The sequence below is a fragment of the Mycobacterium sherrisii genome (assembly GCF_002102355.1).
GTDB classification, from domain to species: Bacteria; Actinomycetota; Actinomycetes; order Mycobacteriales; family Mycobacteriaceae; genus Mycobacterium; species Mycobacterium sherrisii.
This window is the reverse complement of the sequence record NZ_LQPT01000019.1, coordinates 172,274-282,328: the sequence shown is the minus strand read 5'-3', so window position 1 is coordinate 282,328 and position 110,055 is coordinate 172,274. Positions and strand designations below refer to the sequence as shown.

116 protein-coding genes, 1 pseudogene and 1 riboswitch (2 of these 118 only partly in view) are annotated in these 110,055 nt (G+C 66.5%); of the genes and pseudogenes, 63 read left to right on the top strand and 54 right to left on the bottom strand.

Going from position 1 to position 110,055, the window contains the following annotated elements; translation table 11 throughout:
• Positions 1-336: the 5' portion of a carboxymuconolactone decarboxylase family protein gene (locus tag AWC25_RS02880; protein WP_085166313.1), read on the bottom strand. The gene continues 54 nt to the left of window position 1, outside the view; 336 of the gene's 390 nt are visible here — the first part of the coding sequence; its start codon is at positions 334-336; its stop codon lies beyond the left edge, outside the window.
• A 221-nt stretch (positions 337-557) separates the two neighbouring features.
• Positions 558-926, bottom strand: coding sequence for a hypothetical protein (locus AWC25_RS26360; RefSeq protein ID WP_142278663.1), 369 nt, complete (start codon positions 924-926; stop codon positions 558-560).
• A gap of 186 nt (positions 927-1,112) precedes the next feature.
• On the opposite strand from AWC25_RS26360, the gene AWC25_RS02875 reads away from it, so the two are divergent.
• Both AWC25_RS02875 and AWC25_RS02870 read left to right on the top strand, forming a co-directional pair.
• A complete protein-coding gene (locus AWC25_RS02875; RefSeq protein WP_069398505.1) occupies positions 1,113-2,111 on the top strand; it encodes an acyl-CoA dehydrogenase family protein in 999 nt (332 codons plus the stop codon).
• On the top strand, positions 2,095-3,282 hold the full coding sequence (locus AWC25_RS02870) for an acyl-CoA dehydrogenase family protein (RefSeq protein ID WP_069398349.1): 1,188 nt from the start codon (positions 2,095-2,097) through the stop codon (positions 3,280-3,282). Before AWC25_RS02875 ends, AWC25_RS02870 begins: the two co-directional genes overlap by 17 nt.
• A 16-nt stretch (positions 3,283-3,298) precedes the next feature.
• Here AWC25_RS02870 and AWC25_RS02865 read toward each other — a convergent pair whose 3' ends face one another.
• The 6 genes from AWC25_RS02865 to AWC25_RS02840 all read right to left on the bottom strand — a co-directional run bounded on the left by AWC25_RS02865 (position 3,299) and on the right by AWC25_RS02840 (position 7,769).
• Positions 3,299-3,883 (bottom strand): hypothetical protein, encoded by a 585-nt coding sequence (locus AWC25_RS02865; RefSeq protein WP_069398350.1) that lies wholly within the window; start codon positions 3,881-3,883, stop codon positions 3,299-3,301.
• Positions 3,880-4,842 carry an ICP22 family protein gene (locus tag AWC25_RS02860; protein WP_085166312.1) on the bottom strand — a complete coding sequence of 321 codons (963 nt, stop codon included), beginning with the start codon at positions 4,840-4,842 and terminating at the stop codon, positions 3,880-3,882. The genes AWC25_RS02865 and AWC25_RS02860 overlap by 4 nt, the downstream gene beginning before the upstream one ends.
• Positions 4,843-4,877: 35 nt before the next feature.
• The gene (locus AWC25_RS02855) at positions 4,878-5,234 is read right to left on the bottom strand and encodes a hypothetical protein (protein WP_069398506.1); all 357 of its coding nucleotides are present in this window, start codon (positions 5,232-5,234) and stop codon (positions 4,878-4,880) included.
• 185 nt (positions 5,235-5,419) lie between these two features.
• Entirely contained in the window at positions 5,420-6,784 is a 1,365-nt protein-coding gene (locus tag AWC25_RS02850) for a cytochrome P450 (protein WP_085166311.1), read from the bottom strand.
• Positions 6,785-6,798: 14 nt separating this feature from the next.
• Complete coding sequence (locus tag AWC25_RS02845; RefSeq protein ID WP_085166310.1) at positions 6,799-6,999, bottom strand: ferredoxin; 201 nt, start codon at positions 6,997-6,999, stop codon at positions 6,799-6,801.
• A gap of 68 nt (positions 7,000-7,067) precedes the next feature.
• On the bottom strand, positions 7,068-7,769 hold the full coding sequence (locus AWC25_RS02840) for an SDR family NAD(P)-dependent oxidoreductase (RefSeq protein WP_069398354.1): 702 nt from the start codon (positions 7,767-7,769) through the stop codon (positions 7,068-7,070).
• A gap of 424 nt (positions 7,770-8,193) precedes the next feature.
• Between AWC25_RS02840 and AWC25_RS02835 the strand changes: the two genes are divergently transcribed.
• The 9 genes from AWC25_RS02835 (at position 8,194) to AWC25_RS02790 (ending at position 19,297) form a co-directional block, all read left to right on the top strand.
• On the top strand, positions 8,194-9,399 hold the full coding sequence (locus AWC25_RS02835; protein ID WP_085166309.1) for a CaiB/BaiF CoA transferase family protein: 1,206 nt from the start codon (positions 8,194-8,196) through the stop codon (positions 9,397-9,399).
• Positions 9,400-9,785: 386 nt separating this feature from the next.
• Complete coding sequence (locus AWC25_RS02825; RefSeq protein WP_044508365.1) at positions 9,786-10,604, top strand: MlaE family ABC transporter permease; 819 nt, start codon at positions 9,786-9,788, stop codon at positions 10,602-10,604.
• 9 nt (positions 10,605-10,613) lie between these two features.
• A complete protein-coding gene (locus AWC25_RS02820) occupies positions 10,614-11,459 on the top strand; it encodes an ABC transporter permease (protein ID WP_085166307.1) in 846 nt (281 codons plus the stop codon).
• 18 nt (positions 11,460-11,477) lie between these two features.
• Entirely contained in the window at positions 11,478-12,740 is a 1,263-nt protein-coding gene (locus AWC25_RS02815; protein ID WP_069398358.1) for an MCE family protein, read from the top strand.
• Positions 12,737-13,759, top strand: coding sequence for an MCE family protein (locus AWC25_RS02810; protein ID WP_069398359.1), 1,023 nt, complete (start codon positions 12,737-12,739; stop codon positions 13,757-13,759). Before AWC25_RS02815 ends, AWC25_RS02810 begins: the two co-directional genes overlap by 4 nt.
• Entirely contained in the window at positions 13,759-14,877 is a 1,119-nt protein-coding gene (locus tag AWC25_RS02805; protein WP_069398360.1) for an MCE family protein, read from the top strand. The genes AWC25_RS02810 and AWC25_RS02805 overlap by 1 nt, the downstream gene beginning before the upstream one ends.
• The gene (locus tag AWC25_RS02800; protein ID WP_085166306.1) at positions 14,874-16,289 is read left to right on the top strand and encodes an MCE family protein; all 1,416 of its coding nucleotides are present in this window, start codon (positions 14,874-14,876) and stop codon (positions 16,287-16,289) included. The genes AWC25_RS02805 and AWC25_RS02800 overlap by 4 nt, the downstream gene beginning before the upstream one ends.
• Positions 16,286-17,560, top strand: coding sequence for an MCE family protein (locus tag AWC25_RS02795; RefSeq protein WP_069398362.1), 1,275 nt, complete (start codon positions 16,286-16,288; stop codon positions 17,558-17,560). The genes AWC25_RS02800 and AWC25_RS02795 overlap by 4 nt, the downstream gene beginning before the upstream one ends.
• Positions 17,561-19,297 (top strand): MCE family protein, encoded by a 1,737-nt coding sequence (locus AWC25_RS02790; RefSeq protein ID WP_069398363.1) that lies wholly within the window; start codon positions 17,561-17,563, stop codon positions 19,295-19,297. It begins immediately after the preceding gene.
• Positions 19,298-19,360: 63 nt separating this feature from the next.
• On the opposite strand, the gene AWC25_RS02785 is transcribed toward AWC25_RS02790, so the two are convergent.
• The 3 genes from AWC25_RS02785 to AWC25_RS02775 all read right to left on the bottom strand — a co-directional run bounded on the left by AWC25_RS02785 (position 19,361) and on the right by AWC25_RS02775 (position 21,374).
• Complete coding sequence (locus AWC25_RS02785) at positions 19,361-19,882, bottom strand: Rv2253/PknI dimerization domain-containing protein (RefSeq protein WP_069398507.1); 522 nt, start codon at positions 19,880-19,882, stop codon at positions 19,361-19,363.
• Between the two features lie 77 nt (positions 19,883-19,959).
• Positions 19,960-20,571, bottom strand: coding sequence for a hypothetical protein (locus AWC25_RS02780; RefSeq protein ID WP_069398364.1), 612 nt, complete (start codon positions 20,569-20,571; stop codon positions 19,960-19,962).
• Positions 20,568-21,374, bottom strand: a complete 807-nt coding sequence (locus AWC25_RS02775) for a hypothetical protein (RefSeq protein WP_085166349.1) — start codon at positions 21,372-21,374, stop codon at positions 20,568-20,570. The genes AWC25_RS02780 and AWC25_RS02775 overlap by 4 nt, the downstream gene beginning before the upstream one ends.
• Before the next feature lie 181 nt (positions 21,375-21,555).
• On the opposite strand from AWC25_RS02775, the gene AWC25_RS02770 reads away from it, so the two are divergent.
• Both AWC25_RS02770 and AWC25_RS02765 read left to right on the top strand, forming a co-directional pair.
• The gene (locus tag AWC25_RS02770) at positions 21,556-21,975 is read left to right on the top strand and encodes a hypothetical protein (RefSeq protein WP_198166576.1); all 420 of its coding nucleotides are present in this window, start codon (positions 21,556-21,558) and stop codon (positions 21,973-21,975) included.
• A gap of 165 nt (positions 21,976-22,140) precedes the next feature.
• Positions 22,141-22,410 carry a hypothetical protein gene (locus AWC25_RS02765; RefSeq protein WP_142278674.1) on the top strand — a complete coding sequence of 90 codons (270 nt, stop codon included), beginning with the start codon at positions 22,141-22,143 and terminating at the stop codon, positions 22,408-22,410.
• Positions 22,411-22,427: 17 nt separating this feature from the next.
• Here the strand turns inward: AWC25_RS02765 and AWC25_RS02760 are convergent, their stop codons facing one another.
• The gene (locus AWC25_RS02760) at positions 22,428-23,039 is read right to left on the bottom strand and encodes a TetR/AcrR family transcriptional regulator (RefSeq protein WP_069398365.1); all 612 of its coding nucleotides are present in this window, start codon (positions 23,037-23,039) and stop codon (positions 22,428-22,430) included.
• A 103-nt stretch (positions 23,040-23,142) separates the two neighbouring features.
• On the opposite strand from AWC25_RS02760, the gene AWC25_RS02755 reads away from it, so the two are divergent.
• Genes AWC25_RS02755 through AWC25_RS02740 form a run of 4 tightly spaced genes read left to right on the top strand, consistent with a single transcriptional unit; the run spans position 23,143 to position 25,630 of the window.
• The gene (locus tag AWC25_RS02755; RefSeq protein ID WP_069398366.1) at positions 23,143-23,928 is read left to right on the top strand and encodes a hypothetical protein; all 786 of its coding nucleotides are present in this window, start codon (positions 23,143-23,145) and stop codon (positions 23,926-23,928) included.
• Positions 23,925-24,758, top strand: a complete 834-nt coding sequence (locus AWC25_RS02750; protein WP_069398367.1) for a hypothetical protein — start codon at positions 23,925-23,927, stop codon at positions 24,756-24,758. The genes AWC25_RS02755 and AWC25_RS02750 overlap by 4 nt, the downstream gene beginning before the upstream one ends.
• Positions 24,758-25,345, top strand: coding sequence for a cytochrome c oxidase subunit 3 family protein (locus AWC25_RS02745; protein ID WP_069398368.1), 588 nt, complete (start codon positions 24,758-24,760; stop codon positions 25,343-25,345). The genes AWC25_RS02750 and AWC25_RS02745 overlap by 1 nt, the downstream gene beginning before the upstream one ends.
• Positions 25,346-25,348: 3 nt before the next feature.
• On the top strand, positions 25,349-25,630 hold the full coding sequence (locus AWC25_RS02740) for a cytochrome C oxidase subunit IV family protein (RefSeq protein ID WP_069398369.1): 282 nt from the start codon (positions 25,349-25,351) through the stop codon (positions 25,628-25,630).
• Between the two features lie 18 nt (positions 25,631-25,648).
• On the opposite strand, the gene AWC25_RS02735 is transcribed toward AWC25_RS02740, so the two are convergent.
• Complete coding sequence (locus AWC25_RS02735) at positions 25,649-26,944, bottom strand: cytochrome P450 (RefSeq protein WP_069398370.1); 1,296 nt, start codon at positions 26,942-26,944, stop codon at positions 25,649-25,651.
• A 183-nt stretch (positions 26,945-27,127) separates the two neighbouring features.
• Between AWC25_RS02735 and AWC25_RS02730 the strand changes: the two genes are divergently transcribed.
• Positions 27,128-27,829 (top strand): TetR/AcrR family transcriptional regulator, encoded by a 702-nt coding sequence (locus AWC25_RS02730; protein WP_069398371.1) that lies wholly within the window; start codon positions 27,128-27,130, stop codon positions 27,827-27,829.
• On the opposite strand, the gene AWC25_RS02725 is transcribed toward AWC25_RS02730, so the two are convergent.
• Both AWC25_RS02725 and AWC25_RS02720 read right to left on the bottom strand, forming a co-directional pair.
• Positions 27,745-28,182, bottom strand: coding sequence for a hypothetical protein (locus AWC25_RS02725; protein ID WP_276049036.1), 438 nt, complete (start codon positions 28,180-28,182; stop codon positions 27,745-27,747). The two genes, AWC25_RS02730 and AWC25_RS02725, sit on opposite strands and share 85 nt — an antisense overlap.
• Positions 28,179-28,925, bottom strand: coding sequence for an enoyl-CoA hydratase/isomerase family protein (locus tag AWC25_RS02720; RefSeq protein WP_069398372.1), 747 nt, complete (start codon positions 28,923-28,925; stop codon positions 28,179-28,181). The genes AWC25_RS02725 and AWC25_RS02720 overlap by 4 nt, the downstream gene beginning before the upstream one ends.
• Before the next feature lie 110 nt (positions 28,926-29,035).
• Here AWC25_RS02720 and AWC25_RS02715 point away from each other — a divergent pair, with 110 nt between their 5' ends.
• The 5 genes from AWC25_RS02715 (at position 29,036) to AWC25_RS02695 (ending at position 32,992) form a co-directional block, all read left to right on the top strand.
• Positions 29,036-29,458: a lipoprotein LpqH gene (locus AWC25_RS02715; protein WP_085166305.1), complete on the top strand. Its 423-nt coding sequence runs from the start codon at positions 29,036-29,038 to the stop codon at positions 29,456-29,458.
• A 91-nt stretch (positions 29,459-29,549) separates the two neighbouring features.
• On the top strand, positions 29,550-30,740 hold the full coding sequence (locus AWC25_RS02710; protein ID WP_044508343.1) for an amidohydrolase family protein: 1,191 nt from the start codon (positions 29,550-29,552) through the stop codon (positions 30,738-30,740).
• A gap of 32 nt (positions 30,741-30,772) precedes the next feature.
• Positions 30,773-32,176, top strand: coding sequence for a FadD3 family acyl-CoA ligase (locus tag AWC25_RS02705; RefSeq protein ID WP_069398512.1), 1,404 nt, complete (start codon positions 30,773-30,775; stop codon positions 32,174-32,176).
• Positions 32,173-32,796 (top strand): fatty-acid--CoA ligase, encoded by a 624-nt coding sequence (locus AWC25_RS02700; protein ID WP_069398374.1) that lies wholly within the window; start codon positions 32,173-32,175, stop codon positions 32,794-32,796. Before AWC25_RS02705 ends, AWC25_RS02700 begins: the two co-directional genes overlap by 4 nt.
• A 16-nt stretch (positions 32,797-32,812) precedes the next feature.
• The gene (locus AWC25_RS02695) at positions 32,813-32,992 is read left to right on the top strand and encodes a (2Fe-2S)-binding protein (RefSeq protein ID WP_069398375.1); all 180 of its coding nucleotides are present in this window, start codon (positions 32,813-32,815) and stop codon (positions 32,990-32,992) included.
• 1 nt (position 32,993) lies between these two features.
• Here AWC25_RS02695 and AWC25_RS02690 read toward each other — a convergent pair whose 3' ends face one another.
• The gene (locus tag AWC25_RS02690) at positions 32,994-34,709 is read right to left on the bottom strand and encodes an alpha-keto acid decarboxylase family protein (RefSeq protein WP_069398376.1); all 1,716 of its coding nucleotides are present in this window, start codon (positions 34,707-34,709) and stop codon (positions 32,994-32,996) included.
• Between the two features lie 65 nt (positions 34,710-34,774).
• On the opposite strand from AWC25_RS02690, the gene AWC25_RS02685 reads away from it, so the two are divergent.
• Genes AWC25_RS02685 through AWC25_RS02670 form a run of 4 tightly spaced genes read left to right on the top strand, consistent with a single transcriptional unit; the run spans position 34,775 to position 37,410 of the window.
• The gene (locus tag AWC25_RS02685; RefSeq protein ID WP_069398377.1) at positions 34,775-35,218 is read left to right on the top strand and encodes an SRPBCC family protein; all 444 of its coding nucleotides are present in this window, start codon (positions 34,775-34,777) and stop codon (positions 35,216-35,218) included.
• A 5-nt stretch (positions 35,219-35,223) separates the two neighbouring features.
• Positions 35,224-36,411 carry a CaiB/BaiF CoA transferase family protein gene (locus AWC25_RS02680; protein WP_084229101.1) on the top strand — a complete coding sequence of 396 codons (1,188 nt, stop codon included), beginning with the start codon at positions 35,224-35,226 and terminating at the stop codon, positions 36,409-36,411.
• Positions 36,412-36,469: 58 nt separating this feature from the next.
• Positions 36,470-36,925, top strand: a complete 456-nt coding sequence (locus tag AWC25_RS02675; RefSeq protein ID WP_069398378.1) for an SRPBCC family protein — start codon at positions 36,470-36,472, stop codon at positions 36,923-36,925.
• Between the two features lie 41 nt (positions 36,926-36,966).
• Entirely contained in the window at positions 36,967-37,410 is a 444-nt protein-coding gene (locus tag AWC25_RS02670) for an SRPBCC family protein (RefSeq protein WP_069398379.1), read from the top strand.
• On the opposite strand, the gene AWC25_RS02665 is transcribed toward AWC25_RS02670, so the two are convergent.
• A complete protein-coding gene (locus tag AWC25_RS02665) occupies positions 37,388-38,578 on the bottom strand; it encodes a pyridoxal phosphate-dependent aminotransferase (RefSeq protein WP_069398380.1) in 1,191 nt (396 codons plus the stop codon). The genes AWC25_RS02670 and AWC25_RS02665 overlap by 23 nt on opposite strands.
• A 277-nt stretch (positions 38,579-38,855) precedes the next feature.
• Here AWC25_RS02665 and AWC25_RS02660 point away from each other — a divergent pair, with 277 nt between their 5' ends.
• From AWC25_RS02660 to AWC25_RS02650, 3 genes are all read left to right on the top strand, one after another.
• Positions 38,856-40,067, top strand: coding sequence for an acetyl-CoA C-acetyltransferase (locus tag AWC25_RS02660; protein WP_069398381.1), 1,212 nt, complete (start codon positions 38,856-38,858; stop codon positions 40,065-40,067).
• Positions 40,068-40,076: 9 nt separating this feature from the next.
• On the top strand, positions 40,077-42,221 hold the full coding sequence (locus AWC25_RS02655; protein ID WP_085166304.1) for a 3-hydroxyacyl-CoA dehydrogenase NAD-binding domain-containing protein: 2,145 nt from the start codon (positions 40,077-40,079) through the stop codon (positions 42,219-42,221).
• Between the two features lie 226 nt (positions 42,222-42,447).
• A complete protein-coding gene (locus AWC25_RS02650) occupies positions 42,448-43,431 on the top strand; it encodes an LLM class F420-dependent oxidoreductase (RefSeq protein WP_085166303.1) in 984 nt (327 codons plus the stop codon).
• Between the two features lie 6 nt (positions 43,432-43,437).
• Here AWC25_RS02650 and AWC25_RS02645 read toward each other — a convergent pair whose 3' ends face one another.
• The 4 genes and pseudogenes from AWC25_RS02645 to AWC25_RS02630 all read right to left on the bottom strand — a co-directional run bounded on the left by AWC25_RS02645 (position 43,438) and on the right by AWC25_RS02630 (position 46,305).
• Positions 43,438-43,731 carry a putative quinol monooxygenase gene (locus AWC25_RS02645; protein WP_069398384.1) on the bottom strand — a complete coding sequence of 98 codons (294 nt, stop codon included), beginning with the start codon at positions 43,729-43,731 and terminating at the stop codon, positions 43,438-43,440.
• 21 nt (positions 43,732-43,752) lie between these two features.
• Positions 43,753-44,766: an ABC transporter substrate-binding protein gene (locus AWC25_RS02640; protein WP_372513578.1), complete on the bottom strand. Its 1,014-nt coding sequence runs from the start codon at positions 44,764-44,766 to the stop codon at positions 43,753-43,755.
• Entirely contained in the window at positions 44,763-45,500 is a 738-nt protein-coding gene (locus AWC25_RS02635) for an ABC transporter ATP-binding protein (protein WP_069398386.1), read from the bottom strand. Before AWC25_RS02635 ends, AWC25_RS02640 begins: the two co-directional genes overlap by 4 nt.
• Positions 45,497-46,305: pseudogene (locus AWC25_RS02630) on the bottom strand (ABC transporter permease). The gene AWC25_RS02635 and the pseudogene AWC25_RS02630 overlap by 4 nt, the downstream one beginning before the upstream one ends.
• 220 nt (positions 46,306-46,525) lie before the next feature.
• On the opposite strand from AWC25_RS02630, the gene AWC25_RS02625 reads away from it, so the two are divergent.
• A complete protein-coding gene (locus tag AWC25_RS02625; RefSeq protein ID WP_069398387.1) occupies positions 46,526-46,951 on the top strand; it encodes a Zn-ribbon domain-containing OB-fold protein in 426 nt (141 codons plus the stop codon).
• 14 nt (positions 46,952-46,965) lie between these two features.
• A complete protein-coding gene (locus AWC25_RS02620; protein ID WP_085166302.1) occupies positions 46,966-48,111 on the top strand; it encodes a thiolase family protein in 1,146 nt (381 codons plus the stop codon).
• A gap of 17 nt (positions 48,112-48,128) precedes the next feature.
• On the opposite strand, the gene AWC25_RS02615 is transcribed toward AWC25_RS02620, so the two are convergent.
• Positions 48,129-49,328 carry an FAD-binding domain gene (locus tag AWC25_RS02615; RefSeq protein WP_085166301.1) on the bottom strand — a complete coding sequence of 400 codons (1,200 nt, stop codon included), beginning with the start codon at positions 49,326-49,328 and terminating at the stop codon, positions 48,129-48,131.
• Between the two features lie 85 nt (positions 49,329-49,413).
• Between AWC25_RS02615 and AWC25_RS02610 the strand changes: the two genes are divergently transcribed.
• On the top strand, positions 49,414-49,908 hold the full coding sequence (locus AWC25_RS02610; protein WP_069398390.1) for a SpoIIAA family protein: 495 nt from the start codon (positions 49,414-49,416) through the stop codon (positions 49,906-49,908).
• Here AWC25_RS02610 and AWC25_RS02605 read toward each other — a convergent pair.
• The gene (locus AWC25_RS02605) at positions 49,868-51,517 is read right to left on the bottom strand and encodes a DNA repair helicase XPB (protein ID WP_069398391.1); all 1,650 of its coding nucleotides are present in this window, start codon (positions 51,515-51,517) and stop codon (positions 49,868-49,870) included. The genes AWC25_RS02610 and AWC25_RS02605 overlap by 41 nt on opposite strands.
• A gap of 9 nt (positions 51,518-51,526) precedes the next feature.
• Positions 51,527-53,779 (bottom strand): helicase-associated domain-containing protein, encoded by a 2,253-nt coding sequence (locus AWC25_RS02600; protein WP_085166300.1) that lies wholly within the window; start codon positions 53,777-53,779, stop codon positions 51,527-51,529.
• A gap of 124 nt (positions 53,780-53,903) precedes the next feature.
• Here AWC25_RS02600 and AWC25_RS02595 point away from each other — a divergent pair, with 124 nt between their 5' ends.
• From AWC25_RS02595 to AWC25_RS02580, 4 genes are read left to right on the top strand one after another with little or no spacing between them, the layout of a single operon-like run.
• Positions 53,904-54,095 carry a hypothetical protein gene (locus AWC25_RS02595; protein ID WP_372513577.1) on the top strand — a complete coding sequence of 64 codons (192 nt, stop codon included), beginning with the start codon at positions 53,904-53,906 and terminating at the stop codon, positions 54,093-54,095.
• 11 nt (positions 54,096-54,106) lie between these two features.
• A complete protein-coding gene (moaC, locus tag AWC25_RS02590; protein WP_085166299.1) occupies positions 54,107-54,637 on the top strand; it encodes a cyclic pyranopterin monophosphate synthase MoaC in 531 nt (176 codons plus the stop codon).
• Positions 54,634-55,116, top strand: a complete 483-nt coding sequence (locus AWC25_RS02585; RefSeq protein WP_069398395.1) for a MogA/MoaB family molybdenum cofactor biosynthesis protein — start codon at positions 54,634-54,636, stop codon at positions 55,114-55,116. Before moaC ends, AWC25_RS02585 begins: the two co-directional genes overlap by 4 nt.
• Positions 55,113-55,538 carry a molybdenum cofactor biosynthesis protein MoaE gene (locus AWC25_RS02580; RefSeq protein ID WP_069398396.1) on the top strand — a complete coding sequence of 142 codons (426 nt, stop codon included), beginning with the start codon at positions 55,113-55,115 and terminating at the stop codon, positions 55,536-55,538. The genes AWC25_RS02585 and AWC25_RS02580 overlap by 4 nt, the downstream gene beginning before the upstream one ends.
• 27 nt (positions 55,539-55,565) lie before the next feature.
• Here the strand turns inward: AWC25_RS02580 and AWC25_RS02575 are convergent, their stop codons facing one another.
• The 4 genes from AWC25_RS02575 to AWC25_RS02560 all read right to left on the bottom strand — a co-directional run bounded on the left by AWC25_RS02575 (position 55,566) and on the right by AWC25_RS02560 (position 58,674).
• Positions 55,566-56,441: a transglycosylase family protein gene (locus AWC25_RS02575; RefSeq protein WP_085166298.1), complete on the bottom strand. Its 876-nt coding sequence runs from the start codon at positions 56,439-56,441 to the stop codon at positions 55,566-55,568.
• Between the two features lie 9 nt (positions 56,442-56,450).
• Positions 56,451-56,665: riboswitch (cyclic di-AMP (ydaO/yuaA leader) on the bottom strand.
• 209 nt (positions 56,666-56,874) lie between these two features.
• Complete coding sequence (locus tag AWC25_RS02570; protein ID WP_069398514.1) at positions 56,875-57,168, bottom strand: MoaD/ThiS family protein; 294 nt, start codon at positions 57,166-57,168, stop codon at positions 56,875-56,877.
• A gap of 13 nt (positions 57,169-57,181) precedes the next feature.
• On the bottom strand, positions 57,182-58,273 hold the full coding sequence (moaA, locus tag AWC25_RS02565; protein WP_069398398.1) for a GTP 3',8-cyclase MoaA: 1,092 nt from the start codon (positions 58,271-58,273) through the stop codon (positions 57,182-57,184).
• Complete coding sequence (locus AWC25_RS02560; RefSeq protein WP_069398399.1) at positions 58,270-58,674, bottom strand: YccF domain-containing protein; 405 nt, start codon at positions 58,672-58,674, stop codon at positions 58,270-58,272. The genes moaA and AWC25_RS02560 overlap by 4 nt, the downstream gene beginning before the upstream one ends.
• Before the next feature lie 163 nt (positions 58,675-58,837).
• Between AWC25_RS02560 and AWC25_RS02555 the strand changes: the two genes are divergently transcribed.
• The 3 genes from AWC25_RS02555 (at position 58,838) to AWC25_RS02545 (ending at position 62,327) form a co-directional block, all read left to right on the top strand.
• Positions 58,838-59,245, top strand: a complete 408-nt coding sequence (locus AWC25_RS02555; protein WP_069398400.1) for a cold-shock protein — start codon at positions 58,838-58,840, stop codon at positions 59,243-59,245.
• Between the two features lie 84 nt (positions 59,246-59,329).
• The gene (locus AWC25_RS02550; protein ID WP_085166297.1) at positions 59,330-61,309 is read left to right on the top strand and encodes an acyl-CoA dehydrogenase family protein; all 1,980 of its coding nucleotides are present in this window, start codon (positions 59,330-59,332) and stop codon (positions 61,307-61,309) included.
• Positions 61,310-61,322: 13 nt separating this feature from the next.
• Entirely contained in the window at positions 61,323-62,327 is a 1,005-nt protein-coding gene (locus AWC25_RS02545; protein WP_069398402.1) for a glutathione S-transferase family protein, read from the top strand.
• A 41-nt stretch (positions 62,328-62,368) separates the two neighbouring features.
• On the opposite strand, the gene AWC25_RS02540 is transcribed toward AWC25_RS02545, so the two are convergent.
• Positions 62,369-62,857, bottom strand: coding sequence for a DUF2771 domain-containing protein (locus AWC25_RS02540; RefSeq protein ID WP_069398403.1), 489 nt, complete (start codon positions 62,855-62,857; stop codon positions 62,369-62,371).
• Positions 62,858-62,875: 18 nt separating this feature from the next.
• On the bottom strand, positions 62,876-64,540 hold the full coding sequence (locus AWC25_RS02535; RefSeq protein WP_142278673.1) for an MFS transporter: 1,665 nt from the start codon (positions 64,538-64,540) through the stop codon (positions 62,876-62,878).
• Positions 64,541-64,656: 116 nt separating this feature from the next.
• On the opposite strand from AWC25_RS02535, the gene AWC25_RS02530 reads away from it, so the two are divergent.
• Positions 64,657-65,568 carry a DUF3027 domain-containing protein gene (locus AWC25_RS02530; RefSeq protein WP_142278662.1) on the top strand — a complete coding sequence of 304 codons (912 nt, stop codon included), beginning with the start codon at positions 64,657-64,659 and terminating at the stop codon, positions 65,566-65,568.
• Positions 65,569-65,616: 48 nt separating this feature from the next.
• On the opposite strand, the gene AWC25_RS02525 is transcribed toward AWC25_RS02530, so the two are convergent.
• The gene (locus tag AWC25_RS02525) at positions 65,617-65,892 is read right to left on the bottom strand and encodes a DUF2530 domain-containing protein (protein ID WP_069398405.1); all 276 of its coding nucleotides are present in this window, start codon (positions 65,890-65,892) and stop codon (positions 65,617-65,619) included.
• Positions 65,893-66,013: 121 nt separating this feature from the next.
• Between AWC25_RS02525 and AWC25_RS02520 the strand changes: the two genes are divergently transcribed.
• Genes AWC25_RS02520 through AWC25_RS02510 form a run of 3 tightly spaced genes read left to right on the top strand, consistent with a single transcriptional unit; the run spans position 66,014 to position 67,610 of the window.
• A complete protein-coding gene (locus tag AWC25_RS02520; RefSeq protein ID WP_069398406.1) occupies positions 66,014-66,445 on the top strand; it encodes an Rv0880 family HTH-type transcriptional regulator in 432 nt (143 codons plus the stop codon).
• The gene (locus tag AWC25_RS02515; protein WP_069398407.1) at positions 66,442-67,269 is read left to right on the top strand and encodes a TrmH family RNA methyltransferase; all 828 of its coding nucleotides are present in this window, start codon (positions 66,442-66,444) and stop codon (positions 67,267-67,269) included. Before AWC25_RS02520 ends, AWC25_RS02515 begins: the two co-directional genes overlap by 4 nt.
• 53 nt (positions 67,270-67,322) lie before the next feature.
• Positions 67,323-67,610 (top strand): DUF2537 domain-containing protein, encoded by a 288-nt coding sequence (locus AWC25_RS02510; protein WP_069398408.1) that lies wholly within the window; start codon positions 67,323-67,325, stop codon positions 67,608-67,610.
• Between the two features lie 11 nt (positions 67,611-67,621).
• Here the strand turns inward: AWC25_RS02510 and sepH are convergent, their stop codons facing one another.
• Together sepH and serC are read right to left on the bottom strand one after the other, a co-directional pair.
• On the bottom strand, positions 67,622-68,422 hold the full coding sequence (gene sepH / locus AWC25_RS02505) for a septation protein SepH (RefSeq protein WP_085166295.1): 801 nt from the start codon (positions 68,420-68,422) through the stop codon (positions 67,622-67,624).
• Positions 68,423-68,556: 134 nt separating this feature from the next.
• Complete coding sequence (gene serC, locus AWC25_RS02500) at positions 68,557-69,693, bottom strand: phosphoserine transaminase (protein ID WP_372513576.1); 1,137 nt, start codon at positions 69,691-69,693, stop codon at positions 68,557-68,559.
• Positions 69,694-69,931: 238 nt separating this feature from the next.
• On the opposite strand from serC, the gene AWC25_RS02495 reads away from it, so the two are divergent.
• Both AWC25_RS02495 and AWC25_RS02490 read left to right on the top strand, forming a co-directional pair.
• A complete protein-coding gene (locus AWC25_RS02495; RefSeq protein ID WP_069398410.1) occupies positions 69,932-70,957 on the top strand; it encodes an AurF N-oxygenase family protein in 1,026 nt (341 codons plus the stop codon).
• Between the two features lie 17 nt (positions 70,958-70,974).
• Complete coding sequence (locus AWC25_RS02490) at positions 70,975-72,657, top strand: FAD-dependent oxidoreductase (RefSeq protein ID WP_069398411.1); 1,683 nt, start codon at positions 70,975-70,977, stop codon at positions 72,655-72,657.
• On the opposite strand, the gene AWC25_RS02485 is transcribed toward AWC25_RS02490, so the two are convergent.
• Together AWC25_RS02485 and AWC25_RS02480 are read right to left on the bottom strand one after the other, a co-directional pair.
• The gene (locus tag AWC25_RS02485; RefSeq protein WP_069398517.1) at positions 72,654-73,103 is read right to left on the bottom strand and encodes a VOC family protein; all 450 of its coding nucleotides are present in this window, start codon (positions 73,101-73,103) and stop codon (positions 72,654-72,656) included. The genes AWC25_RS02490 and AWC25_RS02485 overlap by 4 nt on opposite strands.
• Before the next feature lie 126 nt (positions 73,104-73,229).
• Positions 73,230-74,351, bottom strand: a complete 1,122-nt coding sequence (locus AWC25_RS02480; RefSeq protein ID WP_069398412.1) for a citrate synthase 2 — start codon at positions 74,349-74,351, stop codon at positions 73,230-73,232.
• Positions 74,352-74,422: 71 nt separating this feature from the next.
• Here AWC25_RS02480 and pdxH point away from each other — a divergent pair, with 71 nt between their 5' ends.
• Both pdxH and AWC25_RS02470 read left to right on the top strand, forming a co-directional pair.
• Positions 74,423-75,094, top strand: a complete 672-nt coding sequence (pdxH, locus tag AWC25_RS02475) for a pyridoxamine 5'-phosphate oxidase (RefSeq protein WP_069398413.1) — start codon at positions 74,423-74,425, stop codon at positions 75,092-75,094.
• 241 nt (positions 75,095-75,335) lie between these two features.
• Positions 75,336-76,628 carry a citrate synthase gene (locus tag AWC25_RS02470; RefSeq protein WP_069398414.1) on the top strand — a complete coding sequence of 431 codons (1,293 nt, stop codon included), beginning with the start codon at positions 75,336-75,338 and terminating at the stop codon, positions 76,626-76,628.
• Between the two features lie 63 nt (positions 76,629-76,691).
• On the opposite strand, the gene AWC25_RS02465 is transcribed toward AWC25_RS02470, so the two are convergent.
• From AWC25_RS02465 to AWC25_RS02445, 5 genes are read right to left on the bottom strand one after another with little or no spacing between them, the layout of a single operon-like run.
• Entirely contained in the window at positions 76,692-78,251 is a 1,560-nt protein-coding gene (locus AWC25_RS02465) for a phytoene desaturase family protein (protein WP_085166294.1), read from the bottom strand.
• 3 nt (positions 78,252-78,254) lie between these two features.
• Positions 78,255-78,518 (bottom strand): DUF2630 family protein, encoded by a 264-nt coding sequence (locus AWC25_RS02460; RefSeq protein WP_069398416.1) that lies wholly within the window; start codon positions 78,516-78,518, stop codon positions 78,255-78,257.
• A 50-nt stretch (positions 78,519-78,568) separates the two neighbouring features.
• Positions 78,569-79,909 (bottom strand): sensor histidine kinase, encoded by a 1,341-nt coding sequence (locus AWC25_RS02455; RefSeq protein ID WP_069398417.1) that lies wholly within the window; start codon positions 79,907-79,909, stop codon positions 78,569-78,571.
• 14 nt (positions 79,910-79,923) lie between these two features.
• Positions 79,924-80,634, bottom strand: coding sequence for a two-component system response regulator PrrA (prrA, locus tag AWC25_RS02450; RefSeq protein ID WP_142278661.1), 711 nt, complete (start codon positions 80,632-80,634; stop codon positions 79,924-79,926).
• 50 nt (positions 80,635-80,684) lie between these two features.
• Complete coding sequence (locus AWC25_RS02445; RefSeq protein ID WP_085166348.1) at positions 80,685-81,932, bottom strand: MFS transporter; 1,248 nt, start codon at positions 81,930-81,932, stop codon at positions 80,685-80,687.
• Positions 81,933-82,065: 133 nt separating this feature from the next.
• Between AWC25_RS02445 and AWC25_RS02440 the strand changes: the two genes are divergently transcribed.
• Positions 82,066-83,256, top strand: a complete 1,191-nt coding sequence (locus tag AWC25_RS02440) for a glycosyltransferase family 4 protein (protein WP_085166293.1) — start codon at positions 82,066-82,068, stop codon at positions 83,254-83,256.
• The gene (locus AWC25_RS02435; RefSeq protein ID WP_085166292.1) at positions 83,253-85,382 is read left to right on the top strand and encodes an amylo-alpha-1,6-glucosidase; all 2,130 of its coding nucleotides are present in this window, start codon (positions 83,253-83,255) and stop codon (positions 85,380-85,382) included. Before AWC25_RS02440 ends, AWC25_RS02435 begins: the two co-directional genes overlap by 4 nt.
• Here the strand turns inward: AWC25_RS02435 and AWC25_RS02430 are convergent.
• Positions 85,379-86,530, bottom strand: a complete 1,152-nt coding sequence (locus AWC25_RS02430) for an FAD-dependent oxidoreductase (protein WP_069398421.1) — start codon at positions 86,528-86,530, stop codon at positions 85,379-85,381. The genes AWC25_RS02435 and AWC25_RS02430 overlap by 4 nt on opposite strands.
• A 108-nt stretch (positions 86,531-86,638) precedes the next feature.
• Between AWC25_RS02430 and AWC25_RS02425 the strand changes: the two genes are divergently transcribed.
• Positions 86,639-87,217 carry a TetR/AcrR family transcriptional regulator gene (locus AWC25_RS02425; RefSeq protein ID WP_069398422.1) on the top strand — a complete coding sequence of 193 codons (579 nt, stop codon included), beginning with the start codon at positions 86,639-86,641 and terminating at the stop codon, positions 87,215-87,217.
• Here AWC25_RS02425 and AWC25_RS02420 read toward each other — a convergent pair.
• Positions 87,163-88,665, bottom strand: a complete 1,503-nt coding sequence (locus AWC25_RS02420; RefSeq protein ID WP_069398423.1) for an acetyl-coenzyme A carboxylase carboxyl transferase subunits beta/alpha — start codon at positions 88,663-88,665, stop codon at positions 87,163-87,165. The two genes, AWC25_RS02425 and AWC25_RS02420, sit on opposite strands and share 55 nt — an antisense overlap.
• Positions 88,666-88,691: 26 nt before the next feature.
• Between AWC25_RS02420 and AWC25_RS02415 the strand changes: the two genes are divergently transcribed.
• The gene (locus AWC25_RS02415; RefSeq protein ID WP_069398424.1) at positions 88,692-89,423 is read left to right on the top strand and encodes an enoyl-CoA hydratase; all 732 of its coding nucleotides are present in this window, start codon (positions 88,692-88,694) and stop codon (positions 89,421-89,423) included.
• A gap of 5 nt (positions 89,424-89,428) precedes the next feature.
• The gene (locus AWC25_RS02410; RefSeq protein WP_069398425.1) at positions 89,429-90,547 is read left to right on the top strand and encodes an MBL fold metallo-hydrolase; all 1,119 of its coding nucleotides are present in this window, start codon (positions 89,429-89,431) and stop codon (positions 90,545-90,547) included.
• On the opposite strand, the gene mug is transcribed toward AWC25_RS02410, so the two are convergent.
• The gene (gene mug / locus AWC25_RS02405; protein ID WP_069398426.1) at positions 90,515-91,069 is read right to left on the bottom strand and encodes a G/U mismatch-specific DNA glycosylase; all 555 of its coding nucleotides are present in this window, start codon (positions 91,067-91,069) and stop codon (positions 90,515-90,517) included. The genes AWC25_RS02410 and mug overlap by 33 nt on opposite strands.
• Before the next feature lie 80 nt (positions 91,070-91,149).
• Here mug and AWC25_RS02400 point away from each other — a divergent pair, with 80 nt between their 5' ends.
• The 5 genes from AWC25_RS02400 (at position 91,150) to AWC25_RS02380 (ending at position 96,404) form a co-directional block, all read left to right on the top strand.
• Positions 91,150-92,736, top strand: a complete 1,587-nt coding sequence (locus AWC25_RS02400) for a serine hydrolase (protein ID WP_085166291.1) — start codon at positions 91,150-91,152, stop codon at positions 92,734-92,736.
• Positions 92,733-95,138, top strand: coding sequence for an HAD-IC family P-type ATPase (locus AWC25_RS02395; protein ID WP_085166290.1), 2,406 nt, complete (start codon positions 92,733-92,735; stop codon positions 95,136-95,138). Before AWC25_RS02400 ends, AWC25_RS02395 begins: the two co-directional genes overlap by 4 nt.
• Positions 95,139-95,224: 86 nt before the next feature.
• Complete coding sequence (locus AWC25_RS02390) at positions 95,225-95,410, top strand: antitoxin (RefSeq protein ID WP_069398429.1); 186 nt, start codon at positions 95,225-95,227, stop codon at positions 95,408-95,410.
• A 4-nt stretch (positions 95,411-95,414) separates the two neighbouring features.
• Complete coding sequence (locus AWC25_RS02385) at positions 95,415-95,888, top strand: type II toxin-antitoxin system Rv0910 family toxin (protein ID WP_069398430.1); 474 nt, start codon at positions 95,415-95,417, stop codon at positions 95,886-95,888.
• 84 nt (positions 95,889-95,972) lie between these two features.
• Positions 95,973-96,404, top strand: coding sequence for a hypothetical protein (locus tag AWC25_RS02380; protein ID WP_069398431.1), 432 nt, complete (start codon positions 95,973-95,975; stop codon positions 96,402-96,404).
• Between the two features lie 3 nt (positions 96,405-96,407).
• On the opposite strand, the gene AWC25_RS02375 is transcribed toward AWC25_RS02380, so the two are convergent.
• The 4 genes from AWC25_RS02375 to AWC25_RS02360 form a co-directional block, all read right to left on the bottom strand.
• Positions 96,408-96,893: a VOC family protein gene (locus AWC25_RS02375; protein ID WP_142278660.1), complete on the bottom strand. Its 486-nt coding sequence runs from the start codon at positions 96,891-96,893 to the stop codon at positions 96,408-96,410.
• 37 nt (positions 96,894-96,930) lie between these two features.
• A complete protein-coding gene (locus AWC25_RS02370) occupies positions 96,931-98,457 on the bottom strand; it encodes a carotenoid oxygenase family protein (RefSeq protein WP_085166289.1) in 1,527 nt (508 codons plus the stop codon).
• Positions 98,458-98,460: 3 nt separating this feature from the next.
• Positions 98,461-99,696 (bottom strand): acetyl-CoA acetyltransferase, encoded by a 1,236-nt coding sequence (locus AWC25_RS02365; protein WP_085166288.1) that lies wholly within the window; start codon positions 99,694-99,696, stop codon positions 98,461-98,463.
• Positions 99,697-99,924: 228 nt separating this feature from the next.
• Positions 99,925-101,298, bottom strand: coding sequence for an MFS transporter (locus AWC25_RS02360; protein ID WP_244899447.1), 1,374 nt, complete (start codon positions 101,296-101,298; stop codon positions 99,925-99,927).
• A 370-nt stretch (positions 101,299-101,668) separates the two neighbouring features.
• Between AWC25_RS02360 and AWC25_RS02355 the strand changes: the two genes are divergently transcribed.
• The gene (locus AWC25_RS02355) at positions 101,669-103,153 is read left to right on the top strand and encodes a glycoside hydrolase family 183 protein (protein WP_372513575.1); all 1,485 of its coding nucleotides are present in this window, start codon (positions 101,669-101,671) and stop codon (positions 103,151-103,153) included.
• Positions 103,154-103,177: 24 nt separating this feature from the next.
• Here the strand turns inward: AWC25_RS02355 and AWC25_RS02350 are convergent, their stop codons facing one another.
• Positions 103,178-103,876 (bottom strand): potassium channel family protein, encoded by a 699-nt coding sequence (locus AWC25_RS02350; RefSeq protein WP_069398437.1) that lies wholly within the window; start codon positions 103,874-103,876, stop codon positions 103,178-103,180.
• A 197-nt stretch (positions 103,877-104,073) separates the two neighbouring features.
• Here AWC25_RS02350 and AWC25_RS02345 point away from each other — a divergent pair, with 197 nt between their 5' ends.
• Together AWC25_RS02345 and AWC25_RS02340 are read left to right on the top strand one after the other, a co-directional pair.
• On the top strand, positions 104,074-105,570 hold the full coding sequence (locus tag AWC25_RS02345) for a potassium/proton antiporter (RefSeq protein ID WP_069398438.1): 1,497 nt from the start codon (positions 104,074-104,076) through the stop codon (positions 105,568-105,570).
• Positions 105,571-105,980: 410 nt separating this feature from the next.
• Positions 105,981-106,370, top strand: coding sequence for a group I truncated hemoglobin (locus tag AWC25_RS02340; RefSeq protein WP_069398439.1), 390 nt, complete (start codon positions 105,981-105,983; stop codon positions 106,368-106,370).
• Here the strand turns inward: AWC25_RS02340 and AWC25_RS02335 are convergent.
• Positions 106,367-106,747 carry a DUF732 domain-containing protein gene (locus AWC25_RS02335; protein ID WP_232326873.1) on the bottom strand — a complete coding sequence of 127 codons (381 nt, stop codon included), beginning with the start codon at positions 106,745-106,747 and terminating at the stop codon, positions 106,367-106,369. The two genes, AWC25_RS02340 and AWC25_RS02335, sit on opposite strands and share 4 nt — an antisense overlap.
• Here AWC25_RS02335 and AWC25_RS26765 point away from each other — a divergent pair.
• Positions 106,746-106,883, top strand: coding sequence for a hypothetical protein (locus AWC25_RS26765; protein ID WP_157118234.1), 138 nt, complete (start codon positions 106,746-106,748; stop codon positions 106,881-106,883). The two genes, AWC25_RS02335 and AWC25_RS26765, sit on opposite strands and share 2 nt — an antisense overlap.
• Positions 106,884-106,913: 30 nt before the next feature.
• Here the strand turns inward: AWC25_RS26765 and AWC25_RS02330 are convergent, their stop codons facing one another.
• The 5 genes from AWC25_RS02330 to AWC25_RS02315 form a co-directional block, all read right to left on the bottom strand.
• The gene (locus AWC25_RS02330; RefSeq protein WP_085166287.1) at positions 106,914-107,597 is read right to left on the bottom strand and encodes a TetR/AcrR family transcriptional regulator; all 684 of its coding nucleotides are present in this window, start codon (positions 107,595-107,597) and stop codon (positions 106,914-106,916) included.
• Between the two features lie 53 nt (positions 107,598-107,650).
• The gene (locus tag AWC25_RS27240; RefSeq protein ID WP_244899446.1) at positions 107,651-107,815 is read right to left on the bottom strand and encodes a hypothetical protein; all 165 of its coding nucleotides are present in this window, start codon (positions 107,813-107,815) and stop codon (positions 107,651-107,653) included.
• 20 nt (positions 107,816-107,835) lie between these two features.
• Entirely contained in the window at positions 107,836-108,249 is a 414-nt protein-coding gene (locus tag AWC25_RS02325) for a GNAT family N-acetyltransferase (protein ID WP_244899445.1), read from the bottom strand.
• A gap of 60 nt (positions 108,250-108,309) precedes the next feature.
• On the bottom strand, positions 108,310-108,744 hold the full coding sequence (locus AWC25_RS02320; protein ID WP_069398442.1) for a hypothetical protein: 435 nt from the start codon (positions 108,742-108,744) through the stop codon (positions 108,310-108,312).
• A 147-nt stretch (positions 108,745-108,891) separates the two neighbouring features.
• The gene (locus AWC25_RS02315) at positions 108,892-109,560 is read right to left on the bottom strand and encodes a TetR/AcrR family transcriptional regulator (protein WP_085166286.1); all 669 of its coding nucleotides are present in this window, start codon (positions 109,558-109,560) and stop codon (positions 108,892-108,894) included.
• A 297-nt stretch (positions 109,561-109,857) separates the two neighbouring features.
• On the opposite strand from AWC25_RS02315, the gene AWC25_RS02310 reads away from it, so the two are divergent.
• Positions 109,858-110,055 carry the beginning of an SDR family NAD(P)-dependent oxidoreductase gene (locus AWC25_RS02310; protein WP_085166285.1) on the top strand. Its footprint extends 573 nt past the window's final position, so only the first 198 of its 771 coding nucleotides appear in the window; it begins with the start codon at positions 109,858-109,860; its stop codon lies off the right edge, out of view.

The following is a 110,055-nucleotide window of genomic DNA, read 5'->3' as shown; positions in this document are numbered from 1 at the left end:
GCTGTCGACCGCCGCCGGGACGCCCGCGTAGATGGCGACCTGCAGGAACACCTCGCAGATTTCTTCGCGGCTGACGCCGTTGGCCAGGGCGCCCCGGATGTGCGTGCGTAATTCGTTCGGCCGGTTGAGGATCGGGATCATCGCCAGGTTGAGCATGCTGCGCGTCTTCGGCGCCAACCCGTCTCGACCCCATACCGCGCCCCAGCAATACTCGGTGACGAGATCTTGCAGCGGTTGGCTGAACTGGTCTGCGTCGGCTAATGCCCGCTTGACGTATTCCTCACCGAGCACCGCCGAACGGACCTCAAGGCCCCGCTGATAAGTGTCGCGGTCCAATCGTCTTCTCCTTCTATACCGATACGACCACGGTCTTGGTCGCGGCGAACATATCCATTGCTTCGTAACCCTTTTCGCGCCGTCCCGGTCCAGTTCGTGGTGCCGACGGCTAGCTACACGTTAATAAATTTCCGTGGTCACGACAGCGCGGCGCGGGGGCCCACTGACGCGGAAGCCGAAAGGCGGTAACACGTTGCGCAACGCGGCTGTCGCGACGTTCATCAGGTACGGCTAGTACGGCCGGCATCAGGCGGCGCACGCTCTACGCCCGTCACCCCGATAAGCGTGCGGTTTTCCTCGACGTCATGCCCTGGGCGCTCGCGCGGAGGACGGAACGCGAAGCTGCCGGGGACATCGATGGCGGCAATTTGCGCGCGGTGTTGGTCGCCGCCGGGCGGGCCGGGCTCGCGCGCGATCGATCCTGACATCGTGCGTTTGAAGCGGATCGCGATCCAACGAATCGGCGTGGTTTCCCGAGTTCGCCCGACCTCGGCGTTGGCGATGCCCTGATGGTGGGGTGTTCGACGGGCCGGTACGATCGGCGCGCCGCCTTCGCCGCCTCCGCTGTTCCCAAAGCCGAAAAGCGGCAAGATGTTTCGGGTTCTGCCGCGCCCAGCGCAGGTGGACGCCGTCGCGCCTGTGCCCGACGTCGCAGGGAGGCATTCTCGCGTCCGGGTGGCCCACGGGCAAGCACGCCGTACGTCGAAATCGAGATTATTACTTTCGCAACCGAGAATGATATTCTCACCTAACAGTCATGACGAGAGGCGGCGCGGATGCTGTTGGAGTTCGATGCTGATCAGCGACTGTGGCAGGACACGGTGCGCGACGCCGTCGCCAAGCAGTGCCCGCCCTCGCTGGTACGCAGCGTGGCCGAGGACGGCGTGGACCCGAGCCCGCTGTGGAAGTCGTATGTCGACCAGGGCTGGACCGAGCTCAACGAGTCGGACAGCGCCGTCGAGCTTGCCATCGTGCTCGAAGAGCTGGGTCGCGCGACCGATCCCACGCCGTTTCTGGCCACCATGAGTCAGTTCGCGCCGCTGGCCGGAAGCCGCTTCGACCCACACCAGTCCGGCACCGCGGTCTACAGCGGGGTGGCGGCGCACCGCGACGCCGACGGGTGGGTGCTGGACGGGACCGCGCGCCACGTGCTCGACGGTGATCGCGCGGACCGACTCGCGGTGGTGACCAACGCCGGGGTTTTCCTGGTGGACTCCAGTCAGGTGTCCGCCCGGCGCGCCGCGGTATTCGACCCGGTGCTACACGTCGCCGATCTGTCGTTCGCCGATGTGCGGGTACCCGACAGCGACCGGCTGGACGTCGACGCCGAACGCGCACATCACCTCGCGCTGACCGGGATGGCCATCACCACCGTCGGCGCCTGCCAACGCATCCTCGACCTCGTGCTCGAACACGTCAAAAGCCGCCAGCAGTTCGGGGTTGCGATCGGAACTTTCCAGGCGGTGCAGCACAAGGCTGCCGACATGCACGTTGCGGTGGAGCGTGCCCGCGCGCTGGCCTACTTCGCCGCGTTGACGATCGCTGCCGACGATCCCCGCCGCCGGCTGGCCGCAGCGATGGCCAAGGCCTCGGCGGGGGAGTGCCAATCGCTGGTGTTCCGCCACGGCCTCCAGCTGCATGGCGCAATGGGATTCACCTGGGAGAACGATTTGCAGTTCGCGTTGAAACGGGCCAAGGCCGGGGAGCTGATGCTCGGCGGCGCTGCCGAGCACCGCGCGCGGATCGCGGAGGAATACCGTGCAGCTGACTTTTGATTCCGACGTCGAGGAGTTCCGGGCGGAGTTTTCGGCGTTCCTCGACGAGAATTTGCCTGCCGCAAGCGAAACGCTCGAACGGCCCCGGTCGGTGTCGCACATGCCGCAGTGGGCACGGGACTGGCAGCGACTGCTGTTCGACAATGGGTGGCTGCTACCCAGTCAGCCGCCGGAATTCGGCGGGCGCAACGCGACGGTGATTCAGCAGTTCGTCTATCTCGAGGAACTCAGTCGGCGGCGGATCTACCACAGCTTCAATCCGCAGGGCGTGAATATCGTTGGCGCCTCGCTGTTGTCGTTCGGAACCGAGGAGCAGAAGCGCCGCTGGGCGGTGCCGATCCTGCGCGCCGAGATCACCGCGTCGCTGGGCATGAGCGAGCCCAGTGCGGGCTCGGACCTCGCGTCGCTGCGCACCCGCGCGGTTCGCACCACTGATTCACAGGGCGATCAATTCGTGATCAACGGGCAGAAGGTGTGGACCTCGGGTGCCCACGACGCCGATGTCCTGCTGACGTTCGTGCGCACCAACCCAGATGTGCCGAAGCACAAGGGAATCAGTGTGCTGATCGTCCCCACCGATACGCCGGGCGTCGTGCGCCGGCCGTTCCCGTCCATCTGTGGCGTCGACGACCTGGACTTCAACGAGGTGTTCTTCACCGACGTGCGGGTGCCGGCGGAGAATTTGGTTGGCGAGATCGACCAGGGCTGGAAGGTGGCCAATGGATCACTCGGTCACGAACGCACGATGATGTGGCTCGGCTTCGCCGATCGGCTGGAGAACATGATCGCCGACTTCCACCCGCACACCGAGGTCGAGCGCGACCAGTACGCCAGCACGATCATGGACAAGCAGGCACTACGCCTGTTGGGTTCGGCGGCGCTGGCCCGCGCGGCACGCGGCGAAGACGACGTGGCCGCGATCTCGGTGCTCAAGCTGCTTGGTTCCGAGGCCGAGCTGCGGGGCATGGAATTGGCATTGACGGCCGCGGGTGCCGACGGCCTCATTCATCCGCAGCAGACCGGGCCGTACAACCACATGAACCTCGACCACTACTTCGCCAGCTGGTTCGAGCGTTTTGCGCGAAGCTTTTCCGGCACCATTGCCGGCGGCACCTCCGAGATTCAGCGCAACATCATCGCCCAGCGGGTACTGGGCCTGCCGCGTGGCTAGCGAGTCGCGCTGATCGTTATACCGGCTCGAACTTCGTGATCAACCAGGCGCCGTTGAGCTTGGTCAAACTCACCAGCACGCTGCTCGAGGACATCGCGGGGTCGGGGTTGTCCTTGCTCGTGGTGCTCTGATCGACCAACACCAGCACGACGGCCGAGTCCGGATGCAGTTCCTGGACCGCGGCCCCCAGGACTCGCGCGTTGGTCTTCAGCGACTTCTGTTTGGCCGCCGGAGCCACAATTTGTTCGGTGAACTGGTTGTAGTACGACAAAAAGTCGCCGGACAGGTGGGACTTGGCGGCGGCAAAATCTTTGTCCAGAGAGTCGGGCGAGTAGGACAGCAGTGCGACGGTTCCGTCCGAGGCCGAACTGACAACCGCGTCGGCGACGGCAGCGTTCGTTTGCTGGTCGGGACGGTACTGCTGGAAGTACAGCCACGCCGCCGCGCCGCCGGACAGCAGCAGGAGCGAAATCAGGGTGATGGGAACGGCTTTCGCCTTCAGCCAGGCGAGCAACGCGGCACGCCCGCTCCGTTCCGGTTGCTCTGCAGCATCGGCGTCGGTGGCCTCGACAGCGTCGGCGTCGCGGTCGTCCTCGCTCATGGAATGAACTCCAGTTTGGACATCTTGTATTGGCCACCGTCCTCGGTAACGGTCACCTTGAGTCGCCACCGGCGTGGTTCGTCCTTGGCGCCCGCGGCGTTGGTGATCCGTGAGGTCGCCGCGACCAGCACCACCGCAGAATTTCCGTCCATGGACTGCACTGCCGCGGCCGTGACGCTTCCCTCGGTCACCACTTTGGACTGTTCGACAACGGTGATGAAATCTTTTGCGCGCTGCTGGAAATCGTCCCGGAACTGCCCGGTCGAGCTATCGATCACCCGCTGCACGTCATCCTTGGCCCGCTTGAAGTCCAAGGAAGTCATGTTGACGACGCCTTGTTTGGCTCCGGCGAGGAAGTTCGCGGCGCGCTGGTTGCGCTCGGTGACCTCATGACGCTGCCAAATCATGTATCCGCTGGCCGCGATGAAAGCGCAGATGAGGATGATCGCGGCCGCTTTCCACGTCACGGACCACGATGGCAACCGCAGGCGTCGCCCAGAGCGAACCGTCTCGGATTCCGGTTCGGTGTCTTCGGCGGTTTCGTCGGGCGCCGCCGCTACGGTTTCAGTGTCTTTTTCACTGTCTTTTTCAGTGTCTTTTTCAGCGTCTTTTGTAGCGTCCCCGGGTTCTTCCGGCCGTTCGGCGGCTTCGTCCCGCGTCGCCGCTTCGTCGGTGGCGGCTACTTCGGCGGTCGGCGCGTCGGTTTCGCTCTCGTCGGGATGCGCTGCTGGACTTACGCCCGAGCCCATATCTGAGCCCTCGTCCGAGCCTTCTTCGGGGTCCCCTTGCGCTCCGTCGGCCAGCGCCTCGCGCCGGAGCCGGGCGGCACGGGCCCGGGCTCGCGCGGCAGCGGCCAGTGCTTCGGCTTCGGCGGCTTCGGCTTCGGCTTCGGCAATCAACGCCATGGTGTCGGCTTTGGACGTCGCCGAATTCTGCGGCGGCTTTTTCGCCTCAGCCACCGTGCGTACTCCCCGTTGCTGAACGTCTCACGCGGCTACCATCGCACGAGCGAGAACGGGTATGTGGCGGTGCCCCCCGGCGCGCCACCACATCCCGTGTCGAACGTCGAGACGACCTGACCGGCCAGGGTCGTTTCATCCCATGAATAAACGTCGTGCGACGGGAAGAACTGGACCACGCAGCGTACGCCGTCGGGCACGTCGACGTCCATGGTGTAGCGGCCGTTGGCGAGGTGAGCATCCGTCTTCCAGGGCGCCGCCTGCCCGTTGGGTTGCGGAATCGCTTGCACAGTCAGGCATCCCGCGGCTTTCGGGGTGCATGTACCCAGCGACCAAATCCAGATGTGGCCAGGATCGCGGTTCGTGTCCACCCGGTAGTTGGCGATGATCATGTCCGCGTGGGCGGTCGGTGCGACCGTCAGCGCGGCTGTGGCCAGCGCGAAGCTCGCAGCGAGAGTCTTCACCGATGTGTCTCCCCTCTCCGGGCGCGCTGGACGTGAATGTATAGAGCGCGGCCGTGCTGAACAGAGCTATTCGGACACATTGGAGCACTCAACAGTCGGTTCGTCCAGCCCCTCTAGTCGATGACGGCCGCTTCCTTGCGCTCGGTGACCGGCCGGGCGAGTTCCTGCTCGTCGCAGATGCGCTGCAGCTTGTCGAGCGTTTCGTCCAGGCCGGCGCCGATCGTGGGGCCGGGAGTGAACGTGGCCGGTAGCTTACGCATGCCCTGGATCACGCCGATGCTTTCGTAGTGCACCGCACCCGCGGGGTCGCAGCGGTAGTCCGGCATCCGGGCCAGCACCGCGGTCAGCATCGACTTGAACACCGTGCGTGCCACGTTGGAGCCGACACACCGGTGCACGCCGATACCAAAACTGAAGTGCCGGTTGCCTTTTCGGTCGAGTACGACGTTGTCCGGATCGGCGAACACCGACGGGTCGCGATTGGCCATCGCCCATGAAATCCACAACCGTTCACCTTCTTTGAACTGGATGCCGTCGAGTTCGACATTGTCGGAGAAGGTCCGCCCGTCGCCGGGGGCCGGCGTGAAGTACCGGAGGAATTCCTCGGTCGCCGAGTCCAGCAGGGTGTCGAGGTTGGCGCGTAGCCGCTCCCGGTCGTCGGCATGCTCGGACAACCATTCCAGGGAGTGCGCGGTCAATGCGGTCGTGGTGTCAAAGCCTCCGCCGATAACGAGGCCGAGGTTGCCGAGGATCTCCAGGTCGGGGGCGGGTTCGCCGTCAATCCGCATCTGCAGCAGGCCGTTGACGATGCCGGGGCGCGGATTTTCGCGGATCTCCAGCATGTTGTTGACCATGTCGAGGCCCATCTCCCGGTGCATCGCGGTCACCCGCTCGATATCGGGGGAGTGCTCCGGGGTGTACACCGCCGCGTGCACCGGTTCGCTGTAGAGGTTCCACTTCTTCAGCGGGATGCCCAGCATCGCCAACGTGAGCACGGCGGGCACGATGTTGGCGAGGTCGTCGACGAAGTCGATGCTGCCCTGTTCGATCTTCTCGTTCAGGCAGGCGCGCGTCACGTCGTGGACGAACGGCTCCCAGCGCTTGACGGCGGCCGGCGACAGGTACGGGTTGAGCACGGTGCGGTAGATGCGATGTTCGGGCTCATCCATTTCCAGGATGCCGCCGCGCACCACACTGACCCGGCTGGCGGTCGGGATCGAAATCCCTTTGTAGCCACGACGTTCGTTGTTGATGTCGTGGTCGTTGGAGACTGCGGGGCAGCGGGCGAGCTCGAACACCTCGCGGCTGCCGGCCGCGACCCAATGCCCGCCATAGGTGTCCGTCCACGCCATCGGACATTTGGCGTGCATTTCCTCGGTGATCTGCTTGAACCGCGAGCGGTACTCCGGGGCGTGGCGGTCGAAGTGGTACCGATGCTTCTTGCGTTCGTCGTCGCTCACGACATCGTCGACGCTCAAGGTGCTGTCTCCCTTTAGGTTTCGTCCGTGATCAGGATCGCTTGTTCCGGACACGAATGGGCGGCCTCGCGAACCCGGTCTTCCTGGTCGGCGGGCACCACTTCGCTGACCGCCGACGAACTGCCGTCAATATCGCTGAGCTCGAACGAATCCGGAGCAATCATCGCGCACAGGGTGTGGCCCTGGCAGCGTTCCGGATCAACCCGGACCTTCACGGTGTCCTCCTCCTGGGGCTGCGGTGTGGCTCGTGTGTGGAATCGACGAGGGCTTCCCCGGCGCCGGCTCAGGTGTTACGGCCGCCGTTGACGCCCAACAGCTGCCCGGTGATGTAGCCGGCCTCCTCGGACACCAAAAATGCGCACGCCGCAGCGATGTCTTCCGGCTTGCCAATGCGGCGGACCGGCGTACGGGCGATGGTTTCTTCGATGTCGCCGAGGAACCCGTTCTTTTCCGCGGCACGCAACATCGGTGTGTCGATGAAGCCGGGCGGTACCGCGTTCACGGTGATGCCGCTGGGTCCGTACTCGAGCGCCAGAGATTTCGTCAACCCGTTGACCGCCGATTTCGCCGCCACATAGTGACTCATATAGGGGGCGCCCGAATGTGTGCTGGATGACGAGATGTTGACGATGCGGCCCCATCCCGCCTCGACCATGTCGGGCAGCACCGCCTGGATGGTGTGGAACACCCCGTGCAGGTTGACGTTGATTACGCGCTGCCAGTCTTCGAAGGTGAGGTTGCTGAACCGCTTGAACCCATCCAGCCCGGCGGCGTTCACCAGAATCGCCACCGGTCCCAACCGCGCGCGGATCCCGGACAGCGCGGCATCGACCTGAGCGCGATCGGTGACGTCGGCGGTGAACGACAGATCATCGTCGCCGGGTTTGAGATCGATGGTCGCGACGTCGAGGCCGTCGTCGCGCAGCCGTCGCGCGACCGCCAGACCGATCCCGGATCCGCCGCCCGCGACCACCGCCGTCTTCACGACAAGACCCCTGGGGTAAACGCGGCCGTCTCAGTCACAAAGAATCTCCTTCGCAATTATGAGAACCCTACTCTCACGTAGAAGCGCCGTGCAACATTCGGCCAAAACACCGGATGGCCTGGGCAGAGGGGCATCGTCCGGTGTCCTGTCGGCGTTTGCGGCGCTGGTCAGAGCCCTTGTCCCATTCCTATGACTTTCTTGAATTCGCGAGAGTCGACTGTAAGATTCGCCCGGGAAGAGAATGAAATTTTCGTGACTGCCACCACATGAGGAGTCGAATGCCAGCTCAGGTCACAGCTGCGACAGTCGCTCAGACGTCGGAAGTCGCGGAGACGACAGGCGCAGGAGTCGACTGCCGACTGCTGATCGATGGCCGGCGCACCGGGTCATTCCGCTACGCCGTCGCTGCGCTGGGAGGCCACGAATGAGGCCGCTCGAGGGCATTCGGGTTCTCGAGGTCGCCATGTATGGGTTCGTCCCATCGGCAGGAGCGGTGCTGGCCGAATGGGGCGCCGACGTCGTCAAGGTCGAGCACGCGGTGACGGGTGATCCGCAGCGGGGACTGCGGCAGACCGGCATGTTGCGGGTCGAGGGCGATCCGAATCCCAACATCGAGCACGCCAATCGCGGCAAGCGCAGCGTCGGGCTGGACATGTCGGTGCCCGAGGGCAAGGAAGTGCTCTACGAGCTGGCCCGGCGCTCGGACGTCTTCTTGACCAGCTTCCTGCCGGGTGCTCGGCAGAAGTTCGGCATCGACGTCGACGACATCCGAGCGGTGAACCCGTCGATCATTTACGCGCGCGGCAGCGCGTTGGGTCCGCGCGGCGACGAGGCCACCAAGGGCGGCTACGACATGACGGCTTTCTGGTGCCGGGCCGGGACCGCGGCCACCATCACGCCGATGGGACTGCCCGGCATGATCGCGCCGCCCGGACCTGCCTACGGCGACACCATTTCCGGGACCAACCTCGCCGGCGGCATCGCCGCCGCGTTGCTCAAGCGCGAGCGGACCGGCGAACCTTCGGTCGTCGACGTGTCGCTGCTGGGCTCTGGACTGTGGTCGATGGGTCACACGGTCGCCTTGACCAAGCACCTGAACCAGCGACTGGAAGCGCCGCCGCCCGGCGTGCACGGCGCACCCAACAACCCATTGGTGGGGTTGTACACGACCTCGGACGGTCGCTACATCTCCTTCGTGATGATGCAGCCGACGAAGTTCTGGGCCGACGTTTGCCGCCACGTCGACCTGCCCGAGCTGGCCGATGATCCCCGGTTCGCCACCATCGAGCAGATCACCGCGAACACCGCAGCGGCCGTCGAGATCTTGACCAAGGCAATCGCAACCCGCACGCTTGCCGAGTGGAGCGAACGCTTTGCCACGCTGGCCGGGCCGTGGGCTCCGGTGCAGGACACGTTGCAGGCGGCCGATGACGCGCAAATTCGGGCCAACGAATACCTGGTCCGGGCAGGCGAACTCGAACTGGTCGCCAATCCGGTCCAGTTCGATGTCAGCGCACCGCAGACGGGACCGGCACCCGGATTCGCCGAGCAAACCGACGAGATCCTGCAGGAATTGGGCTTCGACTGGGATCGCATCATCGAACTCAAAACGGCCGGCGCCGTCACCTAAAACCAGCAGTTAGAACCGGAGCAGCCCTGGATGTTTCAACCCGCCAACAAAAGTGACGCGTCCTGTCCGCGTGCGCCGGTTAGAGGTCGTCCAATAACGATTCTGCGTTTTTCGCTCCACCTGGAATCGGCATGAGTCATAATCGCCGAACGCTTCGAGGCGGCACGCTCTTCGTCTTGATGCGTCAACTCACGCGACTGAATGGAGGCCCGGCGTGAGGAAAGGCAGCATTGCCGCGCCGGCGATAGCCGTCGAATTTCCGCTGGCCGCTGCACATTTCGTTGTCGGTGCCAACCGCCCGGGTTTGTCGGCTGAACCGAACTTACCGCAGTCGTTGCGCAACAACAAGACTGTCAGTCTCGGATCGTTCGGAGGGGCGGGCATCAGTGGCCACTAAAGGCGCGGACCACTGGTCGGCGGGATTGCCGCAGCTGAAACTGAAGTGGGATTTGTCGGGCCCAATGCAGGCGGTCGGGGCGTTATTCGCGATGTCGGCCGACGCGGTCAAGTTCGCGTTCCGCCGGCCGTTCCAATGGCGGGAGTTCTTGGAACAGTCCTGGTTTGTCGCGCGAGTGTCACTGGCTCCCACCCTGTTGGTAGCGATCCCGTTCACGGTGCTGGTCAGCTTCACGCTCAACATTTTGTTGCGCGAACTCGGTGCGGCCGACCTGTCCGGTGCGGGTGCCGCGTTCGGTGCGGTCACCCAGCTCGGCCCGCTGGTGACGGTGTTGATCGTGGCCGGCGCGGGCGCCACGGCAATGTGTGCCGACCTCGGCTCGCGCACGATTCGCGAAGAGATCGACGCGATGGAAGTGCTGGGCATCAACCCGATCCAACGGTTGGTCACACCGCGCATGCTGGCCTCCGGGTTGGTGGCCTTTCTGCTCAACAGCCTGGTGGTCATCATCGGCGTGCTCGGCGGCTACGTTTTCTCGGTATTCGTCCAAGACGTCAATCCGGGCGCATTCGCCGCCGGGATCACCTTGCTGACCGGCGTACCCGAAGTGGTCATTTCCTGCATCAAGGCGGCCCTGTTCGGCCTCATCGCGGGTCTGGTCGCCTGCTATCGAGGCTTGTCGATCACCGGCGGCGGCGCGAAGGCCGTTGGCAACGCGGTGAACGAAACCGTGGTCTATGCCTTCATGTCGCTGTTCGTCGTCAACGTGGTGGTCACCGCGATCGGCATCAAAATGACGGTGAAGTAGGGGCTGCGAATGGCAGTGAGGGCCGTGTATCCGCGACTGAGCCGTCAACTCGAAAAGCCGGTCGCCTCGCTGGGGCGGATCGGCGACCATACCCTGTTCTACGGTAAAGCGCTCGCCGGTGTGCCCTTCGCGGCTACCCGCTACCGGCACGAAGTTATTCGCCTGATTGCCGAGATCAGCATGGGTGCAGGCACTTTGGCGATGATCGGCGGGACCGTCGTGATCGTCGGCTTCCTGACGCTGGCGGCGGGCGGCACCCTGGCCATCCAGGGTTACACGTCGCTGGGCAACATCGGCATCGAGGCGTTGACGGGCTTTTTGGCCGCATTCATCAACGTGCGCATCGCGGCACCGGTGGTGGCCGGGATCGGACTGGCGGCCACGTTCGGCGCTGGCGTCACGGCTCAGCTCGGCGCCATGCGGATCAACGAAGAAGTCGATGCGCTGGAAGCCATGGCCATTCGGCCGGTCTCGTACCTGGTGAGTACGCGGATCCTGGCGGGAATGCTGGCCATCACGCCGCTGTACAGCATCGCCGTGATCCTGTCTTTTTTGGCCAGCCAGTTCACCACGACGTTTTTGCTCGGCCAGTCGCAGGGCTTGTACCAGCACTACTTCAACACGTTCCTGAACCCGATCGACCTGTTGTGGTCGTTTCTGCAGGCGATCCTGATGGCGTTGACCATCCTGCTGATCCACACCTATTACGGCTATTTCGCGTCCGGCGGGCCGGCCGGCGTGGGCAATGCGACGGGCAATGCGGTGCGCACCTCGCTCATCGTCGTGGTGTCGGTAACGCTGCTGGTCTCGCTGTCTATTTACGGTACGAACGGCAACTTCAACCTGTCCGGCTAGCGAAGGAGGTGCAAGGTAATGACGCGAAATGAGCCAGCGGGTCGCGGCGCGATTGCCGGCCGACCGTCGCCGGCCGGCCAGGCCCGACCGCCGCGCGCACGCAATTACCTGCCACCCCTGCTCGGCCTGATCACCGTCGTCAGCATTTGCGCCATATTTGCGTTTGCGGTCGGACTGTTCCGCGGCTCGTTCACCGAATCCGTGCCGGTGACCGTGATCTCGCAACGCGCCGGCCTGGTGATGAACCCGGACGCCAAAGTGAAAATGCGTGGCGTGCAAGTGGGCAAGGTGGATTCGATCGAGCCGCTGCCCAACGGCCAAGCCGCGATTCACCTGGCAATGGACCCATCGCAGCTGCGCTACATTCCCAGCAACGTACTGGTGGATATCGCGTCGTCCACGGTGTTCGGTGCGAAATCCGTGCTGCTGGTGGAACCGGATCAACCCTCCCTGCGGCGGCTGCACGGCGGGCAGACGCTGCAAGGCAAGCACGTCATGGTCGAAATCAACACCGTGTTCCAGCAATTGGTGTCGGTGCTGTCCCATATCGATCCGCCCAAACTCAACGAATCCCTTGGCGCGCTGGCGCAAGCCTTCAGCGGGCGCGGCGCGAAACTGGGCCAATCCCTCAACGACTTGGATTCATTTCTGGCCAAACTGGAGCCGAGTCTTCCCGCATTCCGCCATGACCTCGAGGCCCTCCCGGTGGTGTCGAACGCCTACGCCGACGCCGCATCGGATCTGGTGAAGACCGCCTCCAACGCCACCCGAATCAGCAAGACGATCGTCGACGAGCAGAACAACCTCGACGCGTTGTTGATCAGCGCGATCGGGTTGGCCGACGTCGGCAACGACGTGTTGGCCGTCAACCGCCAACCTCTGACGGATGTGATGCACCTGCTGGTGCCGACCACCGACCTGACCAACGAGTACGGCCCGGCACTGACCTGTAGCTTCGGCGGCCTCATACAGATCGGGCATGGCGCGCCGCTGTCGGAGCCGAGCATCAACATCTCGGCGAGCCTCACGTTGGGCGCCGAACGCTACCGGTATCCGACGAACCTGCCCAAGGTTGCGGCGACGGGTGGTCCGCAGTGCGTGGGTCTGCCGAAGCTGCCGTTCAACACCAACCCGCCGCAGCTGATCACCGATATCGGCGCCAACCCCGTGGGGTATGGAAACCAGCAGACGTTGCTCAACTCCGACCTCCTCAAGCAGCTGTTATACGGGCCCATCGCCGGCCCGCCACGCAACTCGGCTCAGATCGGACAACCCGGATGAGAACGCGCGCAACGCTGATCAAGTTCGCCGTCTTCGCGGTTGTGATGGCGATCCTGACCTCCTTTCTGTTTTTCATCTTCGGCCAGTACCGGACGGGTGCGACGAACGGATATTCGGCGGTGTTCAGCGACGTATCGCGGCTCAAGCCGGGGCAGTCGGTGCGGGTCGCCGGAATCCGGGTGGGCACCGTCAACAGCGTTTCGTTGCGGCCGGACAAAAAAGTCGTGGTGAAATTCGACGCCGACCGCAGCATCGTCCTCACCGAGGGCACCAGGGCGGCGGTCCGCTACCTGAACCTGGTGGGCGATCGCTACCTCGAACTCATCGATGGTCCGGGGTCGACCAGGCGTCTGGCAGCCGGCGGTGAGATTCCGGTCAACCGCACCGCACCGGCGCTGGACCTCGATCTGCTGCTCGGCGGACTGAAACCCGTTACCCAAGGCCTCAACGCGCACGATGTCAACGCGCTGACCTCGGGGCTGTTGCAGGTGTTCCAGGGCCAGGGCGGGACGCTGGAGTCGTTGTTCTCCAAGACGACGTCGTTTTCGAATGCGTTGGCGGACAACGACCAAACCGTGCAGCAGTTGATCGACAACCTCAACACGGTGATCGGCACGGTGTCGCAGGACGGCAAGCAGTTCTCCGCCGCGATCGATCGCCTCGAGCAGCTCGTCACGGGGCTGTCCAACGACCGGGACACCATCGGCTCCGCGATCGACGCCTTGGACCGAGGAACCGCATCACTGGCGGACCTGTTGTCCAGCGCGCGCCCGCCGCTGTCGGGCACCGTCGCGCAGCTCAATCGGCTGGCGCCGATACTCGACAACGACAAGGACCGCCTCGAGGCCGCAATCCAGAAGGCGCCCAAGAACTATCGCAAGCTCGTCCGTCTCGGCGTGGCGGGCGCGACCATCCCGTATTACCTCTGCCAGTTGGAACTCCGCGGCACCGATCTTCAGGGCCGGACCGTGCACGCCAATGTGTTCAGGTCAGAAGCGGGAAGGTGCACCGAACCCTAATGCTCAAGTATCGCGGCGGCGGGCGAGTAAAGGCCGGGTTCATCGGCATCGTCTTGGCGGTCATGGTCATCCTGGTGGGCCTGTCGCCAGACCGGTTCATTGCGTGGGCCACGATGGTCCGTTACCAGGCGCTGTTTTCCGAAGCCGGCGGCATCGCGGTGGGCAACCCCGTGATCGTGTCGGGGTTGAAGGTCGGCACGGTGTCGGATGTTTCGCTGTCCCATGGCGATGCGCTGGTGACGTTCACGACGAAGGGCAACGTTTTGCTCGGATCGGAGACGACCGCGCACATCCGCACCGGCTCGCTGCTGGGTGAACGGATGCTGACGCTGGAGTCCGCCGGCGGCGGCACGATGCACCCGATGAGTCTCATCCCGGTCTCCCGCACCTCCTCGCCGTATTCGTTGACCGAAGCCGTCAGCGATCTGACGTCGGACACTGCGGGGACCAACACCACCGCGCTGAATCAGTCGTTGGACACACTCTCGGCGACGCTCGACCAACTCGCACCCCAAATGGGGCCGGCCTTCGACGCACTCACCCGGTTGTCACGAACCCTCAACAGCCGCAACAAGAATCTCGCCGACCTCTTCAAGAGCGCCGGCAACGTCACCGGCGTGCTGTCCGAACGCAGCCAGCAGGTCAACAAGCTCATCCTCAACTCCGACTCGCTGCTCCAAGTTCTGGTGGCCCGCCGCCAGGAGATCGTGGACTTGCTGGCCAACACGTCAGCGGTGGCCAAGCAGCTGACAGCGTTGGTGCACGACAACGAAAGCACTTTGGCGCCAACGCTGGAGAGGCTCAACTCGGTGACCGCAATGCTGGAAAAGCAACGCGACAACATCGGCAAATCACTGGAAGGTCTCAAGAAATTTGAGATCACGGTCGGTGAGGGTATTTCCAGCATGTACGCCTACTCGGCGTTCGTCCCGAACTTCCTTGCACCACAGATCTTCCAACCGTTCTTCGACTACCTGTGGGGATTCCGGACGTTCGATACTTCGCGCGGTCCCGGCTTCCCGTCACCGGTGCCTCGGTCGCTGGTTCCATTCCCCTACAACGCTATTCCGCCGTGCCCGGGTTGCACGCTGGGCGGCCGGATTGGTGGATCACAATGACCTCGCGCAGAAGGCTGGTGACCATCACGGCGGTTGTCCTGGTCGGGCTGCTGCTTGCCGGCGCGGCCGTACTCGTCCGCAATACGTTTTTCGCTGCCCGGACGATCACGGCGTACTTCACCACCGCCACCGCGATCTACCCCAGCGACGAGGTGCGGGTATCGGGTGTCAAGGTCGGCCACATCGAATCCATTCAGCCGCTGGGCACCCAGACGAAGATGACCCTCAAGGTCGATCGCGACGTGCCCATTCCGGCGGATGCGAAGGCGGTGATCGTCGCCCCGAATCTGGTGGCCTCCCGCTATGTCCAGCTCTCGCCGGCCTATCGGGACAAGGGGCCGGTCATGCACGACGGGGCGGTCATACCCGTCGAACGGACCGCGGTCCCGGTTGAATGGGATGAGGTCAAAACCCAATTGATGCGGCTCGCAACGGATTTGGGGCCCAAGAGCGGGGTATCGGGCACATCCGTGGGTCGGTTCATCGACAGTGCCGCCAACGCTCTGGACGGTAACGGCGACAAGCTGCGCCAAACTCTTGCGCAGCTGTCCGGGGTGGGCCGGATCCTTGCCAACGGCAGCGGCAACATCGTCGACATCATCAAAAACCTGCAGGTCTTCGTCGCCGCGTTGCGCGACAGCGACGTACAGATCGTGCAGTTCAACAACCGACTGGCCACGCTCACCAGTGTGGTCAACGACAGCAAATCGGAACTGGACGCGGCGCTGACAGACCTGTCGACGGCGGTCGGCGAGGTGCAACGGTTCATCGCCGGCAGCCGCGACCAGACCAGCGAGCAGATCGCCAGGTTGGCCAATGTCACACAGAACCTGGTCGATCACCACATGGCCTTGGAGAACATTCTGCACGGCGCGCCGAACGCGCTGGGCAACTTCTTCAACGACTACAACGCCGACACCGGAACCATCGTGGGCGGGTTCGGACTGATGAACTTCGCGAATCCCACCTGGGGCGGCCAAGTTCTGCTGTCCCTGCCCGGCTGCACCCAAATCGGCGCCATCGAAAACGTCACCGCGGTCGAATCGGGCAAGCTGTGCTCGCTGTTCATCGGTCCGGGGCTGCGGCTGCTCAACTTCAACAACTCGCCGATACCCATCAACTTCATCCTGCAGAAGTCCGTCGACCCGTCGAAGATTCTCTACACCGAACCGCGCCTGGCGCCGGGCGGCGAGGGCCCGAAACCCGGCCCGCCCGAGATCCCACCCGCGGTGTCGGCCTACACCGGCCTCCCGGGCGATCCCGTGGGACCGCCGGGGGCGGTGCCGCCGGCGCGCATCCCGGGCGCGGCGATGCCGCTGCCGCCCCCGCCGTCGACACCCATGCCGCCGCCACCACCACCGGCTTCGAATTTGTCGGACATGCTGCTGCCGGCGGAAGGACCACAACAATGATGGCCCGGGTCGCGGCTCGGCGGGTGTTCGCCGTCGGCTGTTGCGTGGTGTTCACGGCGACGGGATGCGCATTCCACGGCCTGAACTCGTTGCCACTGCCCGGCGCGGTCGGACGTGGTCCGGGTGCCAACATCTACCACGTCGAGTTGCCGAATGTCGGGACGATGGAATCGAATTCGCCGGTGATGATCGACGACGTCGTCGTCGGCAGCGTCGGCGAGATGAGGGTGAAAGGCTGGCACGCCGACGTCGAGATCTCGGTCAAGCGAGACGTCGTCGTCCCGGCCAACGTGGTCGCCAGCGTTGGTCAGACCAGCCTGCTGGGTTCGATGCATGTCGAGCTCAATACGCCGCTCGGCGAAGGGGGAAGCGGACGGCTCCAGCCGGGCGCCACCATTCCGCTGAGCCGGTCGACGGCCTACCCGTCGACCGAGCAGACCCTGTCCTCGCTGGGGGCGGTCGTCAACGGCGGCGGACTGGGCCAGATCGGGGAGGTCGTCCACAACTTTTCGACGGCATTGTCCGGCAACGGCGCCGCCTTCCGGGATCTGCTCACTCGCCTCGACACATTCGTGTCAACGCTGGACGACCAACGAGACAACATCGTCGAGTCCATCCAGGCGCTGAACCGGCTTTCGACCACCTTCGCCGAACAGCGCGATGTCGTCAGCAATGCGTTGCAGAAAATACCGCCCGCCCTCGACGTGCTGATCAAGGAGCGGCCGCGGCTGACGTCCGCGCTGGATCACCTTCGCACATTCAGCAACACCGCCACCCGGCTGGTCAACGACACGCAGGACGACTTGGTCAAGAACCTCAAGAACCTGGAGCCAACGGTCAAGGCGCTGGCCGACGTCGGACCGGAGTTCGGCATGGCGATCGCCGCGGGGTTCGTGTTCCCGTTCACCCAGAACTTCGTCGACCGGGCGGTCCGGGGCGACTACTTCAATCTGCACGTCGACCTCGACCTGTCGATCCCACGGTTGAAGAAGGGGTTGCTGTTGGGCACCCACTGGGGACAGCTGGACATGCCGGTGGTGCCCGAACCCGGCGACCCATATCGGATGAACTACACGCTGGACCCGTTGCACAACCCGCTGCGGCCGCCGTGGGTCGACCCCAATGCGCTGCCGCTGCCGCCCCCGCCGCCGGACGCGGTACCCGGACCACAATCGGCCTACGGGCCGCGGCCCGGACCGGCACCGATTCCCGATGCGGGCCTTGGTCAATCGCCGCCGGCGGCACCGGCACCGACGGGAGATGGCGGATAAATGCTGACGCGCTTCGTTCGGATCCAGCTGGCGATCTTCACGCTCGTCGGGATCATCGGCGTGATCTCGATGGTGCTCTTCTACATCCAGGCGCCGACCCTGCTGGGCATCGGTCGAATGACGGTGACACTGGAGCTGCCGGCCACCGGCGGGCTGTATCAATTCTCCAATGTGACCTACCGCGGGGTTCAGCTCGGCAAGGTCACGTCGGTGGGCTTGACGCCGACCGGCGCGAAAGCGACGCTCTCCCTTAATACTTCACCCAAGGTTCCGGCGAACCTGACAGCGCACGTGCTCAGTGTCTCCGCGGTGGGCGAGCAGTATGTGGACCTGCGGCCCAACACCGATTCGCCGCCGTATCTGCATGATGGTTCGGTGATCACGATGCGCAACGCGACAATTCCGCAGCCGGTCGCACCGATGCTCGATCAGCTCAACGCGTTGGTCGGCAGCATCCCGAAGGCCAAGCTCGGTCAACTGCTCGACGAGACCTTCCAAGCCTTCAACGGTTCCGGTTACGATTTGGGGTCCCTGCTGGACTCCTCGGAGACACTGTCCCGAGACGCCAATGGCGTCGTGGACCGCACCACCGCGCTGACCGAAGACACCGGGCCACTACTGGATACCCAAGCACGCACCACCGACTCGATCAGAACGTGGGCGCGTAGTTTCGCCGGAATCTCGGATGTATTGGTGGACAACGATTCCCACTTCCGTACCGTGCTGGAAAAAGGGCCCGGTACCGCCGACGAGGCGTCGGCGCTGCTCGAACAGATCAAACCGACATTGCCGGTGTTGCTGGCCAACCTGACCACCATCGGGCAGATCGGCATCACCTATCATCCCTCGATCGAGCAGTTGCTGGTGTTGCTGCCGTCGGCCGTGGCGATCGAGCAGGCCGCCCAGGGTGAAAACCATCCCGACGGCAAGGCGATGGGCGACTTCGCGCTCACGATCGACGATCCGCCCATTTGCACGGTCGGCTTCATGCCACCCAACACCTGGCGATCACCGGACGACCTGAGCGACATCGACACGCCGGACGGGTTGTACTGCAAGCTCCCGCAGGATTCACCGCTGGCGGTTCGTGGTGCCCGCAACTACCCGTGCATGGGCCACCCGGGCAAACGCGCCCCGACGGTTGAAATCTGCAATAGCGACAAGCCTTTCATGCCGCTGGCAATGCGCCAGCACACTCTCGGCCCCTACCCATTGGATCCGAACCTGCTCGCTCAGGGTGTCCCGCCCGATGACCGGGTTACCTCCGACAACCGAATCTTCGCGCCGCTCGAGGGCACGCCGCTGCCGCCGGGAGCGGTGCCGCGCGGTACACCGGCGGGCCCGCGGGGCGAGAATCCCCCGCAGAGCGCGGTGGGAGCGGCCGTGCCGCCGGCGCAGTCGCCGGGGCCCGCGCTGGCGCCGATATCGCCTATGTCGGCAGACATTCCGGCTTTTGCGCCGCTGGACGTCGCTGGGCCCGGGGACCTTCCCGCGGCAGCGCCCCCCGCCCCGGCGCCGCCCGCGCCGGCACCGCCGGAGCAAGCCGACGGCGGGCCGCCCCAGGCCGCGCCGAGTTCGTTCGGGGCCAACGGATCCAAGCCGGCGCCGTCGGTCGTGGTGGCGAAATACGATCCGCGCACCGGTCGGTATGTCGGGCCGGACGGAAAGTTGTATCAGCAGTCGGATCTGGTGACGGCGAAGGCGCCCAAGACGTGGCAGGACATGCTTCCGACGTGACGCCGGTTGGTGGCGCTGCCGGGGTGCGAAGTTACCGGCCTGCTAAAAACGGCTAGAAAAAACTTAGGAAAGCTGGTCCAAGCGCAATGGCATTGTGATATCAAGCCATTGGTTTTGCCCACAGGCACCGCTCGGGCCCAACGTCTTGTCTTTACCGGAGAAGACCCGTGACCCGATTTGAAACCCGCCATTGTCGTTGACCGGGAAGAAAAAGAAGGTCTGTTGGCCGGGGAACGAGGTACCGTCTTCGCACCGCTCCCAATTCGGCACCTCTCGTCTGACCTTCCACATCTGGCCGTCATTCATGTAAAGAGGCGCCGTCCAGCCCTGGTCGCTCTTCACCGTGCCGTGGCATTCCTGGAATGTGACGCACGTCGAAGATATGGTCCAAACCTGATAGACCGTCGGCTCGCCGAAGTATTGATCATTGCGCTGCGCGTAATCGCCGATGGACGTAGCGCGGAACGTCCCGTTAATGGCGACTTCTTCCTTGGTGGTTGCCCCGGCCGTGGGTGCGGTGCCCAAGCCGCCGAATACGGTGGCCGCCAGCATTGTTGCGGTGGTGACTGTTCTCGCTGAACGCATCAGGTGCTCCTCGAAGCGCATTCTCGAGCGATGACGTTACACCGTTTCGGCCAGGCAGGTAACGGTTAGAACAGCGCTCACGCGACCGGATCGAATTTCGCGATCAGCCAGGATCCGTCGACCTTTGTCAACGTGACCACCACCGCGCTTTTGTTCGTTGCGGGGTCTTTCTTTTGTGTGCTTGTGGTGGTCTGGTCGACGAAAACCAGCACGACGGCCGAATCGGGATGCAGATTCGAGACCGCGGCGCGAACCACCTTGGCGGTCGTGGTCAATTGCCCCTGTTGGGCCGTCGGGCCGAGAACATCGTCGGTGAATTTGGTGTAGTAGGCCAGAAAATCGCCGGTGAGGTGCGACTTCGCGGTGGCGAAGTCGCGGTGCAAATGCTCATAGGAATAGGACAACACCGCCACGGCGCCATCCGATGCGTCCTGGATGGCCCGGTGCGCGGTCGCATCGCCTACCCGCTGATCCGGCCGGTAGACCACGGCGTAGATACCGATGGCGGCGGCCACGGCGGCAACGACGAACGCCGTCGCGACGATCGAACGCCACCGCGCCATACCGCGGCGCGCCCAGCGCCGCAGCACGGCGATTCGGCCCGGACGCACCGAACCATCGGCGTGCCGGTCCAGCGGGTCCGTCGCCGTTTCGCTGCCGTCTGGCGAGGAGTCGCCCTCGAAACTCATGACAGATAATCAACTCTCGACATCTTCAGCTGACCGCCATCTCGGTCCAGGGTGACGCTGAGCCGGAACAAGGCCGGTGGCGGTTTGGCGTTATCGGGCCCAGTGGTATCGGTTTTCGCCGCTACCAGCACGATCCCCGAATTGTCGCTCATCGACTGCACGGCAACGGCTTCCACGCTGACCTTGTTCCCGATCTTCGAGTCCCGGGCCTTGGTGACCATCAGGTAGGACATCGCCGACAGCTGGCTGTTGAGGTCGCCCGTCGAAGCATCGATCATGCGCTGGACGTCCTCCTTGGCATGCTCGGGGTCGATGGTCATCAGCGCCGTGATCCCTTGTCGGGCGGCTGCACTGAACTCCGCGGCGAGCTGCCGATTGTGCGCCTGGGTGCGGTGCTGCCACAGCATGTAACCGCTGGCGCCGGCCGAAGCCGACACGAGAACGACGCCGGCGGCAACGACGAGCGTGTTGCGGCGGGGGCGGCGCAGCCAGCGTGGTCGTCCGGGACGGCTGGGCAGGCGCAACCGTTTCCGGGTCTTGGCGGACGGCCGGGCCGCCTCGTTCGAATCCTCTGCGGCTGCGACTCCCGCCGCTCGGCGCAGCCGCTCCAGGCGCGCCCTGGCCGCCTCGGCGCGCGATTCGGCCTGGGCGACTTCTCGGGCAACTTCGTCTTCGGCGTCTGTTTGCGGTGCGGGCGCAGCGGCATCGGAACCAACCCCGGCCCTCGTTTGCGGTTCGTCCGGATCGCTCACGTTTGCCGGGTCACTGTGACGGTCGACGTCAGGCACCTCCGGATCGTGCACGGAGAAGCAGCTTATCATCCGCACTCGGGCGCAAACCGTCATCGGGCGGCCGCCATATCGACGCTCAAGTGCGGAAATCCACGCCCGGCAGGCTAAGGGGCGCAGCAGCGTTCGAGTCCGTCCGATACGCATAGTCGTGGATACGAAAGATCTTCTCCAAGCAGGAGAATTTTCTTTTCGCATGTGGCAAAGTAATCGGGTGCGATTAATCGTGGCCCTATTTGCCGCGTTGCTCGGCGCCGGTGTACTGGCGGCGCCGCCATCTTTCGCCGGGCCGACGGTGTGTGACTATCCCGATTGCACTCCGGGCATCATGCCGCATCAGGTCCTCGGGGCACCGTGCGACAACACCACCTACTACGCCTTCGGTGTCACCGACGGATATGTCTCGTTCGGCTCGCAGCCCGGCCGTCTGATGTTCTGCGGCTCGCCGAGGAGATATCAGCCCCGATGGTTCCGCTCACCGCCGATGGCGGGAATCAAGGACGAGGGCGCGGCCTGCCCTATGTACCTGAACTACGTCGCGCAGTCGCCCGACGGCCTGTTCCTGGTCTGCATAGCCCATGACGGCGTAACGACTTGGGTACGCGGCGATACGTAGCCGCGCCGTTTTCGCATCTTCACCGGCGACATGAGGGAGCCATTCGCTATGCAAATCCCCGATTTCAGCAGCGACCAGCGGGTCGGCGGTGCGGGAGGCGCGGCGCCTTCGAGGCATATTGCAGCGAAGGTCGGCACGGCCGTGGCCGCCCTGCTGATCGCCCCGATGCTGTTGACCGGGGTGCCGTCTGCGCGAGCCGAAACCGGCCTCGATGGTTACGCTCGCTGCGTCGGCGGCGACACGAAGCCCCCGCCACCGGGGGTAAGTGCAGATGTCTGGTTTCCGAGTGTGCATGTGATCCAGACCGATCTCGATTCCGGTGTTCCCTCCGCGCAGATAGTCCAGATCTTGATAGGAATGGGAGTGAAGCCGGAGGATGCCGCCACCCGGGTGCACTGTTTTCTCGCCAACCAGCCTCGCGGACAAGGGTATTGACGCCCAGAACGTTTGCTTCAGCTGGATGGCTCGGGTGCCTCCTGACGCAAACCGATCAGGCGCCGGATCATGTCGGTGAGCCGCGCGAGTAGGGTCTCGTCGTCGATGTCGGCGACCAGCGGGTGCATGACCGCGGCGCTGATGGCTCCGGAAAACATCGCCGCCTCGATCCGCCCGTCCAGTCCCGCATCGCTCAGCAGCACCCGATACAGCCGGTCCATGAAGCGCTGAAAGGGCTTGTGTTCGGCCAATAGTCGCACGACGACCGGATCGAACTGCAGCGTCCGCACCAGTCGGCGGTCGCGCACCGCCATGGCGACGACGTTTTGCAGCAGCGCGTCCCGGGCTTGCGGACCGCTACCGTGCGTTTCGGCGTCTTCCAAGGCCGGCAGCAACCGGCCCAGCTCGCGCTCGGTGACGGCGATGGCGATCTGGTCCTTGGTTCGGAATTGATGGTAGACAGCGGCTTTCGTGATGCCGACGGCGTCGGCGATCATTTGCAGCGAGGTGCCGCTGACGCCATGCTGTGCGAATAGGTCCAGCGCCGCGTCGAGTACTCGGGTGCGGGCAGGGCTGTAGCCGACAACTCTGAGCTCTCCGTCGTCGACCGGTTGCTGTGCTGTGACCACGCACCGAGCCTAGACGAAGGCTATTGACCCAGGCTAGCCGAACGGCTAGCTTCGATGGCGGGCCGAATGTAGTCAGCCGAGTTCGTGCTGGAGGGAGTCACCGATGTCCGACATCGGCGGGGGCGCGGCGACGGCTCGCAAATCCGTGGGAGCAGTGCCGCGGCGCCCCGACGGTGAGCTCGTCCTGCTGTGGACGCTGCCCGCCGCGATGATTCTGTGGCTCGCCGGGTTCCTGCTCTTTCCCGGTTTCCATCCACCGATGTCACCCGGCATGCCGGCGGAACGGGTCGCCGCGTTCTACCGCGACTTCGCCCACCTGCCCGAGATCCGTTACAGCATGATCCTGTTCAACTGGTTCGGGGTCTGTCTGGTTCCGATCCTGGCGTTGATCATGGTGCAGATTCGTCGCATGGCACACCGGACGCCGATCTTCTCCTACGCCATGCTGGGGTGCGCGGCGGGCGGCCCGACGCTGTTCCTCGTCGCGAATGTCTGCTGGCTGTTGGCCGCCTTCCGCCCGGAACGCAGCGCCGAGCTGACGCAACTGCTCAACGACCTGGCCTGGGTCACCTTCACCATCCTCGTCCCGTTCCTGATTGGTCAAAGCGTGATCCTCTCTCTGGCAATCTTTTTCGACGAACAGCCGCGGCCGGTCTTCGGGCGTTGGGTCGCTTACTTCAACCTTGTGGTCGCCGCCGCCCTGGTTCCCGCGGCCTTCGTCGGGGTGTCGCTGACCGGTCCGCTTGCCTGGGACGGCTTCCTGTCGTTCTGGGTGAAAAATGTCGCCATCTTCGGGTGGATCATTGTGATGGGCGTCGTGCTGGGCCGGGCCGTATATCGGAAACGATCCGAGAACCAAGACCGCGCAACGGAATTGACCAACGTATGAGCGCAGTCGTCACGCCGCCGGGCGCCGCTGCCCTGGAGCCTCCCGTCGGGCCGCTGTCGCGGCAGCTCGCCTGGCACCTGCTGCATGGGCCCAAGCGTGAGCTGTGGCTGGCATGGGCCATGCTCGTCGTCTTCTACACCATCTTCTTCCCGATGTTCTTCATCGTGGCCCAGGTCCAGCCGCCGCCGAGGCCGGCCTGGGATTTGCCCATGCAGCTGCACTGGTTCCGCGAACGTCACCTCGGAATACCGGTGGGATTCGGAGTCATTTTTGCCATCAGTGGCATGATCGCTGTCAACAACGCCCTCATCGCCTATTCGATGCGGCGCATGTCGGTCAGCCGCGCTTTCGGCTATTCGTATCTGATCATCTACTCGCTCAGTGCAGTTCCGGGCATGCTGCTGCTCAATGTGGCGCTGATGGTGGGGACGTTGCGCCCCGCGCGGGACCCCGAGGCGATCGGCTGGCTGTACGACTTCGCGTTCTTGTCGTTCGACGGAACCATGGGGGTGTTCCTGATCGGCTCACTGATCTGGATGGTCGCGATTCTGCTTGACAAGAATCGGGTCTTCCCGAAATGGTTCGGCTATCTCAACCTGTGCAATGCCCTTACGGAGGTCGTCGTGGCCCCGTGCTGGATCTTCCGGCGTGGCGTGTTGGCGTGGAACGGCCAGATCGCGTGGTGGCTGGACATGGTCGTATTCGGCATCTACCAAGTCACGTTCATCGTGATGCTGTTCCAGATGATCCGCCGCGAAGACTTCGGAACCGGACCGTTGCCCGCCCGGACGCGCAGCGCCCGGCCCGACCCGACGGGCGTGGCGGCCTGATGCCCGATCTCGTGAACACCGGGCGACGCGGCAGGATGGTGCCGGGCCAGCCGGACATGTGGGCCTTTGTGTTGTTCGAAACATTGGTCTTCACCGCATATTTCGGCTTCTACCTGTCCGCGCGTGCGCAGCACCCGCAGCTTTTCCTGCAAGCCCAGGCTGAGCTGGACCTGCCCATCGGCGTTTTCAACACCCTCGTGTTGCTGCTGAGCTCCTGGTCGGTTGCGCGGTGTGTCCAGTCCGCGCGCGCCGGTGCCTACCGGGCGGCCCTGCGGGACGTGGTGATCACGGCAGCGCTGGCCGGGGTCTTCCTGTCCTGCAAGGTGTTTGAGTGGGCTCGGCTGGTTGGCGGCGGAAACGGCCTGGAAAGCAACGACTTTTTCACGTACTACTTCTTCCTCACCGGGATCCACTTCGTGCATCTGCTGATCGGCTTGGTCGCCCTCGGTGTCATCGTCTACCAAATCCCCGGCGGCAGGCCCCGATCAAGAGACTCCCAGATTCTCGTCGAAACCTGCGCAACCTATTGGCACACCGTGGATTTCCTGTGGGTGCTCATCTTCGCGCTGCTGTATGTGGTGAGGTGAGTCGTGCGGTTCAACAAGCGATTGTTCGCGGTGTGGGTGATCCTGGCGGCACTCACCACGGGCTATCTGTGGATAGACCACGCGGCCGGCAGCACACCGCGGTCGCGGGCGGTCGTCACCTCGAGCGTCGTCGTGATCGCACTCATCAAGGTACGCATCATCTTTCGGGAGTTCATGGAGGTACGCAACGCCCCCGTCCTGTTGTGCCGGCTCACCGACGCCTGGGTGGTGATCGTGGCGGTCGCGCTGCTCGGCTGCTACTTCGTCGGGATGAAATTCCGCTAGTGATCGCGAACGGCGGTGTCAGCCAACCGCCGCAACGGTATCGGCCGTGGTGAACGACAGGTGCAGTTCGCTCAGCCCGCGCAGGATGTACGTGGGCTCGTAGGTGTAGCGCCGCTCGGCAGCCGGCCCGTGATGGGTCTCGTTAATCTCGATGTGCGGCATCCGGTCCAGGATGCGCTCGATGGAGACCCGGCCCTCCACCCGGGCCAGCGGCCCACCCGGGCAGGAGTGCACACCGCGGGCAAAGGCCATGTGCTCGCGAACGTTCTTGCGGCGCAAGTCGAATTCGTGCGGGTTCTCAAACCGGCGGGGGTCGCGGTTGGCCGCGCCCGGCAGCACCATCACCACGGTTCCGGCGGGCAGATCCACGCCACCGATGTTGGTGTCCTTGACGACGAGTCGCGAGTCGCTCTTGACCGGGCTCTCCATCCGCAACGATTCCTCGATGAATCCCGGAATGAGGCTGCGGTCCTCGCGCAACTGCTGTTGGATGTCCGGCCGGTCACCGAGCACCTGCAGCGCCGCGCTGAGCAGCTTGGCCGTGGTTTCCTGGCCGGCGGCGAAAAGGAAAGTGGCCGAACGGACCACATCGATCACCTCGGGTATCGACCCGTCCGGGTATTTCGCTTCGGCCAGGTGGGTCAACACGTCGCCGCGCGGCTCGCGCCGGCGATCTTCGATGTAGTTGCAGAACTTTTCGTCGAGCCACTCCAGCGGGTTGATCCCGACCGACTCGTGATCAAGGGCCCCGACCCGCGCGCCCGGACGGTCGGCGCCGAGCACCGACCGGAACTCCTTGTGGTCCTCCTCCGGCACCCCGAGCAGGTCGGCGATCACCAAGGTGGCAAACGGCTTGGAGTACTCGGCGATGAATTCGCACTCGCCGTTGTGCAGAAACTCGTCGAGCTGGCGATCGGCGAGGCGCCACATGAATTCCTCGTTCTGCTTCAACCGGCTCGGGGTCAGTAGCTTGGCCAGCACCGACCGCGCCTTGGTGTGATCCGGCGGGTCCATCGTCACCATGTGCTCGTTCATCGGGAAGTAGCTTCGATGCTCGTCGATCTGCGGGCGGATATCGCCGCCCGCGGGGGTGAACGGCAACGGCGGGAACGGCCCACCAAGCGCAACGATGTTCGAGAACGTCTCGGGATCCCTATAGATCTCGGTGGCTTCGGCATAACCGGTGACCGCGACGACGCCGTAGTGCGGCAACCGCAACACCGGGTTCTGGCTACGCAAATAGTCGAAGTAGGGGTGTGGATCTGGGACCAGCGTCGGATCGGTGAAGAAGTCGATCGAGTCAAAGTCGGTCATCGGATTGCGTCTCCTGGGCTGAGTTACCGGTGAACGTCGGCGGCACGCGCGAGCCGCCCCGATTTCGAAATTCTGCTGAGCACTTGCTTAGCACGGCGGTAATGTCGTGGTCAAGGTCACAACCCCGAGCCGCGATACGATTCCCGAGGTCAACAGGTGAGTGCGGAAACAGGGAGCAGCGGTATGACATCGGCCCGCAGGATCGGTGCGCCGGACGCAAAGAATCGCGTCCTGCTGCTCGACGCGGCCGAACAATTGATGATCGAGGAGGGCTACGCCGCGGTCACGTCGCGCCGCCTGGCGAACAAGGCCGGGCTCAAGCCTCAATTGGTGCACTATTACTTCCGCACGATGGAGGAACTGTTTCTCGAGGTCTTCCGCCGGCGCGCCGAAGAGGCGCTGGAGGTGCACGCCCAGCTGATGAAATCGCCGCAGCCGCTGTGGGCGGTGTGGCGATTCGGGACCGACCCCGCATTCACCCGCATTTCCTTGGAATTCATGGCGCTGGCCAATCACCGCAAAGATATGCGCGCCGAAATCGCTTACTACGCCGAACGATTCCGCGAAGAGCAACGCCAAGCCGTGACGGCCGCGCTGCAACGGTACGGCGTGGACGGCAAGGACATGCCACCGGTGGTGTTCACCGTGCTGATGTCGAGCTTGTCGAGGTTCCTGGTGCTCGAGCAGGCAGTCGGCATCTCCGCGGGGCACGCCGAAACCCGGGCATTAGTCGAAAGTTACCTGCACCGACTGGAAGGCGAACCGCAGCCCATTCCCGGAATACCGGAGGCGTGGATGGTTCACCAATTCCGCAGCGAGCAGAGCACGCCTTTGAGTCCGTCCTTGGACACGACGATGACGCCGTCCACCGCCAACACGCAGTGAAGTCCCGGTGTGCCGGGCTCGGTCCCGGTGCTCGCCACGACCATCGCGTACGCGTCCGGGTTGGTCATGTCCAGGTCGTAGGTCCACGGCTTGCCCGGGACGAGATCGACGTTGATGTGCGGAGTGAACGAGTAGGGGTTGTGGCTGTAATCGGCGAACTTCTCCGGCTGGTGGTCAAGGTAATAAATGTCGGTGTAGATCGGCTTTTCGGCGGTGACCGCATATTTGACGTGATGGATGACGGGGTCGGCATGGGCTTGTCCGGTACCGATGGGCACACTGGCACCGACCAACAGCCCCGCCACGCTGAGTGCCGATCCGAATGTCCGCAGCCTCTTCACGCTGGTCCTCATATCGCTCCTCCGGCCGCCGGGCGCGGTTTGGCGTTTCGGTTCGTGACCCGCTCTGCGGCCTGCCAGTGCGCGTCGGCAACCCACAGTCGTGCAAAGGATGCTATCGCCTCGTCCGGCGAAACACCTTTGATTACTCGTTTTATCTCGGCGGCCGGCTGACCGGCCATCGACGTGGCGATCGACCGCCAGCCTTCCTCGAATGAGGCGCGCGGCAACACCACGTCAAACAACCCGATGCGCTCGGCCTCCGCGGCGTCGATCGTCTTGCCAGTGCCCGCCAACAGCAGTGCCCGACTGCTTCCGACCAGCGCGGCCAGCCGCTCGGCGCCGCCCCACGCGGGCATGATTTCCAGGGTCACCTGATTGAACGCGATCTTGACATCGCTTGCGGCAACACGGATGTCGGCCGCCACGGCCACTTCGGCGCCACCGCCAAACGCGTGGCCGTTCAGCGCGGCGATCACCGGAGCGGGGAAGTCCGCCAATTGGTCACAGATGGACCGCATCCGCTTCGCCATCGCCGCGGCGTCCTCTTCGGTGCGCAGTGCGCTGAGTTCCTTGAGGTCACCGCCCGACACGAAAGCCTTGTCGCCAGCGCCCCTGATCACCAGGGTGCGGGCGCCGGAGGCTGCGTCGAGTGCCTTTTCCAGCTGGTCCATGGTGTCGAGCGCGATGGCATTGCGCGCGTGGGGACGGTCGATGGTGAGTACCGCCAACCCATTGTCGAGCTCCAAATCCAGCATGTGCGTGTGCTCCTCGAAGAGCGGTCGACATTGGCATTCTCGTGCGGCGAGAATAGCATCATCGCTGCAGGCTGAGCGGGTTCCGTTGAACAAGGTTAGGGGTGCCCCACGTGCAGACCCGATTCGTCGCGGCAACCGCCGCCGTGCTCGCCGCGGCCGGACTCGGCGCGTGCAGCTCGCGACCGTCGACCCCGGTGTCCGGCACCGCATCGGTCACCGTCAACGGCACCGATGCCAACTTCCACATCGTGAAATGCACGCAACGGGAATGGACGAGGACGATCGACATAGGCGGCAATTTTTCCGGGGCCAGCCTGATCGTCGATATGGGAGCGCAACCGGCCTCGACGGAGTCGGTGCACATCCGAAATCTCGGCGGGTTCAATGGGATGTACGCCCGGGGCGACGGCGAGCACGCGGACACGAGCATGACCGGCGACAAATTCACTGTCACGGGCACCGCCAACGGATTCAAGACCGACAAGCCAAACGAAGCGGCGTCGGCGCCCTTCAAGATCATCGTCACCTGCTGACCCAGCGTCGTGCGGCACCGCCCCCCGGGGGCGTGTTGCGATGACGACCTGCAAGAGAATAGTATTCTCACAAATTGCAAAGGAGGATCTCATGGGCCAGTTGTCGCATCGGGAAGACGTCCCGTTTCCAATCTTTGACGCGGATAATCACCTCTACGAACCGCCGGAGGCGCTGACCAAGTTCCTGCCCAAGGAGTACAAAGACTTCGTCCAGTATGTGCAGATCAACGGGCGCACCAAGATCGCCCTGCGCGGCGTGATCAGCAACTACATCCCCAACCCCACGTTCGAGGTGGTCGCCCGACCGGGGGCCTGGGAGGAGTACTTCAAGTACGGCAACCCCGAGGGCAAAAGCAAGCGCGAGCTGTTCGGCGAGCCGATGCGCGCCATCCCGGCGTTCTTCGAGCCCGGCCCGCGGCTGGAGAAGATGAACGAACTGGGCCTGGACCGCACCCTGATGTTCCCGACGCTGGCCAGCCTGATCGAGGAGCGGTTGCGCGACGACCCGGTCGCCATCCACATCCTGATCCACGCGCTCAACCAGTGGCTCGACGAGGTGTGGGGCTTCAACTACCAGAACCGCATCTTCACCACCCCGGTCATCACCCTGCCGATCGTCGAGAAGGCGATCGAGGAACTGGAGTGGGCGGTCCAGCGTGGCGCCCGCGCCATCCTGGTCCGGCCGGCGCCCGTCCCCGGTTTCCGCGGCCCGCGGTCGTTCGCGCTGCCCGAGTTCGACCCGTTCTGGGAGCGGGTTGTCGAACACGACGTGCTGGTGGGCATGCACTCCAGCGACAGCGGCTACTCCCGCTACACCTCCGAGTGGGACGGGGCCGATCAGGAGATGCTGCCCTTCCAGACCAACGCGATGGGCATCCTCAACGAGTGGCGGCCGATCCAGGACTCAGTGGCTTCCTGGGTGATTCACGGCGCACTGTACCGCCACCCCAAGCTGAAGGTCGCCATCGTCGAGGCCGGGTCGAAGTGGATGACGCCGTTGCTCGACGGCCTGGCCGAGGTCTTCCGCAAGGCGCCCGAAGCTTTCCCGAGCGACCCGGTCGAGATGGTCAAGAACCGCATCTATGTGAGCCCGTTCTTCGAGGACGGCATCGACGACCTGGTCAACCTGGTCGGTGTGGATCAGGTGCTGTACGGCTCGGACTGGCCGCACCCGGAGGGCCTGGCGGAGCCGACCTTCTATGTCAACGCGCTGTCGCACCTGTCCGTTGACGACCAGGCGAAGATCATGGGCGGTAACCTCGGTCGACTCGTCACGGTGTGACAAACACCCCTCCGTGGGAGACCATCCCCGAGATGGTCTTGAGCGCGGCGGACCGATTCGGCGATGCCGAAGCAGTCGTCGACGGTCCGCTGCGCCTCACCTTCGCCGAAGTCGTCCAGCGAATCCGTTGCGCCGCAGGCGCATTCGCGGACCTTGGTATCCACAAGGGTGACCGGGTCGCCGTCTGGGCGCCCAACTCCGCGGAGTGGATCATCGCCGCGTTCGGGTTGCTTACCGCCGGTGGCGTGCTGGTGCCGGTCAACACGCGGTTCAAGACCGAGGAAGCGGGTGACATCATTGCCCGCAGCGGCGTCAAGGCGGTCCTGGCGCAGAAGGGCTTTCTGGGGCAGGATTACACAGCACCCGCGGGCATACCGGTCATCGACCTGAAGTCCGGCTTCCTTTCCAGCGGTTCACCCTTCGAGCGGGCGGTGAGCGGCGACGACATCGCGGACATCATCTTCACCTCGGGCACGACGGGGCGCCCGAAAGGGGCGATGATGAATCATGGCCAGACCCTGCGCATGTACGAGGAATGGGCGACGCTCGCGGATCTGCGCCAGGGTGACCGCTACCTGCAGATCAACCCGTACTTCCACACCTTCGGCCTGAAGGCGGGACTCGTCACGTCCTTTTTGCGCGGCGCGACGATGCTGCCGGTCGCGGTGTTCGATGTCGACACGGTGGTGGATCTTATTGAACGCGAACGCGTTACGATGCTCCCCGGGCCGCCGACTTTGTATCATTCGTTGCTGACGGTGCGGGACAAGTCCAAGCTGTCGACATTGCGCGCCGGCGTGACCGGAGCGGCCGACATCCCCGTCGAGCTGGTCCGTCGAATCCATGACGAACTGCCGTTTCAGACCTTGATGACCGGATACGGGCTCACCGAGGCGGGCAACGTCACGCTGTCGCTGCCCGGCGATTCGTTCGAGGACGTGGCCACGACCGCAGGCGTGCCCTGCGAGGGGGTAAAGGTGCGGATCGCCGACGACGGCGAGGTGCTCGTCCGCGGGTATGGCGTGATGCAAGGCTATCTGGATGATCCCGCCGCGACGGCGGAAGCGATCGACGTCGACGGCTGGCTGCACACCGGAGACCTGGGCACCCTGGACGACTCGGGTCGCCTCCGCATCGTCGGACGCAAAAAGGACATGTTCATCGTCGGCGGATTCAACGCCTATCCGGCAGAGATCGAAGGACTCTTGCTCAGCCACCCGGCCGTTACGCAGGCGGCGGTCATCGGTATCCCCGATGACCGGATGGGCCAAGTGGGTAAGGCGTTCGTGGTCCGCAAGGGCGAGGTCACCGCCGACGAGCTGATCGGCTGGTGCCGCGACCGGATGGCCGGGTTCAAGGTGCCCCGCGCGGTACAGTTCCTTGATTCACTTCCACTCAACGCGACGGGGAAGGTGATGAAGGACCGGCTCCGATGAACAACGGCGACATTCACTCGATGGTGATTGCGTCGGACTATCGCGTCCCCGATCCGACCAAGGTATGGCCGCTCCTGGAACGCAACAGGGCAGCTCTTTCCGACATCGGTGCGCACCACGTTCTGGTCTACACCTCGACGCACGAATACGGCCGGGTGCTGGTGATGATCGGTGTGCACAGTCGCGAGCCGATCGTGGAACTGCTGCGATCGCGGGTGTTCTTCAATTGGTTCGACGAGGCCGGTGTCGAGGACATCCCGGCGGTTTTCGCCGGTGAAATCGTCGACAGGTTCCTTCCGGCGCCGCCGCAGACGGCCGCGGTGCCGGGAGTGGTGGTGGCCGCCATCGCGTCGGTCGACGACGTTGCGACGCTGACCGCCGGCGTGCGCCGCGCGATGGACAGATTCACCGCCGCGGGCATCCGAAAGACTTGGGTATTCCGGGCTTTCGACAACAGTCACGAGGTGTTGATCCTGCAGGAGTTCCCCGACGAGGCGAGCGCCCGGGAGTGGATCGATCATCCCGATGCGGCGGCGCAATGGATGTCGGGTGCCGGAGTAGGTCCCTACCCACCGCTGTTCGTCGGCCGGTTCTCGAACATCATGCGCATCGAGAGCTGAGCGAGCCGGCCGTTCGATGTTCGTCTGCCTGTGCAACGGAGTCACCAGCCATAGCGTGTGCGACGCCGTCGAGGCGGGGGCGGCGACGACCAATGAGGTCGCCCGGGCGTGCGGGGCGGGCACCGACTGCGGCCGCTGCCGCCGCACCGTTCAGGCGATTCTCAACTCATCGAAACCGGATCGCAGCTCGGCGTGAGCTACCGGCGCCGGCTGCCATCCGGCGACATCGGTTGAACGAGTTCGACGAGCAGGGGCGGGATCTCGAGGCGCGGCAGGACGACCTCGACGAGTACCATGCGGTCCCGATGTTGTGCCGCCGCGGTCAGGGCATCGTCGAGCTCGCCGTAGGTTTGCGCTCGGAACGCCAGATGATCGGTCACCCCTAGCGCGTTGGGGATGTCGGTCCAACTCCAGGCGGCAATGTCGTTGTACGGGGCGGTTTCCCCGTGGATCGCACGCTCCACCGTGTAGCCGTCGTTGTTGACGACCACGATCACCGGGGCCAGTCCCTCGCGGAAGAACGTGCCCAATTCCTGGACGGTCAGCTGTGCGGCACCATCGCCGATCAACAGCACCGTCCTGCGGTCCGGATGTGCCACCCCCGCCCCGAGCGCCGCCGGCAGCGTGTAACCAATTGAGCCCCAGAGGGGTTGGCCGATGAACATGACGCCGCGCGGGAGCCGGTGATCGGCCATGCCGTAGAAAGAGGTGCCCTGGTCGGCGAGCACCACGTTGCCTGGGGTGAGCGCCCGGCACAGCCGATTCCAGACCATCTCCTGGGTCAGTCCCCGGTCACGCGCGGGCGGTTCGGCGCCGGGATCGGGCTCGGGATCGTCGGCCGCCGCCACCGGTGGCGAGCTGATCCCACGGCGGGTCAAGATCTCGGCCAGCGCGCCGAGCGCCGCACCCATCTCCAGCGGCGCGAAGACCTGGCCGGCCACACTGCTCTGGTATTGCCCGACATCGATGGTGCGGGCCGGGTCGATGTGCTGGCTGAAAAAGCCGCTGACCATGTCGGTGAACACCACGCCGGCGGTGACCAGGACGGGTGCGTCCTCGATCGCGGCGCGGACCCGCGGCGCGCTGGCGGCGCCGGCGTAGATGCCCAAGAAATTGGGGGAGCTCTCGTCGAGCAGGCTCTTGCCCCACATCAGCGTGGCGTAGGGCACCACGTCGGCGGTCAACAGCGCCTCGAGTTCCTTGACCACTTGCAGGCGATGTACCAGCAGGTCGGCCAGCACGGTCAGCCGGTGGTCGCCGATCAGCTCGGTGGCGGCCTCGACGAACATCGACAATGCTCGCGGGCTGGTACCGCCGGTGTAGCGGGGCAGTGGGGCGTCGGGACGTTCGGTCGGGAAGCGGGCCACATCGGTGGACATCAGGATGTAGCCGGGCCGTTTCTGCTCGCGCACCTCTGAAAGCACCCGGTCGATTTCCCGGCAGGCCGTGGCCGGCATGAGATTGGCTTGAGCGCAGGTGATTTCGCGACTGATGCGGACGAAGTGCTCGAAGTCGCCGTCACCGAGCGAATGATGCAGTGCGCGTCTGGTGCCCTGGGCGTCTTTGGAGGGGCCGCCGACGATGTGGACGACGGGCACGTGTTCGGCGTAGCTGCCGGCGATCGCATTGGTTGCCGAAAGCTCGCCCACTCCGAAAGTGGTTACCACAGCTGACATTCCGCGCAACCGTCCATACCCATCGGCGGCGTAGCCGGCGTTGAGCTCGTTGGCGTTACCCACCCAGCGAATGGTGGGGTGCGCGACGATGTGGTCGAGGAACTCCAGGTTGTAGTCACCCGGGACTCCGAAGATCTCGGAGACGCCGAATTCAGCGAGACGGTCTAACAAATAGTCGCCGACGGTGTAGGCGGAATCCGCGGGGAGGGGCCCCGCGCCGAGAGTGCTATCTGTCACGAGATCGACGGTACGCTCAGTCGAAACCGCTCCCGGCCGGACGCCGTTTCGCTATCGTGCGGGCCATGGCGATCAACGAAACCCGCGAAGTTGTGATCGAAGCCAGTCCTCAGGAGATCCTCGACGTCATTGCCGATTTCGACACCGTGACCGAGTGGTCGCCGGCCCACCAGAGCGCCGAAGTTCTCGAGAGGGACGCCGACGGCCGCCCCGCCAAGGTCAAGATGAAAGTCAAGGCCGCGGGCATCACCGACGAACAGGTAATCGCCTACACCTGGGGCGAAAACAAGGTGAGCTGGACGCTGGTCAGCTCTGGCCAGCAACGCTCCCAAGACGCGTCCTACACGCTGACGCCGGACGGTGACGCCACCAGGGTCAAGTTTCAGATCAGCGTCGATCCCGTCGTCCCGCTGCCCGGGTTCGTGTTGAAGCGCGCCGTCAAGGGCACTATCGACACCGGCACCGAGGGCCTGCGCAAGCGGGTGCTGCAGGTGAAGAAGGGCAACTAGCCGCCATGGCCGGCGAGGGGCCGTTAGCCGGAATCAAGGTCATCGAGCTCGGCGGCATTGGACCGGGCCCACACGCGGGGATGGTGCTCGCCGACCTGGGGGCCGACGTGGTGCGGGTGCGCCGCCCCGGAGCCGTGGGGATCGCAAGCGCGGCGCAGCCGGGCGCTGCGGGTCCCCACCGTTCGGCCCAGGGGATCGCAAGCGCGGCGCAGCCGGGCGCTGCGGGTCCCCACCGTTCAGCCGCGGCGATGCCGCCCGAGGAACGCGACCTGCTGCACCGCGGTAAGCGGATCGTCGACCTGGACGTCAAGACACAACGCGATGTGCTGCTGGGGCTCGCCGCCAAGGCCGATGTGCTCCTCGACTGCTTCCGGCCGGGAATTTGCGAGCGTCTGGGCATCGGGCCCGACGACTGCGCGGCGGTCAACCCGCGGCTGATCTATGCGCGCATCACCGGCTGGGGACAAGACGGGCCGTTGGCACCGACTGCGGGCCACGACATCAACTATCTGTCGCGGACCGGGGCGCTGTCTGCGCTGGGCTACGCCGACCGGCCGCCGCTACCGCCGCTGAACCTAGTTGCCGACTTCGGCGGCGGTTCGATGCTGGTGCTGCTGGGCATCGTCGCCGCGCTCTACGAACGGGAACGTTCGGGCAGCGGACAGGTTGTCGACGCCGCGATGGTCGACGGAGTCAGCCTGCTCGCCCAAATGATGTGGACCATGAAGGGAATTGGGCGCCTGCGGGAGGAACGCGAATCGTTTTTGCTCGACGGCGGCGCCCCGTTCTATCGCTGCTATGAAACCGCCGACGGCAAGTACCTGGCCGTCGGGGCCATCGAACCGCAGTTTTTCGCGGCGTTGCTCGACGGGCTCGGCCTGGCCGCGGACGAGGTGCCCGGCCAACTCGAAATCGATTCGTATCAGCAGATGTACGACATCTTCGCGGAACGGTTCGCCACCCGCACGCGTGACGAATGGACACAGGTCTTCGCCGGCACCGACGCCTGCGTCACCCCGGTTCTCTCGTGGAGTGAGGCCGCCACCGACGAGCATTTGACCGCGCGGTCCACGGTGATCACTGCCCACGGCGTCGAACAGGCCGCTCCCGCTCCACGTTTCTCGCGAACTCCCGCTGGGCCCGTCGGGCCACCGCCGGCCGCCACCACATCGATCGACGAAATCAATTGGTAGTCGGTTAGTTACTCCGAACGTGTTTCGCCGGCCCGGCGGTATTGCTAGGTTGAGGGCAGTGGCTGTAAAGGCATCGCGTGAGTTTGTGGTTAATGCGCCGCTGGACGTGGTCATGGGGGCGCTCGAGGATGTCAACGTGCTGGAATCCTGGTCGCCACTGCATAAGCGGATCGAAGTCGTCGATCGGTACCCCGATGGCCGTGCGCACCATGTGAAAACCACCATCAGGATCTTCGGCCTCGTCGACAAAGAGGTGCTGGAATATCACTGGGGCCCGGACTGGGTGGTCTACGACGTCAAAGGGACGGCCCAACAGCACGGCCAGCACGTGGAATACAACCTCAAGCCGGAGGGCGTCGACAAGACGCGAGTGCGATTCGATATCACCGTCGAGCCGGCCGGACCGATCCCGGCCTTCGTCGTCCGGCGCGCAATGCGAAACGTGCTGGAGTCCTCGGTGAATGGCCTGCGCGAACTGGTCGCCGGTCGCGGCGATTCGGGGCCCGCACCGTAATTCCGGGTTCGAAACGGCCCGCGGTTGCTAATTTGTAGGCGGTGGCCATACGCGCATCGTCGGAAATCGTCATAGCCGCGCCCCCGGACGCGATCATGGAGGCGCTCGCAGACATGGACGCCGTGCCGTCGTGGTCGCCGTTGCACAAGCGCGTCGAGGTCATCGACCGCTATGCCGACGGCAGGCCGCACCACGTGCGGATGACCATCCGGGTGAGCGGAATCGCCGACACCGAAATCGTCGAATACCACTGGGGCGCCGACTGGATGGTCTGGGATGCGCAGAAGACCGCCCAACAGCATGCGCAGCACGGTGAGTACAACCTGGAACGCGAGGGCGACGACAAGACCCGGGTGCGGTTCACGCTCACGATCGAGCTCAGGGCGCCCCTGCCCGGATTCTGGGTCAGGTCGGCGGGCCACAAGATTTTGTCCGCCGCGCTGGAAGGACTCCGCAAACGCGTTACGGGAGAGACGGGCTCTTAGTGGTCTTGAGTGCCGCCAGCCGCCGCACCGCCTCGTCGAGCGTGTCGTCACGTTTGCAGAAGGTGAAGCGCACCAAATGATTCCAGAGATCAGCGTGCGGCGCGCCCGGATCGCAAAACGCCGACATCGGAATGGCCGCCACGCCAACCCTTTCCGGTAATACCGCGCAGAACTCGGTGCTGTCGTCGTAGCCCAGAGGGCGCGGATCGGCGCACAGGAAATAGGTGCCGTGGCTGTCGTGCACCGCAAAGCCGATGTCGGCCAGGCCCGCGGCGAGCCGGTCGCGTCGGGTCTGCAGCGAGCGCCGGAGCCCGGCCACCCATGCGTCCTCGGTGTCCAGCGCAACGGCCACCGCGGGCTGGAACGGCGCGCCGCCGACGTAGGTCAGATACTGCTTGGCCGCCCGCAGCCCCGCGATGAGTTCCGCCGGGCCGCAAGCCCACCCGATCTTCCAGCCGGTGCAGTTGAACATTTTGGCCGCGCTGGAGATGGTGATGGTGCGCTCGGCCATGCCGTCGAACGCGGCCAGCGGTAGGTGGCGATGCCCGTCAAAGACCAGCTGCTCGTACACCTCGTCGGTGATCACCAAAAGGTCCGCGGCCACCGCGATCTCGGCGATGGCCGCCAGTTCAGTCGCGGTCAGCACGACGCCGGTGGGGTTGTGTGGGGAGTTGACGATCAGCGCCCGCGTCGCGGGGGTGACGGCCCCGCGGAGCGCGTCGATGTCCAACGCGAAGCCGCGGCCGTCGGCGACCAGTGGTACGGGGACGCGACGGCAACCGGCCATCGCCACCACCGGCGAGTAGGAGTCGTAGAACGGCTCGATCAGCAGTACCTCGGAACCGGGTTCGACCAAGCCGATCACCGCCGCGGCGATGGCCTCGGTCGCCCCGGCCGTCACCAGCACTTCGATGTCCGGGTCGTAGTCGACATCGAACAGCCGCTTGCGCTGAGCGACGATCGCGTGGCGCAGCGACGCGATGCCGATCCCCGGTGGGTACTGGTTGGCGCCGTCGGCGATGGCATCCTGAGCGGCCTTTAGTAGCGATGCAGGTCCGTCCTCGTCGGGGAAGCCCTGACCCAGGTTCACCGCGCCGATCCGCGCGGCCAGCGCCGACATCTCGGCGAACACTGTGGTCGCGTAGGGCCGCAGTCGCGACACCGTCATGCTCGTCGAGCTTAGGCGCAGGGCGGCGGCTCGACCCGCACGCCCAGCGCAATGCTCGTTGTCGAACGTCCACGGTGATGTGCGGGTGTGGTGGGGGCTGCCGGCGCGCCTTCGCCGCGGGCGCGCGCGACGCCACGGCGCACGGTTGCCCGCGGAGCCGGCCGTACTCGCCCCGTTGACCTGCCGCGACCTAACCAACCAACAGGTTGGCCGGGACGCCCTGTTAGGGTGCTCCTTAGACGGACCCGAAACCCCATTTTGCGAACAGGAAGTCGATATGTCCGAAGAAGCCTTCATCTACGAGGCCATCCGCACCCCCCGCGGCAAACAGCGCAACGGATCGCTGAACGAGGTCAAGCCCCTCAACCTGGTGGTCGGCCTGGTCGACGAGCTGCGCCGCCGGTTCCCCGACCTCGACGAAAATCTGATCAGCGACATGATCCTCGGGGTGGTGTCGCCGGTCGGTGATCAGGGCGGCGACATCGCCCGCACCGCGGTGCTGGCCGCCGGGCTGCCCGAGACCACCGGCGGTGTGCAGCTCAATCGGTTCTGCGCGTCCGGCCTCGAGGCCGTGAACACCGCCGCCCAGAAGGTGCGCTCCGGCTGGGACGACCTGGTGCTGGCCGGGGGCGTGGAGTCGATGAGCCGCGTTCCGATGGGCTCGGACGGCGGTGCCTGGGCGACCGACCCGGAAACGAACTACCGGATCGGCTTCGTGCCGCAGGGCATCGGCGCCGACCTGATCGCCACCATCGAGGGCTTCTCTCGCGAGGACGTCGACGCCTACGCGCTGCGCAGTCAGCAGAAGGCCGCCGCGGCCTGGTCGGGCGGCTACTTCGCCAAGTCGGTGGTGCCGGTGCGCGACCAGAACGGTCTGGTCATCCTCGACCACGACGAGCACATGCGGCCCGACACCACCATGGAGGGCCTGGCCAAGCTCAAGACCGCGTTCGACGGCATCGGTGAGATGGGCGGCTTCGACGACGTGGCGCTGACGAAGTACCACTATGTCGAGAAGATCAACCACGTCCACACCGGCGGTAACAGCTCCGGCATCGTCGACGGCGCCGCGCTGGTCCTGGTCGGTTCGGAAGCGGCCGGCAAGTCGCAGGGCCTGACCCCGCGGGCGCGCATCGTGGCCACCGCCACCAGCGGCTCGGACCCGGTCATCATGCTGACCGGTCCCACCCCGGCCACCCAGAAGGTGCTCGACCGCGCCGGCCTGACCGTCGACGACATCGACCTGTTCGAGCTGAACGAGGCGTTCGCGTCGGTGGTGCTGAAGTTCCAGAAGGACCTGCACATCCCGGACGAGAAACTCAACGTCAACGGTGGCGCTATCGCGATGGGCCACCCGCTGGGCGCCACCGGCGCCATGATCACCGGCACCATGGTCGACGAGCTCGAGCGTCGCAACGCCCGTCGTGCGTTGATCACGCTGTGCATCGGCGGCGGCATGGGCGTCGCGACCATCATCGAGCGAGTCTGAGGAAAAGGCATGTCTGAGAACACCATTCAGTGGGACAAGGATGCCGACGGCATCGTCACCCTGACCCTTGACGACCCCACCGGGTCGGCCAACGTGATGAACGAACATTACAAGGAGTCGATGCACAAGGCCGTCGAACGTCTTGTCGCAGAAAAAGACTCGATCACCGGCGTGGTGATCACCAGCGCCAAGAAGACGTTCTTCGCCGGCGGCGACCTCAAGGCAATGATCAACGCCGGCCCGGAGAACGCCGGCGATGTCTTCACGGAGGTCGAAGACATCAAGCGGGATCTGCGCACCCTCGAAACGCTGGGCAAGCCGGTGGTGGCCGCGATCAACGGCGCCGCGCTCGGCGGTGGTCTGGAGATTGCACTGGCGTGTCATCACCGCATCGCCGCCGACGTCAAGGGCAGCCAGCTGGGTCTGCCCGAGGTGACGCTGGGTCTGCTGCCGGGCGGCGGCGGGGTGACCCGCACCGTGCGGATGTTCGGCATCCAGAACGCGTTCATGAACATCCTGTCGCAGGGCACCCGCTTCAAGCCGGCCAAGGCCAAGGAGATCGGCCTGGTCGACGAGCTCGTCGGCTCGGTGGAGGAATTGGTGCCCGCCGCCAAGGCGTGGATCAAGGCCAACCCGGACTCGCACGAACAGCCCTGGGACAAAAAGGGTTACAAGATGCCAGGCGGTACCCCGTCCAGCCCCGCGCTGGCCGGTATCCTGCCGTCGTTCCCGGCGTTGCTGAAGAAGCAACTCAAGGGTGCGCCGATGCCGGCCCCGCGGGCCATCCTGGACGCCGCGGTCGAGGGTGCGCAGGTCGACTTCGACACCGCCAGCCGCATCGAGAGCCGCTACTTCACCCAGCTGGTCACCGGCCAGGTAGCCAAGAACATGATCCAGGCGTTCTTCTTTGACCTGCAGCACATCAACGGCGGCGGCTCCCGCCCCGACGGCATCGAGCCGGTCAAGATCAACAAGATCGGGGTGCTGGGCGCGGGCATGATGGGCGCTGGCATCGCCTACGTGTCGGCCAAGGCCGGCTTCGACGTGGTGCTCAAGGACGTCAGCCTCGAGGCCGCCGAGAAGGGCAAGGGCTACTCGGAAAAGCTTGAGGCCAAGGCACTTCAGCGGGGCAAGACCACCGAGGAGAAAAGCAAGGCGCTGCTGGACCGGATCAAGCCCAGCGCCGACCCCGCCGATTTCAAGGGCGTCGACTTCGTGATCGAAGCCGTCTTCGAAAACCAAGACCTCAAGCACAAGGTGTTCGGTGAGATCGAGGACATCGTCGAACCCAACGCGCTGCTCGGGTCGAACACCTCGACGCTGCCGATCACCGGACTGGCAACCGGCGTCAAGCGGCAGGAGGACTTCATCGGAATCCACTTCTTCTCGCCGGTCGACAAGATGCCACTGGTCGAAATCATCAAGGGCGAAAAGACGTCCGATGAGGCGCTGGCGCGGGTGTTCGATTACACGCTGGCGATCGGCAAGACCCCGATCGTGGTCAACGACAGCCGCGGTTTCTTCACTTCCCGCGTCATCGGCACCTTCGTCAACGAGGCGCTGGCGATGCTGGGCGAGGGCGTGGAGCCGGCCAGCATCGAGCACGCCGGTTCGCAGGCCGGGTACCCGGCTCCGCCGCTGCAGCTGTCCGACGAGCTCAACCTGGAGCTGATGCACAAGATCGCGCTCGCCACTCGCAAGGGTGTCGAGGATGCCGGCGGCACCTACGAGCCGCACCCGGCGGAGGCGGTCGTCGAGAAGATGATCGAGCTCGGCCGCCCGTCGCGGTTGAAGGGCGCGGGCTTCTACGAGTACGCCAACGGCAAACGCACTCGGTTGTGGCCGGGCCTGCGCGAGACGTTCAAGTCGGGCTCTTCGCAGCCGCCGCTGCAGGACATGATCGACCGTATGCTGTTCGCCGAGGCGCTCGAGACGCAGAAGTGCCTGGACGAGGGCGTGCTGACGTCGACGGCCGACGCCAACATCGGCTCGATCATGGGTATCGGCTTCCCGCCGTACACCGGTGGTAGCGCGCAGTTCATCGTCGGCTACTCCGGGGCGGGCGGTACCGGCAAGGAGGCCTTCGTGGCCCGCGCACGTGAACTCGCGGCCAAGTACGGCGACCGCTTCTTGCCGCCGGCCTCGCTGACGTAGACCAGCGGTTGCGAAAGCCCCCGAAACTATTGGTTTCGGGGGCTTGTCGCTCCGTCTGGTTCCGCGAAACTTAAACGTCTGCGACGTTGCGCGGCGTGTCGTCGCAACTGGTTAAGTGTCGCGGCCCGGCCCGGCCCGGCCCAGCCCGGCCCAGCCCGGCCCGGCGCGGCCCGGCCCGGCGGCGGCTCGGCCCTCGGCCGGGCCATGCAGGCTAAAGTCGCTCACTATGCGTTTTGGACTTTTCATTCCGCAGGGCTGGCGGATGGACCTGGTAGGCATCGACCCCGCGGAGCACTGGGCGGTGATGCGAGACCTGGCGGCCTACGCCGACGGCAGCGCGTGGGACTCGCTGTGGGTCTACGACCACTTCCACACCGTGCCGATGCCCAGCGCCGAGGCGACGCACGAGGCCTGGTCGCTGATGTCGGCGTACGCCGCGACCACCTCGCGCATCAAGCTCGGGCAGATGTGCACGGCGATGAGCTACCGCAACCCGGTGTATCTGGCGAAGGTGGCGGCTACTGCCGACATCATTTCCGGCGGTCGCATCCAGATGGGCATCGGCGGCGGCTGGTACGAACATGAATGGAGGGCCTACGGTTACGGATTTCCGTCGGCCGGGGTGCGGCTGGGCCGGCTGGACGAGGGCGTGCAGATCATGCGGGACGCCTGGCGCGACGGCAAAGTCAGCTTCGACGGCAAGCATTACCAAATCGACGGTGCGATCGTCGAACCGAAACCGTTGCAGGACAACGGCATCCCGTTGTGGATCGCGGGCGGCGGGGAGAAGGTGACGCTGCGCATCGCGGCGCGATACGCCCAGCACACCAACTTCACCGCCGAACCCGATGCGTTCACCCACAAGTCCGAGGTGCTCGCCGCGCACTGCCGCGACCTGGGCACCGACTTCGACGCCATCGTCCGCTCGTCCAACTTCACCGCGATCGTGGGCACCTCCGACACCGAGGTCAAGGACCGGCAGCGACGGGTACGCGACCGGTTGGCCGAGTATGTGCCTGAGTCGCTGGCGGATTCGATGACGTCAAGGCTGCCGGACTCGGCGTCGGGCACCACGGAGCAGGTGATCGAGCGGCTGGCCAAAATGGCCGATCTCGGCTGCGAATACGCGATCGTGTACTTCCCGGAGGCGGCCTACGACCGCTCCGGCATCGAGTTGTTCGAACGCGAAGTGATTCCCGCGCTGAGCTAGCGGTACTCAGACGTCGCTGGTGAGGTACCGCTTCTTGACCGGTGGGCTGGCCAGCAGGGGAGGAAGCTGGGTGAGCTTGCCCTCGCCTGCCCGAAAGCTGCGGTAGGCCTCGTCGGCCTCGATCGTCTCCCAGATTTCGTAGACCAGCCAGTGCGCTTCGTCGTCCTCGTCGATGAGCACGTCGGTCCGGACGTTTCCGTCGAAGGCTCGAGTGTCTTGCAGCGCGCGCCCCATCAGTTCGCGCCCCGCGGCGACTTCTTCGGGCTTGAAGTTGAGCTCAAGTATCACAGTGACCGTCACTGCCGTCTCCTCGTATCGTCTTTACGCCCCGCTGGCCGCGAGCACGCTGTTGAACCTACGGTCAACCCACTTGACAAAGTCAGGCGCCTCCGGCATTTGATCGGCGGCCGCGAACAGGTCGGCCAACCGTTGTTCGGCGCTGACCACCTTATCGTCCAGGGGAACCGGTTGCCGCACCTGCCGACTCTGCGCCAGCGCGGCGATTTCGGGCTTGAGACCGACGGCTTTGCCGTACTTGGCCGCCCACTGTGCTGGGTTCGTCCGGGCCCAGCGGGCGGCGCGTTCATAGCGGATCAGAAGGTCGGCCAGCGCGGAGTTGCGTTTCGGGTCGGTCAGCGCCCGGGTCGAGGCGCTGCCGAACCAGTAGCCGTTTTCGGCGTTGCCAAGGTTGCGCACCTTCAAGGTGAGCTCGGCCTGCGCGGTGTAGGGCTCCCAGACGACCCAGGCGTCGCCCTGTCCGTTGGCGAAGGCGGACAGCGCGTCGGCGGGCTGCAGGAAAACCAGCTTGACGTCTTTGGGCTTTAGACCGTTATCGGCCAGGTGCTCAAGCACATTGGCGTGTGCGGCGCTGCCCCTGGCAACCAGGATCGTCTTGCCCGCCAGATCGTGGACCGTGGTGATCGGCGAGTTCGCCCGGACCAGGATTTGCTCGCCCGGTGCGGCGCCATCCCACGCGGCCACCACTCGCGTCTTGGAGTTGGCGGCAGCGCCGAAAACCGGCGGCGTGTTGCCGGTGATCGCGAAATCGATCTTGCCGGCGGTCAGCGCCTCGATTTGCGGCGGGCCCGAGGTGAACGTCGAAAACGTAATCTTGTAAGGCAGATTGTCCAGGGCATTGGCCGCTCGCAGCAGCGCTTCGGTGCCACCCTTTTGGTCGCCGACTTGCAGGGTCACGGCGGCGAGCTCGGACAGCGGTACCGCCGCGGGCACCCCGATCAGTTGCGGCCCCAACGACCGGGACACGCACGCCGGCGCGAACAGCGCAACCCCCAGCACGAGACCGACGCGAAAGACGAAGCGCCCCAAGGCTGTCAATGCCGAACGCCGAGCTTATCGAGGAGGTCGGCGCGGTAACGATCGTGCTGGGCGGCGCGCTCGGCCGCGGTCGGCCGCGGGGCCTCGATCTCTAACCGGTGAGCGACCCGGCCGTTCTCCAGGACCAGCACCCGGTCGGCCAGCTCGATGGCCTCGTCGACGTCGTGCGTGACCAGCAGCACGCCGAATCCGTGGGCGCGCCACAAATCGAGCAACAACGCCCGCATCGAGAGCCGGGTGAGCGCATCGAGCGCACCGAACGGCTCGTCCAGTAACAGCAGCTGGGGTTCGGCCACCAATGCCCGTGCCAGCGAAACCCGTTGCGCCTGACCGCCGGACAGGGTCAGCGGCCACGCTTTGGCATGGTCGGTCAGCCCGATTTCGGCCAACGCCCGCTCGGACCGGGCGCGGGCGGCATCGGGGGAAAGCCGAGCGCGGTTGACGCCGTACTGCACATTGGTGAGCACGTCGCGCCACGGGAAAAGTCGAGGCTCCTGGAACGCGACCGCGGGTGCACCGGCGACCTCGCGCTCACCGGTGTGGTCAGCGGAAAGCCCGGCTAGCACCCGTAATACGGTCGATTTGCCACACCCGCTGCGGCCCACCAGCGCGACGATCTCGTGGGCGCGGATCTCGAGACAGACGCCGTCGAGTACCTTGCGGGTGCCATACCACTTGTCGATGTTGGTGAGCTTGCCGACGACTGCGATCTGTCGTTCGGATGTCACTGTCATGTCCGATACCTCAGAGCTCGCTGTTCCAGCACTCGGACGATGGCGTCGGTGCCGATGCCGAGCAAGGCGTAGACGACCAGGCAGAAGATGATGATGTCGATGCGCAGAAAGTCGCGGGCGTTGTTGATCAAAAACCCGATGCCCTTGTCTGCGTTGATCTGTTCGGCGACGATCAGTGTCAACCACGCGATGGCCAGCGACTGTCGCAGCCCGACCAGCACCTGCGGCGCCGCGCTCGGCAAGATGATGGTGCGCAGTCGCTGCCCCAGCGAAAGCCAAGGACGTCAGCGGTTTCCAGTAGTTTCGGATCGACCTGCTTGATCGCCGAGAGGGTGTTCAGGTAGAGGGGGAAACTGACGCCCAGCGCGACCAGCAGCACTTTGGGTAGTTCGCCGATACCGAACCACAGGATGAACAGCGGAATCAGACCCAGGTGGGGCAGCGCCCGCACCATCTGTAGCGGCGGGTCCAACGTTGCCTCGAACCAGCGCGACAACCCCACCGCCGCACCCAGCGCCACCCCGATCACGCCGCCGAGCAAGAGGCCTTCGACGACGCGCAGCCCGGATACCTCGAGCGCCTCGGCGAGCTTGCCGTTGCGGATGAGCTGCAGACCGGCGTCGAAGATCAGCTGCGGGGCCGGAAGGACGTCCTGGGGGATGAGCCCGGTGGCACTGAAGAATTGCCACAACACCACCAGCAGCACCGGTGAAAAGATCCGCAGGACCGTCCAGCGGCGCTGCCTGCGCGCTCGGCCGGCCGCCGACGGCGGCGCGGCGACCGCCTCGGCGGGGATGCTCACCATCGTTTGGACAACCTCGGGGGGACGGCGGGAACTGGCCGTGCCCGACGCTAGGCCGCGGCGCGGCGTGGGATAAGGGTTTGGCTCCGGGTGACGGGAATGCGATGTCAGTGACCTCCGGAGGCGTTCGCGCTACCCGAAAGAGAATGCCGTTTCCACTTTTCGGAAGGCTGTTATACGGTTCAGTGAGCAAAGTTCTGTTCGACCGTCGGAGGATCTTTCGATGCAGAAGGCACTCGCCCCGGAGATCTCAACCTGGCCCGAGGACACTCCGCAGCTGATTGGCAGCCGGTGCGGCGACTGCGGCGCCACCGCGTTCCCGGTGCAGGAGCGATGCCCCCGCTGCAGCGCTGCGGCGATGAGCGAAGTGCTGCTGCCGCGCACCGGAACCCTGGTGGCCTGGACGACGCAAGGCTTCCCGCCGGGTGCCCCGTATGCCGGCCCGACCGGGAAGGATTTCGTGCCGTTCGGTGTGGGCCTGGTCCAGCTGGGTTTGGGGGACGAGGCGGTGATCCGTGTCGAGGGTCGGCTGACCGAGAACGACCCCGCCAAGCTGAAGTTCGGGCAGCAGGTCGAGCTCACCATGGTGCCGTTCACCACCGACGCCGACGGCAACGAGATCGTCACCTTTGCGTTCCAGCCGGTCTAGAAAGAGAGCCACCAATGACCAACGACGTAGCCATCATCGGTGTTGGCCTGCACCCCTTCGGCAGGTTCGACAAAACCGCGATGCAGATGGGCGCCGAGGCCATCCAGCTCGCGCTCACCGACGCCGGCGTGGCATGGAAGGACATCCAATTCGGCTTCGGCGGTAGCTACGAGGTGTCCAACCCCGACGCCGTGACGCGATTGGTCGGGCTGACGGGCATCACCTTCACAAATGTGTTCAACGCCTGTGCCACCGCGGCCAGCGCGATCCAACAGACCGCCGACACGATCCGCCTGGGCAAGTACGACCTCGGCATCGCGATCGGCCTGGACAAGCACCCGCGCGGCGCCTTCACCGACGACCCTGCCAAGTTGGCGCTGCCGCAGTGGTACGCCCAAAACGGGCAGTTCGTCACCACCAAGTTTTTCGGCATCAAGGCCAACAAATACCTGCACGACCACAACATTTCGCAGCAGACATTGGCACGGGTGGCCAACAAGAACTTCCGCAACGGTGCGCTGAACCCAAATGCCTTCCGGCGCAAGGAGATCCCCGTCGAGGAAATCCTGAACTCGGCGGTGCTGAACTACCCGTTGACGCAGTACATGTTCTGCGCGCCCGACGAGGGGGCAGCGGCCGTCGTCATGTGCCGTGCCGACATCGCGCACAAGTTCACCGACAAGCCGGTCTACGTCCGGGCCAGCGAGATCCGCACCCGCCGCTTCGGTGCCTACGAAGTGCATGCCACGTCGGCACCGCTGGAGGAGGATTCGTCCCCGACGGTGTATGCGGCCAAGGCGGCCTACGAGGCCGCGGGCATCGGATCCGAGGACGTCGACATCGCGCAGTTGCAGGACACCGACGCGGGCGCCGAGCTCATCCACATGGCCGAGACCGGTCTGTGCGCCGACGGGGAGCAGGAGAAGTTGCTGGCCGACGGCGCCACCGAAATTCACGGCTCAATTCCGGTGAACACCGACGGCGGTCTGATCGCCAACGGCGAGCCGATCGGCGCGTCGGGTCTGCGGCAGGTGCACGAGCTGGTTCGCCAGCTGCGCAACGAGGCGGGGGAGCGTCAGGTGCCCGGCAACCCGCGGGTCGGCCTCGCGCAGGTGTACGGCGCCCCGGGTACCGCATCGGCAACGATCTTGTCGCTCTGAGTGATTCCCGTCGTGGGTCAATGCGCGCTGGGCGACTCCGCGTACTCCGGTAGCGCGATGTCGTCGCGGAATTCGCGGCGCAGGACCCATTCGGCCAGCCGTGGCACGTTGAGTAGTTTGGATGTTTGATTGCGCGTCCACACGCCCAGTGCGGTCTTGGGTGCGAAGATCGTGGCGAAACCTCGCGCCGACCGTTGTCGCATTTCGACGATCGGACGCAGCCGGCTTTCATACCGACGAAACGCGTCCTGGTGGTCGGCCCCGCCGCGATTGAGCTCACCCGCCAGTGTGTAGGCCTGCACCATCGCCAGACCGGCACCCTCGCCGGCCAGCAACGAGACCGCGGCCGCGGCGTCACCGATCAGCGCCACCCGCCCGTGCGACCAGCGGTCCATCACGGTCTGGCTGACGCGGTCGAAGTACACGTCGGGGGCGTCGTCGAGTCTGCGCAAGATTTCTTGGCATTCCCAACCCTTTTCGCCGAAGACTTGCTGCAGTGCGGCCTTGATTTGGGATCCGTCGTCGGGGTCGGGGTCACCGAGGCGATCCGAGGTGAAAACGAAGAGGAACATCGTCTTGTCGTCACGCATCGCAAACCGGGCCACCATCCGCCCGGGCATGGTGTAGGCGAGGTATACGAGTTCATCGCGCGGCCGGTAGCCCTCGGCTTCGAACGCCGCAACCCGGTAGCCGAGGTCCGCCGCGAAGCGTGATTCTGGACCGAACACCAAATCCCTTACCGGCGAATGGATTCCGTCTGCCCCGATCAGCAGGTCGAAGTCTCTTGGCCCGCCCCGCTCGAGTGTTACTCGTACACCGGCGTCGTCGTGCACGATGGACGAAATGCGCTCACCGAACAGGGTTTCGACGCGCCCGTCGATCAATCGATAGATCAGTGCCGCCAGGGCGCCGCGGGGGATGGTGACGAACCTGCCGTCGACGAGGCGGCGGAACACGTCGGCCGAAAAGCCGCCCACTCGTTGCGAATTGCGGTCGACCAGACGCACTTCTTGCACGGCATACCCGGCGGTGTGCAGGTCGGCCGCGAGCCCCATACGTTCGGCAACGGCGTACCCGCCACCCCAGAAATCCACCGCATAGCCGCCGGTGCGCAGCCTTGGCGACCTTTCGATAAGGGTCGGTTCGTGACCGTAGTGGGACAACCAGTATGCAAGCGTGGGTCCGGCGATGCCGGCACCGACGACGGCAATCTTCATGCGATGACCTCTTGACGAGCTGGAGTGGTACTACTATAGCACTATAAAATAATTGCACTAGGATACAAACCAAGGCAGGACCGCAGTGCTCAAGGAACTCCCCGGCCTGCCCGACGGTGTGCGGGGGTTGGAAGCCGTCGGGACGGTGACGGCAGCGGATTACGCGGGGGTGCTGGCCCCCATGGTCGATCACGCCGGTCGGACCGGGGAGCGACTACGGCTGCTTTACATGTTCGGGCCGGGTTTCCGGCGCATCACGCTGGGAGCGCTGTGGGCCGACGCGCGACTGGGCATCAGCTACCTGCGATTGCTCGACGGGTGCGCCGTCGTCAGCGACATCGGCTGGATCCGCTCACCGAGCCGTGCCATCGGGGCCCGGCTTCCCTTCCCAATCCGGGTGTACGACAACGACAACCGTGACGATGCCGTGGCATGGCTGACCGCGCTGCCGCCCGGCCACGCCGTTTCATCGCTCGCGGTCGCCACAGCCTACGTCGGCGGAATCGCCGCCGGCATCGCCGGCCTGCCCGGTCTTTTCGTCAAATCGCGGGGCCCAGCAGATCGTCCGCGTCGCGGATGATGTAACCGTAGCCCTGCTCGGCCAGGAAGCGCTGCCGGTGCGCGGCATAGTCGGCGTCCAGGCTGTCGCGGGCCACCACGGAGTAGAAGATGGCCCCGCCACCGTCGGCCTTGGGCCGCAGCAGCCGGCCCAGCCGTTGAGCCTCCTCCTGGCGTGAGCCGAAGGTTCCCGAAACCTGCACCGCCACCGACGCTTCGGGCAAGTCGATGGAGAAGTTGGCGACCTTGGACACCACCAGCGTGGATATCTCTCCGGAGCGGAAGCTCTCGAATAACGCCTCGCGTTCCTTGGTCTTGGTCGAGCCCTGGATCACCGGGGCATTGAGTACCGCGCCGAGCTCGTCGAGCTGATCAAGGTAGGCGCCGATCACCAACGTCTGCTCGCCGGGATGTTTCTCCAGGATCGACTTGACCACGGCGATTTTCGTGTGCACCGTCGAGCAGAGCTTGTAGCGCTCTTCGGGTTCGGCGACGGCGTACATCATGCGCTCGTTGTCGGTCATGGTGACCCGAACTTCGACGCACTCCGCGGGGGCGATCCAACCCTGCGCCTCGATGTCTTTCCACGGTGCGTCGTAACGCTTCGGGCCGATCAACGAGAACACGTCACCCTCACGGCCATCCTCGCGGATCAGCGTGGCGGTCAATCCGAGGCGGCGCTTGGATTGCAGATCGGCGGTCATCCGAAAAACCGGTGCCGGGAGCAAATGCACCTCGTCGTAGACGATCAACCCCCAGTCCCGGCTGTCGAATAGTTCCAGATGGCGGTATTCGCCCTTACTGCGCCGGGTGATCATTTGGTAAGTCGAGATGGTGACCGGCCGGATTTCCTTGCGCTCACCGGAGTATTCACCGATCTCGTCCTCGGTCAACGAGGTTCGCGCGATGAGCTCCCGCTTCCATTGCCGCGCCGACACGATATTGGTGACCAGGATCAGCGTCGTCGCACTGGCTTTCGCCATGGCCGCGGCGCCGACCAGCGTCTTACCGGCGCCACAGGGCAGCACCACCACGCCAGACCCGCCGGCCCAGAACGAATCCGCCGCCAACCGCTGATAATCACGCAGCTCCCAGTCGTCCTGGTCGAGGCTGATCGGATGCGCCTCACCGTCGACGTAGCCGGCCAGATCCTCTGCGGGCCAACCGATCTTCAACAACATCTGCTTGAGCCGGCCGCGTTCGCTGCCGTGCACGACGACGGTGTCGTCGTCGATGCGGGCACCCAGCATCGGTGCGATCTTCTTGTTGCGCAGCACTTCCTCGAGCACCGCGCGATCCAGGCTCACCAGGGTCAGGCCGTGGGCCGGGTGCTTGATCAGTTGCAGCCGCCCGTACCGGGCCATGGTGTCGACGATGTCGACCAGCAACGGCTGCGGCACCGCGTATCGGGAGAAGCTGACCAGCGCGTCGACCACTTGCTCGGCGTCGTGGCCCGCGGCGCGGGCATTCCACAACGCCAGCGGGGTGATGCGGTAGGTGTGCACGTGCTCGGGTGCTCGCTCCAGCTCGGCGAACGGGGCGATCGCCGCGCGCGCCGCGTCGGCCTGCTCGTGGTCCACTTCCAGCAGCACCGTCTTGTCGGACTGCACAATCAACGGTCCGTCAGTCATAACAATCCATTATCCGTTGTGGTCCGACACCACCGATGTGATGCGGTGAATCGCGAAATCGCGCAGCCGCCCCGACGCCGAATCGAAGGCCACCAGCTGGCCGCCGCGTATCGCGATGGGCGACACCATCCGCTGGGTGGCCACGCCCGCCGCGTCGAGATACCCGATCACCAGCGTGTCTTGGTTTTTGGCGGCGTCTTGCAGCAGCGCCATCGCGGCCACCGGTTCGACACGGCTGCTGCCGAACGGGGCGGTGGTGACCTTACGCAGCACCGAGACAACGGCGGTCAAGGTCTCGCCGCTGGGCCGCGGGGACGCCCGGTACGGACGGCGTTGCTGTGGGGTGGGCACCCGGGCCCGCAACGGGCGGACGTCAACGATGGCGCCGGTGGAGTCTTCGGCGGCGGGGGCAAAGCCTGCGGCCCGCAGCGCGGTGAGCACCTCGCCGATCGCAGCGGGCGAGACCGCCACCGTCGGGGCCAGGGCGCGCAGTTGCAAATCCTCGGCGGCCGCCACGGCCTGGGCCAGCAGGGCCGGGTCCTCGCAGCGCACGAACGACGAGGCCATCCCGATCCGGAGTTGGCCGTGCCGGCGGGCCACATCATCGATGAGATAGGTGAGACCTTGGGGTACAGGCGTTTTGGAGTGGCCGGCAAAGAATGCGTGCATCCAGTCCCGGGTCTTGCCGACGTCGAGTGCATGCCGGATGGACTGCTCGCTGATCCGGTACACCATCGCCGCCCCGGCCGACTCGACCGTGGCCACCGTCGCCAGTTCGTCGGCAAGGTCGCGCTGCAGAGGTCCCGGCACCACGACCGTCAAATCGGCCTGCATCAGGAAGTGGTCGATCGGTTCGGGCAGCGCGCGCGCCATCGCGTCCAGGGTGGCGGAAAAATCGACGGTCTCCTCGAGCAGCGCGCGGCCAGGAGTGCTGATCGCGCCGCGGCCCACCAAACCCAGCGCGTGGCTCTCGGCCAGCAGATCCGCGACGGGGCCGGGCTGCAGGCGCCGGGTCCACCGGGGGCGACGCCAGATCAGCGCCGCCGAGGCGCTGCTCGCATCGACCCCGGCGCCCGGGGGCAGGCTGGCGAGCATGTCCAGCAGCAACCGCCGGTCCAGCGGCGCGGCCGTCGAGTAGAGCGAATCAGACAGGGCCGCATACGGTTTCCCGTCAGGGCCGCGATCCCCGATCAGCGCGGGCCGGCCGGGTAAATCGAGCCAGGCGGCGGCCAGCAGGTGCCAGCGCCCGGCTGTGGACATCGCGGCGAAGCGGTCGGCCGCCACGGTCGGCGCCCAGTACGGGCCGTCACCGCTTTCGGGTTCCGGATCGGGCCGGCCGCTGGCGATCAATCCGGCCGCGGCGCAGACCTCGAGCACCAGCCCCAGCCGCGGCTCGTCGATGCCGGTGGTCTTGGCCAGCCGTTTGACCTCGCGAACACCCAGGCCGCCACTGCGCAACTCGGGAACCGGTGTGGTGCCGAGGCTTTCGAGCAGCATGTCGACCTCGCGCAGCAGGTCGAGAACCGCCCCGGCCGCGGCGGCGTCGGAATCCTCGGCCGTGGTCCGCGACACCACGGGGTCGGGCGCCGTCAGCTGCATCGGGCCGGGCTGCTCGCCCCGCAACACCTGCCCGACGTGGCGGGGCAGAATCACCGTGTCGGCGTCGAGGCGTCGCAGCAGACCCATCGCCAACAACTGCGGGATCGGCCGATCGGCCGGTGCGCCGGGGGCGGCGTCGCGGGTACGGCCCATCGGCGAGCCCTCGAGCAGCCTGTCCAGGACGTCGCGCTGCGGCTGGCTCAACCCGTCGATTCGCTCCGCGATCTGCGTGCCGGGGCTGGAATTGTCTTCCAGCGTCACCTGTCCGGGATGCCACGGCAACGCGGTGCCGGTGTCGGCGGACAACCGGATCGCGGTGTCCCCCCATACCAGGGCGCGCTGCCTCAGGTCGTCGAGCGCCTCGATGACCTCGTCCTCGGGGGCGCGGCCGTCCAGGAGGGCCAACAGCTTGGCGGTCGGCACCGCGGCGGTGTCCGCATGCAGCACCAGTAACGCGTCGAGCACCGCCAGCCGCAGAAAGTCCAGCTCGTCGGTGGCGGCCTTGACCGATTGCCGGACCGCGGCGCGCGCGGCCAGGGCCGCGATGCTGCCGGGGGGCGGCTGGGCAAGGTCTGGCCGTAGTTCCAGCAGTCGGATCAGCCGCTCGTCGGGCAAGTCGGCAAGCCAGGACCCCAGCGGGATATCCGGGGTGTTGTCGGTCATCGCTGACCAGCGTAAAGCAGCTCGCCGATCCCGGTCTGCGGCGAGCACGCACGCTGGGGGTTACCGGCGGGGACGAGGCCGACTAGCGGCACGCGCGCGCACGCGACCTGTCAGAATGTACGACGTGGCTAACAGTGCTGAAGGTAAGAACAGGTACGTCGACAACGGCTGGCCGACGACGGACCCCGACGACCACGCGGTGAGCGAGCTGGTGACCGATCGCACGGGTGCACTCTCGCCGTTTGGCGACCTGGTCTTCCCCGTCGACCCCGACCACCTGCCCTACGTCCATCCGGTCACCGTCATCAACCGGTAGGTAGCACCGGGATGGCCGGGTTATCCGGGACGCCCAGACCTGCGCAGCCCGAGCAGTCGGCGGAACCGCGCCCGGCCGCGCTCTCGCACCTCGACGAGCGGGGCGCGGCGCACATGGTCGATGTGACCGAAAAGCAGACCACCAAGCGCACCGCCGTCGCCGCGGGAGCGCTGCGGACCGCCGCGCATGTGGTGGAGCTCATCTCCCGGGGAGGGCTGCCCAAGGGCGACGCTCTCGCGACGGCCCGGGTGGCCGGGATTCTGGCCGCCAAGCGCACCAGCGACCTGATTCCGCTGTGCCACCAGCTCGCCCTGACAGGGGTAGACGTCGAATTCACCGTGGGCAAGTCGGACATCGACATCGTCGCCACGGTCCGCAGCACCGACCGTACCGGTGTCGAAATGGAGGCGCTGACCGCCGTGAGTGTGGCCGCGCTTACGCTCTACGACATGATCAAGGCGGTTGACCCGGCGGCCCGTATCGATGACGTCCGGGTGCTTCGCAAAGAGGGTGGCAAGACCGGAAGTTGGGTGCGGGGATGAGCGCCCGGACCGCCCGAATCATCATCGCCTCGACCCGAGCCTCCAGTGGCGTGTACACCGACAAGTGCGGGCCGATTATCGCGGAATGGCTTGGGCAGCATGGCTTTTCGGTCCCCGAGCCGGAAGTGGTCGCGGACGGGAAGCCGGTCGGTGAGGCGCTACGCGCCGCGCTCGACGACGACGTTGACGTCATCCTCACCTCCGGCGGTACCGGTATCTCCCCGACTGACGCGACCCCGGATGAGACCGTCGCGGTGGTGGACTACCTGATTCCCGGTCTGGCCGATGCCATTCGGCAGTCGGGCCTCCCCAAAGTGCCGACATCGGTGTTGTCGCGCGGAGTGTGTGGGGTGGCCGGCCGCACCCTGGTCATCAACCTTCCGGGTTCGCCCGGCGGGGTACGGGACGGGCTGGGTGTGCTCGCCGACGTGCTCGACCATGCCCTTGATCAGATCGCCGGTAAAGACCACAACCGATGACGGTCGTGTTGCGCGCCGCGATGACCGAGCAGCCCATCTCCCTGGATGAGCATGAGGAGCTGGTGGGCCATCGCTCGGCCGGTGCCATCGTCGGGTTCGTCGGCATGATCCGCGACCACGACGAGGGACGCCGGGTGGTGCGTCTCGAATATTCGGCCCACCCGACCGCGGCGCAGGTCATGGCGGAGGTGGTGGCCGAGGTAGCCGAGAAGTCCGCCGGCGTGCGCGCGGTCGCGGCCAGCCACCGGATCGGGACGCTACACATCGGGGAGGCCGCGCTGGTGGCGGCGGTGGCCGCCGATCATCGGCAGGAGGCGTTCGCCACCTGTGCCGACCTCGTCGACACCATCAAGGCGCGCCTGCCGGTCTGGAAACACCAGTTTTTCGACGACGGCACCGACGAATGGGTGGGTTCGGCCTGACGGCCGGCCCGTCCTGGAGCGCGGTGGTCAGGCGACGGGCGCCGACAGCGCCAGTGCGTCCAGTGCGTCGTTCCCGTTGACGTTTTCGGCGCGGATCGCGTCCCACACCTTCTGCGTGTAGCCGACCTTGACGGCCTGCTGGGGCGCCTGGGTGTCGGCGGGCGGCGGTGCGTCCTCGGGTGGCGGGGCCGGTTGGTCGAAGGACGCCGGCGGCGGAATCTCGGCCGGCGGGGCAGGAACGTCCGCGGGTGGGGGCGGCACGGCGTCGGCCGGTAGAGGGAGGGGCAGATCCGCGGGCGGCACCGCGTCCGCGGGCGGCGGTGGCACAGGAGCATCCGCCGGCGGGGCGGGCGGCAGATCCGCAGGCGGCGGTGCCGGTTGGTCGAAGGAAGCCAGTTGTACCGGCGCGGGCGAATCCGCGGGCGGTGGTGGCGGGGGAGCGTCGGCGGGCGGCGGAGCGTCGGCGGGCGGCGGCGCCAGGTCGCCGTTGAGGCCCGGGACGTCCAGGCCTGCGGGGGTGGGGAGCACTTCCCGCGGGGTGGGCGCGGACAATGGACCACCGCATACCGGCCAGGCGCCGCGTCCCTGAGTCGCCAGGACCCGCTCGGCGACCGCGATCTGTTGTTCGCGAGTGGCCAGTTGAGCCGACGGGGCGTACTCGCGGCCCCCGTGCGAGGCCCACGTGCTGGCGTTGAATTGAACGCCGCCGTAGTAGCCGTTGCCGGTGTTGATGCCCCAGTTGCCACCCGATTCGCAGCGGGCTACCTGATCCCACTCGCTGTCCGTGGCCGCGGCCGCTTGACCCGCCAGGGCGATACTGCCGCCACCAAGAACCGCCCCGGTAAAGGCGATCTTGGCGACGTTGAGGTTGGATGTCGTGGGCTTGCGGTGACGTCCGCTCATACGCGCCGAAATTCCTCTCTGCACGCGCCTGCGAGGTCAGCTGTCGGGTTCGGGTTGGAGAGGCCACCCGGCCAGCGTCGTCTTCGATCGATGCCGAAGAGCCGACGCCGGCTTCACCCCAAGGAGTCGCATGCGACCCCGATTCGGCGGACCGGTGGGTCCCCCGCCTCCATCCACATTCCGGGGTCCCTCACCCATTGGATGGAGCTCGGCGCTATGGGTGAGAGAGGACCGCCATCGGTTCTCAGTTGGCGAGCCTGCGGAGACGGTAACCGGTCTTGTCGGCCGCGTCACTTTCTGTGCGACTCGGCGTTTCCCGCGCGGCAGTCCGCGAAAGACGCAGGAGCATCAGGGATTTGCGCAGGTCAAAACAACCGGATATCGGGCTGTGTCCGCGCCGTTATCATTCCGTTACGTGAGTTATCTCACAAAATCAACCACCCGCAAACGGGGGTAACACGTCGATCGTGTTACCTGCCCGCAACGGTTTGGTTGCGTCGCGAACCGCGATGCCGTCGCAGAGATAGGAGCACCGGCCGAGCACGGTTGCAAGGCGGGTACCCGAACCGGCGAGCCTTTGAACCAACTCGGCTACAGTGGTGCCCGGGCGCAGGACGACCGTTTCCGTCTCGACGCCCGCGGCGGCGCGCGCGGCGGCGAAGTATCGAACCGTCACCGCAAAGCCATCGGGGCCTTCGGGGCCTTCGGGGCCATCGAGGTCTTCGATGTTGAGGGGAGACTCAGCCACCGATCGCACTCATCGGACGGTCGGGCTGGACAAAGTTCGGGTCGTTGATTCCGTGTCCGGCGGGCTTGCCCCACATCGCGGCGCGCCACGCCGTCTCGATCGCGTCGTCGCTGCCGCCGGCGCGCAGCAGGCCGCGCAGGTCGGTCTCGTCGGTGGAGAACAGGCAACTACGGATCTGGCCGTCGGCCGTGAGCCGGGTGCGGTCACACGCCGAGCAGAACGCGTGCGACACCGAGGCGATCACCCCGAACTTTCCCGTCGGCGTTCCCGGTCCCGTATCGACCAGCCACAGCTCGGCGGGCGCCGAACCGCGAGGTGCCGGGTCCGGCCGCAGCCGGAAGTGCGGCCGCAACGCCGCCAGCACGTCGTCGGCGGTCAACGTTGAGTCGCGGCGCCATTGATGCCCCGCGTCCAGCGGCATCTGCTCGATCACCCGCAACTGATAACCGTGCTCGAGACAGAACCCCAACAGCTCGACGACATCCGCACGGCCGGTGGCGGGATCCAGTACGGCGTTCACCTTGACCGGCGTCAAACCGTTCTCCTTGGCGGCGGCCAACCCCGCCACCACGTCGGCGAGCCGGTCTCGCCGCGTGATCGCCGCGAAGCGGTCCCGATTCACGCTGTCCAGCGAGACGTTGACGCGGTCCAGCCCGGCCGAGGCCAGGCCGGCGGCACGCCGGGCAAGACCGACGCCGTTGGTGGTCAGGGAGATCTGCGGTCGTGGCTGCAGTTCGGACGCCGCCGCAACGACCTCCTCGAGGTGGCGGGACAGCAGCGGCTCACCGCCGGTGAACCGCACGTTGGTGATGCCCAGCCGGGTGACGGCGACGCGCATCAGCCTGGACAACTCGTCGGAATCCAACAGCTGGTCGCCGGGCAGCCAGTTCAGGCCCTCGGCGGGCATGCAGTAAGTGCACCGAAGATTGCAGCGATCGGTCAGCGATATCCGCAGATCGGTGGCGGCCCGCCCGTAGGTGTCCAGCAGCGGGCCCTCGGTGGGCATCGCGCCCGCGAGGGTGCCGGGATGCGGGGCCGCGACCGGGCCGCGCACCTTCGGCAGTCCGAGCGCCGTCAGTGTCATGCGGGCACTCCGGAAAATTGGGCCGGCGCGGCGACCGGGACGATCTCCTTACCCAGCGGCATCAGCGACACCGGGATGAGTTTGAGATTGGCCAGGGCAAGGGGAATGCCGATGATCGTGATGGCCATCGCCGCCGCGCTGATCAGATGGCCGATCGCCAGCCAAATACCGAACAGCAGCACCCAGATGACGTTCCCGATTAGGGCGCCGGTGCCGGCGCTCGGCTTGTCGACGATCGTCCGGCCGAAAGGCCACAGCGCGTAGGAGGCGATCCGCAGCGACGCGAACCCGAACGGAATCGTAATGATGAGCACGAAGCTGATGAGCGCCGCCGCCAGGTAGCCGAGGGCCATCCAAAGGCCACCGAACACCAGCCAGATGATGTTGAGAACCAGGCGCATTTCACCTCCCGCGGTACTGCCAGCGTAGCGAGTAACGCGGAAACGGGGGTGCTGGCCGGGCAACCACCCGAGTAGGATCTGAATCCGCATCGCGTCCTGCATTTGCGGGGCGCTTCTTGTGTGTCCATTCCTAGCTATTCCGTCAGACAAGCAGGTGAGACCAGTGCCGACCGGCAAGGTTAAGTGGTACGACGCCGAAAAGGGATTCGGCTTCCTGTCACAGGAAGACGGTGAGGACGTGTACGTCCGCTCGTCGGCGTTGCCCGAGGGGGTCGAGGGACTCAAGACCGGGCAGCGGGTGGAGTTCGGCGTGGCCTCCGGCCGACGCGGCCCGCAGGCACTGAGTCTCAAGCTGATCGATCCGCCGCCCAGCCTGGCCAGGACCCGCCGCGAGACCCCCGTCGAGCACAAGCACAGCCCCGACGAGCTGCACGGCATGGTCGAGGACATGATCACCTTGTTGGAGAGCACCGTGCAGCCCGAGTTACGCAAGGGCCGATACCCCGACCGCAAGGTGGCGCGCCGGGTCTCCGAGGTGGTCAAGGCGGTCGCCCGCGAGCTCGACGCCTGACGCCGCGCCGGGCGGATCGCCGCGTACCACGCGCCAGTTTGGGTACTCACCTCTTCGCGACAGTCATGTAGCGAGGAGGCTGCGATGGCACAGCAAGCGCAGGTCACCGAAGAGCAAGCCAGAGCACTGGCCGAAGAGTCCCGCGAAAGTGGTTGGGACAAACCGTCCTTCGCCAAGGAGCTGTTTCTCGGCCATTTCCCGTTGGAGCTCATCCATCCGTTCCCGAAACCGTCCGACCAGGACGAGGCGCGTACCCGCGAGTTCCTGGGCAAGCTGCGGGAATTCCTGAACACGGTCGACGGCAGCGTCATCGAGCGTGATGCGCGGATTCCCGATGACTACGTCAGGGGACTGGCCGCGTTGGGCTGCTTTGGCATGAAGATCCCGTCCGAGTATGGCGGGCTGAACATGTCGCAGGTGGCCTACAACCGGGCCCTGATGATGATCTCGTCGGTGCACCCCAGCCTCGGGGCGTTGCTGTCGGCGCATCAGTCGATCGGGGTGCCCGAGCCGCTGAAACTGGCCGGCACCGAGGAGCAGAAACGGCGGTTCTTACCGCGGTGCGCCGCCGGCGCGATCTCGGCCTTTCTGCTCACCGAACCTGACGTGGGTTCGGACCCCGCGCGGTTGGCCTCGACGGCGACACCGGTCGAGGACGGGCTGGCCTACGAGCTCGAGGGCGTGAAGCTGTGGACCACCAACGGTGTCGTCGCCGAACTTCTGGTGGTGATGGCCCGCGTGCCCCAGAGCGACGGGCACCGTGGCGGCATCAGCGCGTTTGTGGTCGAAGCGGATTCGGCCGGCATCACGGTGGAACGGCGTAACTCCTTTATGGGCTTGCGCGGGATCGAGAACGGCCTCACCCGCCTGCACGGCGTGCGGGTGCCCCGGGAGAATCTGATCGGGCGTGAAGGCGACGGCCTCAAGATCGCGCTGACGACGTTGAACGCCGGACGGTTGTCCATCCCCGCGAACGCGGCCGGCTCGTCGAAATGGGCGTTGAAGATCGCCCGCGAATGGTCCGGCGAGCGGGTGCAGTGGGGCAAGCCGTTGGCCAAACACGAAGCCGTGGCCCGCAAAATCTCGTTCATCGCGGCCACCAACTATGCGCTGGACGCCGTGCTGGAACTGTCGGGGCAAATGGCCGACGAGGGCCGCAACGACATCCGTATCGAGGCGGCGCTGGCCAAACTGTGGTCCAGCGAAATGGCGTGCGCCATCGCCGACGACCTCGTGCAGATCCGCGGCGGACGTGGCTACGAGACGGCCGAATCGCTCGGCGCGCGCGGCGAACGCGCCGTACCCGCCGAGCAGATGCTGCGCGATCTGCGAATCAACCGCATCTTCGAGGGGTCCAGCGAGATCATGCGGCTGCTGATCGCCCGGGAGGCCGTGGATGCCCACCTGAATGCGGCCGGTGACCTCGCGAAACCCGACACGGGGTGGCGTGAAAAGGCAGCGGCGGCTGTCGGCGCGAGCGGCTTCTACGCAAAGTGGTTGCCCCAGTTGGTCTTTGGCGAAGGGCAGCGGCCCAAGGCCTACAGCGAGTTCGGCCCGCTGGCCGCGCACCTGCGGTTTGTCGAACGATGCACCCGCAAGCTGGCCCGCAACACCTTCTCCGGGATGGCGCGCTGGCAGGCCAAGCTCGAGCAAAAGCAAGGATTTTTGGGACGCATCGTCGACATCGGAGCCGAGCTGTTCGCCATGTCGGCGGTGTGTGTGCGGGCCGAGGGTCAGCGCGTGGCCGATCCACAGCTGGGGGAGCAGGCGTACGCGCTGGCCGAAATGTTCTGTCGGCAAGCAACTTTGCGGGTCCAGGCATTGTTCGACGCGTTGTGGGCCAACACCGACGACGGTGATGTGAAACTGACCGGCCAGGTGCTGCAGGATCGCTACACCTGGCTGGAGGAGGGCATCGTCGACCAGTCGGAGGGTACCGGGCCGTGGATCGCGCATTGGGAAGCGGGCGAGTCGACCGAGACCAACCTGGCCCGGCGGTTCCTGACGGCATCGACATCGGACTCGGCGTCGGAGTCGGCATCGACGAGCTCAATGGCCCGGTAGCACAATTGTGGCCATGGCCACCTACGTTGCCGGCGCCGGCGAATTCACCCGTGACACCAACTACATCACCACCCGCATCACCGCCGATGGCCGCGACGGCTATCCGGTGCAACCTGGTAGGTATCGACTGGTGGTGGCCCGGGCCTGTCCGTGGGCCAACCGCGCCATCATCGTGCGGCGCCTACTGGGCCTGGAAGATGTTCTATCCATTGGGTTTTGCGGGCCCACGCATGACGAACGCAGTTGGACCTTCGACCTGGACCCCGGCGGCGTTGACCCCGTCCTGAAGATTCCGCGGCTGCAAGATGCCTATTTCAAACGGGTCCCCGACTACCCCAAAGGGATCACCGTGCCGGCGATCGTCGACGTGCCCTCCGGCGCCGTCGTCACCAACGACTTCGCGCAGCTGACGCTGGATCTATCCACCGAATGGACCGCCTACCACCGCGCGGGTGCGCCCGCGCTCTACCCGGAACATCTGCGTGACGAGATCGACGAGGTGAACCAGCGCGTCTACACCGAAATCAACAACGGCGTGTACCGATGCGGATTCGCCGGCTCACAGGAGGCCTACGACGCCGCCTACGATCGGCTGTTCACCGCGCTGGACTGGGTGAGCGATCGCCTGAGCAACCAGCGATACCTGGTGGGCGACACCATCACCGAGGCCGATGTGCGGCTGTTCACCACCTTGGCCCGGTTCGATCCCGTCTACCACGGCCACTTCAAATGCAACCGCAGGAAGCTGTCCGAGATGCCGGTGCTGTGGGCGTACGCCCGGGATCTGTTCCAGACGCCCGGTTTTGGCGATACCACCGACTTCGTTCAAATCAAACAGCACTACTACATCGTGCACGCCGATATCAATCCGACCGGGATCGTGCCGAGGGGGCCGGACCTGACCGAGTGGCTTTCCTCGCACGGCCGAGAAGCTTTGGGGGGCAGGCCTTTCGGTGATGGAAGCCCTCCCGGCCCGCCGCGCGAAGGGGAGCGGGTGCCACCCGGCCACGGCGCCTAGCGCGCTGTTGGCCCGAACGACTCGAGGGTTATAGAGGACAGTCAGAAGACCGTCCGCAGCGACCACTCGGCGTGCGGGACATCGCGCAGCTCACCCGACGGGTCGACCACCAGGGTCAGCAACTGCACCACGATTCCGGTCAGGCGTCCGCGCTGGGCGTCGACTGAGGGGATCGTGACGGCGAACCGGGTGTTGGGACGGAACATGGTGGTGGCGGTGTTGGCCGGATCCTCATACACCTGCAACAGCCGCCACGGCGCTCGCGCAATCGCGGCCGGCACCGAAAGCTGTACCGGGTAGCGATCGCTGACGCGCAGCTCGCCCTGCGCCTGCGGCTGCCGACAGTCGTTGAGGTTGAGCACATTGCAGTACAGGTAGGGTCCCACGCGGACCAGCTGCCCGTGCGAATATGCGCTGATCTCGGGTGCTTGCGGGCCCGGCTTGCGCAGCAGCCACCAGGTGCCGAGCCCGGCGCCGGCGGCCAGCAGCAGCACCACCGCCGCGAGCGCGGCGGCCACACGGGGTCTCACTGTGACCTCACTGTGGTCTCACTGGGGCGCCGCAGCGGTCATGCCGGCTCCCCGGCGCATGCCTTCTTGTTCGACCATCACCGGCCGGTTTCCTCCGAGGCCCGGGATCAAGGAGTTGCCGCGGAAGCTGACCACGGTCTGCGCCAACCCCAAAATCAATATCGCGCTGACGGCCGTGAAGCCTACCCACAGCTCGGTGTAGACCAGAACACCCAGCGCCCCGCCGAGCACCCAGGCCAACTGCAGCGTCGATTCGGAGCGGCCAAAGCCCGACGCCCGGGATTCCTCCGGCAGGTCGTCTTGCAGCGACGCATCCAGCGAAGCCTTCGCAATCGCGCTGGCCCCCGAGGTGACCAGGGTTGCGATCGTGGCCGCCATCAGGGTGCCGGCCACCGAGGCGGTCAGCGCCACCGCGCATACCGCCACCGTGCAGCGGACGACGAGCACGGCGGGGCGACCCAGTTTCAGCCGGGCACTGATGAAGTTGCCGACGAAGTTACCGATGCCGGCCGCCGCGCCGATGATCCCCAGCATCGCAAGCTGTATCCACCCGTTGGCGTCGTGTGCCTTGGCGACGAACGCGGGATACAAAAACAGGAAGCCGACCATCACCTTGATCGTGCAGTTGCCCCACAGCGAGGTGATGATGTTGCGGCCCAACGGTTGTCGTAACGCCCCGCCTACCTTCTTGACCTCCCGGTGCCAGCGATGCCGCTGCGGCTCGCTGTCCTGGTGATAACTCAGCGTGGCGGGGACCTCGCCCGCGGTAACCTCCACCCATCGCGGAATCCGCATCGACAGCATGGCGCCGGCGATCGTGACGGCAACGACGACGAACAATGCCCCGGGCAGTTTGAGCAGATGTGTGCCGAGAAACTCGACTCCCCCCGCAATCGCCCCGCCGACGATGGTGCCGCCGAGCAGACCGAACATGGTCAGCCGGGCGTTGACGCGGACCAAGTCGATCGTCGGCGGCATGACCCGCGGTGTCACCGCGCTGCGCAGCACGCTGAAAGACTTGGAGAACACCATCATGGCCAGCGCGCAGGGATAGAGCACCCAAGAGGGAAAGCTGCCGCTCGCCCCGTCGTAATTCATGATCAGCAGCACCGCCAGCGCGGTGCGCAGCCCGAACGACATTGCCAGCGCGACGCGGCGGCCGTGCTGCAACCGGTCCAGCGCCGGGCCGATCAACGGGGCGATCACCGCGAAGGGCGCGATGGTGATCAACAGGTACAGCGCCACCCTGGATTTGCTCTCGCCGCTGGCCGCGGCGAAAAACAAGGTATTGGCCAGCGCCACCGCCATGGCCGAGTCGACGGCGGAGTTCGCCACCACCGGCCAGGTTAGCGCCGTGAGACCGGACTTGTCGGCGCCGTCGGCGGTGGCCGCCCGCTGCACCATCCAATACATCCGCGAACCCATCTCGCGGCTGCGCAGGGCCGCCGCGCGGGTGACGGTGATTCGTTCCCCGGACGGCGGACGGCGCGGTGGCGGGTTGGGCCCGTCCGGTCCTTTCTGCCGGCCCAGCGGCGGTAGATAACGATTGGCGCTCGGCGGAGGCGGCGGGCGGCGGGTGCGCCGGGCAGCGTCGTCGGCGGGGTAATTGGCGGGGTAATTGGCCATGCCCGGATGCTCGTTCGACAACCCCGTACGGCCGCGGCGGCCCTGGTAGGGGCCCAACCGGCCCGCATCGTCACGCCGCTGCCCAGACACGAATCAATTCTGTCTCATGGCGAGGGTCAACCGGGCGTGGCTCGCCAACCTACTATTGAGACGCGATGCATGGAGACGAAAGCGTGACCGGACCCGCCGAGGAATCCGCCGTGGCAACCGTGACCGAGTGGCCCGAAGAGTTGGCGGCGGTGCTGCGGGGTGCGGCCGACCAGGCCAGGGCGGCCGTGGTGGAGTTCAGTGGCCCGGACGCGGTGGGGGATTACCTGGGCGTCAGCTACGAGGACCCGAACACCGCGACGCACCGCTTCCTGGCCCACCTGCCCGGCTACACCGGATGGCAGTGGGCCGCCGTGGTCGCCGCCTATCCCGGCGCCGCGCAGGCCACGATCAGTGAGGTCGTGTTGGTGCCCGGGCCCACGTCGTTGCTGGCGCCCGAGTGGGTGCCCTGGGAGCAGCGGGTGCGGCACGGCGATCTGAGTCCGGGCGATCTCCTGCCGCCGGCCGCCAACGACGAGCGGCTGGTTCCGGGCTATACCGCCAGCGGTGACCCGCAGGTCGACGAGACGGCAGCCGAAGTCGGATTGGGTCGGCGGTGGGTGATGGGCCTGTGGGGGCGCGCTGAGGCCGCCGAGCGATGGCATACCGGCGACTACGGCCCGGAGTCCGCGATGGCGAGGTCGACCAAACGCGTGTGCCGCGACTGCGGCTTCTTCCTGCCGCTGGCCGGATCGCTGGGCGCGATGTTCGGAGTGTGCGGCAACGAGCTGTCGGCCGACGGGCACGTGGTCGATAAGCACTACGGGTGCGGCGCGCACTCCGACACGCCGGCTCCGGCCGGCAGCGGGTCGCCGATGTACGAGCCTTATGACGACGGTGTGCTCGACATCATGGAGCCGGCCGCCGAGCCGCCGGAGCCGCCGGAGCCGCCGGAGCCGGCGGCAGAGGCACCCGGGGAATCACCGGAATCGCCGGAGCCGCAGTCCGGTGTGGAGCCCAGCGACGCCACCGAACCCAGTACGGACTCAACCGACTAGCCGTTCCCGGCGTGCCGGCGTTGGTCCGCGGGTTCTCGCTTGTCGCAACTACTTACGGTCGACAAAGTTCTCCAGGCCGGTCTGCGCGCCGCGTTCGCCGCGGCGAGCCCCGGCCAGCTGCAGCAAGAAGATCGACGTGCCCACCACGCCGGTGCCCAGCCCGGCCAGCGCCACCGGACGCCAACTCTCCAGCGAGGGAACCAGGAACGCGGCGACCGCGACGCCCAGCCAGCCCAGCGCGCCGACGATGATGAACGGCCACACCCGAAGCAGCGCGGGCGGCAGCGGCGGCGGCTGCGGGCTCGCCCCGGATTCGGCGCTCATCGCGATCAATTTACCCAGGCGCCCCGCCCGAACCGACGTCGGCGGTTGTACGCGGTGCGTGTTAGGCCACCCTTCGACGTTTCTCGACCCGAATTCTCGCGTTCCGATGTAACCTCGCGCCATGCCTGACAGCGATGCGCGGCTGGCGGCCGATCTGTCACTGGCGGTCATGCGGCTGGCGCGCCAACTGCGGTTTCGAAATCCATCCTCTCCGGTGTCGCTATCGCAGCTGTCGGCATTGACGACTCTGGCCAACGAGGGCGCGATGACGCCGGGCGCGTTGGCGATTCGCGAACGCGTCCGCCCCCCGTCGATGACCAGGGTCATCGCATCCCTGGCGGACGAAGGCTTCGTGGATCGCACGCCGCACCCGGTCGACGGCCGACAGGTGTTGGTATCGGTGTCGGAGTCCGGCGCCGAATTGGTCAAAGTGGCCCGCCGGGCCCGGCAGGAGTGGCTGGCCGAGCAACTCGCGACGCTGGACAACGACAAGCGCGCCATCCTTCGCCAGGCGGCCGACCTGATGTTGGCGCTGGTCGACGAAAGCCCGTGAGCGCTGGCCTGGATGTCCAGGACGTCAACGATCCCGACGATCCACGGCTCGACGATTTCCGCGACCTGAACAGCATCGACCGGCGGCCCGATTTGCCGACCGGCAAGGGCCTGGTGATCGCCGAGGGGGTGCTGGTCGTGCAGCGCATGCTGGCCTCCCGGTTCACGCCGCACGCCTTCCTCGGCACCCAGCGCCGGCTCGAGGAGCTCAGGGACGACCTGCTCGGCGCCGAGGGTTTGGGGGCGCCGTACTACCGCGTCGCTGCGGACGTGATGGCGCGGGTGGTCGGGTTTCACCTCAATCGCGGGGTGTTGGGCGTCGCACGGCGGGTGCCCGAGCCGAGCGTGGCAGAGCTGGTCGAAAACGCCCGGACCATCGCCGTGCTCGAAGGGGTCAACGACCACGAGAACCTGGGGTCGATCTTCCGCAACGCGGCGGGGCTGGGCGTGGACGCGGTGGTGTTCGGCAGCGGCTGCGCCGATCCGCTCTACCGCCGCGCGGTGCGGGTGTCGATGGGGCATGCCCTGCTGGTGCCCTACGCGCGCTCCACCGACTGGCCCGCCGACCTGGTGAAGCTGCAAGACCACGGTTTCCGGCTGCTGGCAATGACTCCGGACGACACCGCCCGCCCTCTGGCCGAGGCGATGCGCGCCGCGCGCGACGACCGCGTCGCCCTGTTGGTGGGCGCCGAGGGCCCCGGGCTCACCCCGACCACCCTGCGCCTGGCCGACATGCGGGTGCGCATCCCGATGTCGCGGGGCACCGACTCGTTGAACGTTGCCACCGCCGCGGCGCTGGCCTTCTACGAGCGAATCGCCCGGTGACGACGTCGGCCGCGGCCGGAGCTGGAACCGGACACCCGGGTTAGGCTCGCCGAATGAGCGACAAACTCGGCCGCAGTGCCCAGTCAGTGCCCTGGGCAACGGGTTTGACGGTGGCGGGGTTCGTCGCGGCGGTGACCGGCGTGGCGATTGTGGTGCTGAGTCTCGGTCTGATCCGGGTGCATGTGCTGCTGGCCGTGGGGCTCAACGCGGTGGCCGCCGGCGGGCTGGCGCCGACGCTGTGGGGCTGGCGGCGCACGCCGGTGCTGCGTTGGTTCGTGCTGGGCGCGGGGGTCGGGGTGGCGGTCGCGTGGCTGGCGCTGGTCGCGCACACCCTGTCTTAGCTAGGTCCTGGCTAGCGCTGACCGCCCGAACGCACGCCGAGCAACACGTCCTCCCACGCCGGGATGACCGGCCTGCCCCGACGGCTGTGCACCGGCTGCGGTCGCTGCGCTTCTTCCGGCCGCTCCTGCACCCGCTCCGGCGTCTCCGCCGGGTCCGGCGCAGCAGCCGCGGCGGGCCCGTTGAACTCGACGTGGGCCACCGGGGCGAGGGGCCGCAGCGGTCGCTCGAAGTCCGGATCGATCAGCTCGCTCGCGCCGTCGTCGATGGCGGTGACCGTCCCGCCGTGCGCGCCGGGGGTGAAGTGGAAATGCGCGAGGTTGTCCCCGCGGCCGACCTTGTACGCCAGTTGCACGGTCCACCGGTTGTCTTCGTTGCGCCACGCGTCCCAGCTGAGGCCGGTGGGATCCAGGCCGCGGGTGACCATGGCGGCGCTAACGGTCTCCAGCAGCGTCATGACCGCGGGCCCGTCGGCGAGCATGGGATGCGCCGCGGTTGCCAGCTCGGCGGCGCGGAACCGCTCCAGCAACACCGGGTGGGCGAACCGGCGCACTCGCGAGATGTCGGAGCCGGAGGCGGCGGCAACCTGCTCGACCGAGGCGCCGGCGCGGATCTTGGCCTGAATCTCCTTGGGGCTCAGCATGTTGGTGACCTCGATGTCGAGGTGCGGTTGCTCGGGCGATGCCGGTTCCTTGCGCAGCAGATCCCGGAGCCGGTCGTTGGCCGCCAGCTTGAATTGTTCCGCGGGATCATCACCGTGGCAGATGATGTATTTGCTGTCGGCGTCGAGCCCAACCACTTTGAGTTCCCGCATGGCTTCTCCTCGCAGGCTTCGTGCAGGCCAGCTTCGATTTCTCCGGACCCATCACTCTGCCGCACTCTAGTCCAGCTAACGCCCACAACTGTGCTGACACGCTGGGCGGTTGCGCGTCGATGGCCGGCGAAACGCTAGAGACGCTCGACGACCCAGTCGACGCACTGAGTCAACGCGCTGATGTCGTCGGGGTCGACCGCGGGGAACATCGCGACCCGCAACTGGTTGCGGCCGAGTTTGCGGTACGGCTCGGTGTCGACGATGCCGTTGGCCCGCAAAGTCTTGGCCACCGCCGCCGCGTCCACGTCGTCGACGAAATCGATCGTGCCCACGACCTGGGAGCGCAGCGCCGGGTCGGCGACGAACGGCGTGGTGTACGGCCGCTCCTGCGCCCACGAGTACAACCGCTGCGACGAATCCGCGGTCCGCTTGACCGCCCAGTCCAGTCCGCCGTTGCCGAGCAGCCAATCGAGTTGCTCGGCCATCAGCGCCAGGGTGGCGATCGCGGGGGTGTTGTACGTCTGATCCTTGAGGCTGTTGTCGATCGCGATCGGCAGCGACAGGAAGTCGGGAACCCAGCGACCCGACGCCGCGATCGCCTCGACCCTGCCCAGCGCGGCGGGGCTCATGATCGCCAGCCACAGGCCGCCATCGCTGGCGAAGTTCTTCTGCGGAGAGAAGTAATAGGCATCGGTGTCGGCGATGTCGACGGGCAGCCCGCCGGCGCCCGACGTCGCGTCGATGACGACCAGAGCCTCACCCGACCCGGCCGGGCGGCGGATCGGGACCGCGACCCCGGTCGAGGTCTCGTTGTGCGCCCACGCGATCACGTCGACCGACGGGTCGGTCTGTGGCTCCGGCGCGCTGCCGGGCTCGGCCTTGATCACGACCGGGTCGCCGACGAACGGATTGTTGGCGACCGCGGAGGCGAACTTCGAGCTGAACTCCCCGTAGGTCAGGTGGAGTGACCGCTTGTCGATGAGCCCGAAGGCGGCCGCGTCCCAGAACGCCGTCGCGCCGCCGTTGCCCAGGATGACCTCGTAACCGTCCGGCACGGAGAACAGCTCGGCCACACCCCTGCGCACCCGGCCCACCAGATTCTTGACCGGCGCCTGCCGGTGCGAGGTGCCGAACAGGGCGGCCCACCCAGTTTCGCCGCTGGTGCTCAGAGCCTGCAATTGCTCGGGCCGGACCTTGGATGGACCGCAACCGAAGCGGCCGTCGCGCGGTTTGATGTCTGCGGGGATCTGGAGCTGGTCAGCCATGGTCATCAGGGTAGTGAGCGGACCTGGCAAGGCGACGCAGCGGCCCGTTGTTACCCCGCCCCGAGCGGTGCTGCACCCCGGGCAACGGTCCCGCCTCGGGTCTGGTTTGTGAGGCATGTCACATCACCGCGGTGACCCCCGGTCAGGCAACAGGGACCGGCCAGGCCTAGCTAATTCCCGGTACCTGCGGTACCGTTTTGGACATTGCACGTCCAAATGTAAACCTCGTTGGGGAGGCTTGGATATGGCCAGGACGCGAATGGTCCGGCGCTGGCGCCGCAATATGGAAGTGCGCCACGACGCCGAGTACGTGAAAACGCTCGCCACACTGTCTGAGGGGTCGGTGCGGCGAAACTTCAACCCGTACACCGACATCGATTGGGAGTCGCCGGAGTTCGCGGTCACCGAGAATGATCCCCGGTGGATTCTTCCGGCGACCGACCCGCTGGGCCGCCATCCCTGGTATCGGGCGCAATCCGAAGACCGCAAGATCAAGATCGGCATGTGGCGCCAGGCCAACGTGGCCAAGGTCGGCCTGCACTTCGAGTCCATCCTGATCCGGGGCCTGATGAACTACACGTTCTGGGTGCCCAACGGATCGCCGGAATACCGGTACTGCTTGCATGAGTCGGTTGAAGAGTGCAACCACACCATGATGTTCCAGGAAATGGTCAACCGCATCGGCGCCGACGTGCCGGGCATGCCGCGGCTGCTCAAGTGGATCTCGCCGTTGGTTCCACTGGCGGCCGGACCGCTGCCGGTGGCTTTCTTCATCGGTGTGCTCGCGGGTGAGGAACCGATCGATCACACTCAGAAAAATGTTCTGCGCGAAGGCAAGTCATTGCATCCGATCATGGAGCGGGTGATGGCGATCCACGTCGCCGAGGAGGCGCGGCACATCTCCTTCGCGCACGAGTTCCTGCGTAGGCGGATACCGGAGTTGAGCAAACGGCAGCGATTTTTCACCGCCCTGTTCCTGCCGTTGACCATGAAAGTATTGTGCCGGGCAATCGTGGTGCCGCCCAAGCAGTTCTGGCGCGAGTTCGACATTCCGCGCGAGGTCAAAAAGGAACTGTTCTTCCGGTCGCCGGAATCGCGCAAGTGGCTGTCCGACATGTTCGGCGATGTGCGGATGCTGGCCTACGACACCGGGCTGATGGACAACCGGTCGGCGCGGCTGATGTGGCGCATCTGCAAGATCAACGGGAAGCCGTCGCGCTACCGCAGCGAGCCGCAGCGGCAGCACCTGACGGCCGCGCCGGCCGCCTGAGGACCGCGAGATCGGTTATGCCGCATGTGATCACCCAGTCGTGTTGCAACGACGGGTCCTGTGTTTTCGCCTGCCCGGTGAACTGCATCCACCCGTCGCCGGATGAGCCGGGCTTCGCCACGGCCGAGATGCTCCACATCGATCCGGACGCCTGCGTGGACTGCGGTGCCTGTGTGAGCGCGTGCCCTGTGGGGGCGATCGTCCCCGACAACCGGCTCGACGGCAAGCAACTGCCGTTCGTCGAGATCAACGCCTCGTTCTATCCCGACCGGCCCGCGGACGTGAAGCTGCCGCCGACGTCCAAACTGGCGCCGGTGCTGCCGGCCCCGCAGGTGCGGCCCCGCCGCCAGCCGCTGACGGTGGCGATCGTCGGTTCCGGGCCGGCGGCGATGTACGCCGCCGACGAACTGTTGACCCAGCATGGTGTGCGGGTCAACATTTTCGAAAAGCTGCCCACACCTTACGGTTTGGTGCGTGCGGGAGTGGCGCCCGACCATCAGAACACCAAACGGGTCACCGACCTCTTCGACCGGGTCTCGCGTCATCGCCACTTCCGCTTCTACCTCAATGTCGAGGTCGGCAGGCACCTGAGCCATGCCGAATTGCTGGCTCATCATCACGCCGTGCTCTACGCGGTCGGCGCGCCCAACGACCGACGACTGGACATCGACGGCATGGGAATGCCGGGGACCGGCACGGCGACCGAATTCGTCGCGTGGGTCAACGGCCACCCTGACTTCAGCGATCTGCCAATCGATCTCAGCCACGAACGGGTGGTGTTGATCGGCAACGGCAACGTCGCCCTGGACGTCGCCCGGGTGCTCACCGCCGACCCGGACGATCTGGCCCGCACCGACATTTCCGACCGTGCCCTTGCCGCGCTGCGCGGCTCCGCGATCCGTGAGGTCGTCATCGCGGCGCGCCGGGGTCCTGCCCACTCTGCGTTCACCCTTCCCGAATTGATCGGACTCACCCACGCATCCGACGTCGTGCTCGACGCGCACGACCACGCTCTGGTGGCACGGGATCTCCCAACCGCGCCAGACCGGCTGACCCGGCATAAGCTCGAAATCTTGACCAGGCTCGCCGATGCCTCTGCTCCCGGCGACCGTCCCCGCATCCGGCTGACCTATGAGCTCACTCCCGAACGCGTGCTGGGCGAGCGTCGCGCCGCCGGTATGGAGTTCTCGGTGACGGGCACCGACCAGGCGCGGCGCATCGACGCCGGCCTGGTGCTGACGTCGATCGGATACCGCGGCAAGCGCATTCGCGATCTTCCGTTCGACGAAGCGGCCGCCGTGGTGCCGAACGCGCAGGGTCGTGTCGTCGACCCCGACTCCGGTCACCCGGTGCCGGGCGCCTATGTCGCGGGTTGGATCAAGCGCGGGCCCACCGGCTTCATCGGCACCAACAAGTCCTGCTCGCTGCAGACCGTGCAGGCGCTGGTCGCCGATTTCAATGCCGGCGGACTGACCGACCCCGTCGGCCCGCGCGCGGCGCTGGAGGAGCTGGTCCGCGGCCGCGTGCCCGATGTCGTCGACGCGGCGGGCTGGCGCGCCATCGACGCCGCCGAGATTGCGCGCGGCGTTGACGACGGGCGGCCGCGCAAGAAGTTCACCGCGGTGTCCGACATGCTGGCGACCGCCGCGACCGCGCAGCCGGCACCGCCACGCCGGCTGTTGGCGCGGCTGCTCGGTTAGCCGGCCGACATCGCGGCTTGCATTTCCTCCGGGCTGACCTCACGCACCGGTTGTCCCAGCGACCAGTGGTGGCCGAACGGATCGGCCAGTACCCCGTAGCGATCCCCCCAGAACTGATCCTGCAGCGGGGCGACGACCGTGGCTCCGGCGTCGACCGCGCGCTGGAATTTGGCGTCGACGTCGGTGACCGTCAGATGAATCGTTACCGGCGTGCCGCCCAGCGACTTCGGGCTCATGGACTTGCCGCCGCAGGTCTCCGGGAAGTCGTCGTTGAGCATCACCAAAAAGCCGTTGATCCGCAGCGCGGCGTGCACCAGCTTGCCGTCCGGCCCGGGCAGGCGTCCGAGTTCCTCGGCGCCAAATGCCTTGACGTAGAAGTCGATCGCCGCGGCGGCGTCGTCCACCACCAGGTGCGGGGATACTGCGGGTTCGATGTTGATGGCCATTGCGGTCTCCTTGCTGTCGTGGCGCGGTCCAACCTCGGGCGGAGGCTGGCTCACGGTACTGACCGGCACCGCGACGCAAACTCATCGCGGCGAAGACCAGTCAATCGCCGGCCACCGACAAAACCGTCAGGCGTGGGCGAGTACCCGGTCCCAGCCCTCGACGGATTCGGGGCTGCGCGGCCCCGGCCCCACGTAGATGGCCGACGGGCGGACCAGCTTGCCCAGCCGCTTCTGCTCAAGGATGTGCGCGCACCAGCCCGCGGTGCGCCCGCAGGTGAACATCGCCGGCATCATGTTCGCCGGTACCTGGGCGAAGTCGAGAATCACCGCCGCCCAGAATTCGACGTTCGTCTCGATGGCCCGATCCGGACGGCGCTCGCGCAATTCGGCGAGGGCCGCCTGTTCCAACGCCACCGCGACCTCATGGCGCGGGGCGCGCAGTCGCTCGGCGGTCGCGCGCAACACCCGGGCCCGCGGGTCCTCCGCCCGGTAGACGCGGTGCCCGAACCCCATCAGCTTGTCGCCGCTGTCCAAAATCTTTTTCACCAGGCCACGCGCGTCGCCGGTGCGCTCTACTTCTTCGAGCATGGGCAGCACGCGGGCCGGAGCGCCGCCGTGCAGGGGCCCGCTCATCGCCCCGATCGCCCCGGACAGCGACGCGGCGACGTCGGCGCCGGTGGACGCGATCACCCGCGCGGTAAACGTCGAGGCGTTCATGCCGTGCTCGGCCGCCGACACCCAGTAGGCGTCGATGGCCTCGACATGGCGAGGGTCGGGTTCACCCTGCCAACGTGTCATGAAACGTGCTGTCACCGTTTGGCATTCGTCGATCACCCGTTGCGGCACGGCCGGCTGATAGATGCCGCGCGCGGACTGCGCGACGTACGACAGCGCCATCACCGAGGCGCGGGCCAACTGGTCGCGGGCGGTGCCTTCGTCGGTGTCGAGTAGCGGCTTGTAACCCCAGATCGGGGCCAGCATGGCCAGGCCCGCCTGCACGTCGACGCGGACGTCGCCGGTGTGGATCGGCAGCGGGAACGGCTCGGCGGGCGGCAAACCGTGGCCGAATCTACCGTCGACCAACAGCGCCCAGACGTCACCGAAGGTGACCTGCTGGTTCACCAGGTCTTGGATGTCGACCCCGCGGTAGCGCAGCGCGCCACCGTCTTTATCCGGCTCGGCGATCTCGGTGGTAAACGCGACCACACCTTCGAGGCCGGGGACGAAATCTTCCGGGACCACAGTCATGGGAAAATTCTTGCACTCCGCCTCCGGGCCGACGCTACCGGCCGGTAGCAAGCGCCGGTAGCGTTGGCCCGATGGCAGGACCAGACCCCGCAACGGATCGGGATCACTTGCAGCGGATGCGCGTGGAATACGGCTCGTCCGAACGGGACGGCAGTTCCGACCTCGACGCTTCCTGGCTCGACGGCGGATGGCTTGCGTTGCTGCGCACCTGGATCCGGGACGCCGAGCGGTTCGGGGTCGCCGAGCCCAACGCCATGGTGCTAGCTACCGTAGCCGACGGCCGACCGGTCAGCCGCACGGTGTTGTGCAAGAGCGTCGACGAGACCGGGATCACCTTCTTCACCAACTACGACTCGGCCAAGGGCCTGGAACTGGCGCGCACCCCGTATGCATCGGCGACCTTCCCCTGGTATCTGCTGGGGCGGCAGGTGCACGTGCGCGGCACGGTGACCAAGGTCGACCGGAAGGCCACCGAAGACTACTGGTCCAAACGACCGCGCGGCTCGCAGCTGGGAGCGTGGGCCTCGCACCAGTCGCAACCGATCGCGTCGCGGGCTGCGCTGATCGAGCAGCTCGCCGAGGTGACCCAACGCTTCGCCGACGCCGAACAAGTTCCGGTGCCGCCCAACTGGGGCGGATACCTGATCGCGCCCGAGGTGGTCGAATTTTGGCAGGGGCGGGAAAACCGGCTGCACAACCGGATTCGCGTCGCGGACGGGAAGGTCGAGCGTCTCCAGCCCTAGCCCGCGGCGCTCGGGAGTGATATCGGGAGTGATAATTGCCTCACGCCGGCACCCCGAATCGTCGATTTCCCGGGTGCCGCAGACCAGCAACACCGCACGACAAGGCCCGGTTCACCCGGCAGTGAGCCGTCGGCTCAACGGAGGAGACCCCGGGCGGGCGCGCCGCCGCGATAACGACTACCTTCAGCTATACGCACCTAGTCAGGGGCAGCCATACCAGCCAGAGCGCAAAGGGGTTCTCGTGGCCGACAGCGACGACACCGCAAGTTTGACGTACCCGGGCGGTGAGATCGACCTGCAGATCGTCAACGCCACCGAAGGAGCTGACGGTATTGCTCTCGGCCCGCTGTTGTCGAAGACCGGCTACACGACCTTCGACAACGGATTCGTGAACACGGCCGCGTGCAAGAGTTCGATCACCTACATCGACGGCGACGCGGGGATCCTGCGCTATCGCGGGTACCCGATCGACCAGCTCGCCGAGAAGTCGACCTTCATCGAGGTCTCCTATCTGCTGATCTACGGCGAGCTGCCGACCAGCGAACAGTTGGCCGACTTCACCAAGCGCATCCAGCTGCACACGATGCTGCACGAGGATCTGAAGCGGTTCTTCGACGGCTTCCCGCGCAACGCGCACCCGATGCCGGTGCTGTCCAGCGCGGTCAACGCGCTCTCGGCGTACTACCCGGATTCGCTCGACCCGATGGACAGCGAGGATGTGGAGCTGTCGACGATCCGGCTGCTGGCCAAGCTGCCGACGATCGCCGCGTACGCCTACAAGAAGTCCGTCGGCCAGCCGTTCCTCTACCCGGACAACTCGCTGTCGTTGGTGGAGAACTTCCTGCGAATGACGTTCGGGCTGCCCGCCGAGCCGTACCAGGCCGACCCCGAGGTGGTGCGGGCCCTGGACATGTTGCTGATCCTGCACGCCGACCACGAGCAGAACTGCTCGACGTCGACGGTGCGGCTGGTGGGCTCCTCGCAGGCCAACCTGTTCACCTCGATCTCCGGGGGTATCAACGCGCTGTGGGGCCCGCTGCACGGCGGCGCCAACCAGGCCGTGCTCGAGATGCTCTCCCAGATCCGCGAAAGCGGCGACGACGTCAGCGAGTTCGTCCGCAAGGTGAAGAACCGCGAAGAGGGCGTCAAGCTGATGGGCTTCGGCCACCGGGTCTACAAGAACTACGACCCGCGTGCCCGGATCGTCAAGGAGCAGGCCGACAAGATCCTGGCCAAGCTGGGCGGCGACCCGCTGCTGGACATCGCCAAGCAGCTCGAGGAGGCCGCGCTGACCGATGACTACTTCATCGAGCGCAAGCTGTATCCGAACGTCGACTTCTATACCGGGCTGATCTATCGCGCGCTGGGTTTCCCGGTGCGGATGTTCACGGTGCTGTTCGCGCTGGGCCGGCTGCCCGGGTGGATCGCGCATTGGCGCGAGATGCACGACGAGGGAGACAGCAAGATCGGCCGTCCGCGCCAGATCTACACCGGCTACAACGAACGCGACTACGTCGGTATCGACGGGCGCTAGCGGAGATCGCGAGCGCGGCGTAGCCGGGCGATGCGGGTCGCCGCCGTCGAATAAGCGCGGCTCCTAGTCGAGCGAGGCCAGCACCGCCATTGCGGCATTGTGCCCGCCGATACCCGACACGCCGCCACCGCGGCGAGTACCGGAGCCGCACAACATGATTCGCTGATGGGCGGTGGCCACACCCCAGCGCCGGGCCGGGCTGTCCAGCGCGTCGTCGTCATCGGCGAACGGCCAGGACAACGCGCCGTGAAAGATGTTGCCGCCGGTCATACCCAGGGAGTGCTCGAGATCCAGGGTGGTTGTTGTCTCGAGGCAGGGCCGGCCCTGGGGGTCGGTACTTAGCACGTCCTGAATCGGCTCGGCCAGAACGGAATTCAGCGATGCCAGCACCGCCTCGGTGAGCTGGTCGCGGGAAACCGGCGGGTCGGCGGTGACCAGTCGGTGGGGCGTATGCAGGCTGAACACCGTCATCGTCTGGGCACCCGAGTCCCGCAGTCCGGCCGACAGGATGCTCGGGTCGGTCAGCGAATGGCAATACGCTTCGCACGGCAACGGATTCGGTAGTTGCCCGGCCGCGGCCTGCGCGTAGGCGGCGTCCAGTTGCCGCCACGTCTCGTTGACGTGAAATGTCCCGGCGAAGGCTTGCTCGGGATGGACATTCGGGTCACGCAGCCGGGGCAGACGGCGCAGCACCATGTTCACCTTCACCTGCGCTCCCGGCGTCAGCGGCGGCGGCGCTTCGCCCAGGAGTGCGGCCAAGACCGCCTGTGTCACGCCGGCCAGCACGAACCGGGCCCGCAGCCGGTGCTCTTCGCCGTCGCGGCGGAAGCACACCGAGCCGTCCGGCTCGATGCGGAAAACCTCTGCGCCGGTTACTATTTCGGCCCCATAGCGCACGGCCGCGGCGGCCAGGGCGGCGGTCACCGCGCCCATTCCGCCGATCGGGACGTCCCAATCGCCGCCGATCAGGTGGTACAGGAAACAGATGTTCTGCCGCAGCGAAGCCTCATCCAGACGGGCGAAGGTGCCGATCAGCGCATCGGTGGCGATCACACCGCGGACCAAATCGTCGCGCACCGCGTCGGCGATGGCATGCGCGATCGGTTCCTCGATCAGCGCCCGCCACGCCGCGGCAGCCTCGGGGCCGTTGTCGTCCACGACCAGCCGCCGCGCGTCCGTGCGAGTGCGCAGCGGTTGCAGCAGTGTTGGGCGGAGCCGCTCGGTCACCAGCCGGCAACGCCGGTAGAACGCGGTGTACCCGTCTTCGTCGGCGCCGATGGCGCCGACGGAACTGCCGGGCGACCCGATCAGCAGACCATCACGGCCGCCCGTCACGGGATTGGGGGTATACGACGAAAACCGCCGCGGGGCCAGCCGGATCGGCGCGCCCAAATCCTCGACGATGCGGGCCGGTAGCAGGCTGACCAGGTAGGAATACCGCGAGACCCGCACGTCGACCCCTGCGAAGGCCTGCGCGGAGACCGCGGCGCCACCGACGTGGCCCAGCCGTTCCAGCAGCCGCACTCGCAGGCCCGCGCGGGCCAGGTAGGCGGCGGCGACGAGGCCATTGTGGCCGCCACCCACGACGACCGCGTCACAGTCGGCCGCGTCATCGAGGGGCATGAGTTAGTTCAGGTATCCCTCGACCTGGTCGCCGGGACGCACCGACGCCTCCCGCGGGTCACCGCCGGTTTCGCGCAGGGCGCGCCGCTGTCGCAGCAGATCCCAACACTGGTCGAGTTCGACCTCGACCCGCCGCAGCCGATCGTTTTCCTCGGACTCGCTGATGTCGCGGTGCTGCAGCTGCGCCCTGAGGTCCTTTTCCTCGGCCACCAGGGAGCGAATGCGTGCGAGGGTGTCGCTGTCGGTCGGTTGGGTGCCATCGCTCATCGCTCCAGTGTGCCCGATGCACGTTGCCGGCACCGGGCCGTCGGCTTGTCTCAGCGGGGGGCGGGCAGTCGTAGCAGCAGCCGGGCACCACCAAGCGGGCTGTCTTCCAGCGACGCCGTGCCGCCGTGCAGGTGGGCCTGCTGGGCGACCAGCGCCAACCCCAGCCCTGACCCGGAGTGCGACGCCGTCGACCCGCGGGAGAACCGGTCGAACACCACATGCCGCTCGCTCTCGGGCACGCCGCTGCCGTTGTCGTCGACGGCGATCTCCACCCCGGCGCGCGAGCTGACCGCCGAGAGCTGGACCCGGGTGGCGCCGCCGTGCTTGACGGCGTTGGCGATCGCGTTGTCCACGGCCAGGCGCAGCCCGGCCGGCAACCCGACGATGATGCAGGTGGGGGAGGGCACCAGCGACACATCCAGGCCGGGATAGATCCGCATCGCATCGTGGGCGGCGCGGTCCAGCAGCTCGGTGATGTCGACGGGCACATGGTCGTCGGAGGTGGACAGCTCGCCCTGCGCCAACCGCTCCAGCGCGGTCAGCGTGGCTTCGATCCGGGACTGGGTGCGGATGACGTCGCCGAGCACCTCTTTGCGCTGATCGTCCGGGAGATCCAGGGTCGACAGCACTTCGAGGTTGGTCCGCATCGCGGTCAGCGGGGTGCGCAGTTCGTGTGAGGACACGGCGGCGAAGTCACGTGCCGAGGACAGCGCCTCCTTGGTCCGGTTCTGCTCGTCCCAGATGCGCTGCAGCATGCCGCGCATGGCCTCGGCGATCTCGACGGCCTCGCTGGCGCCGTGCACCTCGACCCGTGGCGCCTCGTCACCGGTGTCGATCAGGCGCGTCTGCTGCGCCAGCTGTTTGAACGGGCGCACCGCGAAGGAAGCCAGCAACCAGGCGAACACCGTCGACGCGAAGATGGCGAACCCGCAGATCAGCAGCACCCGCCGGTGCAGGTTGTTGGTCTCGGCGAGGGTGGTGTCGTAGGTCGCGCCCACCGCGAGCGTGGTCGGCTCCGGTCCGGGGATCTCCACGGTGCGGACCCGGTAGCGCACGCCGTGGACATAGGTGTCGGCGTAGTCGACGTCCAGCTGGGGCAGCGTCACGTCGGAGTTCGACTTGACCAGGCTGCCGCGCCGGATCGTCATGATGGCGTCGCGGTCGTTGGGCGAACGCGGGATCTCCTCGAGGCCGCGGGGCAGAAACGGCAGCGCGAATCCGGCGGCCTCGTCGAGCCGGCGGTCCAGCCGCTCCTTGCGGTCGTTGGTGATGCCGACCCAGACCACGGCGCCGACGATGAGCACCGGGATCGCCGCGCCGATGGCTGTCGCGAGCACCACCCGGGTCCGCAGGGACGGTGTACGGGCCAAGATCCGCGACAGGAAGTTCATGGCGGTGGCTGCACCTATTGCATGCGCAGCACGAACCCCACGCCGCGGACGGTGTGCAGCAGTCTGGGGCCGCCGTTGGCCTCCAGCTTGCGGCGCAGGTAACCGATGAAGACATCGACCACGTTGGTGTCGGCGGCGAAGTCGTAACCCCACACCAGCTCCAGCAGCTGCGCGCGGGACAGCACCGCGGTCTTGTGCTCGGCCAGGACCGCCAGCAGGTCGAACTCGCGCTTGGTCAAGTCGACGTCGACGCCGTTCACCCGGGCGCGCCGGCCGGGAATGTCCACTTCGAGCGGCCCTACCGTGATGGTTTCCGACGAAGACGTCGCCGTGGCGCCGCGACGGCGCAGCAACGCCTTGACCCGCGCGACCAGCTCGGCCAGCACGAACGGCTTGACCAGGTAGTCGTCCGCGCCCGCCTCCAGCCCGGCCACCCGGTCGTCGACCGAGCTGCGCGCCGACAGCACGCAGACCGGCACGTCGTTGTCCATCGCCCGCAGTGCCGTCACCACGCTGACACCGTCCAGCACGGGCATGTTGATGTCGAGCACGATCGCGTCCGGCCGGGTCTCGGTGGCGCTGCGCAAGGCTTCCGCGCCGTCGACTGCGGTCGAAACCTCGAACCCGGACAGCCGCAGCCCGCGTTCCAGGGAGGCGAGCACGTCGGAGTCGTCGTCGACGACCAAAACCCGCGGTGAGGTCACACCAGAGTCCATGCCGCCCATTTTGCCGGATTCTTGGCGTCGGCTGCGGGATGCCGACCGGGTCGGCGTGCTCAGGCCGCGTCGGCGACCGCGGGAGGCCGGGCGGGGCCACCGTCGACTCGGCGCAGCGTGGTGGCGAACCCGAGCCAGATGAGCAGCGATCCCACCGAAATTGCACCGAGCAACAGGAAGGCGGCCGGGTATCCGAGGTGCTGGGCCACCACCCCGCCCAGGATCGGGCTCAGCGCGCCGCCGAGGCCCTGCGCCGCCATGATGGCGCCCTGGCCGACATTGATGTGGCCGGTACCGTCGAGCAGCCGGGCCACCAGGCCCGGTACCGCGACCGAGAGCATGCCGGCCCCGACGCCGTCGAGCATCTGCACCGGAATGACGCCCCAGCTGGTGATCAGGCCGGCGGCGAGCAGCCCGCGCACCGGTAACGCGCTGAACGCGATCAGGATGGCCCACCAGTAGCCACGGGTCTGGGCGATCCGCATGGCCGCCAGTGACGCGACGATCATCACCCCCTGCGCCACGACCACCGTTTCAGCCACCGTGATGAACGGGTTGGCGTGGGTGGCGACCACGGCCAGCCCGTAGAGCGGCAGCATCGCCGCATTGCCGAGGTGGAACAGCACCAGGGCGGCGGCCAGCGCCAGCAGCGGTTTGGATTCGAGCAGCACGCGCATCCTGCTGACCGGGGCGCCGCCCGCGGTCGCCTCGCCCCGCGCGATGTGATCGTTGATCCGGCCGGCGGGGATCGCCAGGACGGACACGATGGCCAGCCCGGCGAATCCCACGGCCAGCCAGAACACTCCGGCATACCCGAAGATCCAGCCGACGAGCCCGGACGCCCCGGCGCCGACCAGGTTGCCGGCGTGGTTGTAGGCCTGATTGCGCCCGTTCTGCGCGGTGAAGCCGGCTTGTCCCACCAGCCCGAGGGTGATGCCGATCACGGCCGGGGCGATGGTGGCGCCCGAGACGCACATGACGGACTGCGCGGCGGCGACGACCCAGAAGTGTCCGCAGGTGAGGATGACGGCCGAGGCCGCGACGGCGCCCAGGCCGACCACGATGACGCAGGTCCGTTTGCGGGAGGTGGCGTCGACCAGTGCGCCCGCCGGAGCGACGCTGATCATGCCGACGATCGCACCCAGGGTGATGACCGCGCCGATGGTGCCGGTGGTCCAGCCGCGCCCGGCGAGCAATACGCCGAGGAAAGGGCCCATGCCGGCTTCCATATCCGCCATGAAGAAATTCAGCGACTGCAGCGCGACCCGGTCGCGACCGAAAACCACAGCCTGGTCTCGACAACGCATGCCTCGATTGTGGCGAAACCGCAGCGGCACAGCGCAACTCGACGCTTGCGGACGGGGCGATAACGGCCATAATTGGCACTCATCGGATGAGATTGCTAACGCGTGCCGTGCGGCTGTGAGGAGGAGAACGTCAATGCGCGCTGCCGATTTCGTCTTGCCCGCCAGCAAAGTGGAGTCCGGGCGGCCCATCCGGATCGTGCTGGTCGCCCCGCCGTATTTCGATGTTCCACCCAACGGCTACGGCGGCGTCGAAGCGGTCGTCGCCGACCTGGCCGACACGCTGGTGGCCCGCGGGCACCACGTCACGCTGCTCGGCGCCGGCCGGCCTGGTACGGCGGCCGACTTCGTCCCGCTGTGGGATCGCACCCTGCCCGACCGGCTGGGCCAGCCGTACCCGGAGGTCATGCACGCGTTGAAGGTGCGTAGCGCGGTGACCCGGATCGCCGCGACCGACGGTGTCGACATCGTGCACGACCACACCTTCGCCGGACCCATCAACGCCCCGGCCTATCACGCGCTTCGGGTGCCGACGGTGGTCACGGTGCACGGCCCCATCGACGACGATCTGTACCCCTACTACCGGGAGCTCAGCGGCGATGTCGGGCTGGTGGCAATCAGCGACCGGCAACAGGAACTGGCTCCCGATCTGAATTGGGTTGGCCGCGTGCACAATGCGCTGCGGATCGACGAATGGCCTTTCGAGACCGAGAAGCACGATTACGCGCTGTTTTTGGGCCGGTACGCGCCCTATAAAGGCGCTCATCGCGCGGTGCGGGCGGCACACGAGGCCGGGATCCCGCTGGTGCTCGCCGGCAAATGCAGCGAGCCTGCAGAGAAGGAATACTTCGAGGAGTGCGTGCGCCCGCTGCTCACCGACAGCGACCACGTGTTCGGTGAGGCCGATGCGGTCAGCAAGCGAAAGCTGTTGTCGCGCGCCCGTTGTCTGCTGTTCCCGATCGACTGGGAGGAGCCATTCGGGATCGTGATGCTCGAGGCGATGGCCTGCGGCACGCCGGTCGTCGCGCTGCGCGGCGGGTCGGTACCGGAAGTGATCGTCGACGGTGTGACGGGCGTGGTATGCGAAGACGCCGACGAACTGCCTGCCGCTATCGACCGGGCGCAGACACTGGATCCGCACGCGTGCCGGCGACATGTTGCCGCCAATTTCGATGTGGCACAGTTCGGCTCGGCATACGAACAGATCTATTGCGGCGTCCTGGAGCGGACGGGCGACGCCCCTCGCGGCGTGCGCGGCATGGGCGTCGTCGAATCCCTCGGGCACGACGGACGCACCCACGACTTCATCCACAAGGCCGCCGTGTGACGGCTCCGACGCCTTTCAACAGCGGCTCACCGGTCCAGATCGGCTCCGGCGGCGACACGGTGACGCTGGTCGACGGCGCGACGTTCTGCCTGTCCGACCGGCACGGGAACGTGATGGTCGGCAGGTCACACGGATTGTTTTTCCGCGACGCGCGGGTGCTGTCGCGCTGGGAGCTGCGCATCGACGGGGAAACCGCCGAGGCGCTGTCGGTCGAATCGACGGAAGCGTTTGCCGCGCAGTTCATTCTGCGACGGCCACCGCGTTCGGGGCCGGACAGCACACTGCTGGTCGTGCGCGAACGGCTGGTGACCGACGGGCTGCGGGAAACGATCTGGCTGCAGAACATGGACAAGGAAAGCACCGTCGTGTCCCTCGAGCTGCACGCCGACGCGGACTTCGCGGACCTGTTCGCGGTCAAGGAGGGACGAGTACCGGTCGGCGGGGCCGAAAAGGCGGTGGCCGCAGGCGAACTCGTGCTGCGCGGCCGGGGCGACCGGCTGCGGGGCCTCACGGTGTCGGCGACCGGTGACCCGGTGGTGGTACCCGGGTCGCTGAACTGGCGGGTGGTGGTGCCGCCCGGGGGGCGCTGGCAGACCGAGATCACGGCGCAACCGACGTGGGCGAATCACAAGGTCCGCACCGGCACCCCGCGCGGGGAGACCGCGCGAAACAGCGCGCCGGCCCGCAAGATCGAGGCGTGGCGCGACAGCGCGACCACGGTCGACACCGACCACACCGTGCTGGCCCGCGTGCTCGGCCAGACCGAGAGTGACTTGGGGGCGTTGCTGATCCACGACGCCGACGGTCGCCGGTCGTATGTCGCCGCGGGAGCGCCCTGGTTTATGACGTTGTTCGGCCGGGACAGTTTGCTCACCGCCTGGATGGCTCTCCCGCTGGACGTCGGCCTCTCCATCGGTACCCTGCAGCGGCTTGCGGACCTGCAGGGCCGGCGCGTCGATGCCGTCACCGAGGAACAGCCCGGCCGCATCATGCATGAGCTCAGGCACGGCCCCGACAGTGCCGACGTGCTGGGCGGTGGCGTCTACTACGGGACGGCCGATGCGACGCCGCTGTTCGTGATGCTGCTTGCCGAATGCTGGCGGTGGGGCGCCGACGAGGCGGTCATCCGCGCGTTGCTGCCGGCGGCCGACGCGGCGCTGGCCTGGGCGCAGGAGTACGGCGATCAGGACGGCGATTGCTTCGTGGAATACCAGCGTGCCACCGACCGTGGGCTGATCAATCAGGGCTGGAAGGACAGCTTCGACGGGATCAACGACGCCGCCGGCCGCATCGCCGAGCCGCCGATCGCGCTGTGCGAAGTGCAAGGCTACGTATACGCCGCGCTGCTGGCGCGGGCCGAACTCGCCGAGGCGATGGGCGACACCGGCCGCGCTGACCGGCTGCGCGCGCGTGCCCAGCTGCTGCGGGACAGGTTCATCCAAAAGTTTTGGCTGCCCGAAAAGGGTTGGTATGCGGTCGCATTGGATAGGCACAAGCGCCCTGTCGACGCGTTGACGAGCAATGTGGGCCATTGCCTGTGGACCGGAATTGCGACCGATGAACACGCCGCGGCCATTGTGGAGCGGTTGTCCGGTCCGGAGATGGACTCCGGTTTCGGGCTGCGGACGCTGGCCACCGGCATGGGGGCGTACAACCCCATGAGCTACCACAACGGCTCGGTGTGGCCGCATGACACCGCCATCGCGGTGGCCGGGTTGCTGCGCTACGGCCACGTGCCGGGCGCGGTGCATTTGGCGCACCGTCTAACGAGTGAACTTCTCGATGCCGCAACGTCTTTCGGCGGAAGGCTGCCCGAGTTGTTCTGCGGTTTTCCCCGTACCCAGTTCGCCGCGCCGGTGCCCTATCCCACGTCCTGCTCACCGCAGGCGTGGGCCAGCGCGGCTCCGCTGTTGCTGTTGCGGTCGGCGCTGGGGCTGGACCCGCATGTGCCGAACCGTACCCTGTCGATCGCGCCGCGGCTGCCGGTCGAGTGGGGACGGATCGCGTTGACCAATCTGCGCTTGGGCTCCAGCACCGTGCACCTGGAGGCCGAGGGCGAGACCGCCAAGGCGCACGGCCTGTCCGACGACTGGCAGCTGCTGACACCCGACAACGTCGCCGGTTAACCGCGGCTCAGGCCGCTCAGCTCCAGCGCCAGCTGCTGACGCACCGCGGGAACCCGCGCGGCCAGGCGCATCCCGGCGTTACGCACCGGGCGCAACGGCCGCGGCAGTGTCGAGACCCGGGTGAGTCGGCCGGTCAACCGCAAGACATGTTGGGCCTGGTCCCGCTGGACGCTGCAATAGCGGTCCAGGGCGGCGTCGGTTCCTGTCGTCAGGGCGCCGGAAAGGGTTTCGGAAAGGGCTGCCGCCAACGAGGTCGCGTCGACGATCCCGAGGTTCATGCCCTGGCCACCGGCGGGGCTGTGCACGTGGGCGGCATCGCCGGCGAGCAGCACGCGGCCGCGTCGGTAGCTGTCGGCGACGCGGTGGTGAATCCGGAATCGGGTTCCCCACAGTAGCTGGCTGACCACCGTGGCTCCCGTGCCGAAGCCCCTGCTGTCCAACAATGACTGGACGAACTCAAGCGACGGTACCTGCGGGGCGTGCGCCGTCGGCGCGACGACGCGAAAGATATTGCCTGGCAATGGCGCCAGCACCGTCAAACCGTCCTTGGCGTAGAACAGGACGACCTCGTCGCGGGGCGCCTCGCCGGAAAGCCGCACGTCGGCCAGCGTGAAGGATTCGCTGAATTCGCCGCCGGCGAACCCGATTCCGGCCTGAGCGCGAACGGTGCTGTGCATGCCGTCGGCCCCGACGAGGTAGCCGGCGCGGATGCGCTCGCCGTCGGTAAAGGTGGCGGTCACACCGTCGGCGTCCTGGATGAAACGGTCCAGGACCTTCGGACGCAGCACCGCGCCGCCCAGTTCGTGCAGGCGCTCCAGCAGCAACCGCTCGGTCTCGGCCTGCGACAACATCAGGGTGTACGGATGCTCGGTCGGGAGCCCGTCGAAGTGGACCGGAATCAGGATCTGCCGGCCCTGTCGGATGGTGAAGCGCGGCGCGATCAGTCCGGCTTTGACCATGCGCCGCGACACGTCGAGGTGGTCGAGCGCCTCCAGCGTGCGCGCGTTGACGGCGGCGGCGCGCGAGGTGTTCGCTCCCTCGGGCTGCTTGTCGGCCACGACCGTCCGCAGGCCGCGGTCGATCAGCGACGCGGCAAGGGTGAGGCCGGTGGGGCCGGCACCTATCACCAGAACATCGACGTCATTCATGGTCGGCTCCTCTCCCGGAGTTCGGCGTTAGTCAACGCTTGTTGGCATAGCTCCATGCTGGCGCGGCGAGGACCGGATGTCAACACTTGTTGGCCTACAATTGTTGACATGAGGCGCAGCGCGGAGCGGACCAAGGCGGCAATCCTGGCGGCGGCCCGGGAGCGATTCGGGTCGGCCGGCTTCCAAGGGACCACGATCCGCGGCATCGCCGCCGACGCCGGGGTGGACCCGGCAATGGTGATGCGTTACTACGGCAGCAAAGACAAACTGTTCGCTGCCGCGGCGGAGTTCGACCTCCGATTTCCCGACGTCGCAGCGCTGGACCGGACCCAGCTCGGACGATCGCTGGTCCGGCACTTTCTGCAACGTTGGGAGGACGACGCGTTGGTCATCCTGTTGCGCTCGAGCGCCACCAACACCGAGGCCGCCCAACGCATGCAGGACATCTTCCAAGCGCAGATCCAACCGCTGGCCGCGGCGCTGGTGCCCGAAGCGCAGGCCGCCACCCGCGCCGGGCTGGTCGCGACGCAAATCCTCGGTATGGCCTTGTGCCGGTTCGTGTTACGGCTTCCGCCTGTCGTGCAGATGAGCAACGACGAGGTGGTCGAGTGGCTCGGCCCGACGATCCAGCGTTACCTCGCGGCGCCGGAGGCCGACGTCGCCGCGGGCAACCCGATGTTGCGATAGCGGCGCAATCGCGCGGCCATCCGTTCGTCGCCGGGGATATCGCGCAACGCCTTGACCTCCGTGGCGATCGCGCGCGACAGCCGTTGGGAGAACTCGATCGGTTCCTCCGCCGCATCGGGGTGCTCCGGCACGATGGCATCGATAATTCCCGAGCGCAGCAAATCGGCCGATCGAATGCCTTGCGCGGCAGCCAATTCGGGAGCATGCACCGTATCGCGGAACACGATCGCGCTGGCGCCCTCCGGCGGCAGTGGAGCCAGCCAGCCGTTGAGGGCGGCCAGCACCCGGTCGGCGGGCACCATCGCCAGCGCCGGGCCGCCGCTGCCCTGACCGAGCAGTACCGACACCGTCGGGGTGTCCAACGTCACCAATTCCGCGACGCATCGGGCGATCTGACCGGCCAGCCCGCCCTGCTCGGCTTCGGCGGATAGTGCCGGGCCGGCGGTGTCGATGACCAGCACCAGCGGCAGCCGCAGCTCCGCGGCCAACGCCATGCCGCGTCGGGCCTCCCGCAACGATGCGGGCCCGACGAGCCCGCCGGTGACACGCTGCTGGCCGAGGACGACCGCCGGTTGGCCGGCGAACCTGGCCAGCGCCAACAGGGTGGTCGCCGCCTCGCCGCTGCCGGTGCCCGACAGCAACACCCGGTCGGTGGCGCCGTGCCGCAGCAAATGCCCAACACCCGGACGGTCGGGGCGCCGCGATGCGATCACCGAATCCCATGCCGGCACATCGGGAATCGGCTCGGCGTGCTGAGGCGCGCGTAGCTCCTCCGGGGCGTCGGCGATGACCTTCAGCGCGCGATCGGTCGTGCGGCGCAGTTCGTCGATGGACACCACGCCGTCGATCACGCCGTGGCGGTGCAAATTCTCCGCGGTCTGAATGCCCTTCGGGAAAGGCTCGCCGTAGAGCTGTTCGTACACCCGCGGTCCCAGGAAGCCGATCAGCGCGCCGGGTTCGGCCACGGTGACGTGCCCCAGCGACCCCCAGGACGCGAAAACCCCGCCTGTGGTGGGGTTTCTCAGGTAGACGAGGTAGGGCAGGTGAGCTTGCTTGTGCAGGGTGACCGCCGCGGCGATCTTCACCATCTGCAGGAACGCGACCGTGCCCTCCTGCATCCGGGTACCGCCGGAACTCGGCGAGGCCAGCAGTGGAAGGCGTTCGGCCGTGGCCCGTTGGATCGCGTTGGTGATCCGTTCGGCCGCCGCGACGCCGATCGACCCGCCGAGGAATCCGAACTCACACACCACGAGTGCCACTCGCCGCCCGAATATGCGCCCCTCGCCGGTTAATACGGCCTCGTCGAGGCCGGTGGCGGCCCGGGCGCCGGCGAGCTCCTGGGCATAGGCCTCGCTGATTGGTATTTCGAGCGGCGCGCTGTCCCAGCTCACGAACGAGCCCTCGTCCAGCACTGCGTCTCGTAGTTGTTTGGTCTTGATGCGACTCACGCCATGAGGCTATATAGGGTGGCGCTATGATCGGTATCACCCAGGCAGAAGCCGTTATGACCATCGAGTTGCAGCGCCCGGAGCGTCGCAACGCCCTCAACTCCCAACTGGTCGAGGAACTGCGCGAGGCCGTGCTGAAGGCCAGTGAGGGGTCCACCCGAGCGGTCGTGCTGACCGGCCAGGGCACGGTGTTCTGCGCGGGCGCGGACCTGTCCGGTGACGCCTTCGCCGCCGACTATCCGGACCGGCTGATCGAGTTGCACAAGGCGCTGGACGCGGCTCCCATCCCGGTGATCGGCGCCATCAACGGACCGGCCATCGGCGCGGGCCTGCAGCTTGCCATGCAGTGCGACCTCCGCGTCGTGGCTCCGGATGCGTTCTTTCAGTTCCCCACCTCGAAATACGGTCTGGCCCTTGATAACTGGAGCATTCGGCGGCTGTCGACGCTGGTCGGGCACGGTCGGGCACGCGCGATGCTGCTGGCCGCCGAGAAGTTGACCGCCGACACGGCGCTGCTGACGGGAATGGCCAACCGGATCGGCACGCTGCAGGACGCCCAGGCCTGGGGCGCCGAGATCGCCGGGTTGGCCCCGCTGGCTATTCAGCACGCCAAACGGGTACTCAACGACGACGGCGCGATCGAGGAGGCCTGGCCGGTGCACAAGGAACTGTTCGACAAGGCCTGGGCCAGCCAGGATGTCATCGAGGCGCAGGTCGCCCGGGTCGAGAAGCGGCCACCGAGGTTTCAGGGGGCCTGACAGCAATGGCGCCCGCAGCACTGCGCCTGGCCGCCGGCACGCTCACGCTTGCCGCGGGCGGGTGGGCGCTGCGAGCCCTGCGCGGCGCGCCCGCCGCCCTGGGGGCCGACCCGTCGTCGATTCTTGCCGTCACCCGGCACTCGCCCAATTGCCGCGACGGGTCGTTCGTCAACCTCGAGGCGCCGTCGAACAACAACCTCAACCGCGAGCAACTCGCGCTGATCGCGTGGGAGTTCGTCGGCGCCCGGGGTCGGAGCCGACCGCCCGACTTGATCCCGTTGGCGGCGCCGGGCACCTTCGACGGCGACCCTGGCCGCCTGGCGGTCACCTGGCTCGGCCACTCCACGGCATTGCTGGAGATCGACGGTTACCGGGTGCTCACCGACCCGGTGTGGAGTCACCGGTGCTCGCCGTCGCACGTGGTCGGTCCGGAGCGTCTACACCCGCCGCCGGTGGCGCTGGAGGCGCTGCCCGCGGTCGACGCCGTGGTCATCAGCCATGACCACTACGACCATCTGGACATGGACACGATCCTCGCGCTGGCCCGCACCCAGTGGGCTCCCTTCTTCGTGCCGCTCGGCGTGGGTGCCCATCTGCGCGCGTGGGGCATCCCCGGGCACCGAATCGTCGAACTCGACTGGCACGGAAGCGGCGACGTTGGCGAGTTGTCGCTGATTTGCCTTCCGGCGCGGCACTTTTCGGGCCGATTCACCGACCGCAACACCACCCTGTGGGCTTCTTGGGCAATCATGGGTCCTACCCGTCGGGTGTACTTCGGCGGGGACACCGGATACACGAAAAGTTTCGAGCAGATCGGCGCCGACCACGGACCCTTCGATGTGACCCTGTTGCCGGTCGGCGCCTACAACGCCGCGTGGCCCGACATCCATATGAATCCCGAGGAAGCGGTGCGGGCCCACCGCGACCTCACCGTCGGCGGGTCCGGGCTGATGATGCCCGTCCATTGGGGCACCTTCCGGTTGGCGCCACACCCGTGGGCCGAGCCGGTCGAACGGCTGCTGACGGCCGCGGAGAGCGCCGCCGTCCAGGTTGCGGTCCCCGCCCCCGGCCAGCGCGTCGATGCGGCCGGGTCAGCCCGACTCAACCCGTGGTGGCGAATGTAGTCGCCCGGAACCGGACTGTTCTAGCGCGCAACGTAATTCGCTGTACGAGTGGACCAGGTCGTCGAGCGCGAAGGCTCTGTTGAGCCCGCTCGGGTTCGGCAACACCCACGCGGCGGTGCCGGCGAACCCGGGGGAATAGCGACCCCAGCCAATTCGTGGTTGTCCGGTCATCGCGGTCAGGGCACGTTTTCCGAGGAACGCCACCACCCGCGGAGCGTAGCGCCGCATCTTCGCCTCGAACTGGGGTCGTGCGACCCGGAACTCCTCCGCGGGGACATCGCTTGCCCGCCTGCTCGGCCGGGTTACGACCGCCGTGATGCCGCACCCGTAGTCGAGCAAGCGGCGCTCGTCGATTGGCAGCAATCGGGTGTCGGTGAAGCCCGCCAAGTGCAGGACCGACCAGAATCGGTTGCTGCGGTTGGAAAAGTTGTGACCGTCGACGGCCGCCGTCGTCGCCGGGTTGACACCGCAGAAGACCACATCGAGGCCTCGGGCGAGGACATCCGGGCGGTATCCGACCATATCGGTGCTCCTCCCTGCGAGGGTGCGGCGCGCCACCAGAGCGCATCCATCGTAGGCGCGGGGCGCTAGAGTCTGCGAGCATGACGAAACGCGCTGTGTTTGCCGTCGTCATCGCGATGCTGCCGGCGCTGGTGGGATGCGGAGCCGGACAACCCGTGTCGCCGTCCGCGTTGTCCACGGCGGCCCCCAACGAGGTGTCCGGCCTGGACATTCCGCCCCGACGCATCGACGACGCCATCGCCAAGGTCGACGGCCTGGTCGGCGACCTGATGCGCAACACCGGCGTTCCAGGGATGTCGGTGGCGGTTGTCCGTGGCGGGAAGACCGTGTACGCCAAGGGTTTCGGAATCAAGGACGCCAGAAAAGGCAACGGCAAGGACAACCAGGTCGACGCCGATACGGTGTTTCAACTGGCGTCGGTGTCGAAGTCGGTGGGCGCGACCGTGGTAGCCCATGCGGTGACCGACCATCTCGTTTCCTGGGACACCCCGGTCGTTGCCAAGCTGCCGTGGTTCGCGCTGTCGGACCCCTACGTCACCAGTCATGTGACCGTCGCCGACCTGTACTCGCACCGCTCCGGACTGCCCGACCACGCCGGCGACAAGCTGGAGGATCTGGGCTACGACCGGCGGGAAGTGCTGGAGCGGCTGAAGTTGTTGACGCTGACGGCTTTTCGAAGCAGTTACGGCTACACCAACTTCGGCTTGACCGCCGCCGCCGAGGCGGTGGCCGGTGCCGCGGGTAAGTCCTGGGAAGACCTGTCCGACGAGGTGCTGTATCGCCCACTGGGGATGACGTCGACGAGTTCGAGATACGCCGACTATCTGGCCCGGCCCAACCGCGCGGTGCTGCACGTCAAGAGCGGCGACAAATGGGAACCGCGTTTCCAGCGCGACGCCGATGCGCAGACCCCCGCCGGCGGGGTGAGTTCGTCGGTCAACGACCTGGCGCGCTGGCTGGCCATGGTGATGGCCAACGGCACCTACAACGGTCAGCGGATCACGGCGCCGGAGGCGCTGCTGCCCGCGATCACTCCGCAGGTCATCTCGATGCCTGCCGCATCGCCGAAAGCCCGCGCCGGCAGCTACGGTCACGCGTTCAACGCCACGGTGACCTCGTCGGGGCGCACCCAGTACAGCCACTCCGGTGGGTTCTCGTCGGGCGCGGCGACCAACTTCGTTGTCCTGCCGTCGGAAGACATCGGCATCATCGCGCTCACCAACGGCGCACCGTACGGCATTCCGGAGGCGCTGACCGCACAATTCATGGACCTGGTGCAGTACGGCCAGCTCCGGCAGGACTGGCCGACGCTGTACAACCACGCACTCGGCTGGATGAACAACCCGCAGGGCTCGCTGGTCGGCCGGCCGCCACCCGTGCACCCCGGCCCGGCCCGGCCGCTCACCGATTACCTCGGCGTCTACGCCAACGACTACTGGGGACCGGCCGTCGTCACCGAGAACAACGGCCGCCTCGAGCTTGCACTGGGACCCAAGAACCGGACGTTCCCGCTCACCCACTGGGACGGGGATACCTTCGTCTTCTCGATCACTGACGAAAATGCGCCGCCCGGAACGATTTCCAAGGCGGTGTTTTCCGGGTCTCGCGAGGCCACGCTCAACCTCGAGTATTACGACACGGACAAGCTGGGAACGTTCGTCCGATGACCCGTGCCGCCGCCGCAGGCCTCACCGATGCCGAGGTGGCGCAGCGGGTGGCCGACGGGCGAAGCAACGCGCTTCCGGCACGCGCCACCCGCAGCATCCCCGATATCGTTCGCGCCAACGTCTTCACCCGGATCAATGCGATCCTGGGTGTGCTGCTGCTGATCGTGGTGGCGACGGGTTCGCTCATCAACGGCCTGTTCGGTCTGCTGATCATCGCCAACAGCGTCATCGGCATGGTGCAGGAGATCCGCGCCAAACAGACGCTGGACGCGCTGGCCATCGTCGGCCAGGCAAAACCGTTGGTGCGCAGGCAATCCGGTACCCGCACAGTGGCGCCCGGCGACGTGGTGCTCGGCGACATCATCGAGCTGGGCCCGGGGGACCAAATCGTGGTCGACGGCGAGGTCCTGGAGGAGGCCAACCTGGAGGTCGACGAGTCGCTGCTGACCGGGGAGGCCGACCCGATCGACAAGCACGCCGGCGATGCGGTCATGTCGGGAAGCTTCGTCGTCGCCGGCACCGGCGCCTACCGCGCGACCAGGGTGGGCGCGGCGGCCTACGCGGCCAAGCTCGCGGCGGAGGCCAGCAAGTTCACCCTGGTGAAATCCGAACTGCGCAACGGCATCAACCGGATCCTGCAATTCATCACCTACCTCCTGGTGCCTGCCGGCCTGCTGACGGTCTACACGCAGTTGTTCACCACCCACGCGCATTGGCGCCAGTCGGTGCTGCGAACGGTGGGGGCGTTGGCGCCGATGGTGCCCGAGGGTCTGGTGCTGATGACGTCGATCGCGTTCGCGGTCGGCGTGATCAGGCTTGGCCAACGTCGTTGTCTGGTACAAGAATTGCCGGCCATCGAGGGATTGGCCCGCGTCGACGTGGTGTGCGCTGACAAGACCGGCACCCTGACCGAAACGGGGATGGCCGTCGCCGAGGTGGTCGAACTCGCCGGTGACCGTCCGGCCGCGGTGGCCGAAGCGCTGGCCGCGCTGGCCGCGGCCGACGCACGCCCCAACGCGAGCATGCGGGCGATCGCCGATGCCTTCGGCCGGCCGCCGGGCTGGACCGCCACGGCCCGGGCACCGTTCAAGTCGGCCACCAAGTGGAGCGGGGTGTCCTTCGGCGAGCACGGCAACTGGGTGATCGGTGCACCCGATGTGCTGCTCGACCCGGCGACACCGGCCGCCGTGCAGGCCGAAGAGATCGGGGCGCGCGGACTGCGGGTGCTGCTGCTCGGTGCCGCGGACGTCGCTGTGGATGACCCGGCCGCGCCGGGCCGCCTGACGCCGGCCGCCCTGGTGGTGCTGGAGCAAAAGGTGCGCCCGGACGCCCGTCCGACGCTGGAATACTTTGCAGCCCAGCATGTTTCGGTCAAGGTGATCTCCGGGGACAATGCGGTGTCGGTCGGTGCCGTCGCGGCCCGGCTAGGCCTGCGCGGAGACGCGCTGGACGCGCGGCAACTGCCCGAAGACCCCGCCGCCCTGGCCGACGCGCTGGACACCTACACCACCTTCGGGCGGGTGCGGCCGGATCAGAAGCGCGCCATCGTGCATGCCCTGCAAGCGCATGGGCATACCGTGGCCATGACCGGCGACGGCGTCAACGACGTGCTGGCGCTCAAGGATGCCGACATCGGTGTCGCGATGGGCGCCGGTAGTCCGGCCTCGCGCGCGGTAGCCCAGATAGTGTTGCTGGACAACAGGTTTGCCACGCTGCCCTATGTCGTGGGAGAGGGTCGGCGGGTGATCGGCAACATCGAGCGGGTGGCCAATCTGTTCTTGACCAAGACGGTGTACTCGGTGCTGCTCGCGCTGTTGGTCGGTCTCGAGTGTTTGTTGTCCACACCGCTGCGGGCCGACCCGCTGCTCTATCCGTTCCAACCGATCCACGTCACCATCGCCGCGTGGTTCACCATCGGAATCCCGTCGTTCATCCTGTCGCTGGCGCCCAACAACGAGCGTGCCCATCCGCGCTTCGTCCGGCGCGTGCTCACCTCGGCGGTGCCGTCCGGCGTGATCGTCGGCACCGCTACCTTCGTCTCGTATCTGGTGGCGTACCAGGGCCGCCACGCCAGCTTCACCGAACAGGAGCAGGCGTCGACCGCCGCGCTCATCACGCTGCTGGTGACCGGGCTGTGGGTGCTGGCCGTGGTCGCGCGTCCCTACCAATGGTGGCGGGTGGCGCTGGTGGCCGCCAGCGCCTTGGCCTACGTCGCGATCTTCAGCATCCCGTTCGCGCAGCAGAAGTTTCTGCTGGACTTCTCGAATCCGGTGGTGACGGCCACCGCTTTGCAGATCGGGGTCCTGGGTGCGGCGGCCATCGAGGCCACCTGGTGGATCCGGGCCCGGATCCTCGGGATCGAGCCGCAATTGTGGCGACGGCCGACAGACCGGGGTGATTAGTCCCACACCGCCCCCGGCAAGTAGGGTTCTGCCAGCAAGGAGGATCCCCGGCGGCCCCGGGTGATCCGCGGGGAAAGGGATAACCGATGGGGTTCCTGGACAAGGCCAAGGATCTGTTGGCGCAGCATGCCGACAAGGTCGAGACGGCGATCGACAAGGCCGGCGAGTTCGTCGACGACAAGACGCAGGGCAAATATTCCGACACCATCCACAAGGTGCAGGAGGAGGCCAAGAAGGCGGCCGACTCTGCCAAGGGCGACCAGCACAACTAGGCACATGGCGAAACTCTCCGGATCCATCGACGTACCCCTGTCACCAGAACAGGCCTGGAAGCACGCCTCCGACCTGTCCCGCTACAAGGACTGGCTGAGCATCCACCGGGTTTGGCGCAGCAAGCTTCCCGACGAGCTGCAAAAGGGCACGGTGATCGAGTCGATCGTCGAGGTCAAGGGCATGCTCAACCGGATCAAGTGGACGATCGTGCACTACAAACCGCCGGAGGCGATGACCCTCAACGGCGACGGTGTCGGCGGGGTCAGGGTCAAGCTGCTGGCGAAGGTCAAGCCGAAGGACGACGGCTCGGTGGTCAGCTTCGACGTGCATCTCGGCGGACCGGCCCTGTTCGGGCCGATCGGCATGATCGTCGCCGCCGCGCTGCGCAGTGACATCGACGAGTCCCTGGAAAGGTTCGTCACCGTGTTCACCGGTGCCGACCCCGGGATGAACGGAGCCCGCGGCCTCGGTAACTGATCCGGTCACTGATCCGGTGCCCGGCTTGCGGCCGGGCCTGCGTGGCGCACGATGGCCGGTCCGACGGCCTATTAAGGTCGCACCATGACCCGCCTGCGCCCCGGATGGTTGGTGGCGCTGTTTGCCTTGGTGGTTGCGGCCAGCGTTTGGCTGCCCTGGCTCACCACCTCGGCCGGTGGCGGCGGCTGGGCCAGCGCCATCGGGGGTAGGCACGGCAGCCTGCAGCTGCCCCCCGGTTTCGGCGCGGGCCAGCTCATCACCTTGCTGTCCTCGGTGTTGCTGGTGTCCGGTGCCATGCTCGGCCGTGGGTTGTCGGCGCGGCTTGCTTCGGTTGCCGCGCTGGTCATTTCGCTGCTGATCGCGGTGCTCGTGGCGTGGTACTACAAGCTCAACGTCCACCCGCCGGTGTCGGCGCAATATGGCCTGTATGTCGGCGGAGTCGGCGCGATCTGCGCGGTCGTGACTTCGGCGGCGTCGTTGATCGTGGCGCTTGCCTCCGGCCGCTCCGGCCGGTGAAACTCAGCCGCCCGGGAATTCGTGTTTGCCCGACCCCGAGCTGTCGCTCGGCTCGTTGACTCCGAACACGAACGGCGCGAACACGACTTCCCGGCCGTCGGGGTCGCAGAAAGTGACGGCACCCGTCGCCGCCCAATAGGGGTGCTGCTCCGGTTGCGGTGCTCCCGCGGCCTGCAGGCGCGCGATCGCGGCCTGCTGGGCCTTGTGATCCGGGAAGTACAGGCACAACTGTTCGTGGGCGTCGACCGCGACCTCGCCGTCGGCCGCCTGCACGATCTCCATCGTCAGGTTCCAGCTGGGCAAACCGAAGATAGCGCCGTTGCTGCCGTAGCTGGCCTCGAACGTCTCGAACAGCGGCAGCCCGACCAGCTCACGGTAAAACCGCACTGTCTCTTCGAAATTGGCCGATCGGCGAGCAAAGCGAATCGCACCGATCGGCGCCAAGTGCGTGGGCCAATGCGTACTCCGTCGGGACCTGGGGGAGTTCATCGCCATGCAATAAAAACGTGCCGGCCCAACTCGCGGTTCACAGCGCGACGGCGGCGGCCGCCGACTCGCTGGTGCGCCAGCGCCGCAACTGGTCACCCGGCGCCCACGTCGAATGGGTACCGCTGGAAATGCGTTCCGGCAGTTGCAGTTTGCACACCGGCCCGTCGGCGATGCGGGCGGCGTCGAACACCAAGCAGTAGGAGGCGTCGGCGTTCATGTCGGTGGTCAGGGTGACCAGGTAGCCGTCGTCTTCGCCGCCGGCACCCACCCGCGGTGCCATCGCGGTCTCGCTGCCGTACACGCCGTCGCCGAACGAGAAGCCCTCCTGGCCGCCGGTGCGCACATCGTGTTTGACCAGTCCGTCGAACAAAAACCAACCCGGCTTGCCGGTGGCGGCGTAGGTGTAGCGGTAGCTACCGCCGGCGTACTCGGGGTTGATGGTGCCGAATTCGGTGATCGAGTCCGACAACTGTTCCTCTTTGACCGCGCCGGTGACCATGTTGAAGCGCCACCGGTGCAGCCGGGCCTGCAGCCGGTCCAGCGCGAGGAAGCGAAACAGCTTCTCCCACTTCGTTCCTCCGGTGTCCAGCGGCTGAGGGTCGCCCTCGAAGAACCCGTCCAACACGATCTCGTCGCCATCCTCGTAGGCGTTGGTGAAGTGCAGCACGAAGGTGGGGTCCGCCTCGAACCAGCGGATGTCGGCGGGTGAGCCGCGGCGGGGAATCACCGCGAAGCGCGACGGCAGGTCCGGATAGAACCGGGGTAGGTGTACGTCGTGCTCAAGCAGCCGCGGGTCCCAGAACAACGGAAAGTCGTTGAGGATGGCGTAATTCTCGGTGAACGCCATGTCATGGGGGAGACGTGGGCCGGGCAGTTCGACGTCGACGTAATGGGCCAGCTCGCTGTTGTCGTCGACGACGCCGTAGCGCAGGTACGGCTCTTGCTTGCTGTAGCTGAAGAACAGCAGCTCTCCGGTCCTGTGGTCGACCTTCGGATGTGCCGAGACGCCCCAATCGGCGGGGAAGCGTCCGTTCCAGCTTTCCTTGCCCAAGGTCTCCGCCGAATACGGGTCGACCCGGTACAGGTCACCGCATTGATAGAAACTGGTCAGCGCGATGCCGCGGTGCACGATGACGTCGGTGCTCGACGCGTCCTTCATCCGGGTCCGCGCACCCCAACCCTGCGCGCGGGTAGCTAACTGTACGGGTTCGGCCAGCCCGGGCCACAGCGGCTGGCCGGCGTCGTTCTCGGCTCGAAAACCGTCGGTACGAATAAAGCGGTTGCGGTAAAAGGCCTTTCCATCGCGAAAGCCCACCACGTGGATCATGCCGTCGCCGTCGAACGGGTGATAGGTCTGCAACGCCGGATGCAGCGGGTTCTCGGTGTTGCGCAGATACACGCCGTCCAGGTCGGCGGGAATCTCACCCTCCACCGCGATCAAATTGTCGGCATCCCACTCGGTGGTCTGCGGCCGCCAGGGGCCGGTGCGGTACGGGTGATCGTCGTCGTCGGGCAGCGTCGACAGGAACTTGCCGACGATGGCCACGTCGCCGGGGATAGCCATGTGTCAGCTCCCTTGCGTGGTCCCGACGACGAAACTGACCGTCGTCGCCGTGCTGCCGCCGAAATTCAATGTGCCGAAAGTCTTTGCGTCGTCGACCTGATACTCGCCGGCGCCGCCGCTGACCTGTTTTGCCGCATCGAGCAGCATCCGCACACCGGTGGCCCCGACCGGATGCCCGCCGCCGATCAGTCCGCCGCTCGGGTTGATCGGGAGCCGGCCGCCGATTTCGATCTCCCCGTTTTCGATCGCCTTGAACGACTCGCCCGGACCGGTTAGCCCGATGTGGTCGATAGCCAGGTACTCGCTGGGGGTAAAGCAGTCGTGGACTTCGAACCCGTCGGTGTCGTCCAGGGTCACCCGGGCACGACGCATCGCGTCAAGCACCGCCGAGCGCACATGCGGCAACACGTAGGGGTCGTGGTCGTCCGAGCCGGAACGGTCCAGCTTCTGTTGCAACCCGAGCCCGACGGTGCGATGTCCCCAGCCCTGGATGCGGCCGATCGGGCGCGCGCCGGGATGATTCCGTAGGTAGGCGTCGTTGACCAGCACCAAACCCGCACCGCCATCGGTCATTTGGCTGCAGTCCAGGCGCCGCAGCCGTCCCTCGGTGATCGGGTTCGACGCCTCGTCGTCGGTGATCGGATCGGGGACGGTCCAGCCGCGGGTCTGGGCATTGGGGTTGCGTCGCGCGTTGGCGAAGTTCAATTGTGCGATCGCGCGCAGGTGGGTCTCGTCCAAGCCGTAGCGGCGGTCGTATTCGTCGGCGACTTGGGAGAACATCGACGGCCACAGATAGCGGGCGTCGGCGCCCTCGTGACCCGTCCACGCCGCGGCGCCCAGATGCTGCGCGGCGGTGTCGCCGGGCACCGTCTTTTCCAGCTCGATCCCGACCACGAGCGCGGTGTCATACGCCCCGGATCGCAGATCGGACAGCGCCGCCAGCGCCGCGACGCTGCCGGACGCGCACGCGGCTTCGTGGCGCGCCGCCGGGGTGTCCCACAGTCCGTCGCATACCGTGGCCGGCATTGCCCCGAGGTGACCCTGTCCGGCGAACAACTCGCCGAAGGCGTTCGCGACATGGACGACGCCGATGTCGCCGGCATCCACCTTGGCGGCGGCCAAGGTGGACTCAACGATTTCAGCGGTCAGGGCCGCGAAGTCATGTCCCTCCCTGCTGAGGTTGCGGGCAAAGTCGCTTTGGTAGCCGCCGAGAATCCACACTGATGCCGAGCCGTCCATACCAGCGCACGCTACTCCTGCGCCGCCCCGAAAAAGGCGGACCCGTCGGCTCTCGGGCTGAACCGACGGGACCTAGGTGGACGCCCCGGCCGGCCGAGCACGTCCACCCTGTTGGGGCATTACCATCCCTGGGGGCAGGCAAACGTGGGGACACCACATTGATGCCGCGGCCATTTCGACGCGGGGCCGGCGTGGCCCGGGCTTTGCCCTGGTGACGGACGCGCCAAGCTAGACGGCGCCCTCGACGAGCTGCGCGTGGGCACCCGCGACGTCGGCGCGGTCCAACTCGGCGAGATCGATGCCCTTCGTCTCGCGGGCGGCCAACGCGGCCACGGCGCTCACCGCGGCGGCCGCGGCCAGATACCAGGCGATGGGCACCGCGGACTTGTACATCTCGAGCAGGCGAACCGCGATGATCGGTGCCAGCGACCCGGCCACGATCGACGTGACCTGGTAGCCCAGCGAAATACCCGAGTAGCGCATCCGGGTCGGAAACATCTCCGCCATGATCGACGGCTGGACCGCGTACATGAGCCCATGGAACACCAGGCCGATGACGACCGCCGACATGATGATCGCGTTGTTACCGCTGTTCATCATCGGGAAGGCGAAAAATCCCCAGGTTCCGCCAGCCAGCGAACCGACGAAATAGACTGGGCGCCTGCCGAATCGGTCGCTGAGGCCCCCGAAGAATGGGATGACCGCGAAATGTACCGCGTTTGCGGCCAGCAGCCACCACAAGATGGTTTTGGTGTCCGCGTGCACGTGCACCTTGAGGTAGGTGATCGAGAAGGTGACCACCAGGTAGTACATGATGTTCTCGCCCACACGTAGCCCCATGGCGGTCAAAATGCCGCGGGGATAACGCTTTATCGCTTCGACCACGCCCACCCGGTCGTCTTTCGTGCGCTCGGCCTCTTCTTGGGCTGCCAAGAAGAGCGGGGCGTCGGATACCTTGGTTCGGATGTAGTAGCCGATCAACACCACCACCGCGGACAACCAGAAGGCTACCCGCCAGCCCCAGCTGAGGAACGCCGCGTCGGACAGGGTCGAGGTGAGCACCAGCAGTACCGCGGTGGCCAACAGGTTGCCGCCCGGTACACCGCATTGCGGCCAGCTCGCCCAGAAGCCGCGGCCGGCGTTCGGGCTGTGCTCGGCGACCAGCAGCACGGCGCCGCCCCACTCGCCGCCGACGGCGAAGCCCTGAATGAACCTCAGCACCACCAACAGTGTCGGCGCCCAGTATCCGATTTGGGCGAAGGTGGGCAGACAACCCATCAGGAATGTCGCGACGCCCACCAGCACCAGGCTCAGCTGCAGGAGTTTCTTGCGCCCGTACCGATCTCCGAGTTGGCCGAACACGACCCCGCCCAGCGGGCGCGCCGCGAAGCCCACCGCGTAGGTCACGAAGGCGGCGAAGACGGCGTCGAGGTCGGTGCCGCCCTTGGCGAAAAAGACCTTCCCGAACACCAACGTGGCCGCGGTGCCGTAGAGAAAGAATTCGTACCACTCGACGATGGTGCCGGCCATGGAGGCGGCGACCACTCGGCGAAGGTATGCGCGTCCGGATCCGTTCGGCCGCAGCGGGTTATCAGGGCTCACCGGTCGTCCTCCTTGGCGGACCGTCCACACCGTTGGAGGTGTGCGGCGGATCACAGCTTAGGCGGCAAAGTGATCGAGCGCGCGGCGCGACAACGGTGACATCGGTGCTTGTCGTTGCGGCGTCGCTCCACCGTCGGCGTTGTCGATCGGGTGTGGCGGACTCCGTCGAAGGGCGCGGCTAGCAAATGCCACGTGGCGGCGTCGCAGGCCTCGGAAGCCTCGGTTTCGACACGGTCACGGATATATACCTATTAGCTGATGGCTGGTCACATGAGTCCCGTTGATCACTATCGTCACATGAGCCAACGCGAACGTCAATGCGGCGTCTCGCTACTGGAAGGGTATGAGTTTGTCGGGGATTCTTCGGACCATGTCGCTAGCGGTGGTGCCGGTGGCCGCTATCGCCTACATCGTCGCGGCAGGACCCGCGCCGGCAGCAAATGCCACGCCCTGCGGTGCGCCCGAGGCCAATATCGACCCTCCCGCTGCGCCACCGGCGATGCCCGCCCCGCAGCCGGTCGTCCAGCCACCGACGGGGCGACGGCCGTCGCACGCCAATGACCAAGCACCGCTACCCAAACTGGGCCCACTGATCTCGTCGTTGCTCAAGCCCAACACCGGCGCGCAGCGGTACTCCGCGCCGATGGTTCCGCAGGCCGGCGTCGTGCCGCCGCCCGCGCCGAATCCCCCGGCGCCGGGCCTGCCGCAGTCGCCGAACGCCACGCCGCTGCGGCCGAATGCGGCCCCGCCGGCGGCCCAGCCCGCGCAGCAACCCGCGCCCGACGCCGCGCTCCCACCGCCGGCCCAGATCGCGGGATCGCCGACGTCGTTGGTCGACTGGGTCACCGGTCCGAACGGTCCGAACAAGACGCTGCAGCGCTTCGGCATCTCCGGGACTGACCTCGGGATCGTCTGGGACAACGGCGATCCCGCCAATCGCCAGGCTTTGATGGCTTTCGGTGACACCTTTGGTTACTGCAAGGTGCGCGGCCAGCAGTGGCGGTACAACGTGCTGTTCCGCAGCAATGACCATGACCTGTCGCAGGGCATCCACTTTGCCGACGGTGTGCCCAACAACAACTATTCGGGCTCCCCGGTGTGGACCAACGGCCTTTCCAAGCAGGTCGTCAACACCATTCACAAGGCGACCCACGAAACGGGAATCATTCCGACTTCGGCCATTTCGATTGGGCGAACGCAGTACATGAGTTATATGTCGATTCGGCGCTGGGGCCGCGACGGTGAATGGTCGACCAACTATTCCGCGATCGCCAGGTCGAACGACAACGGCACTAACTGGGGGATCTTCCCCAGCTCCATCCGCACCGCTGCGCCCGACACGGTGCCGGGGTTCGGGTTCACCCCGGGCAACGAGAACTTCCAAATGGGCGCCTTCATGAAGGGGCAGGACGGCTATCTCTACAACTTCGGCACGCCCTCGGGCCGTGGCGGCGCGGTGTTCCTGTCCCGTGTCCCGCCGAACCAACTGCCGGACCTGAGTAAGTACCAATACTGGAACGGCGACAATGGCGGACGCTGGGTGCCCGCGAACCCGGGTGCGGCGACCCCGCTGTGGCCGGGTCCGGTCGGCGAGATGTCGGCCCAGTACAACAACTACCTCAAGCAGTACTTGGTGTTGTACACCAACGGCGGTAGCAACGACGTCGTCGCCAGGACCGCGCCGACGCCGGTGGGGCCGTGGAGTGACGAGCAACCGCTGGTCTCGTCGTTCCAGATGCCCGGCGGCATCTACGCGCCGATGATCCATCCGTGGTCGTCGGGCCGAGACCTGTACTTCAACCTGTCGCTGTGGTCGGCATACGACGTGATGTTGATGCACACCGTGCTGCCCTAGCCGCAGCCCACCCTCGGATCACCCTCAGGTATCGGCCCGCCAGGCCCGGCGGATCGCCCCCCACAGCGGCCCGTCCTTGTCGGCCTTCCGCGACAGCTCCAGGGCGTCGTTGCTGACGAACAACATCTCGTCGCCGGCTTCCAGCACATCACCGGGCCGCGGAACGATCACCTCGTCGCGCCGAAGGACGGTGACCAGGACGGTGTTCTCGGGCAGCTCCAAATCGCGCATTTGCTGCCCCACCAGCGGATTGCCCTCGGGCAGCGTGAGTTTCGTCAGCGCCGCGCGCCCTTCGTGCAGAGCCATCAATCGCACCAAATGCCCGACGTCGATGGCGCCCTCGATGCCGGCGACCATCGCGTCCGGCGTCGAGACCGCCACGTCGATGCCCCAGGTCTGGGTGAACAGCCACGCGTTGCGGACGTCGTTGATGCGCGCCACCACCCGGGGCACCCCGAATTCGACCTTGGCCAGCAGTCCGACCACCAGATTGGATTTGTCGTCTCCGGTCGCGGCGATCACGACGTCGCACGTCTGCAGCCCCGCCTCCTGCAATGCGGTCAACTCGCACGCGTCGGCATTCAGCCAGTCCGCGCCGGGAACCGTGCGCGGCTCGAAATTGCTCCGTTCACGCTCGATCAACAAAATCTTGTGGCCACTGTCCAACAACTCACCCGCGACCGAACGGCCGATCTTGCCTGCCCCGGCAATCCCGATTCGCATTTTCCGCTTCGCCACCCAGTCATTTTGTCTCATCCACGTGGGCCGGGCCCGGGTCCGGCCACGGCCACGGTGAGCGAACGGCGAGGCGGTACTGATTTACTGGCAGCACGCCAACGGCGCCCTTGTCCGTAGATGAGTGGTCCGTAGATGAGTGCTGATCCGGCGACCGCTGCCGGGACATGTCCGACGGGAATGAAATGAGCTTGCAGCAGCTGTATCTGACGTTGCTGATCGGTGGCCTCGTGCTGCTGGCCAGCATCGTCGGTACCCGCGTGGCAAGCCGGGTCGGGTTCCCCAGTCTGTTGTTCTTCCTGCTCGTCGGGGTGGTGCTCGGCGAGGACGCGCTCGGCCTCCAGTTCGATGACGTGGAACTGGCCCGCAACGTCGGCACCGCGGCGCTGGCCCTCATCCTGATCGAAGGCGGGTTGACGACCCGGTTCACCGACATCCGCAAGGTGCTGGCCCCCGCGGTCGCGTTGGCCACGGTCGGCGTCGTCATCAGCGCGGTCGTGACGGCCTGTTTGACGCACCTGCTGCTGGGCGCCGACTGGCAGCTCGCCCTGTTGCTCGGAGCCATCGTCTCCTCGACCGACGCCGCCGCGGTGTTTTCCGTCCTTCGCGTGCTGCCGCTGCCCCGTCGGGTCGCGGGACTCCTCGAGGCCGAGTCCGGTTTCAACGACGCGCCGGGGGTGATCCTGGTGCTGATGTTCAGCGTCGTGCCGTTCGAGTTCGAGCCGCAGGGTGCGGTCGTCGACCTGGTCGCGGAGCTCTTTGGCGGCGCGGCGGGTGGAGTGGCCGTGGGCTACCTGGGGGCTTTCGCGCTGCGGCGCATCGCGCTACCGGCCTCGGGTCTGTACCCGATCGCGACGTTCGGCCTGGGCCTCGTTGCGTTCGCCGCCGCTGGCGAGGCCCACGCGAGCGGATTCATCGCCGCCTATCTGTCCGCGGTGGTCCTGGCCAACTCGGGGCTCCCACACCGCTCGGCAACCCGGTCGTTCGCCGAAGGGGTCGGCTGGCTGGCACAGATCGGACTGTTCGTGCTGTTGGGACTGCTGGTCAATCCCAGCGACCTGGCGGATGACGTGATCCCAGCGATCGTCGTTGGGACCGTCCTGCTGCTCGTCGCCCGTCCGCTCTCGGTCGTCACCTCGCTCGTGTGGTTTCGCATCCCCTGGCGCGAGCAGATTTTCCTGTCGTGGGCGGGTCTGCGGGGAGCGGTTCCGATCGTGCTGGCGACCTTCCCGGTCGTGGCCGGGGTGGCCGGCAGTTATCGGCTGTTGAACATCGTCTTCCTGCTCGTGGTGGTGTTCACCCTGGTGCAAGGCCCGAGCCTGCGCCCGGTGGCGCAGCGGCTGGGGCTGATCTCCCGCGAAGCCACCCGGGAAATCCAGGTCGAGGCGGCGCCACTGGACATGCTCGATGCGGAGCTGCTGACCATGACCGTGCAGGCGCCGTCGCGGCTGCACAATGTCACCATCCTCGAACTCCGGTTGCCCGACCCCGCGGTGATCACGCTGATCATTCGTGATGGCCACACCTTCGTCCCGACTCCCGATACCCGCATCGAGACCGGCGACGAATTGCTGATCGTCACCACCAGCAAGACGCGGGCCGCGGCCGAATCCAGGCTGCGTGCGGTGAGTCGGCGCGGCAAACTCGCCTACTGGTTCGACGAGTACGGCGAAGTCGAATAACGCGCGTCGCGCATCCCGGCGATACCGCCGAATCCTTGTTCGGCGCCGGCCGACGCTTCGCTCGGCAACCGACGGCCAGCCGTTCCCGCGCCCGGCCCCGCGGCGGCTGCCAGACGCACCGACAGTTAACCTTCCCGGCAGCCCCGTACGCCGACAAGTATTGAACTGCAACGAATTTGGTGGCCGCACTGCGGCAACCGGCCGGGTGGAACGCGCCCCCGCACCCATCGCGATCCGGGGCTTACCTCCGGCACTCACGGATCGTCCTGACCACGGTGGTACGCCGTTGACCGCCGCCGGCACAACGGGTTTCGTCAGCAACAGGACGCGACCGGCTGGGACAAAAGCACTATCACGTCGGAGGTTCTCTGTCGTAGCGCGTCATCAAAGCAACCTCAAATATTCCTCTGATGACTGACAGCTCACCGAGCATTTACGCCGAGATCGGCGGGTACGAGGCTATCGAGGGCGTTGTCCACGACTTCTATGAGCGCGTGCTCGCTGACGCCGATCTGTGCGACTTCTTCACCGGCACCAACATGAACCGACTCAAGGGCAAGCAGGTCGAGTTTTTCTCGGCCGCACTCGGTGGACCCGAACCCTACACCGGCGCTGCGATGAAGCAGGTGCATCAAGGGCGGGGGATCAGCGCGCACCACTTCGAGCTCGTCGCCGGGCATCTCGTCAACGCGCTCACGAACGCCGGAGTACCGCCGACCACCGTCGACCAGATCATCGCTGCCGTCGCTCCGTTAGCCGACGACATCACCTCGGGCGGTGCGCCGGCCCCGGTGGCCTAGGTGCACAACGTTGGCGCATCGCACACGTTGCCCGGGCAATACGTGGAATGCGCGGCGTTGACCATGGTGCCCACGTCCAACAACGTCACACCTCTTTTGTCCAAGTGGGCATGCACGTCGTCGGCGATCTCCTGTGGTGTCCACCCCCAGGAGAGGTCGTAGCAGATGAGGTGCGCCTCCCCGATGAGCGCCTCCTCGGTCCGCGGCGGCCAGGTCAGGCCGACGGCCCGAAGTTGGGCGAGGTAGGCGTCATCTTGGGGAGTTGCGGTCGCCGTCGCAGTGCTTCCGACGAGGGCGGCACCGACCAGCATCGGTAGGGCCAGCCAGCGGGATGAACGGTTGGGCTGCATCGGCTGCACTTCCTTCTCTGTGGGCATGACGATGCCGACAGTGTGCATCACCGGGATGGCCGACGCTCGGCGAACCGGAGACGGCCGGGCGCGGCGTGTCGACCGGGCCCCGGCGTTCCGGGGGCCGGCGACGCTGCGCGAATTCTGCGTTCTGTGGAAGTGATCGGGCGCAACGGGTTTGACGGCCGAGAGTTCATTGAGCACTGCGCACGGGCCGAGCCGACGGCCGCGCCCGACGCCGGTCACGCGGGTGAGCGGCGAACTGGCGCAGGTAGTTCAATGCGAAAGACAGCGCCTCGCGATCCGGCCAGGTCTTGCCGTACGCGCGAGTCATCAGTCCACCGCCCTCGTGAGCCGTCACCAACACATTGGCAAGGACGGTGGGACTGGCGGACTCGACCAGCAACCCGTTCTTCTTCATTCGCGTCAGACTGCGGCGGAAGAGCGCCGTCCATTGCCGGTAACCATCGGCCAACAGTTCGCGCGTCTGCTCGTCCTGCTTTCCGAGTTGGCCGGCCAGCAACCCGAACGTCGGCAGCCCTTGGCGGCGATTTTGCCGCCGAGCCGCCACCAACGTCAGCTCGACCCACTTCTCGAAGTCCTCGAAGGTGTCCAGATTGTTCAACGCGGGTTGTCGATGAAAGTCGAGCAGCACCTCGGTCTGCCGAACGATGACGGCTCGTACCAGTGCGGACTTGTCGGCAAAGTAATGCGACAACTGTGAACCGCTGACCGAGGCGGCCTGCCGCACCCGATCCTGACTGACTGCGGAAACGCCTTGGGTCACAAACAACTCCGCGGCACAGCTGATGATCCGGTCGCGTGTTGCTCGTCCGCGACGTGTCACCGGCAGTTGGGCGGAGTCCTGGACAGACATGCGAGAAGGTTACCGGCTGTTCACCGGTATGGGGCCCATGCCCCATACCGGCCTTACGCCGAGCCCGGCGCACAGGCCGGCTCCGGCAAATCCAGGTCCGCTTTGCTCAGGCGGTAGACCTTCAGGGGCAACTGGTAATACTTATCGGTCTCGCCGACCCATTCCATCCCTACTCGCCGGGCGGTGGCCACGCCGCGGTGATTTCCGGGCCGTACCACCGCGAACACCTCGCTGATACCTACATTTGTGAATGCCTGATGTGCCACTCATGACCGGCTTCCGCGCCGTAGCCGTGACCCCACCACATCGGTGCGACCTGCCAGCCGATCTCGAGATCGGTGCAGAGGGGTGGAAGCGGCAGCAGCGCAACTCCACCGATCAGGTCGCCCGACGCCCGGTCGGCGATTGCCCAGCGACCCAGGGGCAGTCTGGCCGCATCGCTCTCGGTGATCCATGTGCCAAGTAGTCGGCGCATCTGTGCTTCGTCGGTGACATGCGGCAGCGCCGGAGATAACCAGCGGGCAACCTCCGGTGCGCCGTATATCCGGGAGGCCGCGGTGTCGTCATCAAGTTGCCACGGGCGCAACAGGAGTCGGGCGGTATAGATGCGGCGTGTGTTCGGGTCCCACTCGACGTGGCGATGCTCATCCATGTCGCCTCCTGTTGACTTATGGGGCATATGACCCACTGAGCGGCTTTATTCCCGGTGGCGTCAACGATCGTTCGAGCTGGCGCGAAGGTGCCCCAGCGGCAGCTGGAGGTTGACCATCGGTGCTTGGGCGGTCAAAGTGAGTTCACCGAAGTCGTGCAGCAGCGCGGCAGTCGAGTCGCTGGTGAGCGCGGTCGCTTCCAGGTGAACCCGCAGCGACAAATCCGCGGGTAGATCGATTCCGTCGGCACGAATCACCACCCGGGGATCGCCACTGAGCGTATCCAGCCGGATCGGGTGGGTGTCCATGTCGAAAACGCGTGGGACCGATTCGGTGACATCGCGCAGCGGAATCTGGTGGCAACTGGCGATAACCAAGGTGACGTCGCCCAGCACCCTGGCTATGACCGTGATGGACACCCGGGCGGTTGAGCTCGGCTGCTCCCCAGCAGCGGCCAGCATCGCCAATGCGCGCCGCAAGACCAGCGCAGTAGTCATAATCATTCAACGACGGCCTCGGTGCATAACAGTTGTCGTTCAGACTGGGGTATATGCCCCAAATAGTAGGAGTGCGCCATTCGGACGTCAACAGCGTTGGTCGCGGCCGGTGCCAGTGAGCAATGCAGGCAACCGCGCCCGAGCCAGTCAGCGCGCGGGATCCGTTCTTGCCGTGCGGCGGCCCGCGGCGGTCGACGGTCGGGTCGCGAACGAACGGACGTAGTCGACGGCGGCATTGAGCGCGTCGCGCAGCGGATTGATGGAGTGTGTCGTCTGACTGAGCAGCGATCCGCCTTGGTGAGCGGCGACCAGCACCCGAGCAAGGTGCAGGGGGTCGGCATCGGCGCGCAAGTCCCCGCGCTTGCGCATGCGGGCCAGCGCGGTGCGGAACAGCGCAATCCACTCGTCGTAGACTGCGCTGATGTCGCCGCGGATGTCATCCTCGGGTGGGGTCAATTCGCCCACCAGAGAGCCAAATGCGCATCCGCCCATGCAATTCACGTCGATCTGCTTCTGGATGTTGAGCTCTGCCCATTTCTGCAGCGCCGTGAAACTGTCCAGCTTGGTCAGCTCGCCCGACGTGTGAAAGGTGACGACTTCATTACGTCGCCACGCGATGATGGCGCGCGTCATGGAATGCCGGTCTTTGAGGTAGTGGGTCATCTGCGACCCGCTCACGGACGCGGCCTTGCGCACGTCGCTCTCGACGGTGTTGCATAGGCCTTGCTTGTACACCAGGTCGGCGGCCGCGCCGACGATCCGTGCATAGGTGGCCCGGCCCCGGGGGGTCAGTCCGGCCGCGGCGTCATCAGTCATATCTGACCATCACAAGAGCGCTCGAAGGTGGTGTGCCGATTAGTTTAGCGGCCGCGTGTCTGGGCAGCGCACCCCACTATGGGTGATCGGCAGCGCCGGCGTGCGCCACTGGCGCCGAGACTCACCCGGGGTGAAATCGCACGGGGGTGATGACGGCTCACCCCGGCGGCCAGCAGACTGGCGTCAGTTCAACGTCGGCGTGCGTGACAAAGCGGGTGTCGTCGGGGACCTCAACTCTTCTGCCGGGCAACGGCCCGGCGGGAAGTCACCGGGAATGAGCAGCGGAAGGATCTCGACATGCACTTCGATTCCAAGAAGGTCGTCGTGGTAGGGGGCAGCGCCGGAATGGGCCGGCAGGTCGCCGCTGATGTCGTACGGCACGGCGGCAGCGCGGTGATCGTCGGCCGCTCGAAGGAGCGTGTCGACGACACCGTCACCCAACTGAACGGCGGCGGTGGTCAAGCTTGGGGAATCACCGCCGAGTTGACCGACCGC

What these genes read in the sequence shown, in the direction of transcription:
- AWC25_RS02705 (WP_069398512.1), top strand. Translation starts at nt 30,773, where the DNA reads ATGGTCTTGAGCGCGGCGGACCGATTCGGCGATGCCGAAGCAGTCGTC.
- AWC25_RS02375 (WP_142278660.1), bottom strand. Translation starts at nt 96,893, where the DNA reads ATGAACTCCCCCAGGTCCCGACGGAGTACGCATTGGCCCACGCACTTG.
- AWC25_RS02655 (WP_085166304.1), top strand. Translation starts at nt 40,077, where the DNA reads ATGTCTGAGAACACCATTCAGTGGGACAAGGATGCCGACGGCATCGTC.
- AWC25_RS02685 (WP_069398377.1), top strand. Translation starts at nt 34,775, where the DNA reads ATGGCGATCAACGAAACCCGCGAAGTTGTGATCGAAGCCAGTCCTCAG.
- AWC25_RS02735 (WP_069398370.1), bottom strand. Translation starts at nt 26,944, where the DNA reads ATGACCGACTTTGACTCGATCGACTTCTTCACCGATCCGACGCTGGTC.
- AWC25_RS02385 (WP_069398430.1), top strand. Translation starts at nt 95,415, where the DNA reads ATGGCGAAACTCTCCGGATCCATCGACGTACCCCTGTCACCAGAACAG.
- AWC25_RS02525 (WP_069398405.1), bottom strand. Translation starts at nt 65,892, where the DNA reads ATGAGCGCCGAATCCGGGGCGAGCCCGCAGCCGCCGCCGCTGCCGCCC.
- AWC25_RS02770 (WP_198166576.1), top strand. Translation starts at nt 21,556, where the DNA reads ATGTGGCAAAGTAATCGGGTGCGATTAATCGTGGCCCTATTTGCCGCG.
- AWC25_RS02445 (WP_085166348.1), bottom strand. Translation starts at nt 81,932, where the DNA reads ATGCGTTGTCGAGACCAGGCTGTGGTTTTCGGTCGCGACCGGGTCGCG.
- AWC25_RS02410 (WP_069398425.1), top strand. Translation starts at nt 89,429, where the DNA reads ATGGCGCCCGCAGCACTGCGCCTGGCCGCCGGCACGCTCACGCTTGCC.
- AWC25_RS02795 (WP_069398362.1), top strand. Translation starts at nt 16,286, where the DNA reads ATGATGGCCCGGGTCGCGGCTCGGCGGGTGTTCGCCGTCGGCTGTTGC.
- AWC25_RS02355 (WP_372513575.1), top strand. Translation starts at nt 101,669, where the DNA reads ATGTCGCTAGCGGTGGTGCCGGTGGCCGCTATCGCCTACATCGTCGCG.
- AWC25_RS02815 (WP_069398358.1), top strand. Translation starts at nt 11,478, where the DNA reads ATGACGCGAAATGAGCCAGCGGGTCGCGGCGCGATTGCCGGCCGACCG.
- AWC25_RS02720 (WP_069398372.1), bottom strand. Translation starts at nt 28,925, where the DNA reads ATGCTGGATTTGGAGCTCGACAATGGGTTGGCGGTACTCACCATCGAC.
- AWC25_RS02495 (WP_069398410.1), top strand. Translation starts at nt 69,932, where the DNA reads ATGGCCAGGACGCGAATGGTCCGGCGCTGGCGCCGCAATATGGAAGTG.
- serC (WP_372513576.1), bottom strand. Translation starts at nt 69,693, where the DNA reads ATGACCATGGCTGACCAGCTCCAGATCCCCGCAGACATCAAACCGCGC.
- AWC25_RS02800 (WP_085166306.1), top strand. Translation starts at nt 14,874, where the DNA reads ATGACCTCGCGCAGAAGGCTGGTGACCATCACGGCGGTTGTCCTGGTC.
- AWC25_RS02425 (WP_069398422.1), top strand. Translation starts at nt 86,639, where the DNA reads ATGAGGCGCAGCGCGGAGCGGACCAAGGCGGCAATCCTGGCGGCGGCC.
- AWC25_RS02680 (WP_084229101.1), top strand. Translation starts at nt 35,224, where the DNA reads ATGGCCGGCGAGGGGCCGTTAGCCGGAATCAAGGTCATCGAGCTCGGC.
- AWC25_RS02440 (WP_085166293.1), top strand. Translation starts at nt 82,066, where the DNA reads ATGCGCGCTGCCGATTTCGTCTTGCCCGCCAGCAAAGTGGAGTCCGGG.
- AWC25_RS02750 (WP_069398367.1), top strand. Translation starts at nt 23,925, where the DNA reads ATGAGCGCAGTCGTCACGCCGCCGGGCGCCGCTGCCCTGGAGCCTCCC.
- AWC25_RS02650 (WP_085166303.1), top strand. Translation starts at nt 42,448, where the DNA reads ATGCGTTTTGGACTTTTCATTCCGCAGGGCTGGCGGATGGACCTGGTA.
- AWC25_RS02315 (WP_085166286.1), bottom strand. Translation starts at nt 109,560, where the DNA reads ATGACTGATGACGCCGCGGCCGGACTGACCCCCCGGGGCCGGGCCACC.
- AWC25_RS02835 (WP_085166309.1), top strand. Translation starts at nt 8,194, where the DNA reads ATGAGGCCGCTCGAGGGCATTCGGGTTCTCGAGGTCGCCATGTATGGG.
- AWC25_RS02600 (WP_085166300.1), bottom strand. Translation starts at nt 53,779, where the DNA reads ATGACCGACAACACCCCGGATATCCCGCTGGGGTCCTGGCTTGCCGAC.
- mug (WP_069398426.1), bottom strand. Translation starts at nt 91,069, where the DNA reads ATGGTCGGATACCGCCCGGATGTCCTCGCCCGAGGCCTCGATGTGGTC.
- AWC25_RS02855 (WP_069398506.1), bottom strand. Translation starts at nt 5,234, where the DNA reads ATGATCATCGCCAACTACCGGGTGGACACGAACCGCGATCCTGGCCAC.
- sepH (WP_085166295.1), bottom strand. Translation starts at nt 68,422, where the DNA reads ATGCGGGAACTCAAAGTGGTTGGGCTCGACGCCGACAGCAAATACATC.
- AWC25_RS02810 (WP_069398359.1), top strand. Translation starts at nt 12,737, where the DNA reads ATGAGAACGCGCGCAACGCTGATCAAGTTCGCCGTCTTCGCGGTTGTG.
- AWC25_RS02665 (WP_069398380.1), bottom strand. Translation starts at nt 38,578, where the DNA reads ATGACGGTGTCGCGACTGCGGCCCTACGCGACCACAGTGTTCGCCGAG.
- AWC25_RS02330 (WP_085166287.1), bottom strand. Translation starts at nt 107,597, where the DNA reads ATGTCTGTCCAGGACTCCGCCCAACTGCCGGTGACACGTCGCGGACGA.
- AWC25_RS02520 (WP_069398406.1), top strand. Translation starts at nt 66,014, where the DNA reads ATGCCTGACAGCGATGCGCGGCTGGCGGCCGATCTGTCACTGGCGGTC.
- AWC25_RS02550 (WP_085166297.1), top strand. Translation starts at nt 59,330, where the DNA reads ATGGCACAGCAAGCGCAGGTCACCGAAGAGCAAGCCAGAGCACTGGCC.
- pdxH (WP_069398413.1), top strand. Translation starts at nt 74,423, where the DNA reads ATGGCAGGACCAGACCCCGCAACGGATCGGGATCACTTGCAGCGGATG.
- AWC25_RS02380 (WP_069398431.1), top strand. Translation starts at nt 95,973, where the DNA reads ATGACCCGCCTGCGCCCCGGATGGTTGGTGGCGCTGTTTGCCTTGGTG.
- moaA (WP_069398398.1), bottom strand. Translation starts at nt 58,273, where the DNA reads ATGACACTGACGGCGCTCGGACTGCCGAAGGTGCGCGGCCCGGTCGCG.
- AWC25_RS02580 (WP_069398396.1), top strand. Translation starts at nt 55,113, where the DNA reads ATGACGGTCGTGTTGCGCGCCGCGATGACCGAGCAGCCCATCTCCCTG.
- AWC25_RS02755 (WP_069398366.1), top strand. Translation starts at nt 23,143, where the DNA reads ATGTCCGACATCGGCGGGGGCGCGGCGACGGCTCGCAAATCCGTGGGA.
- AWC25_RS02875 (WP_069398505.1), top strand. Translation starts at nt 1,113, where the DNA reads ATGCTGTTGGAGTTCGATGCTGATCAGCGACTGTGGCAGGACACGGTG.
- AWC25_RS02510 (WP_069398408.1), top strand. Translation starts at nt 67,323, where the DNA reads ATGAGCGACAAACTCGGCCGCAGTGCCCAGTCAGTGCCCTGGGCAACG.
- AWC25_RS02730 (WP_069398371.1), top strand. Translation starts at nt 27,128, where the DNA reads ATGACATCGGCCCGCAGGATCGGTGCGCCGGACGCAAAGAATCGCGTC.
- AWC25_RS02480 (WP_069398412.1), bottom strand. Translation starts at nt 74,351, where the DNA reads ATGACTGTGGTCCCGGAAGATTTCGTCCCCGGCCTCGAAGGTGTGGTC.
- AWC25_RS02635 (WP_069398386.1), bottom strand. Translation starts at nt 45,500, where the DNA reads ATGACAGTGACATCCGAACGACAGATCGCAGTCGTCGGCAAGCTCACC.
- AWC25_RS02615 (WP_085166301.1), bottom strand. Translation starts at nt 49,328, where the DNA reads ATGAAGATTGCCGTCGTCGGTGCCGGCATCGCCGGACCCACGCTTGCA.
- prrA (WP_142278661.1), bottom strand. Translation starts at nt 80,634, where the DNA reads ATGGGCGGCATGGACTCTGGTGTGACCTCACCGCGGGTTTTGGTCGTC.
- AWC25_RS02490 (WP_069398411.1), top strand. Translation starts at nt 70,975, where the DNA reads ATGCCGCATGTGATCACCCAGTCGTGTTGCAACGACGGGTCCTGTGTT.
- AWC25_RS02785 (WP_069398507.1), bottom strand. Translation starts at nt 19,882, where the DNA reads ATGCGTTCAGCGAGAACAGTCACCACCGCAACAATGCTGGCGGCCACC.
- AWC25_RS02865 (WP_069398350.1), bottom strand. Translation starts at nt 3,883, where the DNA reads ATGAGCGAGGACGACCGCGACGCCGACGCTGTCGAGGCCACCGACGCC.
- AWC25_RS02605 (WP_069398391.1), bottom strand. Translation starts at nt 51,517, where the DNA reads ATGACTGACGGACCGTTGATTGTGCAGTCCGACAAGACGGTGCTGCTG.
- AWC25_RS02335 (WP_232326873.1), bottom strand. Translation starts at nt 106,747, where the DNA reads ATGCCCACAGAGAAGGAAGTGCAGCCGATGCAGCCCAACCGTTCATCC.
- AWC25_RS02430 (WP_069398421.1), bottom strand. Translation starts at nt 86,530, where the DNA reads ATGAATGACGTCGATGTTCTGGTGATAGGTGCCGGCCCCACCGGCCTC.
- AWC25_RS26765 (WP_157118234.1), top strand. Translation starts at nt 106,746, where the DNA reads ATGACGATGCCGACAGTGTGCATCACCGGGATGGCCGACGCTCGGCGA.
- AWC25_RS02700 (WP_069398374.1), top strand. Translation starts at nt 32,173, where the DNA reads ATGAACAACGGCGACATTCACTCGATGGTGATTGCGTCGGACTATCGC.
- AWC25_RS02695 (WP_069398375.1), top strand. Translation starts at nt 32,813, where the DNA reads ATGTTCGTCTGCCTGTGCAACGGAGTCACCAGCCATAGCGTGTGCGAC.
- AWC25_RS02725 (WP_276049036.1), bottom strand. Translation starts at nt 28,182, where the DNA reads ATGAGGACCAGCGTGAAGAGGCTGCGGACATTCGGATCGGCACTCAGC.
- AWC25_RS02780 (WP_069398364.1), bottom strand. Translation starts at nt 20,571, where the DNA reads ATGAGTTTCGAGGGCGACTCCTCGCCAGACGGCAGCGAAACGGCGACG.
- AWC25_RS02390 (WP_069398429.1), top strand. Translation starts at nt 95,225, where the DNA reads ATGGGGTTCCTGGACAAGGCCAAGGATCTGTTGGCGCAGCATGCCGAC.
- AWC25_RS02325 (WP_244899445.1), bottom strand. Translation starts at nt 108,249, where the DNA reads ATGGATGAGCATCGCCACGTCGAGTGGGACCCGAACACACGCCGCATC.
- AWC25_RS02620 (WP_085166302.1), top strand. Translation starts at nt 46,966, where the DNA reads ATGACCAACGACGTAGCCATCATCGGTGTTGGCCTGCACCCCTTCGGC.
- AWC25_RS02465 (WP_085166294.1), bottom strand. Translation starts at nt 78,251, where the DNA reads ATGCCCCTCGATGACGCGGCCGACTGTGACGCGGTCGTCGTGGGTGGC.
- AWC25_RS02625 (WP_069398387.1), top strand. Translation starts at nt 46,526, where the DNA reads ATGCAGAAGGCACTCGCCCCGGAGATCTCAACCTGGCCCGAGGACACT.
- AWC25_RS02710 (WP_044508343.1), top strand. Translation starts at nt 29,550, where the DNA reads ATGGGCCAGTTGTCGCATCGGGAAGACGTCCCGTTTCCAATCTTTGAC.
- AWC25_RS02765 (WP_142278674.1), top strand. Translation starts at nt 22,141, where the DNA reads ATGCTGTTGACCGGGGTGCCGTCTGCGCGAGCCGAAACCGGCCTCGAT.
- AWC25_RS02415 (WP_069398424.1), top strand. Translation starts at nt 88,692, where the DNA reads ATGATCGGTATCACCCAGGCAGAAGCCGTTATGACCATCGAGTTGCAG.
- AWC25_RS02585 (WP_069398395.1), top strand. Translation starts at nt 54,634, where the DNA reads ATGAGCGCCCGGACCGCCCGAATCATCATCGCCTCGACCCGAGCCTCC.
- AWC25_RS02460 (WP_069398416.1), bottom strand. Translation starts at nt 78,518, where the DNA reads ATGAGCGATGGCACCCAACCGACCGACAGCGACACCCTCGCACGCATT.
- AWC25_RS02660 (WP_069398381.1), top strand. Translation starts at nt 38,856, where the DNA reads ATGTCCGAAGAAGCCTTCATCTACGAGGCCATCCGCACCCCCCGCGGC.
- AWC25_RS02370 (WP_085166289.1), bottom strand. Translation starts at nt 98,457, where the DNA reads ATGGCTATCCCCGGCGACGTGGCCATCGTCGGCAAGTTCCTGTCGACG.
- AWC25_RS02400 (WP_085166291.1), top strand. Translation starts at nt 91,150, where the DNA reads ATGACGAAACGCGCTGTGTTTGCCGTCGTCATCGCGATGCTGCCGGCG.
- AWC25_RS02575 (WP_085166298.1), bottom strand. Translation starts at nt 56,441, where the DNA reads ATGAGCGGACGTCACCGCAAGCCCACGACATCCAACCTCAACGTCGCC.
- AWC25_RS02455 (WP_069398417.1), bottom strand. Translation starts at nt 79,909, where the DNA reads ATGAACTTCCTGTCGCGGATCTTGGCCCGTACACCGTCCCTGCGGACC.
- AWC25_RS02340 (WP_069398439.1), top strand. Translation starts at nt 105,981, where the DNA reads ATGACTGACAGCTCACCGAGCATTTACGCCGAGATCGGCGGGTACGAG.
- AWC25_RS02365 (WP_085166288.1), bottom strand. Translation starts at nt 99,696, where the DNA reads ATGGACGGCTCGGCATCAGTGTGGATTCTCGGCGGCTACCAAAGCGAC.
- AWC25_RS02485 (WP_069398517.1), bottom strand. Translation starts at nt 73,103, where the DNA reads ATGGCCATCAACATCGAACCCGCAGTATCCCCGCACCTGGTGGTGGAC.
- AWC25_RS02345 (WP_069398438.1), top strand. Translation starts at nt 104,074, where the DNA reads ATGAGCTTGCAGCAGCTGTATCTGACGTTGCTGATCGGTGGCCTCGTG.
- AWC25_RS02320 (WP_069398442.1), bottom strand. Translation starts at nt 108,744, where the DNA reads ATGACTACTGCGCTGGTCTTGCGGCGCGCATTGGCGATGCTGGCCGCT.
- moaC (WP_085166299.1), top strand. Translation starts at nt 54,107, where the DNA reads ATGGCCGGGTTATCCGGGACGCCCAGACCTGCGCAGCCCGAGCAGTCG.
- AWC25_RS02560 (WP_069398399.1), bottom strand. Translation starts at nt 58,674, where the DNA reads ATGCGCCTGGTTCTCAACATCATCTGGCTGGTGTTCGGTGGCCTTTGG.
- AWC25_RS02745 (WP_069398368.1), top strand. Translation starts at nt 24,758, where the DNA reads ATGCCCGATCTCGTGAACACCGGGCGACGCGGCAGGATGGTGCCGGGC.
- AWC25_RS02395 (WP_085166290.1), top strand. Translation starts at nt 92,733, where the DNA reads ATGACCCGTGCCGCCGCCGCAGGCCTCACCGATGCCGAGGTGGCGCAG.
- AWC25_RS02790 (WP_069398363.1), top strand. Translation starts at nt 17,561, where the DNA reads ATGCTGACGCGCTTCGTTCGGATCCAGCTGGCGATCTTCACGCTCGTC.
- AWC25_RS02545 (WP_069398402.1), top strand. Translation starts at nt 61,323, where the DNA reads ATGGCCACCTACGTTGCCGGCGCCGGCGAATTCACCCGTGACACCAAC.
- AWC25_RS02805 (WP_069398360.1), top strand. Translation starts at nt 13,759, where the DNA reads ATGCTCAAGTATCGCGGCGGCGGGCGAGTAAAGGCCGGGTTCATCGGC.
- AWC25_RS02350 (WP_069398437.1), bottom strand. Translation starts at nt 103,876, where the DNA reads ATGCGAATCGGGATTGCCGGGGCAGGCAAGATCGGCCGTTCGGTCGCG.
- AWC25_RS02820 (WP_085166307.1), top strand. Translation starts at nt 10,614, where the DNA reads ATGGCAGTGAGGGCCGTGTATCCGCGACTGAGCCGTCAACTCGAAAAG.